Here is a 115,343-nt window from a genome sequence, read left to right on the forward strand (position 1 = left end):
ATAGTCAATGGTTACAAAGAAACGTCGCAAAACTTCTGCACCCAATGTTCCGTTACGGTCGTTTGTAGTAATTAGTTGTTCGATCATCTCATCCTCAGGAAAAGCTACAATCGGCTCGTATAAAACCAATGGACCAACCCATATTCCGCCTATCCGCCCCTTTTTACCAAAAAGATCACCATTCAATCCCCGACCCAGAAATGTTTCTATATGATTTTCCGGCAATCCAATTCTTTCATCAGATAAAGTAGATAACCAAATTGCATCACTAGCCCCCGTGTCAACCAACAATTTTACAGGCACCTCCTCATTCTTATCTGTCATGATTGTAGTTCGAACGTAAGGTTTGTTATGCTCAAAATGGAGAGGCATTACAATGTCCTTGTTCCTCACCTTATTATTGTAATATTCTGGTTTTGTGAGAGTAATCTTATTACCAAAATAGTCAATCTCTACAACAAAGTCCTTAAACAAATCAAATCCAATTAACCCATGAACAGGCAATCCAAGAATTTGTGAAATCTGGAAATTATCATTGATAACCATTTGGATTTCCTGATTATAAGCAATCAACCCATCAATTTTAATGGTATTGTTTCCTGAACGATAGGCAGTGAGTGATTCTCCATCACCCAACCCATTAATACTTACAGGTTGCATAAAATTCAAATTCAATTTATTTACAAACGGCAACTCTGTAATAATTGGATACCGCACCCCGGTGTCTAAAATAAAGTTAAGCGTATCGGAATCATTCACTATCACAGGAATAATAATCAAGTTACTAGCTGATTTAAAATCAATAGTGACTGACTTATTCCGTTTGTCCTCCAATTCAAATCGATTTAAACTTGGATGAAACTTGACTTCATCTTCATAATTGACACTTTCAGACAATGGGACGTAATCGCGCACAACCAGAATATTATCCTCAATCTCAAAAATTAGAAAATAGTCTTTCATGAGTTTATCAAGAATAAATCGCATTGGTTTATTGGAGATATTCAGACTAATCTCTTTTCCTTCAACTAACTTCGAATTATATGAATAATCGAGATTATAATACCCACAAATTCTCTCAATCACATCTGCAAGTGACTCATTTTCTGCATAAATACTAATATTCTGATCTAATATAGGATTGCTCTGCTTTTCTTGGGAGTGCCCATTCAAAAAAGCAAAACACAACAATACTAACGTTATATAAAATATAACTCTGCCTTGTATTTTCTTATTTGCCTTCATGTCTTCAACCTTTAAAAATTAAGATTCTTTCCTTAACGTATAGCCCTCTTTGCTTTTAAGCACTTCTATTTCAAGAGTACGAGATATCACTTCAAGAATAAATTCTACAGACTGGTTCTCAAAATGTCCAGAGTATTTGACCTCTTCTAAATTCAAACCGGATACTTCTATTTGAATTCTATACAATTTACTCAATTGAGTAATAACTTCATTCAGGTTTGTTTCCCTGAATATCAGGTGATGAGTCCTCCAAGCCATGTAGTTCGGATCCTCGTTTGTCATTTTTAACAACTCCTTACTTGCATTTACAAAGATCCCCTTATCGCCCGGATCAAGGATCAACTTATTTTTAGTCAAATGCTCATCCAGTTCATTATATACCTGCACCTTTCCTGTTGAAACAACAACTTCAACCAATTCACTCTCAGGGTAGGCATTCACATTAAAACTGGTACCAAGAACTTCAATACTAGCGTCACCAGCATGAATAATAAATGGCTTTTTCGGATTTGGAGTAACTTCAAAGAAAGCCTCTCCTTCTATATACACCTCTCGCACATCCTGGGAAAATTCATCCGGATAGTTAATCTTTGTTTCTCGATTCAAAGTAACCGTCGTTCCATCAGGCAACTCAACCCTTGAGATACCAAAATCATCAACTGAAACTTCAGATAATTTGGCACTGATCAATGCCTGTGAGTCCGAAAAGTACCATACTGAACCTACCATAGCAACTAGCAACAACACCGCAGCAATTCTCAATAAATATGCTTTGTTCATCATCAATGCAAACACCTTGCCAGATTTATTATTCAATCTGGATTGTATATTATTATATGCTTTTGCTGAGTTAAACTTATTCAGTTTATAATGAAGCTCTATTTGCTCAACGGTTTTTTCAATTTCCGCCAGATCAGCATCTTTCGCGGAGGCTTTTAACTCCTCGTCAAAAACCTTTTCTTCTTCTGCACTCATATTCCCAAAATACTTTTTGGCGAGTACATTCCATTCTTCCTGACTGATATTTATATTTGTTTTCATCTGTTTATATGACATCGGATTCTAAAAATACCCTTAACGAACTAACCTATTTTATAGAAGATAAAAAGATCAATCATGTAATCCTGATAATCTTTCAGCATTTCGCGGAGTTGTTTCAAGGCCAAGCCCATCTGCACCTCCACCGTTTTAACAGAAATTCCTAATTTATCAGCAATCTCTCTATATTTTAACCCATCTTCCCGGCTCATTTTAAAAATTGCTTTTCTTTTCTCAGGAAGTGAATCAATACTATTTTCAATTTTTTCTGCCAAACCAAACTCCATATAAAAAGAAGGACTATCAGATTCTTGCTTTAGTTCATCTTTTACTTTCTGGGCATATTTCTGCCTGATTTTCAAGTGCTGGATATAATTTATGCACTGATTTTTAATCGATCGTAAAAGATATTGCTTAAATGAAGTTTCTATATTTAGCTCTTCCCTCTTTGTCCATATTTTCACAAACATGTCCTGAACAAATTCCTCTGCTTTTTCTTCATCTTCTAAAAACTGAAGTGCATACAAACAAAGCGAAGCATAATATTTATGAAATAGAATTTCAAGAGCATGTTCATCTCCACCTTTTAATTCAAAATAAAGTTCTTTATCAGTGCGTTTCTTCATAAGCTTAATGCATTCAACATCGAATGCATGCTAAGTTATTAAAAATATAAGATGCTTCCACCAAAGAAAACCCCTAAGACTAACATAAAATATTTTGAGAACACTTTAAAGCTGCTATTTTTGTGTTTCTCAAAAACAGTGATTATAAAAATTAAGGCAAGCAAATATGTTTTTAGCGGGATTTGGTTTTCTTATGATAATTGCAATTGTCACTTTTAACGTGTTTGCCACCCAAGTTGATGCTTATCAAAAACAATAAAAGTCGGCGAATACTGTTTAATAGCAATAGAAACAAAACATTAAATCATGAAAAAATTATTCATTACTACTTTACTTTTTATCACAATTATCTCTTATTCAAATGCTCAGGAATACAATACGGGTATTGGTATTCGTGGTGGATTTGCACAAGGACTGACAGTGAAACATTTTATTGGAGAATCAACCGCACTGGAAGGAATTTTATCTACCCGTTGGGGAGGTTTTAATATCACTGGATTATATGAAATCCACAATCCTGCATTTAACGTTGCGGGAATGTATTGGTATTACGGCTTTGGTGGACATATCGGTTTTTGGGATGGCCACCAGGTACATGACTGGTTTGATGATGACAATACATACACCGTAATAGGTATTGATGGTGTTCTGGGATTAGAATATAACATACCTGGTGCACCTATTAATTTGAGCTTAGATTGGAAACCGGCGATGAACATTATTGGTCATACTGGGTTCTGGGGTGATGGTGGAGCACTCTCAATTCGGTATATTTTCTAAAGAAATTAGAGCTTAACAGTCCTGATTATTAGACTAATATATTTAATCGGATTTAAAATTTTATTGAATTGTTTTGCCAAATAGAAATTTCCATTAATTTTGCATCGCAATTCACGCCCGGGTGGCGGAATTGGTAGACGCGCTGGATTCAAAATCCAGTTCTGGCAACAGAGTGCGGGTTCGATTCCCGCCCCGGGTACAAGAAACCCTCTCAAACGCTTATTTTGAGAGGGTTTCTTGTTTTTATTGATAGCAAATTGATAGCAAAATCTGCAACCTCCTGCATAAAAAATAACCCGCCTATAAGACGGGTTACATGAAAAAGAGAGTTTAATCAAAATTTCACCAATTTAAATATAAAACAACCTACAAAACTTATTTTTTTTTATTTCTGAACCTCCTTTCTTTCTTTATATGAACTCCGCAAATATGGGAGACCTATATAAAAAGACATGATAACTATAATGATTGAAATTTTTGCCGGTTTGCCTACTTTGAGTATGGATAAAACTATCCAGGTAGTTAGCAAACAAGTGTTAAAGATTTCAATTGATTGTAACTTTTTCATTCAAAACATCTTTGTATATATAATAGCCGATGCCGGCCAACATTGCGACTATGATCAGAATAATGATCCAATTGGAACCTTTAGAGCTACTTCCAACTGCATGCTCAAATGGATTAAATGCTTGTGAAATTGCCATAGCTATATTTGTATTGAGTGAATAATTGCAGTGAAAGTATCCTTCAGGTCATTGATTGTAACTTCAATCCTTTTTCCAGTCATCGTACTTCTGAATTTCAATGTTTGTCCTTTATTCTTGGTGAAAGCTTTGGTTAGAAACTCATTTTCGTAGTGTTTCAACCGTTCTGTTAGAACAGTATTTTCACTCTCAAACTTCTCTCTTTCTTCGGTTGTTGTTTGTAGCTGTTTAGAAAGCTCATTCTTTTCTTTTTCAATTTCAGCAGCTCTTTTCGAACCGGCTTCGTCCGGATTTAGATAATTTTCTAAAAGAATATTAAGAAATTCACTCTTAGAATTTGAGCCTGATTGCTGGTATGAATCATCAAAAAGTTCCATCAATTCATGCTTCGCCCGAATTTGAATATTTTTCCAACCTTCTATATTTACCATAACTATTTAAATAAAAAATATGCGATTAATACTACTAAACCTACTATGAAAGGAAACTCTAATTTGCTCTTTATTAATGGTTGATAAACAATAACTTCAGCCTTTGGATGTTCATCCATTTCCAGCCTTCGGTTTTGTTGCACATTATCTGCGACTATTTCAATACCTACTATGAAAGGTTCCTGTCCTCCAGCACCTAAGAAACTTTGAAACTCATTTTGTTTTTTGAGCATTTCTTCATTCATTGTTAAGCTCTGTTGCTTCCCTGAGCAAAACCAATTTTCAAAATGGGACTGTTCCATATCTATATTATTTTGTAAATTATAACGATAATAATAACTGCGCCAACGGCCATTCCAACATTTGTCCAGGGGAAAGAGTTCCTATCAGGATCAAATCTCTCATCTTGAATTTTATCAACCAAAGAAATCCCCTGCTCTTCACCCAATGCTTTTACAATAAAATCGTAATCTTTTTGAGCGTCTTCTTTTGCCTTCACAATTCTATTCCAGGCATCAAATTTTCCTGTTCTACTGGCCCATCCTTCCTTTTCAGCTTGCCAACGAATTATATTCGGATACCATTCGTCATAAACCGCTTTTGCTTCGTTTAGTCTAGCTTCAGCATCTATTAAATCATCGCCAGTAAAATTTGAGTATTTGTTTACAGTTTTCACTTTGCCGTTCTGTTTAATGTTAAAAGCAAAAAATCTATTGAATACATTGAGAATACATTACGTATACATTCCCTATTCACTATTTATACATGTTTACAAAAACATGTATTCATTCAATCGTTTAATGTATTCAAAGAACTTTTTTTTGAATAATATACTACCTTGAACATATGGGCTTGCAGTTTACTTCCGTTTGTGGCCAGATAAAGTAGACAAATGTAGTTTTCTCAAAAAATGCATGTCTTCTCATCAAGGTATTTAAACTGTAATGGAGTTATAAATTTTTGCTTTCTATTGTATCCCAATTCTTTCATTTCTTTGAAGTATTTTTCATTTAACCAATAGCTAAGGGTCCTTTGGGAAATATCCATTATTTTTGCTAAATCGTGTTTCATAATTATCTGGTACTTGTCTTCTGGTTCTCCTAATGTTCTAAGAACAAAATTTGCTTGCTTTGGTGTAAGAAATTTATTGTCCTTTTTATAATCCCTTTTTTGGAGATCTTCCAGCAAAGCACCATTTAATATCTTACGGAAAGTCCTGGGTGAATACCCAAGACTTTTGGCTAATTCATGTTTCTTGACAACCTTCGAATACATGCCAAATTGAAAAAGAAAAGTTAATCTGCAGTACCAGAACGTTTTTAGTTACTGGATCTGCAATGAGAGTTTTATATTCTTGAAGTCGTTTCTTAAACCGGCTAGGCTTGACATTGACCTTTCTATAGCTTCAATATCTTTTTCGGGGATATTTTCTTTATTTCCTAGAAGAAATAATAATACTTCGGCAATCGAATCTATATGTTCATCCAGAACTGAAAAATCTGGATCACTGATCATTTCTATAAAATCTGCAATTTGAGTGCTTACACTAATTTGAACAATCTTGTTTGATTTACGAGTTACTCTTTGCATAATCGATAGTTTTACTAGTTAATTATTAGGATCTAGTTCTGGCATTCTTAGTTTAGCAAATGCATCTTTTGTGTGTGCCAGTTGAATTAGTATGTGCGTGATCTTATCTTTAAATTCATCGAAATCCTCTAGGAAAAGATGCGAAAGAAAGAAATGAGTAGCCTTTTCGAGTTCGTCAATATAGCAGTTGACACCTCCACAGCTTTCTTCGTTGATATCGTGCAAGAAGTCAATTAATTCTTTTGACATGTTTTTCTTAACCAGGTTTTCTTTAGATAATTCTTTTGTTTTCATAGTCATTTGAGTTTAAAAATTGATTAAAATCTTTGTATTGAGGATATATGATAGTTGAGTAATTTGTGACTTTAGGATTGAGCTCTTTTACCCTTTCAACAGCTGTAATGCCTGAATCATCATTGTCAAGGTATAAGTTGATTTTTCGGGCTGATTTTAGAAGTGACTCAATGTAATTCAAGTTAACAACAGAGTTTAGGATTATCGTTTTATGGGCCGGCTTCTTAGTTTTGAAATAGACCATAGCAGAAAGAAAGTCCATGAAGCCCTCAAAAACATTTAGCGTATTGTTGTTGCCTGGGATCGTAGTTACATAGTTTGGGGTTGCTTTTACTTTGTATCCCTGGGGTTGTTTAGCCGTTTTGTTACCATTTCTAAGCTCATGACCTCCTTTGTCATTTTTGAAAGCTAATGCAAAAAATGCCTTTTCTTGATCTGGATAGGTCTTATAGTAAGCTTCCATTAAGTATCGTGAAGCGATATCTGCAGGGATTCCACGGTTTTCCACATACTCAATTAATGCACGGTTTTGAAGCGGCTGAATGTGATTGATTTTAATACCAGGAGATTTTTGCTTTTCAGAAAAAGAAAAAGAGTGTTTTGATAGTTCTGGTTTTTGCAGGATCATTAAAGCGCCAGTGACACTAGTTGAATTCATTGCCATTACCAGATCAAGTATATTACCACCCTCGCCGGTTGCAACATCAATCCATATATTTTTTGAGATATTGACTTTGAAGCTTGGATTACTATCATTCCGGAATGGAAGAGGCGAGTTATACCACGCATAATCACCATAGACCCGGGCTGGGTTTCTTCCGGTGCTGCTTAAAAAATCAACTATTTTTATTTGTTTAGCCTGTTCGCAATTCATATTTTTTCTTTTTTCTGATTAGCAAAAATTAAGGACACAATTTGGACAATTCTTCTTTAGGGTTCCAATTCTGGACGGACAACAGATATTATCTGTCCGTCCGTTTCTTATACCAGGACAAACCCGTCCAATTTTTATTAATTATTTTTTAATTATTACATTATCAAGACTTTGCGATATTTCAGATTTATAAAGTAAAATATAAGACTGAAATCATAGTCCAGACTGTCCAAGTTGTCCTCAGAGTCCACTGTGTCCATTGTGTCCTGTAGTTTTAGTTTTGTCCACAGTGTCCATTGTGTCCAATTCTTTACTTATATAATCTTTCCAATGAGGACTCTCTTTAAGCCATTCTGCTACTGTTGATTTGGATTTTCCAACCATTTGAGCAATTTTTCTAATACTTAGTGTGGGATCAGAATTCTTAAGAGAAAGTGCCATTAGTTTTGGATCATCCTGTGAGATATTAAGATTCTCTTTTTCTGTACCAGTTCCAATTTCAATAAACTGTAAAAACGAATCGTCCTTGTCAATTCCAAATTCAAGAACGTTCCCAGAGTGATAGATCAACTCTGAACTACGAGAAGGCTTAACTTGCTTAATATATCTGTTAGATGGACCTTTAGAACTTTTACCAATTGCAAAAACGGAATCCGCGAAGTTGGAAAGTTGCTTAGATCCTGAAAGGTCTGATATTGTAATTGGAATTTCATCGGATCGTTTTGGTGTGTGTGCTAACACTAGGATGCTAAGTCCATATTCTTTTTTTAACTCTACCAGCTTTCTCATTATATCAAGAGATGCTTGCTGATCTTGGGTCGTCTGAGTATTAAGGAAGGTGATATTATCAACAATTAATATTTTTACACCAACTTCGATAATATCTCTTTTAAACTTTTCAAAAATTAGTTCCAAAAAATTTTTCTTTGGATCTTGATCATACAGTTCAACGAAATCGACGTTATCAATGTAAAAGTTGTTCGAAAATTGATAGACCTGACCGGTCTTTTCATCGGAGTATCTTTTTTGAAATTGCTTGTCTGAAAGCTCGAAGTCGTAATATAGAACGTTTTGCGGTTCACATTCGTTCTTTAGCGAAAGAGTTACGTTTGTACCTTTGCTGAGTCCATTTCCAATTTGAATGCCGAAAATCGATTTTCCTATGCCTGTATCAGCGAATAAGATGATAATCTCTCCTGTAAACCAAATTGGCCCAAGAAGCTGAAACATATCTGGCTGTTTTTGTGCATCTTGTATTCTTTGGTTTGCTGTTCTGATAGGAGTATTCTTTTGTTTTTCTAATTGATTCATTAAGCATTGTTTTTCAGATCTTCGATAATTTCAGATTTCAAAAAGAAAATTTTACGACCGGTCCCGTGCTTTCTGAATATGCCATTTTCAACTCGTTTATTGAAGGTTGGAACTGACATACCAGCAAGCTTAGCTGCCTTTGCGATACTTAACTTATCATTCTCAAAATCTGAATTCCTTTGATCATCACCAATTAATACTTTCCTAATGGACGACTCGATTTTCCTTTCCAGAGTTTTTTCATCTGTGATGTAAATAAATTGTTTTTCCATAATCAAGGTTTGTGAAAATTAAACTATATATTATTAATTGGTGCTAATATACAACTTTGATTGATTTTAACTGAACTTTAGTGTATTTATTTTTAACATTTTTATCTTATGTTGAAAAATGCCAATCAATAGTTTATTTTTTTGTATTTTTGTAAACTATTAGTTTATATTTTTCTTTTATGGTAGATATAAGTTTAAAAATTTCAAGGCTCAGAAATGAGAAAGGACTAAAACAATCAGAGATGGCTCGTCAAATTGGCATCTCTCAAACGGCATATGCTAAGATTGAGAATGGTATAACTAAAAGCATATCAATAGATATTGGGAAAAATATTGCTAGAGCATTAGGCGAAAGTTTTAATAACTTATTTGAAATAGAGGACTCTAGTTTTAGATCACATACGCAAGCTATATCAGAGCTGGAAAAAGAAAACGACAAGTTAAAACAAGATTTGGATAATTATCGTACTCTTATCAAGATGATGAAAGAAAGGAATATGATTAGACCCCCAAAAGAAAAGAAGGAAGGTGAAAATGAATTTGAACCGGCTGGTGATGACTATCTTGATAATTGGCTCGAAAGTCTTCCTGCTGAAGAAGAAAAAATAAAAAAAGAAATTGAAACCATCCCTATACTTAGGGAGCAATTAGAAAACGGCAAAATAGACAACGTACGGTATCGTGAAGTGTATGAAAAATATTTTAAAAAATAACTCGGCTATGTCCAAGCAGTATCCTTAACCGGACTTGCTAATTAGCCGGCTTTTTTATGTAATTCATCAGAACTAAAGAATCAGACGATAGAGCACAGCACCACAATGAATGTCAACACGAGTGCTATTATTACAATCCCCTTCCATGATGGATTAATACACTTGATCTTGAAACCTTTGAATTGAATTTTGATCACTTCATTTTTTTGTCTTTGCTTCTTTGTAGCCATAGTTTGCGCATTTAGAATTTGCGCTTTCCACAAATCGCGATTCCCGCTCAAAATGTACAACCAGAATCCAGTTTTTGAAAGGACAGATTTAAACACACCTCTAAAATGCTTTATCCATAAGCATTTCAAGAGCTTACCATGTTTCTCATGAAAAATCATACTAGCAAGAGACACAAAAAAGCACATAAGTTTCCCCGCTGAAAAAAAGAATTTAAAACAGCTTTTCATCATTTCGTTTCTCTTAAAATATAAGAGTCAAAACTTTTTTCCTTGAGTACATGTAATAATCACACAGGCTTCCTTCTTATTCACAATTAAATGATGGGGGGATGAAATTCAAACACAAACCTAAACCACACTACAAACCTAACAGACAACTACATGCACTATAAACAAGACTGTTTTCTCCCAACTAAAAGTTTAATTTAGGTTTAATTTAGGTTTAATTTTTAAGTAGCATCCGGACAAAAACAGGAGTTTAAGTTTAATTACCAGGTACTATTTTTCTTTTTTCTGGCCGGCAGAAGAATTTTGTCAGGTATTCATCAATAGATCTGGTACAGATTTATTGATGAAGGCTTCAACTTGGGGAATTATTAGCTGTTATTATGGTCGCGAGACTCAATCTTGTTAACTAAACTCTCAATTATTGGCTCAATAGTTCTTTTCACTTTTTTAGAGACAAACGGACCATTATAAACACAATACAACAGATCACAGTATTCATCATCTGAAAGTTTGCACATTACTTCTATTTCATTGTGTGGATACTTTGCTTGTAATATTTGAATATCAAAATCTATAACGTTATGAAATAAGAATACAAACGTATCCTTTCTAAAGGAAAAGCCACAATCACTGATCACCTTACCCTTTGGAAAGTGATAGCAATGTTTTGTCTCTGTTTTAATGCAACCAGGTTTAATATCAGATTGGTTAATATAAGCCTGTGAAGTGGTAAATGAAGCCACTATTTTAGTAGATTCATTAATTTCAGCTATTACTATAAGAAACTTATCTTTTGTTATTCCAGAATTAAGTTCGAAATTTCTTATTAGCAATAGATTCCCAGCTGAAAACATACTCTACCCCATTAAAGACGCTTCGAATTCGAGCGAATCTCTTACTACACTATAATTTTCAAGCTTGTCAGGTTGATCCTTGATTAATTCAGATAAATCAACTAAGAATGGACTTATTCCTACTTCATCCTCATTAAATATTTTTGTCAAATTATGCTCTCTAACAACTTTATCCCAAGGACCGCCTTCTTTATGAGTAATTGAAATTAATTCTTCAGATGAGGCACGTCTATATTTTCTAGCAAGCTTTTTAACCAAATCAATTTCATAATCAGAAAATTCTGAATCATCAAATTCTGATGCAGGAACAATTTTTGTACCCCAGCTTGTCTGAACTAGTTCAACATATGGGTTTAATGTCCCTTCAAATTTTAGATTGTATATTGGTTCTGAAACAGGACCCAGCTTCCAAGCTTTATAGTCCAACCATGTAACAGGAATTCCTATTTTCTTAATAGATTCTTCATCTATCAAGTACAGTAGTTTTAGCAGTTTTGTGATGTATAAAGGCTTAATTTCTTCTGAAAGAAGAATTAAAAGATTGCCAATCTTATCTCGTTTATAATTGTAACCCAGACACATACACCATTCTTTTTATTGCTACCAACCGATACAAATTTCTAAAAAAAATATATAAAATCAAACTTATTAACAATGTTTTGTTTACTAAGTTCAGCTATTTAAAATTAATTTAAAAGTTTCTCCAAGCGTCTAACATTTTTTCTTTCTTTATTTCATCAGCAATTTTCAAGTATTTGTCAAATGTTGAATCTTTCTTGTGACCTGTAATTGATTTAATAACCTTTGTATCAATACCAAGAATAAAACCAATAGTAATGAAGGTTTTTCTGGCAGTATGGACTGTAATAAGTTTATATTTAGGGAGAACACTTTCAATAACCTGGTTTCGTTTGTATTTGTATTGAATCGTAGGAGTGTCTATTCTTGCAAGCTCACAACACTCTTTAATGTACTCATTTAGCTTTGGGTTCGATACCCGGGGTAATGGATAAATCGATCCATTGCTATATGTATTTAGGATCTCTTTAGCCTGGGGTAATATAGGAATTCGATCATCTTCCTTCGTCTTAGTAATATTTTTCACAATATATCCACTCTGAAAGTGCTCATGGCGCAATGTTGCAATATCGGAAAATCTTAACCCCGTATAACATCCAAAACAATACAAGTCCCTTGCTTTTTCTAATCGTTCGTTTTCAAAATCAAAATTGCTTAATATTTTAAGCTCATCCGGTGTTAAGCAAACAACGGCCTTATCTTTTTCTGAAAATGAGAACTTCTGGTATTCAAGATTAGTATGATATCCTTTATTTGCAGCCCATTTCATGAAAGATTTGAATTTTGCCACATAAGCGGCAAATGCATTATCCTCTAAATCCATTTCATCAAAAGCAAAATCAAAAAGACCATCAAAGAATTCCAGGTTAATGTCAGAGAATTGAAGCTTTATACATTTGAAATTCTCATATTTAAAAATGAAATTTTTAGCGGTATTTCTATTTCTTGTTGTGTTGTAAGCAATCTTTCCCCTATTCGATTCTATAAATTCTTCATATGCTTCATTGAAACTTTTCATTTTATCACCAACATGAAAAAAAACGCTCTTAACTTCGTTCCTTTGAGGTGGTTCATTGTAATTATTAAAGCGGTCAAATCGTTCCATATTCTTTGAGATTCTCTCGATTAATTCATTGATTTCCTCATGCCGGTTATCTGGTTCGTTCTCTCGATTTTTATTTACACGTTGTTTTGATGAGTTCCAAAACCTTGGCTTTACTTTTTCAATTTGAAAGGGATATTTTTTAGAATTAATAGAAACTTGTCCATAAATCGGAGCTAACCCTTTTTTACCAATTCTTTTTTTTGCGATGTAAAACGAAATATTTTTTTTCATTTTTGATAGTCATTTGATAGTCATTTTGGAGAAAACGAATACAAATATGATAAATTTAAAGAAAATAATTAGCCTTTTATATGCTGTTTTTCAGATACTAATGAAATATTATAAAAATTCAATAATATATCAAAGATTCCCGCCCCGGGTACTAAAAGCCTTTCGATAGTTCGGAAGGCTTTTTTGTATCACCCCAATCACGATCAAAACTCCTGTAAAATGAAAAAAGCCGACAAGGACTGCCGGCTTGAATTGCTTGTGCGCTTAAGAGTGGAATGAAAGAGAAAAATTAAACTGGTTTTAATTATGTATGAAAACTTCATTTGCTTGAAGTACTTCAAAGTTAAACCAATTCATGCTCTCAATTCAAATATTTCAGGGTCTAATACATGAACATACCTGTATTTTTGGTGAACCCCTATTTTTTTTTCATGAACGAATGTTTTTTAACATTATATTGTTAAAAAGAAACTACATCTAGAATTTTACATTAAATCCAACTCCAAACAATTCTTTAAATTGAACCCTAGGGCCCATTTCATCAATCACACCATCGTCATTATTATCAACTCCAATATCGATATCATCATCGTAGATGAGATTTGTAATTAAATTCGCTGATAAATAATCATTTATCTTCATATTTATTAAAACATCCCAATGAATATCGATATTCTCGGGATGATCTATATAATTGGAAAACAAATCAATTTTTGTCTCAAATGAAACATTTTTAACAAGCTCCTGCTTTAGCTGAGCCTTTAAAAATGCACCAAGCTCCGAACGACTTTTCTTACCCGGATCAACACCAAATGCTCCTGCATCCGCTAAATCCTGATCTGTAACAACAGTCATTTTTCCCGTTAAAGGTGAAAGAAATAGTGAGAACTTGTCATTGGGTTTATAATCTGCACCGAGAGCCAAAGTAAAATAGGCAGGAGCCATCAATTTAGAAATAGCATTCTCCCGATCGGGATAATTATAACCGCTTGCAAATTGAGATCGGAAGTTAAACAGGGCTGTGTAGTATATTTTCCCTTTTGATTTTAATCCAAGTTTTGAACTAAGATCAATCTTATCATCCGTTTTTACCACCTCATCTCCATTTTCTTTTAACAAACCATATCCGATATCGAGGGCGTTTTCCCAGCTGATTTTTCCTTTTTCATAATTTGCGAAACTATTAAACAATAGCGTCCCTGATGCGGAGCTTTTTCCACCAGCTACCCAGTTCGTTAATGATACTTGCGAGAAGTTTATGGAACTTGATCCTCCAAATTTCCAAACCTTTGTGCTATCTGCCTCATCTTGAGCAGCAGATATCATAGGGATAATTAAAAGTAGAATAATCAATTTTTTCATTCGTTCTATTTTTGAAGATGGACATCTAATTGTGGGAACGGTATATTTAAATTGGCTTTTGGGAATTCCTTGTAAACCCTTTCGTTCATGTCAAAATAAACTCCCCAATAATTGGAAGCTTGAACCCAAACCCGAACAGTAATATTTACAGAGCTATCAGCCAATTGCCCAAGAGCAATAAAAGGAACAGGATCTTTTAAAATACGTTCATCCGCTTCAATCAATTTCAACAGTAAAGCTTTTGCTTCGTCATAATTATCTCCATAAGCAATACCAAAAGAAAAGTCAACTCTTCTTCGTTCTTCAGCAGAATAGTTAATCATTGAACCTGTGGACAATCCACCATTTGGTATAATAATCGTCTTGTTGTCAGGAGTTTTTAATATTGTATTGAAAATTTGAATCTCAGAAACAGATCCGGCATATCCCTGTGCTTCAATATAATCTCCTACTTTAAATGGTTTAAAAATGAGAATCATTACGCCACCTGCAAAGTTTTGGAGTGTTCCGGACAAAGCCATACCAACCGCCAAACCGGCAGCACCTAAAATTGCAACGAAAGATGTCATCTGCACCCCCATCATACCTATCACAGAGATGAACAGCATGATTTTTAGCAAAATTCCAACTAAACTATTCAAAAAACCTCTTAGAGAAGTATCCCATTCTCTTTTCTCCATTAATCGGGAAAAACTTCGAACTATAATTTTAATTATCCAGAGGCCAATTACAAGAGTAATCAAAGCCGCTAAAATCTTTAATCCATAAGTAACGACCATCTCTGTTATCCATGTTGTGAAATTTTCAAATGTTTCCATAATTATTTGTTAAGTTATTTTCAAAGTTAAACAGATCGAGATAAATTCAGTTTGTGAAATTCTTTTTTTTAATAACAAAAGCATCCTCACGGATGCTTTTGTTCAATCACAACAAGGCCTTTTTTAAAGTCTATGCCATATTTTCTACTAATTGTAGTGAATCTTTTACCTGATTGAGTTGAGATATTTCTTCGTCTTTAACTGAAATATTAAACGAACTTTCCAGAAAAAAGAGAAATAAAGCCCAATCTACGCTATCAAACCGAAGATCTTCCTTGAAAGATGCATTCATTTGAATGTCGTTTCTGGGTACACCAGTTTTCCTAAAAACACGGTAAAGTGTTCTTCTAATTGTTTTGTTTTTCATGCTTTAATTGTTTTCATGTTTACCATTGATTAAAATTAATCGCGGTAAATTCGTCCGCTAAAATAAAAATTTCGAACAAATAATTAAACGATTCTAATCGCAAATTGTTTTATTAACCCTCTGTATTAACAGGAATTAAACTTCGAGATGTATGTTGGATTAGAAATAAGAAAAGATCAGGCGAATCTGGAATGCTCCCATTCGTCTTTAAGCATACTATATATCTCCAAATCAAGATAACCTTGCCGGTGTTTTTCACCCGCACGCTCAATGCCCTCAAAGTGAAATCCCAGTCGCTTAGGAATAGCGGCACTCTTTTGGTTACCAATGGCGCATTTTACTTGAATTCGATTCATATTCATTTGAGAAAACGCAAAATTACATAGCTCTTTTACCGATAGTGTCACAATTCCTTTTCCACACATGCTCTTGATCAACCAATACCCAATCTCTGTTTTCCAATTAACTCTATCAGTATCTTTGTAGCCTATTAAACCGGCAAAATAATTCTTAACCCAAATTACAAATACTTCATCTCGATCGGCATTTGACTTATTGGTAACAGTTTGTATGAAAGATTCTGTATCTTCCTGTGTACTGGTATCCTGAACAAAAGGTAGCCACGGAGACAAAAATTCACGGTTTTGATCAATTGCCTGAAAAACCTGAAAGGCGTGATTCATATTTAGTCTTTCCAGACGAATATTATTATTTACCTGTAGCATTATAACTTTTAAAAGTGGCTTAAATATTCAGAATAATTAAATGAAAATACCTGCTGCACAAAATAATTTGTTGCTTCTGTGGATATTACCAGCTGATTGCCATCAATAAATGAAATTCCTTCAAGCTGAGTATTCACCAACGCTGGCATATCAAAATAAAGATATTTATCGCTAAATGGTATGCTTGGTGAAAATTGAAACAAATACACGAATGGACGCTTATTCGATTGATACCCCAGTAATGCCAAATAATTTCCACGAATATCGGCACCAGTGACCAACCCATTCACCTGAAAACTATCAACTGGATAGAGTTCATACTCTCCAGGATCATTACTTAATTCGTAAACTTTCGTTTGACCATGAACCCAATCCTTCGAAAAAAGATATAAATTGTTTCCGTAAGCAATCATCGCCCCACAATCATATTCCGTATTGTTTTGATTTAATGAATAATCCTCCTGATCTGCATAAAAAAACTTAATCACATCTGAATCTACAGATGTTTCATTCTCAGCTAAATTTAAATCTTCTTTGGAAACCCGATAAACCTTCAGTTCAGTTCGATTCCCATTCTTGTTGCCAAAATCACCAAAGTAGATATAATCCTCATCCTGAGCAATTGACTCCCAATCGGTATTGCGGGCATCGTCAATCGTTACAGCCACCTCAATTTCACCATTACTCCCAATGCCATATAATTGATTTTCCCCACCGCTATCGTTTATAATCCACATTCTATTTTGAAACCACATTAACCCCGAACAATCAAACAATTCAGCATCTAGCTCTTCCACATACTTATCAGGAGTAATTGTTATCTCCTTTCTACCAGATATTTCCTCATCACCGTCTGGTGACACATTGCAAGCAATGATAAATATTAGGGATAATATCATAACATACTTGGTCATACGAACTCAAAAATAAACTTATATTAATCAAAATGAGTGAGATAATCAGCAATGTCAATTGTAAATGCTTGCTGCAAATAGGAATCAGTTAATTCAGTGGTAAAGACCAACTGATGATCATTCAAAAAAACAATGCCTTCTGTTTGAGCTCCGGCAATCGCGATTAAGTTAATATAAACAGATTTTTTACTGAAGAAATCATCTCCTCCAGATTCAAATAGATAAATAAAAGGAATAACAAAATTATATCCTGCAAGCTGATATCCCAGCAATGCAAAATAATTACCATCAGAACTGATATCAGCTCCTGAAATTAATCCACCTACGTTATAACTGTTTTCCTCAGTCAGAGAGTAAATTCCAGGTTCTTTTGGCAACTTATAAACTGTTGTTTTAAATGAGCTCCAATCTTTTGAAAACAAATAGAGATAATTACCACTGGAGAACATTGCTGCACAATCAAATTCATGTGTATATTCGCGAACTGTAAAATCATCCTGCGCTGCATACGAAAATTCAATTTTTTCCGGTGAAGCCATTAGGTCAGATCCTTGCGCAGACAGCTCGCTTTTCATAATTTTATACACTGCCAGATCAGTCCTACTGCCTTTATTATTTCCAAAATCACCAACATAAATGTAATTCTCATCTTGAGTTAAGGCTTCCCAATCATTATTAAGAACTCCACTAAGTTCAACTGTCAAAACAATTTCACCTTGGTCATTGACTGCATAAATTTCATTCTTACCGCCCCCATCGTTTAAAGTCCATAGTTTATCATCGAACTGAATAAGCGCAGATGTCTCTTTCAGGTTCTCATTCAATTGTTGTATATAAACTTGTGGTGTAAGCTTTACTTCTTTTCGGTCAGAGTCCGTTTCATCATAACCGGGAGAGAGATTACAGGAAATGAAAAATAATACGAAAAATATATTGGCCAGGTACTTCATAATATCCAATTTGATGCAAATTAAGACTTTTGTTTCACTTATGCCTTAACTAAAGATTATCAATTTCATTCGCCTTTCAGAATGATTATATTTGTGCAAAAGCATAAAAATGAAAAAAAGCATATCACTACTACTAGTTGCAATCCTGTTCATCGGCTTTTCGTGCGGCCAAACAGAAAAATCAACCAATGGAGCCGACGTAAAAATAGAAACAGAATTTGGGGACATTTTGATCAAACTTTATGACGAAACTCCCAAGCATCGCGATAATTTCATCAAACTGGTCAAAGACGGGTTTTATGATGACTTACTTTTCCACCGGGTTATTCAAGGTTTCATGATTCAGGGAGGTGATCCCGATTCAAAAGATGCTGAATTTGGGCAACGATTAGGCAGTGGTGATCCAGAATATACAATTCCTGCTGAGTTTAACTCAACTCTATTCCATAAAAAAGGGGCATTGGCTGCGGCCCGTGAACCTGATCAGGTAAACCCGGAAAAACGTTCTTCCGGCTCACAATTTTACCTGGTTCAAGGTCGCACATTTTCCAATGATGAAATTGATGATATGATCTACAAGATGGAAAGTCAGCGAGCACAGGCAATCATGCGCAAGCATTTTACAAGTTTCCAGGAAGAGCTGAATCAATTACGAACCGATGGAAAGCAGGAAGAACTATCCATCCGAATTGCTGAGATCAGGGAAGATGCTGATGCTGAAGTAGCACAACTTGACCCAATTACGATTAGCAAGCAACAACGTGAAGCATATTCTACCATTGGGGGCTACCCATCATTAGATGGCAACTATACTGTTTTTGGTGAAATTGTGGAAGGTCTTGATGTGCTCGATAAGATTGCAGCGGTTGAAACTGATAATTTTGACCGCCCGGTAGCAGATGTTAAAATGAAAGTGAAAGTATTGGATTAATGCATAGATTTTTATTATCAATTATATTATCAGTTTGTATTTTCTCGGCAGCAGCCCAAAACCGAATTGTGGAAGTAAAAACCAATCTTGGATCCATGAAATTTCGGTTGTACAATGACACTCCCAAACACAGGGATGCTTTTATCAAACTTGCCAACCAGGGATATTACGATGAAACTCTTTTTTACCGGGTGATTCAAAATTTCTTAATTCAGGGAGGTTCAAAATCATCGCGAAATGCTCCTCCTGGGAAAAGAATTGGATATGGAGATCCTGAGCACACTGTTGATGATGAAATAATTTCCCACTACCACCACAAAAAGGGGGCTTTGTGTGCTCCGCGCCAACCCGATGAAGTGAATCCTTTTAAACAATCAGATATATCACAATTCTATATTGTGAAAGGTAAAGTTTTTACTAATGGAGAGCTGGATACAATGGAAATGGCAGTGAACCGACCTATCCGTAAAGAAATTACCAGTCAGGTCTATACTTCGGATATTCGGGAAAAACTGAAGCAACTAAAAGAAGAGAAAAAGGTAAAAGAGTTTCGCGAAATTGCCGGCAAAGTTAAAAAGGATATTGAAAGCCGTTTTAACCTCCACCCTGGAGTTCTTAAATTCAGTGAGGAGCAAAGAAAGTCGTACACAACTGTTGGTGGTTATCCGGATCTGGATGGGAAATACACGATTTTTGGCGAATGTATCTCTGGCTTTGATGTGATTGACAAAATTGCTGCGTTAAAAACAGATAGTAATAGTCGACCCTTTACAGATGTTAAAATCACAGTAAACGTCATTCAATAATGATAAAAAAAGCATACATATTCCTAACAATTTTGCTCGCAATTGGTGTTTCATGCTCATCGCCCTCGAAAAAAGAAGCACCCCAAACACAAGAAAAATCATCCGAATCCAATCAAAATGAGCAAGGTGGTTCCTATGCTGATTTTATTCCCTCCATTGTTAAAATTGAAAGTTATAATAACGGTAGATTTTTAGAAAGTGAAACTGCCTTTTTCATTGAAAAAGACGTGGTTGTTTGTCGCCTTTCAATGCTGGATGATGCAACTGATGCCCGAATTACACCTTTCAATGAAAACAAAAAATATCCAGTCGCTGGATTTTTATCGGTAGATCGGATCAATGATTTAGTTCTTCTTAAAGTTGAAGGCATTGAAAGAACACCCATTCAACTTTATCATGGAATTGCTCCTGAATCGTCAAAAACCATTTATCTAACCAAACCTCAAAACAACACACTCCCTCTTCATCAGGGAAAAATTCTTAACTACTCCACTATTGGTGGGACTAAACGGTATAAAGTCACCAACCAATTTCGATCAAAAAGTTATGGAACTCCCGTGTTTGTATCCACTCAAAAATCCATTGGCTTGGCTTATTCTGAAGTAATCGACTATGAAAATCAACATTTTGTGATCCCATCAAATTTTGTAGTTGATTTGCTACGTAAAAAAGCTGAAAGTCCCAAAACACTTGATAACCTTCAGACCAAAACAAGCAAAGCCATTTCTGAAGCAAATAGCAAAATAAAAGGATTGCTCATTCAAACAGATATGGGCAATATTAAAATTCGTCTATTCAATGAAACGCCTGAATACCGTGACAATTTTATCCAATTGATTCGTGAAAATTATTACGATAGTCTGCTCATACATCGCGTGATTAAAGGATTTTGCATACAAAGTGGAGCCGCAGACACCCGTTACGCCGGCCCAAATGATATCGTTGGATGGAAAGGTCCCGGATATAGTCTACCGGCACATATTGTTCCTAAATTTTACCACAAACGGGGAATGATTGGTTCACCCCGCAAGCCAGATCGTGGAAATAGCAAAAAACGATCAGACGGATCACAGTTCTACATTGTAACCGGACGTAAATATTCTGATGCTGAATTGAATGACATCGAAAAAGAAACTGGCTATCGATTCAGTTCACAACAGCGGCAGATTTATAAAACGATTGGTGGCGCTCCCCACATTGATGGCACATATACTATTTTTGGAGAAGTGACTGATGGAATGGACATTGCCGACCAAATTGCAGCAATAAATGTAGACAGTGATTTTCGTCCTTTAAAAGACATTCGCATTACCGAAATTACCATTATTGAATAAAAGCTTTTGAAGTTTACGTTTTTCACGTGAATGATTATCTTTGTGCTTCCATTTAACAGCCTATAAAGATGTTAGAAAAAATAGAACAGCTTAAACGTGAGATTGAAGCCCTAAGTGTTTCAGCAAAAGAGGAAGTAGAGGATTTGCGGATCAAATACATCAGCAAAAAAGGATTGGTTAGCCAGCTTTTTGCTGACTTTAAAAATGTACCTGCAGAGCAGAAGAAAGCTGTTGGACAAGCTATAAACGACTTAAAAACTTTCGCACTTGATACCATCAATGGATTAAAAGAGAGTTTTGAAAATGCAGATCAAGGAGCTACCGGACAGGATTTGACCATGCCCGGAGAACCTATGAAATTAGGTACCCGTCATCCGCTTTCAATCGTGCGAAACGAAATCAATGAGATATTTGCCCGCTTGGGATTCAGTGTTGCTGAAGGACCGGAAATTGAGGATGACTGGCATGTATTTTCTGCCTTAAATTTTCCACCGGAACACCCTGCACGCGACATGCAAGATACGTTCTTCATTCAAAAAGATCCTGATGTATTGTTGCGCACGCACACGTCAAGCGTTCAGGCTCGGGTGATGGAAAAAACCCAACCACCGATTCGCGCTATTTTCCCGGGACGTGTATTTAGAAATGAAGCGATTTCAGCAAGGGCACACTGTATTTTCCATCAGGTTGAAGGCTTGTATGTAGATGAAAATGTTTCATTTGCTGATTTAAAACAAACCTTGCTTTATTTCTCAAGAGAATTATTTGGCGAAAAAACCGAAATCCGGTTACGACCATCATATTTCCCATTCACCGAGCCATCTGCCGAAATGGATGTTAGCTGTTCCATTTGTGGTGGAAAAGGTTGTAATGTATGCAAGTACACCGGATGGCTGGAGATCTTAGGATGCGGAATGGTCGATCCAAACGTATTGGAAGCTTGTAACATCGACTCAAAAAAATATACCGGATTTGCTTTTGGAATGGGCATTGAACGGATTACCATGTTGAAATACGGAATCAAAGATATTCGACACTTTTTTGAAAACGATGTGCGCTTTTTGCGACAATTTGACTCAGCTTATTAATAACAATAAGGCTGATTTGAGAGGGGAACATGTATACAACTTTATTTATCTTTTTATCTGCTGGATTTATCTACAGCGTATTTGCAGCTTATAAATCTGCCTATCGAGGTGCGACCCATCATTGGGGGGTAAAACTTGCCAGTAATATAAATCTGCCCGATTCAAAACGTAAAAATAAACACATCTCACAAGCTTTTAATGCCATCGATGTACATGGTTTGCGAGATGCACTTACAACCCGTGGAGAAAGAGTGAAACAATACACTTCTGTAATTCTGAATTTTGTATTTTTTATTGTCGGATTATTACTTTTCAACTTCCCAGTTGCAATTGTCATGTTGCTGGGAATTTTAATTGTAAAGACCTTGATCCGCCATTTACTCCCCGAACCAGAATCTGAAATATATCGGAGCAGAATTATCCGTAAGCTTGAAAATGAAGCTGATTATTATAAATCCATTGGAATGAAAGCAAAAAAAGAATGCGCCCTGTTTTTTGCCAGCCAGATGAAAGCAATTGATTAGTACTCTACTATCCGCAAAGCCGATAAACGGCTAAGCGGTTAAGCGGTTAACTGCCTTCAAACCAACAATTCAAATAACTCTTCTACTTCTTTTGCAAAATACGTAGGATTTAGTCTCTGAATTTCTTCTGATTTTCCAAAGCCATAGCCAACACCAATCGTACTAATTTCATTGGCCTGCCCGCCAATAATATCATAAATGGTATCGCCGATCATCACCACTTTTTCAGAAGGATTTATCTGGTTTCGATCCATTAGTTTGGTGATTAACTCTGCTTTGGTGTGCTTGCCACCATTACCTGCACCTTGCACATCATCCAAATAGCGATCCAATTCAAAATGCCTGATAACTGTGCTTACAAATTGATCCCTCTTTGAAGTAGCCAGATAAATTTGTTTCCCTTGTGTTTGAAGTTCCTCCAATAAATCGAGAATGCCAGGGAACAATTCACCTTCATACAATCCACGGGTACTGTAATATTCCCGAAACAACCGAACTCCCAACTCAACCTGTTTTTCCCTAAATCCCAGCACATTTTTCAAGCCATCCTGAATAGGAGGCCCAATCAATTGATCAACAAAATCTGTACTATCCAGATGATTGATTCCCATTTGCTGAAGCATGTAATTGGTCGAATTTAACAAGCCCAATTTTGAATTAATTATTGTTCCGTCCAGATCGAAAATAAGGTGAGTAAAAGTTGGCATAACCGAATTGTTTTATGACAAAGAAAGCAGAAAAAAATGAAACAGATATTAAGCAGATCCTAATTCTGCAAAGCCAAAAACAGTCTCCTTCAAATCGCCAAAAACGAATTGCTATCTTTGGCGATCATATTTTGAGGAACGACAGTATTTTATGATTGACAAACATTTTCAGGAGATTATCCGAAAAGCATGCGAGGCAAAAGATGTTTTTGAAATCGAGACGATTCAAGAACTTTGGAGTGGATATGGTAGCATTGTCAGATATGGGCTTGAAGGGTCAACACACCAAACAGTGGTAGTAAAACATGTTCGATATCCGAAAGGTAGTTCTCACCCACGTGGGTGGAATACCGATTTATCTCATGAGAGAAAGCTTAAATCATACCAAGTGGAAACGGCCTGGTATAAACAATGGAGCCACCTTTGTGATGAAAATTGTCGAATTCCAAAATGCCTGGCAATAGAAACCAAAGGAGATGAAGTCCTCATGGTTATGGAAGATATGGACGAAGCTGGTTTTCCGGCCAGAAAATCTTCGGTTAACTGGATAAATATGGAAACCTGCATTCGCTGGTTAGCAAATTTCCATGCTACTTTCTTACACGAAAAACCCTCCAACCTATGGGACGTTGGAACTTACTGGCATTTGGAAACCCGTCCGGATGAATGGAAAATACTAACGGATACAGCATTGAAACATGCGGCAAAAGAAATTGACCAAATCCTACAGAATTCTCCCTATCAGACGTTCGTTCATGGTGATGCAAAACTGGCAAACTTCTGTTTTTCACCAGATGGGAAAAATGTGGCAGCTGTTGATTTTCAATACGTAGGAGGAGGCTGTGGCATGAAAGATTTGGCCTATTTTGTTGGAAGTTGTTTATATGAAGAAGACTGCGAACAACTTGAAAATCAAATATTGGATACCTATTTTAATCAATTTCGAATTGCTGCAAAACAAAAGAATTTACAGGTAAATGTTGATACTCTTGAAAAAGATTGGCGTAATTTGTATCCGGTAGCATGGACAGACTTTCATCGTTTTTTGAAAGGATGGAGTCCCGGACACTGGAAAATTAACAGCTACAGCGAACGTTTAGCTAGAGAGGTTGTTAAACAGTTGAACAGTTAAAAGATACCCATGAAATTAACGGATCAGGATCTAACTATCATTTGCAATCATGCAATTCAGGCTGCTGAAAAGGCAGGCCAATTCATTGCCGAGTACTCAAAACACGATGTTGAAGTAAAAAACAAAGTCGGTGACGACACGCTGGCCTCCCAGGTGGTAACGGAAGTTGATGTAAAAAGTCAGGGCATTATTCTGGAAGAGTTGAATGCTGTCAGCAGAAAATACGATCTGGCTGTGCTAACAGAAGAAACACCTGATGATCACAGCCGTTTTCAGAAAGATTATTTCTGGTGCATTGATCCACTCGATGGAACCTTAGCCTTTATTCAATCTAAACCCGGATTCTCCGTTTCAATTGGCTTAGTATCGCAATCCGGAGAACCTCAAATTGGAGTGATTTATGATCCGGCTGAAAAAACACTTTACCATGCCATTAAAGGCCAGGGAATTTTCAAAAATAAAAAAAGTTGGAATCCGCAACCAGCGCAAGATAAATCAAATATACTCACCTTTGTTAATGACGAAGGATTTCTTCAAAATGAATTGTACCAGCCTATTATCCATGAATTAGAGCTTATTGCTGAAGATATGGGATTTGATAAACTAGCACAAGTAATTGATGGCGGTGCTGCCATTGATGCCTGCTGGATGTTGGAAAATCAACCTGCCTGCTATTTCAAGTTTCCTAAGAAACAAGATGGAGGCGGAAGCTTATGGGATTTTGCAGCAAGTGCCTGCATCGTAAAAGAGGCCGGATCCTGGACTGGTAATTTCTATGGAAATCAATTGGATCTCAACCGGAAAGATTCCACCTTTATGAATCTTGAAGGGGTTCTTTACACCAGCAACAAGGAATTAGCCCTTCGTATCCAAAAAATATATCATAAACTTCATTAATGATTAAAGAATCCTGCATAGAGAATTTCAGCGATGCATTGAATGCACAAAAGTCAGGTGCCGACCGAATTGAACTTTGCGAAAACCTGGCGGTCGGTGGAACAACCCCATCTTACGGCACCATAAAAACATGTACCGAAAAATTAAATATCCCCGTATTTGTAATGATCCGTCCACGTGGTGGCAACTTTGTGTACACACCAGAAGAATTGGAGATCATGAAAATGGATATTGATTGCTGTAAACAACTGGGAATTCAGGGAGTAGTTTTTGGCTTGTTGACAGAAAACGATGAAATTGATCTGGAAAACACCCAAATGCTTATCGAATATGCACGTCCCATGCAGGTCACCTTTCACAAAGCTTTTGATGAATTAAGTGATCTGACAAAAGGTTTGGATCAACTAATCGGAATGGGTGTAGATCGAATCCTCACCTCTGGAACCAAAGCGACTGCTCAAGAAGGAAGCGAAATTTTAAATCAGCTGATTTCATATTCAAAAGGCAGAACAATCATTGTAGCCGCCGGGAAGGTGACAAAAAGTAACTTACCAACACTGAGTAAAGCAATCAACACCAATGAATTTCATGGAAAACAGATTGTATAAATCAATTGAAATTCAACCCGATTTTTTGCGTTCGAAACAAAAGAAAGATTTTCAATAGTTTTTATTTCTATGAATTGTCTTTAACTTGTTCGAATAAATTCTGTCCACTTTAGCCATGACTTCAACTGAGAACCCCCAATTAGACCTCGCATTAGAATTCGTTAGAAGTACCAACCAAAACCTTTTTTTAACCGGAAAGGCCGGAACTGGTAAAACAACTTTCCTGCGAAATTTAAAACACGAATCTCCTAAACGAATGGTCGTTGTTGCTCCAACTGGCGTGGCTGCTATCAATGCCGGAGGTGTGACCATCCATTCATTTTTTCAAATGTCATTCGGACCGCAGATTCCTCAAGCCAATCCTGATTTCTCAGGTCAAAATTCAGCAACACCCATCAAGCGGTTTAGTAAAGAAAAAATCAATATAATCCGAAGTCTGGATTTACTCGTAATCGATGAGATTAGTATGGTACGTGCCGATTTACTGGATGGTATTGATGAAACACTCCGCCGCTTCCGGGATCGATACAAGCCTTTTGGCGGTGTTCAACTACTAATGATTGGGGATTTGCAGCAATTAGCTCCGGTAGTTAAAGAAGATGAGTGGAACATGCTGAAAAGCTATTACGATTCCTGTTATTTCTTCAGTAGCCGGGCACTAAAAAAGGCTTCATTTATTAGCATTGAGTTAAAACAAATCTATCGTCAACGAGACGAAAAGTTCATTAAACTATTAAACCAAATACGAGAGAATAAGGCTGATGAAGTGACTCTAACTGAATTGAATAAACGCTATCAACCGAACTTCTCCCCTGAAAAAAATGATGAATACATTACGCTGACCACGCATAATTATCAGGCTCAACAAATCAACCAATCGAAATTGCAAGAGATTGCTGCATCCTCCAGCTTCTTTGAAGCGAATGTGTACGATGAATTCCCCGAATATATGTACCCAACTGATTTTGAGCTAACGCTTAAAATTGGAGCACAGGTGATGTTTGTCAAAAACGATAGCTCGCCGGAGAAACGCTACTACAATGGGAAAATTGGTAAAGTCATTGGTATTGACGAAGACTACATTGAAGTTGAATGCAGGGAAGACCATGAATCAATTGTCGTTCAGCGCGAAAAATGGCAAAATGCCAAATATGGAATTAACCAAAAAACTCAGGAGATTGAAGAAAAGATAATTGGAGAGTTCGAGCAATTTCCGCTGAAACTGGCCTGGGCAATCACTATCCACAAAAGCCAGGGATTAACCTTTGAAAAAGCCATTATTAATGCGCAACAATCATTTGCGCACGGACAGGTTTACGTGGCTCTTAGCCGATGTAAATCACTGGAAGGATTGGTATTGAGCACACCCATTGCCGATCATAGCATAAAAAATGACCACACTGTTCTTTCTTTTACCAATCAGGTTGAAGAAAACGAACCGGGTGAAAAAGAATTACTGGAATCAAAGAAAAAATTTCAGCAACAGCTACTCACCGATTTGTTTGATTTCAAACCAATCCTTTGGCAAATTCAGTATATCCTTAAACTTTGCAATGAGCACGGTGCCTTACTATTGGGCAATCTTCAAACTGAATTACAATCCATCATTCCCCTCCTGAATTCAGAATTGCTAGCTGTTTCTGCCAAATTTGAAAAACAAATCGAACAACTATTGATGTTGACAGTAAATGCTGAGCAAAACGAGCAGCTTCAGGAGCGAGTGAAAAAAGCTAGTGACTATTTTTTGGAGAAACTTGAACAGGTATTGATTCAACCACTCAATTCAATCGGCTTTGAAACGGATAATAAGGCAGTTCGCAAGAGCTTTCAGGGAGGCTTTGAAAAGCTTCACCAACAACTAAATAGTAAGAAAAAGGAACTGGAAAGCTGTCAATCCGGATTCAATATGAACACCTTTTTGGAAGTGAAAGCAAAAGCAGCCATGGATACAACGGGCAAAGCAGCGGTAAATGGCGCCAGCAAAACGCATATTTCCAAACATCCTGAATTCTTTAAAACAATGCTTAGCTGGAGAATCCAAAAGGCGGAATCCAAAGGCGTTTCAATATCGAAAATTGTTCCTCAAAAGACTTTGGTTGAGATTGCAGAAAAGCTTCCTTCAACCATTAACGAATTGAAATTGATAAAGGGCATGGGAGGCAAAAAGATGCAACAATTTGGGAAAGATATTTTGCAAATGACCATTGCCTATCGTCGCGAAAAAGGGATGGAACTGCCTGTAAATGCGGATAAAGAACCAGCCAAAGCACTGCTCGATTCGAAACACATCAGCTATGCCCTTTTTAAAACGGGCATGTCCATCACCGATATTGTTCGCGAACGCCAACTGGCAGTCACAACGATTGAGAGTCATTTGGCCCATTTTGTGAGTCAGGGAGAATTATCGCTTGATGGCTTGGTGGGAGAAAAAGCACAACAAGCTATTTTTGAAGCCTATGAAAAAAGCAATAATAAATCCATTGGAGCAGTAAAAGCAGCCGTTGGCGACCAATGCAGCTTTTCAGAAATTCGGTATGTTTTAAGCTATATAGCCGCAAAAAATAAAACAGAGGAATAACTTTCACCAGTATCACCCAATAATCACATTTAACTGCGAAGGAAGAATTTCAATATCAAACTGATGATTTCCCAATGTTTCTCCATCCACCTCTCCGGGAATGCTTTTTTCAGAAGTTATAGAAACGTGCTTCGCTTGAAAAGAGGAAACTCTTCGGTCTTTTATATAGCTTCCATTGAATAGGCCGGGAAGGTTTCTCACAATCCCCCAAAAGCCAATTTTATGGATGATAGTTACTTCGAAGATTCCATTATTCGGAACTGCGTTGGGAGCCTGCATCATCCCCCCTCCATTGTATTTGCCAATGCCAATACTTGCAGAAAAAACGAAATCCTCCACTTCCTGACCATCAACTGCAATCCTCACTTTTCGGGTTTGATATTGCAAATAGCTAGCTCCCAGGCTCTGTAAATAAACCAGCAAACCAGAACGACCTTTATTCTTTAACCGATTGGCTTTCTCCGCAACCATCGCATCGAAACCAAAGCCGGCCATGTTTGCAAAAATTCGCGTCTTCTTATTCCCGCTTTCCTCGTAAGTGATTCTGCCAACATCTTGTTGAATGGTCTTCCCTTTTAGCAGTTTTTTTATGGCGCTTTTATAATTGTTTGGTATTTGAAAAGTTTTGATCCAATCATTTCCGGTTCCAACAGGAATCATTCCAACGACTATTTCATCGGGAGAACATTCATCCTGCTGAAATACGCCATTCACAACTTCATTCAGCGTTCCATCGCCACCGGCAACAATTAACTTTCGATAACCGGTTTTAATAGCCGCAACGGTCAATGGAATTGCATGAGTGGGATACGATGAAACTAACAAATCGAAATGGATATCCTTTTTGCGGAGTAGATGAATGATTTTGTCCTTATCTTTTTTCCCCCTTCCAACACCTGCATGAGGATTTAGGATTAACATCCATTTGTCACTAAAAATATTGCTCATTATAACAATTCATTCAACTATCCTGCAAGATAATGAATATCGCCCTTGAAAAATCGACGAATAACCTGCTTTATAAAAGCCTTTGGAATAAAGTATAAACGTAATCTCTTGGATTCCCTCCCGGAGTGGTATATATAAAATCAAAATCACGAAGCAATTGAAATTCACTTCCCAGTTGTTCTCGCAACATCTCTGTACTATAATTCTTCACCGGAAGACCACTGCATTTTTTGGCACCCGTGAGCGAAAATGCTGCAATAATTACGAATCCGCCTGGTTTAACCAGTTTTCTCAGTAAGTTGAAATACGATTGTTGATCATTTGCCTGAGTGAAAAAATGCAGAACAGCCCGATCATACCATAAATCAATCGGTTTTATATTGTGTAAAATTGTGGACTGCGTCAGATCGTCAACGATCCATTCTACATTTGATCGCTTCTCTCCCAGCCGCTCTTTTAGCTGCTCAATCGCTGTAGAACTGATATCAGTAGCTAAAATTTGCTGGAAACCTTCCTCTAACAAATAATCGATAAAACTGCTCGTTCCTGCACCAACGCTCAATATTCTGGCGCTCCGGGGTAAAGAGCAAGCTTGAATCAATTCAATAGTTGGTTGTGGAGATTCTTCAAACCAACCGAGCTGCTCAGTTGGAGTTTTCCGATAAACTTCTTCCCAATGATCTTTCAACGAATCCATAAACCTAGATATATGGATACAAATATAATGGAAGATTTCAGAAACGCACACCTCGGAAGAAAATCCATTCCAAGTAACTAATCAGTCTTCAAAACTGAGTACAAATAATCCATATCCACACACGCACGCACATGATCTGCCAGCTTGTTGTATTGCTCTTCTTTAAACGCATTGTAATCGAAATCAGCTACGTCTGCCGACAATTGATTGGCCTCTAGAATCTCTTCAATCACTACTTTATTATCGAGAATTCCATGCAGGTAGGTTCCCCACAACTTGGGAGAAATGAGGCATCCATCTTCTGTACCGTCTTCCAATTTACAAAGTGCCTTTCCACTCATCAGCCTGGTTTGTCCCATATGAATCTCGTATCCGGAACAGCTTTCCTTCTGATTCTGAAAATTGAAATTGGTTTGTTCGGTTCGCTTATCTTTGCTCAAGGTTGTAACAACGGGCAATAAGCCTAGTCCGGGCATGGTTTCAACATCACCTTCCACATGGTCGGGATCACGGATTTCTTCACCCATAATCTGGTAGCCACCACAAATCCCATACACACCTTTTCCGGCTGCAGAAGCTTCTAAAATGGCCTTTGCCAAACCGAGTTCGCGCAAGTGCATCAAATCCGAAATCGTATTTTTTGAGCCTGGAATTAGAACAATATCTGCCTTAGCAATTTCAGCTGGATTAGCTGAATAATATAGATTCACATCGGGCATCCGCTCCAGCATGTTGAAATCGGTAAAGTTGCTCATGTGCCTCAACAATACCACAGCCACATTGATTTTGCCATCCTTTACGCTTCCTCGTTTGTAGTCGATGACCACACTATCTTCTTGCTCAACATGAATATCGGTGAAATAAGGAACCACACCAATTACAGGAATACCCGTTAATTCTTCCAGCATTTTACGACCTTCATCAAACAAACTGATATCACCACGAAACTTGTTGATGAGAATACCCCTAATCAATTTTCGCTCCGCTTCAGGTAATAATTTGATCGTTCCATACACGCTGCCAAACACGCCTCCCCGATCAATATCAGCAATTAAAATGGTTGGCGAGCCTGTTTCCAGCGCCACCCGCATGTTGGTAATATCCTTGTCCCAAAGGTTCACTTCCGAAATACTTCCAGCTCCTTCCATCACAATGGGATTGTATGTTGAATCCAGCGAGCGCCATGCTTTCATAGCCTCGGCAAACAAAAAGTCGCGGTCGGTTTTCATGAAGTATTCCCGGGCAGACTGGTCTCCCATTGGTTTGCCGTTTAAAACAATCTGCGCACTTTTATGGCTTGTTGGTTTTAGCAAGATTGGATTCATCGCACTCAGACAGGGAATGCCACACGCTTCAGCCTGCACTGCTTGCGCCCTCCCAAGCTCCAATCCTTCGACACTCGCAAACGAATTCAACGACATGTTTTGAGCCTTGAATGGCGCCGGAGAATAACCATCTTGTAAGAAGATTCGGCAAAAAGCAGCGTTAATCACTGACTTTCCAACATCAGAGCCAGTTCCAACAAATAGTATCGGTTTGAGTTTTTCAGTTTGTTTCATCATTTCAAATTTCAAAAGAACAGTTCGAAGTCGCAAACCAGAAATTATAAGTTTTCAAACACTCTACATTACCTGGTTTCGCGAAGATGCATGCAGAATCGTCCTATCATTTAATCCTTTTGTACCATTTCCTAAAATATCAATAAGTAGATTTTATTCTTTTAACCTATTTCTTAAAAACTACGTTCGTATATTTAATAAAGTAGGTCTATTTCATTAAATATACAGATCTACTTTTTATCTTTTTGTGCACTTTCATAAAATCTCAAGACAGACATTTTATGAAAATGTTGAATTTTATAAAAAATCGTCTTAACTTGATTGAAAAACAAGCTAAAATCAACCAGATGACCCCCGTTCACTACCCTCCAATTACCCCGGAAACGGTATACGCAGGTCTTGCTGAGATCACTGCGCAAAAAGGCAATCGACTGTCGGTTGTCACTCTTGAAAACACGCCAAGCAACAACAGTTACATGGACTTGTTTGCCAATCTGGTACGCCAGCATGGCAAGCACCCGGCACCCTACTACGCGAAGATATTGGGAGCCAGTCCGCGAGCGTTTGACGGAGCTATCCGTTGCATGTCGGGCATTAGTGCGCACGATTGGATTAATGAATATTTGCGCCTGGTTGCATGTGATTTGCTCGAACATACAAAGCTTACTTTTAAGGAAATTGGACATATTCTCGGCTTTTCGTCCAGCAGTTTCTCGCAGTTCTTCCAGGCTTACCAGCACATGCAACCTTATCAATATCGCAGCATCAAACAAAATAATTGGAACAGGGGCTATCATTTTGACTAGTTTATGTTTCCTGCAACTGATTGGGTAATTCAAATTCATAAATACCGCCGAATTCTGTTTTGGATGTTGAAAAAACTTCATCAATGGAAGTATTTTCCAAAATCGATTTCATGATAAGAATTACGCCACCATGCGTTACCAGTGCAACGTCAGAAACTGAAGTCGACTTCAGTTCTTCCAAAAAAGAAGCTACCCGATCCCTGAACTCACGATAAGATTCCCCACCATCGCAAGAAACTTCCAGGTAATTGTCCATCCAGAACTTGCCATTTTCAGCTTCATATATTTCATCCCAGCTCTTCATTTCCCAGTTCCCAAAGTTCAGCTCTTTTAACCGATCATCATACACAATCTGGTTCTCCTGAAAAAGATCGACTGCGAGTTGTTTACACCTCGTCAGCGGACTAGCGTACACTTTTTGAAAATTCGCATCCCCAAGCCTTTCCCTGACCGCTTCCTTTTCAAAAGGATAGGATTTTGCAAGTGGAACATCCGTTTGTCCGTAACAGACATCTTTCCTCACAGCCAGGCTTGTATGTCGAATGCACGTAAGTTTCATGAGATTGATAGTAGACAGAGATAAAACAACACTTCGATGATTTGCTGTAATGCTCCTAAACAATCACCGGTATAACCGCCAATTTTTCGTTCGATGTATTTCTTAAACAGAAAAGTGACTAATAAAGAAAGTGGTACAAGCAGTGCCAGAAATTGCCATGGGAAAAAAACAGTCGGTACCAATCCAAATAACACTGCAAAAATCAAGTCGGACGATTTGCCTTTTTTGCCAATCGGTTTGACCTTGCTTAACTCATCTTCGCGGGAATACCAACTGGTGAAAATGATCATAACGGGCATCAGCCGGCTATATGCATGACCTGCTATTAATGCGAAGGGAATTACTATTGACGGAAATGCCTGCAATGCCAGAAACTTGGTTCCCAACATACCGACTAACCCAACGGTTCCGTAGGTTCCGATACGGCTGTCTTTCATGATGGTGAAGATTTTCTCGCGGGTATAGCCGCCTCCAAAACCATCGCAAAAATCTGCAAAGCCGTCTTCGTGAAAAGCTCCTGTTGTGAAAATAGTGGCAAGCATACTCAGAAATACGGCCACTTCAACTGGCAGTAAAAAATTCAACCCATAAAAAACAGCAGCACCAATACCGCCAACAATCCACCCAATCAACGGGAAATACCGTGTTGATCGGTTCAGCCGTTCATTGGAAAAGCCAAGTGAGCGAGGTACCGGGATGCGCGTATAAAACATCACCGCTGTTAAAAATAAGTTGAGTTGCTCTTTCATATTTTTGAAGATTCAAGATCAAAGAACCAAGATTCAAGACCTCCTGTAAATTTGCTGTAACTTTAAACTTCTACGCTTTCTTCCTCTTTGTTGGAAACACCAGCATCTTCAAAGCTAGCCATTTCGTTGAGAAATGTCGCAGCAGCCTGTATAACCGGATAGGCAACAGCAGCACCAGACCCTTCCCCCAGACGCATTCCCAGGTTCAACACTGGTTTTGCTTGTAAATGGTCCAACATCATTTGATGCCCTTTTTCTTCAGAAGTATGGCAGAAAATACAGTTTTCGCGCACCGACTCATCAAATTGAATAGCTGTAAGCGTTGCCGCAGTTGCAATAAATCCATCAATCAGGATAACCATTCCTTGTTTTCTGGCTTCCAAAATGGCACCAACCATCATTGCAATTTCCAAGCCACCAAAAGTCGCCAATGTTTCCTCGGCCGTTTGCGGGTTGTACTTTTCAGAAACTGCCTTTAAAATACTTGTTTTATGATCCAACTTTTCACCAACTGCTCCGGCACCTTTTCCGGTACATTCTTCAATCGGTAAATTCATAAATCGATGCATCAGCAAGGAAGAGGGCGAAGTATTTCCAATTCCCATCTCTCCAAAACCAATGGTATTACAGCCTGCTTCAGCTTCTTTCTGAACAAATTCTGCACCGCGCTGCATGGCTAATTTACATTCTTCCACCGTCATTGCTGGTTCAAACATCATGTTTCTCGAACCACGGGCAATTTTCGCATCAATGATTGGACTATCTGCCGGAAAATCAAAATCCACACCGGCATCAATCACTTTTAAATCAATTCTGTTTTGTTTGCAAAAAACGCTGATTGCAGCACCCCCCGCACAAAAATTCATCGCCATTTGCCAGGTCACATCCTTTGGATACGGGCTCACTCCCTCATCGGCAATGCCGTGATCGGCAGCAAAAACCAGTAAAGTCGGCTTTTCCAATTTTGGTGACAGCGTATTTTGGATCATTCCCAGTTGCAGCGCAATTTCTTCAAGTTGTCCAAGTGCCCCGGTTGGTTTTGTTTTAAAGTCTATTTTGTGTTGTAGTTGTTCTATTAATGAATTAGTCATTGGTTGTCATTTATGGTCATTAAATTGTCATTTGGTTGTTCTCTTTAACGCGAAACTCGAAACTCGTAACCCGTATCCCGTCAACCTTTTATTTTCACCTCAATTCCGGCAACCATCAGGTAAACAGTATCAGCTTGTTTCGCGATAAATTGGTTCATCCAGCCTTGCAGATCAGCAAACTTCCGTGCACTTTCATTTTCAGGATGAACACCCATTCCAAGTTCATTGCTCACTACAATCAGGTTCATGTCCTGCTTTATAAATTTAGTCCATTCGGCCTTAGCTGCTTCCAGGGCTTCATCGATTTGATAGTTACAATCGTAAAAGAAATTAGTCAGCCAAAGGGTAATACAATCGAGCAAAACAGTTTGTCCTGCAAAATCGTGCTTTGAAAGCTCCTTTTCTTCTTCCAAAGTTGTCCAGCGCTCATCACGGTCGGCCTGGTGTCGCTTGATCCGGTTGGCAAAATCCTCATCCCAAATGCGGGCAGTTGCAAGGTAAACCGGGTTTTCCGATTGCTGCTCAGCCAACCGCTGTGCAAAGCTACTTTTCCCTGAACGGGCTCCTCCGGTGATGAACGTGATGGTTGCCATATCGTTTTAAAAATTCAAAGGTTCAAAATACAAAATTGTCAAGTATTAACTTCTGCAGTTTTTCCGAATTTCTAGCATTGATTAATTATCGGTTATTCATCAAAATGAAACAAGAGGTCAACCGAATTGTCGGCTGCCTCTTGAAAAACTAACTATCTGATTTTACTTAACGAGTTTCATGTTTTTTAATTCTGAAAGACTGCCATTGTAGGCGAAGCACCAACTGTTTTTTGGTCAAGTAATTCACCAGTGGTGTCGTATATTTTCATAAGACCTGCTCCCACTACGCTTTCTGCAACAAAAACATAAATATTGTCATTAACAGGATTTACTGTCACTCCTTTTGCCCCGGAAATATTGCTAATTAGAGGTTCGGCACCAAAAGTCTTTCCGGCAACATCAAATTCTGATATAGCACCAGACAGGTTCCAGTTTCCCTCCTGATCCTGAACATAGGAAGCAGCAGTCACATAAATCTTACTAAAATCTGAATTAGCTGCCATGATAGAAGCATATTCAGTACTAATACCAGATAAAGGATAAACAGTTTCCAACTCATCAGTTGCGGTGTTAATATATCCCAGACCAGTATCATTGGACGGTTTGGTATAAGTGTTTAGCAAGGAAACGTATAGATTACCGGTTTTATCTTTCAAGAAATAAGAGGAAACTGCTGGTGTAACAATATATGAAACGGCCTGATCATCTAGATTGATTACTGCCACGCTATCTCTGAAATTTAAAGCTGCATATAATTTTCCATTGGCAATCTCGACGCCTTCAGGTCCTCCGGGTAAATCGATCTTTTCTTCTACAGTTGAAGTTTTCAGGTTGTATTTTGCAATGTAAGAATCAGGCATCACATCCCAGTCTGCATTTTCACCCCAGCATGAGATATACAAATAGTCTCCATTCGCAATACAAGCTCGTGGCTTTTCAATTTGATCTGTTACTCCATTCAACGTTTGTACAAACAATGGATCGACTGTAATAAGCTGATCTGGAGCATTGCCCAATAAGAAGATCTGCTCATCTTTTTTGTAGGCATACTGCACATTGGAAAGTAACTCAAATCCCGGATTTTGATTTTGATAGTAAAGGTTTGTTAAAGCATCAGCATCGTAGTCATACTTTGAGATACTTGCACCGCCAGCATCATAATTCCCAAAATTTATCACGTAACATCCTTTGATGAATTCACTTGAATATGGATTCGGCTCCGGATCTTCTTCATTACAAGAACTTAATACGGCAAGAGCAAAAAACAGAATTGTAAAATATTTCAAAAACTTTTTCATGAGGTTATAATTTGGATTTTAAATAATATTCAAATTGGTTGAAATGCTAACTCGGAAATTTCTTCCGGGCATCGCGTAATATCGTTCGTTTTGATAATTGACATCCAACAGGTTATTGATTGATAATGACAACCGGAATTGGTGTTTGTTAATCTTCAATTGACGAACAAACCCACAATTTGTCAGGAAATATGAATCAAGCTCATAACCGATATCATCTGAAAAGCGACTTCCGGTATAACTTCCGTCAGCATAAATTTGCCATTCCTTGTATTTCATCATCAAAAAGGCATTTGCCATATGTTTAGGCACATAAATTAGCTGTTGTCCGGTTACTCCAGTTTGTGAGTTTGTTTCGACTGCTTCCACCGGATTATAGTTGTAATTAGCACGTAAGTTGTATTCAATTGCGCCTTTCGTAATGGTAGTGTTTGACTGGAATTCGATTCCCTTACTAACTACTTCCATTAGATTTTGAGCTTGCCAAACGCCAAAGTTCCGCCATTCAATCCAGTTTTTAATATCCATATAAAAGGCATTCAGCTTAAGGTTTGACTGAAAATTATCGTTACAAAATGTGTAGTCTAATCCAAGTTCATAATTCGTCCCTTCTTCAGGTTTCAGATTTGGATTTCCCTGTGTTCCCCAATAACGGTCGTTAAAAGTTGGAATACGATAACTTCTGGAAATATTCCCGTTCAATTTAAATACAGAAACATCATTGGTATAAAGCCGGTATTCAGCTCCAAGAGACGGTGTAAATGGGGCTGAAAAATCAGTCACAAACATTTGACGCAAATTGATAGTCAATTTGAGTTTGTTCCATGCCGTAAAAAACGAGGAAGCAAAAACATCAAGCTGCTGTTCAAAATCTATATTCTCTGATGAATAAGCGTATACTTCCGGTACAATGTACTTGTATTTGATACCACCACGGTAACCAAAATTGCTATTAAAATCCTGTTTTAATTCCAGATCAGCAATCAAACGGTCAGTTCCAATCTGCTGAGAATTATCTTTGTTATACACCTGTTTATCGTGAACATATCCCAAACTAGCCAGGTAACGAAGTTCATTCTTATCATTCCGATACTGCACCCATGCTCTTACATGCTTATTGTCAAGATCTTCAGTAGTAGTGTAATCTATGTTAGATTGCATATTTGGCTGAATTTGATTCCAATTATGCTCAAGCCAAATTGCAGATTTTAGATACTCATTTTGATGAAAACGATAGTTCAATTCCTGCACGATTCCCATATTTTCGACGCTCGCCCCATGTTGAGTATCATCAATTGGGTTCCTGTTCTCAATATCTCCTGTATATATATTTTGAAAAGGGAAATTATTTTCTTTGAAGTAATAATAAGCCCTGGTTACCGCTTCAAATTTTCCGTTTCCAGTAAAGATTTTAGTCCCATAAAGTTGCTCACCAAACGATCCCTGAGAAACTGTTGCTTTCACCTTTAATCCATCAGTCCAATTTCCATTCATCCCTAAATAGATTGAACCACCAATAGACCCCGAGCCATTTACTGCAGAAGAACTTCCATATTGCAAACTCAGGCCATCAAACAAATAAGTTGGAATAGAAGACATGTTGGAATGCCCCAAAGTGAGTGAATTAATATTGATGCCTCCAAAATTGATGGAAGTATGATCTGGAGCAGTTCCTCGTATACGAATGGTTGATAATCCACCCGCATTGGATTTGATATATATCGGAGTGAATCGCATCAAAACATGATCCAGTCCACCCTCCTGTGAAAATTGTAATTGCTCATTCGAGATAGACTCCAGCTTGGCACCAGCCTGATACTTTTTAACAGCAGCATATGAAGTAACCTCGTCCAACATAATAGTATCCGAGATACTCGTGTGCTGGGCAAACAGACCACAAACTGATAGGACACCTAGTCCCGATAAAATTAACCTTCTCATTTCTAATTCAGTAGAATGAGCTTAGGATTAAGATTGTGAAAAATAGTAGATATTATTCACTAGCTTTATACCCGAAGCTTTTGTTCATATTCAAATTGGACTTTGGCAGGTCTTCTGGCTCACCTTTCTTTCTGATGCCTTCCCGTTCGTCAGATGACGGACAGTGGCTGGAGTTTCAGAAAGATGTTTTAAGGCTTACAGCTGCGGGTACAGCTCCGGATTCTAACCGGATTCCCTATTCATCCTGATCCGGCAGTCGCCGAATCGTTGGAACCAAATCCGTGACAAATGTAGAAATAATTTTGCTTTGAAAAATATGTTTTATGAAAATCAATAGCTAAAATTAATCCGCAACCCAACCAAAAAGTGTTCTTTCTGATCAAGCCCAACAGGATCAATCCACTGAAGATGAGGCGAAAGATAAACCCACCGATTGAACTGATTGCTAATGTAAAGTTCAGCTAACTTTTCATGTTCACTTTGAGCAAATGGCTTGGTTTCTCCAAAAGCCAGTCCAATATTAAACTCCCGGGTTAGAAACAATTGCTTAAAACCAACACCCGCAGACCAGGCTTGTTCAATTCCAAACCACTCAGCCAACTCCTTCTCATTTTTAGCATATCGACCAAAAACAGTGAATGATCCGGCAATTAATTCATCAGCTGAAATGCCAAACCCACGGCTGTCCCCGGCAGCCGGATGTTCAAATCCATAAATTCGAAAGTTGGCCTCCCAACCTGTTTGTGGAAAAAGCATAAAGCCTGTTTCTGCAATTTTGAAATGATCATGCATCAAATCATTGCCAGAGTTATCCAAACTATTTAACCCGAATTGAAAGTAGAAACGACTCAAAAATGAAGTACGCAATCTGATTCCTGGCGAATTTATGGGGGCAGGCAAGGCTGCACTATTTACAAAAGCACCGCTTAAAAATTGGGAGGTTTCATCATTGGCATGCAGATTATTATCAAAGTAATTAGTGACGTCTATTTTGCCAATATTAACTGTAAATATATCTTTCATTGCCCGAAATTCTGCCCATGCCTCCAACACCACCAAATGATCAATCCCTTCCGGACTTTGGGTGGTACCACCGTCCGCATTTAATCCGGTTAAATTAGGGATGAGCTGATCAGGACCATTCCCTCCAACTGCCTCCAAATCAAAAAATAAAATAGTATGCTGCCCAAAACTGGTGAACGCAAAAATATCAAAAGACCCTACTCCTTGGTAATTGGCATCTTTCATCGGTTCTACCTGAAAACTAGCTGTTGCCACTCCATTAAATTGAAGCTGTCCATCGCGTCTGGTAAGCGCCTTAAGCAACTCATCAACCTGCTTTCGTTTTGAGCGCTGAGCCTCTGGAATATCTGCATTTTCATCCGCTTCAAATAATCCAAAAAACTGATTGATTAAGGTACTATCATTTTCGTCGGTATCGCCTTCAAACACAATCGACGATCGCCCGGAAAAAGGCAGGAAAAGAATTAAAATCAGTATGATCAAATTTGACCGAAATCGCATAATCTCTGCTTTATTTTGAAAACAATCTTCATGCAATTTAGATCATTCTTCCTCAAAGTACACCGTTTTTCATAGTCTCTTTTAATCTATATCTTTATGCAAGATAATTATCAATCTGTTATCTTAATTCGTATTCCTGAAGATGAATTTAAGTCAATCAGAATTTAAGCAAATCTATTTCGAATATTTTAAAGTGCTGTGTCTGGTATCGTATCGGTGCATAAATGATATGGATAAAGCTCAGGATATTGTCCAGGAAGTTTTTATGAATCTTTATGAAAACATTGACAAGAAAGAGATATCGGGTGAAATATTCACCTACCTCAAAAAGGCAGTCTTCTATAAAAGCATTGACCTGATCAAAAAAGAACAAGCTCAAAACAAATACCTCGAATCGCTTCGATCAGAATATCATTTAATCGAAATGGAAAACTTGTTTGATCAAGCCAAACTCGAGCAAACTATCTATGAAATCGTAGGTAGTTTACCTGAACAATGCCAGCAAATTTTCTTAAAAAGTAGGCAGGAGAAAAAAACAAATAAAGAAATCGCAATAGAATTAAATATTTCAGTACGAACCGTAGAGTCGCATATTTTCAAAGCAATAAAGAAATTAAAAGCAGGATTGAAAGAACATTTAACCAAGATAATTTTCACTTTTATTTAAAAAATTCACATTTCGGGTAAGTAGTCCTCATGGTTTAATCGACTAATAAATGAACGCATGAATAAGAAGAAGAAAAATGTTAGTGACCAGCAGCTATTCCACTTTTTAAATAATACAGCTAATGAAGAGGATATCCAGCAAGTAAAAAACTGGATTAGGGCATGTCGTGAACATAAAGCTTACTTCGACAAGTTTAAACAAGCTTTTGATACTGCAGACTCATACGAGCTGTATAAATCAATAAATGTTGATAACCAATGGGAATCTTTTAATCAAAACACAATGAATAAAACCGAAAAACGTGGATTATTTTATTTGAAAGCAAATTTGGTAAAAATTGCCGCAGCTTTCATTCTCATCTTTGGAGCAAGCTTTTTAGTCTATTATTTATCATCACCAAAACTCCTCGTCTACGAATTTTCGGAGGCAAACCCTTTTGTCCATTTACCTGATTCCTCAATCATCTATTTGAAACCAGATGCAAAAGTCACCACACATCAACAATTTGACCGTGGAGTTTCTTTGGAAGGAGAAGCATTCTTTTTTGTCAAATCCAATCCAGAGCAAATATTTACTGTCAATTTAAAAAACTCGAAAATTCAGGTACATGGGACTACATTCCGTGTGAACACTGGAATAAAAACGAAAGTAGAACTTTACGAAGGAAATATCAGCTTTATAACCCCCGTTGACACCGTAGATTTAAAAGTTGGAAATGGGTTGACTTACAATCCAAAAACGAATGAGATTGATCTTGAACAATCCACTGATACTGCAACTTTTATTCATCTTCGAGACGCCGACCTGAAAGAAGTTTGTAAAGTGTTAGAGCAACGATATCAGTATAAAATTACTATTTCCCCTGGCATCAGAAATATTAAGTTTACATTTTCAATCACCCCTACAACTACATTAACAGAAATTTTAAAAATTCTAAGGTTAGCATCTCCATTAGACTTTACAATAGAAGATCGGCATATTACTATAAAACCCAAAGAAGAAGAAGTTAATCCATTCAGGATGTAGCATCAAGCAAACTACTTTGACTTTTTCATCATCTTCTCACTCACCAGAAAGATCACTGGTTTATTGGAAAATGGATTAGTTCGCGTGATAACCGGCGTTTCATAAACTGCTTCAATGATTTCAAAATTCAAGACTTCTTCCGGTGAACCCTGTGTGAAAATTTTACCCTGATTAAAAAGGATAAGTTGGTCACAATACTCCGATGCCAGGTTCAAATCATGAATAACCATCAGCACGGTAAGTCCCATCTCCTGGTTGAGACGGTGCAATAAATCGAGAATCTTCACCTGGTGAGTGATATCCAAATGAGACGTAGGTTCATCCAATAAAAGTAATTCGGGTTGTTGAGTAAGCGCACGGGCAATGGCTGCACGTTGTTGCTCGCCACCACTGAGTTCAGTCATCAATTTATCCTTGTACTGAATGACGTCCGTGAGTTCCATATACTTTTGAGCAAGCGAGATATCTTCTTTGGTTTCAAAAAAACGGAACCGTCCATGATAGGGAAGCCTACCCATCAACACATAATCTTCGACTGTGATTTGATCCAAATCGGTGAACTGACTAACTACCGCAATGCTTTGCGCACGCTTACGAAGCGACAACGATTGAATGTTATTTTCTTGAAGTGAAACCTGACCTGACAGCGTTGGAAGCGCTCCGGTTATTCCTCGAAATAAGGTCGTTTTTCCAGAACCGTTGGGCCCAATAATGCCGGCAAAAGTACCCTTCGATAACTCAAACCCGATTCCCGAAAGTTTAAAACCTGAATAACCACAGGAAAAATCTGCTATGTCGAAAAATATATTTTTCATGTCAGTTTTTCCTTTTTTGATGACTCATTAAAAAGATGAAAACAATGCCACCAACAATCCCGGTGATCACACCAATTGGCAATTCGTTTGGTGAGATAATGGTTCGAGCTACCACATCAGAAAGTACCAAAAACGAGCCACCCAATAAAAAGGAACTGGCAAGCAAAATTCGGTAATCGGTACCAAAAAACAACCTCAACAAATGAGGAATAATTAAGCCCACAAAACCAATCACCCCGGAAACCGATACACAAATTCCAGCCAACAAAGAGGCAAGCACAAAAAGCACCTTTACCGCAACATTGGTATTAATCCCCAAGTGCAATGCCTTTTCTTCACCCAACCGAAGGGCATTTAGCGGCTGCACAAAAAGGTAGGACGCAAACAATACTACAATTCCTGCTATGAATGTCAGCCAAATCAGGAAATTGTCTGGTTCATCCAGCGAGCCCATGATCCAGAAAACGATGCCATGCAGGTTTTCAGAACTGCTGATTGCCATTAAAAACATCATTGCCGAAGATGCCACAAAACTCACCATCACCCCGGTAAGCAACATGTTTTGTATATTGACAGAACCCTTTCTGGAACTAATTGTGTAAACTAAAAAGATAATTAAAAATGCGCCGGCAAATCCTGAAACAGGAAGCATATACGATCCCATGGTTAAGTGCAGGCCCAATACAATGGTAGTTGCCACTCCCAATGATGCTCCACCAGATATGCCCAAAGTGAACGGCTCAACCAATGGATTTCGGTAAATCCCCTGCAAGATAACTCCCGCCAAACTTAACGAGCCACCAACCGCCACTCCCAGAATAATTCGAGGCAAACGAACCTGGGTAATCAGCATGTATTCCATAGACTCCGTGTCTCCACCCTGGAAAACCATTTTTAAGACTTCTCCCAATTCTAGCTTTAGCTCCCCGGATGACATTGACACCAGGATTGAAAAAATCAACAAAGCCAGTAATCCGGCCAAGGCAAACAGCCACCCTATGTGCTTCTTTCGTATCAATTTATTCTGAATAAATATGGTCGATCATTTCTTGCAATGCCTCCACAAATAGAAGCGGTGTCGGACTACAGGTTTTTTCCTGATCCATTACAAACACCTTTTTGTTTTTTACAGCACTTAATTGAGAATATTTTTCCCAGGATTGCTTTTCATCAGCACTCAAGGTACCCATCAATAAAATGAAAATCACATCCGGATTGCTGATCAATACTTTCTCGCGGGTGATACTTCCAATTTGAAAATCGGAAGCTATGTTTTCCCCACCTGCAAAATCAATAAAATCTTGCATGAACGTATTTGGCACAGCGGTAAACAATGGATTTGCACCAATCTGCATGAAAATTTTTGGCTTCTTTCCAGTGTTAGGAACCCGTTTTTTCAATTCCTCAATTTCGCTTTTTGCATCTGCCACAATTTCCTCTGCTTTGGACTTTTTACTAACCTTCTCACCCAAAATGACCAAATGCGAACACAAGTCCTCAAAGGATTTTGGATAACTGAGATACATCGTTTCGATGCCCAGCTTTTCAAATGTTTTTATAGTTTCAGGCGTAGTTAGCGAACTGGCAATCACCAAATCAGGCTTAAGCATGATGGCTTTTTCAAAATTCACCTGGATGGCCGAAGCCACCACCTCCGCGTCCTCTGGCTTGTCAAGCAAACAAAAACTGGTACAACCAACCAATAAATCATCCGCATCCAGCAAATACAAATACTTGGTCACCGATGGCACCAGACTGATGATCCGTTTGGGAGTTTGTGCAAAACTACCAATCGATAGAAACAGCAAGGCAACAAGCAAAAACCGACTAAAAAGCGGATATTTTTTATCCTTCATTTTTTGGCACTTATGCCCTCGAGAAGATGGATTGGAATGAAAAACGTTCCAACGATCTTTTTTCCCCGAAGATCCGGTTAAACAATTTTGCTTCGGCAGGTCTTCTGGCTTACCCTCCACGAATGCCTTCCCTCCCGATAAATCAGAAAGTGGCGCAGATTCCGTGGAATCAAACGGGTTTTACAGCAGCGGGGACTGCTCCGGATTTTCACCGGATTCCCTATTAAGGCCTGACCGGATTAATGATCATTGGCCACCAACGCATTGCAAAAGTAGAAATTTATTTTGGGAAAGATAACTCAGTTGAATTTTTAGTCAGCACATAAAACCTGATTCTACAAATTCACCACCTTATCAGCCACCTTTTGGAGTTCAATAATATCCATCATCGTTCCAGCGATGCCAACTTCCATTTTATCCAGTAAATCAAAATGCTTTAGGCAGGTTTTGCAAGCCATTAATTTCACACCTTTCTGCTCCAGTATTAGAAGAATTTCAATAGCCGGCGAACCGCTGCAAATAAGATTGACACCTCCGTTGTAAAAGGCAATTACCTTGGGAAGTTCCTTTTCTTCACTAAGTAGGGTAAAGTAGTTTTTAATCAGTAGCTGGGCCAGTTGTTCATCACCTGATCCCATACCATTTTGGGTGATCTGTAGTAGGGTGTTTTTTAGAGTAGACATTCACTTAATTATTTAGATATTTATTTCTCTCAATTTTTATTTCTTCGAGATAGCGTTCCTTCACCAATGGCTTTGGATGCTGACAAAGATAAATCTCTGTCCCGTTCTCGCGAAAATAAGGATCGTCAACATTTCCTTTATAGGTCACTTTTTCAAAAAAAGTTGGCAACAGAGTCTCGGGATTATTATCAGTCCATAATGGAGAATGGACCCAAATCACATAATCCCCTGAAAGACTGTCGGGCGACCAAAATGTAAAACTATCATTGAAACAAATTGGCTGTGGTAGATGATGCTTCTTTCCATAAAACATGACTGCAGCAGCTTGCCCATAATTGTAACAATAAACGTCGCAACTTTTACGGCCATTTTCATCCAATTCCAGAAATACGGTATTTACTTTTTTCCCCAGTTGCTCCCAACCTGTCATGTCTGCCATATCCTGCGGCAAATCATGATAAACACCATCTTCCCATCGATAAGCATCTTTCCTCAAAGCTTGTTCAAATGTAACAAAAGGGACTCCATCAAATGAAAGTGATCCATACAAGGCAACGAGCATAAACAAAACTAAAACGCCTGCTACTGGAAGCAGAAATCTACGAATGTATTTTTCAATATAGAAAGCACCAAAAGCAAACAATATTGGATATGCTCCAAGTGTGTAATAAGCCTTTCCACTACCGGCCATCAGCAGCAAAATGATGAAAATAAAAATCAGTCCAAATATCCTGAATTCTTTTTCTTTTCTCGCAAACAATAACACCAGTAATGCAAAAACCCAAATTAAAAGAGCATGAGCATTCATCAACAATTGTGCGATTGAAAACTCCAATCGATTCACATGCACCAATTGATTGTCATGCAATGCCGTAAGGTGATAAACCACCGGCCAATTATGCTGATACTGCCAAATAAGATTGGGCAGGATAATGATAAATCCAATGCCCGCTGCAGCCAGAAATTGTTTTGTCCAGATTAGATGTCGATGCTTGGAAAACAGCAAAGCCATTCCAAAAGCGGCATAGAAAAAAACGATGGAATATTTATTCATGAAGCCCAATCCGAATGCCAAACCAATCCATATCCACATTTTAGGATCATTACGATTGATCATTTTCAAAATGAGAAAAGAGGAAAGCAACCAGTAAAAATGATTGAAACTTACCGGCTGGAGCAAGGTGTTTGTATGCAAATAAGCCGGAGAAAGAATGTAGGCCAAACATGCCAGCAAAACTGCAACCCATTTCCCTCCAAGCTCCTTAACTGCCAGCCCAACAATTACCACATTTACAGCACCAATCAAAGCTGGGAAAAAGCGTAAGGCAAATACCGTATTTCCAAAAAAGAAAGTACCAACCTTCGCAAAAAACGCTATTGACGGCGGAACTGAAAAATATCCCCAAGCTAAGTGTTCACCGAGTGCATAATACAGGTATGCATCACGATGCAAGCCCAGATTGTGCATTGTAATGAAATGAATAGACAGTTTCAAAATTGCCAATGCCAGAATTAACTTCCACTCCAGTGAAAACTTGTCCTTTAAAGCGCTAATATTTTGAACTGGATCTTTCAGGACCTTAATTTTTGAACTTAGATTTGAGTTTATGGTTGTGCTAAGTTAGTGAATTGAAACCTACATTTTTTGATTTTTCAATTAGAAAATCCATTAAAAATCAAAAAGTTGAATCAAAAAATCCGATCATTTTAAATGACCGGATCTTGAAAGAATCTGCTATTCTAAATTAACTTTTGATGATTAAGCTACTTTCTCCCTCCCCATTGAAACCAGAACAATGATTAACACACGGGCAACGAGAAACACAAAAATACCGAATAAGGGATCGACCAATGCCATTTTCAGACCATCAGCTAAAAGTCGAGGGGTTAGTTCACCCTGAGCTGCAACTTTATCAAAAGCATCGATTAACCCAAAAGTTCGTCCCAAAAACCCCCACGCCACTGCAAACCAGGCAATGTGATTAATTAAAGAAACAGTTTTTCCGGGGCCTCCTTTCCGGACCATTTCTTTGATAAACAATCCAATAATAACCAACAACAAAATGAAGATGAGGTAAGTAAAGATGGGGCCACCATCATTAAATTTTCCGATTAGACCTGACATGATTTTAGGTTTTAAAATTTATACTTACTCAAATTTACAGGCAATTTCGTATGAACATTTTTTATTGCGATGGACGAACAATTTCATTCGGGATTCAGCACATTTAAAATTACAAAATGAAAATGGATCTACAACACACAACAACAGGCATTAAACTGGTTATTCATCGATAAAAAAAGGAGGATTGACGGATTTTAAGTAATATTGTTCTTATGAACTTCTGGAAAAAGATAAGACCAAAAATCATCTTGTTTCACCTGTTTTTTTGGGTGGCCGTTTGGTTTTTCTTTTATTACTTTTTCAGTTACAACTCCGACGATATTTTATACGTGACCTGGTTTTCCAGTTGCCTGTTACCAGTAACCATGATGGTCACTTATTTCGTGGTCTATTTTCTGATTCCCAAATACCTGCTCACAAAAGCTTATATTAAGTTTGCCTTGTACAGTTTTTACACCTTGGTTTTTTCTTCCTATTTGATTGTACTTGTGATTTACGGCTGCCTGATTTTCCTTCTCGCTTTTAATATTTCGGTGATGCCCCCAATGAGCAAAAATTTCCTTTTTATACTCATGCTGGTTTTCCTGGTTTCCGGAGTAATCAGTTTTGTCAGCTTGCTTAATCACAATTTCAAAACGGTATCGCGCAACAAGGAATTGGAGAACAAAATACTGGCAACCCAACTACAATTGAAAGAGCAGGAATTGCATTACCTGAAGATGCAAATTCATCCTCATTTTCTATTCAATACACTAAACACCATTTATGGTTTTGCTATCAGGCAATCGAAACAAACGCCCGAAATAATCCTGAAACTGTCGAACCTGCTGGATTACATCTTATACCAGGTCAATAAGCCCAAAGTCAGTTTAAAAGAAGAGGTCCTGCATATCAGGGAATATATTGAACTGGAAAAAATACGCTTCCAGGATACTTTGCGGGTCATTTTTAAATCAACTGACATCGATGAAAACATCATGATTGCCCCAATGCTACTGATTCCTTTCATCGAAAATGCCTTTAAACACGGAAGCCTGGAGGAAGGATTTCTTCGAATTGAAATCATGATTTCAGTATCGGATAATCAACTTCAATTTGTTGTTAAAAACTCCTTCTTAGGAGAAGATGAAAACGGAGAAAAGAAAACAGGGATTGGATTGGAAAACATCCGTAAACGGCTGGAGTTACACTATAAAGAAAACTACAGGCTGAGTATTCACCAAACAGAGAAATGGTATACGGCTGAATTGTCTATCTTTAACTTAAACCTGCAGCAAAATGGCTAGAGCGACTCAATGCATTATTGTTGATGACGAACCGGTAGCTCGTGAGATTCTGGAAAATCATCTTTCCAGAATTGACTCGGTGGATGTTGTTGCCAGTTGTAAAAGTGCGATTGATGCATTTAATGTCATCAATGCCAATAACGTTGATTTAATTTTCCTCGACATCAATATGCCGGAGATTTCAGGCCTGTCTTTTGCTCGCTCCATCAATAAAGATATTAAAGTTATTTTCACAACAGCCTACCGGGAATATGCAATAGATGGATTTGACCTACAGGCAGTTGACTATTTGTTAAAACCCATTTCTTTTGAGAGGTTATTGCAAGCTATAAATAAGTACAGAAATGAAAACACACCCTCTGTTCTGTCTGAACCTGTAGAAATCACCCCGGAAAAAAGTGACTATTTCTTTGTGCGTGCCGACCGAAAAATGGTTAAAATCAGCTTCTCCGAAATCCTTTATATTGAAAGTTTGAGCGACTACATTAAAATTCATTTAAAAGACAAAACTGTCATAACACGCGAAACCATTACCAATATCGAAGCTAAACTTCCTCAAAACGATTTCATCCGAACCCATCGTTCCTTTGTTGTTTCCAAATCAGAAATTGACTCCTACACCAATGAATATGTTCAAATTCAAAAGAAGATTATTCCAATAAGTCGTGGATATAAAAAAGAAGTACTTGAGAAACTGGAAAATCACTAAAAAAGAGAGGCTGCCCTCAATGATAGGACAGCCTCAACTATTAAACTCTTTCCTCTTAAAAAATGCGCTTTTACTCTTTTATAATTTTCTTCACAATTGATTGATCATCATTGGACACTTTAACAAAGTACATGCCCGGTAAAACATTGTAAATATTAAAGGTTTCTTTTGCTGAACAATTTTCCCTTGAACCGATAATCACCCCATTTGCACTATAAATAACAACAGTGTAATCACCTGATTCCAGTTCGACACTAAACACATCATCTACAAATGTTGGGTAAACCTTAACTCGCTGATCAAGTTTCAATGAACTTACTTCAGTTGGTATATTTGGATCAGGATCTTCGCTGTCATTTAATCCATCACCATCAGAATCCGGATTCGTTGGGTCGGTTCCCATTGCTATTTCTTGCTCATCTGTTAGTCCATCATTATCGTCATCGGTATCCTGTTCATCAGCGATTCCATCCAAATCACTATCGGCAAGGATTTGCATTTGGGCAGAAGTTATCCCTTCATAATTTACATCGTTGATAACAACCTCAACCTCATAAATACCTGCATCGGTTGGAGCCACTTCTTCTCCATCATAAGTAATTATTACATCAAGGCCTTCAGGAGTGGTCGTAGCAGAGACCTCTTTAGGTGTCGCGTTGTAAACCACTATTAGATCATCTAAAGTGATGTTAGCCTGCGCTTTTTCAATAACCAGTATCCTTTCCTGCGTTGTTGCACTATAGTAAGTTGAACTACCGACCTGTGAAGCATAAATAGTACAAGTCCCGGCCCCAACGATATGCACCAAACCACTCTCTATGGTAGCAACTTCTTCATTTGATGATGTATAATTAACCGTTAATCCCGATGAAGCTGTTGCATTAGGGTTAAAATCCCCGTCACCATATACCTTTGCTTCAAACTCCGGGAAAGTAATGTATTGGTTCCTCTTGCTTGTCGTGAAGGTTTTTACCTCACCGTATGAAGTCCCGACAGAATTAGCCGCATAGGCTTTTACATAATAGGTCGTATTTGCGGACAACCCATTAATACTTTCTGAGAAGCTTCCATCACCGGTCCCGTTGCTATTGGCCGTAACACCTACATCCTCAATTTCAGGATCGGTATCGGATGAGGAATAAACAACCCCCCGTTCGATAACCGCTGCCCCTCCATCATCTGAAATATCCCCGCCCAGGATTGCTGAGCTGCTATTGTAAGTTGAAATATTTGAGGTCGAGATCGTTGGCGGTGCGCCATCATCGTTAAGTATTGTAATAGTCGCTTCATCAGTAATATCAACAGAAAAAGTAGTTGAAGCTAAATTGCTTTGACTAATTGTTAAAGTCTCATTAGATTCAGATTTTGTATCAACTGTTGGAGTTACCGTAAAGCTCTGCGTTTCACCCGCTGTTCCTGCAAAGGTCAATGTTTGACTACTTAAGGCAGTGTAATCGTTGTCTGCAGTTGTTGCGGTTCCATCACTTGTACTAACATCCACTGTAAAACCACCTTCGACCTCGAAATCAAGCGTAGCTGTAAGAGTAACCGCCCCGTCATCTTCATTGCCGCTTACGTCAGCGATTGTAACAGCTGCTGTATCGTCATTGTCAATAGTTAATATGGCTCCGTCCGTGATGTTTACCGCCAAAGTAGTACCGCCTAAACTTGATTGGCTTATTGAGATTGTCTCATTTGCTTCCAATTTAGTGTCGGCAGTGGGTGTAACAGTGAATGTCTCAGTTTCACCGGCTGTACCTGCAAATGTTAACGTTTGACCCGAAACAGCCGTGTAGTCACTATCAATAGTTGTTGCTGTAACATCTGCTGTATTTACCTCAACCGTAAAACCACCTTGAACCGCATAGTCCAGTGTTGCTGTCACAGTAATTGCACCGTCATCTTCATTTCCGCTAACATCGGCTATCGTTACCGCGGCTGCATCATTGTTGGTTATTGTATAGGTATGAACCGTATTCGTACCTAAAGTTGCATTAGTCGGATTGGAGAGTGTTACAATCACTGTCTCATTTGCTTCCAAAATAGCATCATCAACAATACTTGCAATGGTAATATTCTTTGATGTTTGACCAGCATTAAAAGATAAGACACCATTTACAAGTGTATAATCTGCTCCGCTACCAGCTGCAGTTCCAGTCACCGTATAATTGACAGTGACAACTGAACCGCTGGTCGTATTTAAGGATACTGCAAGATCAGCAGAACTTACACTTTCGGCACCACTTGAAGTAGTGCTGTCAAAAGCAACAACCGGCAAAACATTTTTTGTTTCTGTATCCGTTGTTGCTGATCCGGTATTTCCACTGGCATCAGTAAGGGTCACGCTCAGGGTAATTGTCCCATTATTTAAGCCAGATAAATCGATTCCTGAAATGGTCTCATTCGAACTGCTAACTGTGGATGATCCCGTAACATTCGTCCCGCCACCATTACTGCTAAACGTATAATTGTATGTTGCTCCAACTTCTGCACCTGAAAAGGTGAAACTTACAACATCAACGTTTGCATTCCCAATAGGGCTTTGGTTAATCACCACTGAATAACCCGTTGGAGCTGAAGTATCAATCGTAATAGCCAAAGCAGAAGACGCTGAACTTGTATTTCCTGCTGCATCAGTGGCAGTGGCCGTAATGTTATGACTGGTAGCCGTTAATGCTCCGCTGGTAAACGACCAGTTTCCACTGCCATCTGCTGTAGTGGTTCCCAAAGCTCCATCGACTGAAGAAATGATTGTAACAGTTGAATTGGCTTCCGCAGTTCCTGTAAAGGTTGGGGTGGTATCACTGGTAATGTTATCTGTTGATGATGTACCTGTATCTGAACCTGTTGCTAAATCAGGTGTTGATGGTGCCGATGGTGAAGAAGTATCTATCGTTAGAGCCAAGGCTGAAGACGCTGAACTCGTATTTCCTGCTGCATCAGTGGCAGTGGCCGTAATGTTATGACTGGTAGCCGTTAATGCTCCGCTGGTAAACGACCAGTTTCCACTGCCATCTGCTGTAGTGGTTCCCAAAGTTCCATCAACTGAAGAAATGATTGTAACAGTTGAATTGGCTTCCGCAGTTCCTGTAAAGGTTGGGGTGGTATCACTGGTAATGTTATCTGTTGATGATGTACCTGTATCTGAACCTGTTGCTAAATCAGGTGTTGACGGTGCCGATGGTGAAGAAGTATCTATCGTTAGAGCCAAGGCTGAAGACGCTGAACTTGTATTTCCTGCAGCATCAGTAGCTGTGGCTGTGATGTTATGACTGGCATTAGTTAAAGTACTGCTGGTAAACGACCAGTTTCCACTGCCGTCGGCTGTGGTGGTTCCCAAAGAACCAGCGACTGAAGAAATGATTGTAACGGTTGCATTAGCTTCTGCAGTTCCTGTAAAGGTTGGGGTGGTATCATTGGTAATGTTATCCGTTGATGATGATCCGGAATCTGACCCCGATGCTAAATCAGGGTTTGAAGGAGCAGATGGTGCAACTGTATCTTTCGTTTCTGTATCAGTTACCAAAGATCCCGTATTTCCATATATGTCAGTCAAAGTTACAGACAGCGTAATTGTTCCATCACCCAGACCACTCAAGTCAATTCCTGCGATTTGATCTGTCGCAGTTGCTATGGTTCCGGATCCTGTTACTGGTCCTCCACCTCCCGAACTGGAAAGAGAATAATTATATGTAGCTCCCACTTCTGCACCGGCAAATGTGTAACTCACAGAATTTTTATTCCCGGAATTAATCTGACTCTGGTCAATGGTCGCTGAATAACCGGACGGCGGATTCGCATCCTCATCTATAATATTAAGAGTTACTTGTTGAGTTCCATCTTCCGCTGCGTTGGTAGGTGTCCCCATATCAATGATGATCGTCTCATTTCCCTCTTCTATACCGTCATATTGTGAGGTAACCCGAATACTATCCATCGTTTCTCCTGGAGATAGTGTAATTGTAGTCCCGGTTACTGAGAAATCGGTTCCGCCGCCGGTCGCTGTTCCTGAGAATGATACCGGAATTGAAACTGTAACCCCAGCTATGGCATTAATTTTTCCTCTAATGTATGCCTGCCCGCCACTCTCATCTGCAATCGGATTATAGAAGGATAGAATTTCCAAAGTAGCACTTGGTTTAGTGTCGTCGTCTGTAATGGTATAAGTCACTTGCTGGGTTCCATCTTCAATACCATTGGTAACCCCAGCAATATCTATCACCACTGTTTCATCACCTTCGTACAGCGCATCGGGGACATTGGTTAAATTGATTGTACCTTCGGTGCTACCTGCCGGAATACTTATTGAAGTGCCGCTTATAGAATAATCAACACCACTGCCAGTAGCCATACCCGAAAACCCTAGATTAACAGTTACAATAGCTCCATAAGAATTTGAAAGTGTTGCTTTTACAATATTGCTTGTTGTGACACCCTCAAGCCGTGAGGTCGTGTTCATTGAAAGCGATACCGTAGGTGTCGGAATAACATTTAAGGTTGCGGTATAAGTTGAGAGACTGTAGTCTGTTCCATCATTCACATCAAAAGTAAAAGAGGTATTTGTAGTGCCATTGGTATAATACTGAAGATTTCCAGCATCTAAATTTGCTTTTGACACTTGGTCGTTATTTGATAATTCTTCCCCTCCGTCATAAATATCATCGCTATCAGCATCAACAAACAAAGTGCCGCTTGCCGGAATTGCTGTTACCCTAATATGATTAATTGGATCACTATCTGCGTCAGAGTATCCAAAATCTGAAGTTGAAAAAGTATAAACCAGATTTTCATAAGGACCTGATGAAGAAGAAAAGCTTGAGGCTGTTGGTGCTATATTAGGTACTGCAACTGTCCAAAGTGAAAAGCTATCAATGTTATTTAAAGTAAGTGTGTTGGCTTCAGTATCGACTGTGGAAGAAGACTGATTTGTCCAGATAGTTCCGCTATCGGTTGACTTAAATAGCTTCAATGATGATTCCGTTAGGCTATTCAACTCACTATCAAGATAACTAAATGCTAAAGTAGCATTCAGCCCACTGTTATTGGTTGGAATAATATTGAATTGCCTCAACACACTCATGGAAAGCGAGCCTCCTGCCTGATAGTGAGTACGAGTAATTGTGGTTGATCCCATATCGGATGAAGTAGTGACTACAGCACCCAAGCCAGCTACATTCTCAGCATTGATATTATTTAAATTTCGGGTTGTCGTGATTGATCCACTAGTTCCCGAGAAAACACCTCCTGTTTCCACTAGGTTCCCCCGGGAACCAATTGTAATTGTTTTACCATTTAGCCCCATATCTTTGCCAAGAACAAGGTTCCCATTTACAGTCAAATTAGAGCTAAGAGTTGGATTTGCTCCTGAAGAAATTAATAAATCTTTGACAGTTGGCGTTCCGGAAATCGTGGTTTCATAGCCTCCATCCCACTTATAAATCCCCACATTTGATGTCGATACAGGTACCCCGTTGCTCCAGTTGGAAGCAGTGCCCCAATCGCTACTGGTTGTTCCAAGCCAAGTGGTAAAAACATCTGAAGAAACCCAGGCTGAATTAACCATATTTACCAGTGTTCCATTGTTCCCATTGGAAGTTGCATCGTAAAGAGTTGTTCCTTCTGTTTCATTAAACTGATAATAGGCAACCAACCCACTTTCATCACCAATAAGAGTTGTACACATATTTTCATGAATCTCTGATGCAGTTCTTGCATCGGACCATACCCTGACTTCATCTAAATGAATGTTGGACTCATAATTTGTCGACAATGTTGCTCCTAATCTTATTCCGTTGTTACTAGGCGTATATGATCCTGAGGGTGTTGTGGTCTGCATAAGTTTTCCATCCTTGTAAAAAATCGTATTTGTCCCATCATATATACCTGCAATATGATGCCAATTATCATCTTCAAGATCAACATAAATGTCCCCTCCTGATAACTGAGATCCAAAAATCATTACCCTAGTGCCCTCGTAGAGCATAAAATACCAATCGTTGGCTGTCTGTCCGGCACCAGTATATCTTCCCTTGTCAATAACTCCATCCCAACTCGTAGCATTAGCATCAGCCTTCACCCAGAACTCTACTGTGAAGTTGTTATTATTAAGAGAGGCATCATTGGGAATATCCACATAATCATCCGCCCCATCAAAATCCAGGCAATTCTTTGGTCCGTACATGTCTAATGAAGGTACCCATTCTTCTCCGGTCATATTATTCAAAACACCAATATGACTCCCTTTACTATCGCTTAAAGTAGTCCCTGATGGTTCGTTGAATTGGTAATAAGCTACCAGATTACTTTCAGATGCAGGATCAGGTAATTCCCGGTATATATTCTGGCGAATTTCAGTTTCGGTACGTTCATCATTCCAAATACGGACTTCATCAATTTTACCATCTGTAAAATATTGAGGTAATCCTTCCGTTGCTCCGGCACCAATCCGTAAAGGAGAGGAGGGATTTGATGCGTAAGTCACTGATTTTGTACCTACAAGTACTCCATTCAGATAAACCTTCTTCGTGGTTCCATCATAAACACAGGCAATATGAGTCCAATTGCCAGTTGAAACAGTGTAAGACGGTCTAAAATAATCCCAATCTTCTGAAACAACTCCGCTTCCAGTCTGAAATTCGATTTCACCAGTACTGGCTATATACATAGAATATCCATATCTGGTAATGCTTGCTTCATATCGTGAACTTACGATTGCTTCATCTTTTATAGCATCAACATTTACCCAGGCTTCAACGGTAAAAGCAGCAGGATTAAGCGCAGCACTATAGTCAACTTCCACGTAATCATCCGTCCCATCAAATTGCAAGGCATTGTTCTGGGCAAAACCAAAACCTGGCATGATAAGAAATAACAATATACCCCAATATAAAATGGATTTTTTCATAATTATACTTCTATATTCTTTGTTAGTTAATTTTTGAAAACACAGATTTACCATTTCTCTGCCCGACAAGGCAGCCATAATTATTATGTTTTATCACTCTTTCTGCCTAACTATAAGCCTGATTATAATGTGTATTGAAATAAAATTATTTGTTCCACCCGAACTTTTGCCTAAGCACACTGTGCTGAAAATAATTTTTTGAACTTATCAGGAAACAATATTCACATTCAAATTATGATTGATATAAATCTATTCGTCATCAATTTTACGAACAGATGTTTAATTTTACTCGTTGAATTTAACTATACTTATAGGTTTGCCAATACCAGATAATGATAAAGTTATCAAAACCCGTTTGTTAATAAAAACCATTATAAATGCAATAAATGGGGTAGTTATTGCTCAGGATGAAGTGATGAGATGCAATTATCATAATAAATTGAATAATTATTCCCATCACCTAAATAAAACTCAGAGACTCTTAATAAAAATTAAAATTCTGTTATTAAAAGTTCCGTGACGTTCTTGCCTGTTAATCTATACAAAAAAAGAGAGGCTGCCTTTCAATTAAAGACAGCCTCAACTATTAAACCCTTTTCTTTCAAAAAGTGCTTTTACTCTTTTATAATTTTCTTCACAACCGATTGATCCTCATTGGACACTTTAACAAAGTACATACCCGGTAAAGCATTGTAAATCTTAAAGGTTTCTTTTGCTGAACAATCTTCCCTTGAACCGATAATCACCCCATTTGCACTGTAAATAACAACCTTGTAATCATCCTCTTCCAGTTCTACACTAAACACATCATCTACAAATGTTGGATAAACTTTGACTTGTTGGTCAAGTTTCAATGAATTTACTCCTGTTGGAATATTTGGTGCAGGATCCTCACTATCATTTAAACCGTCACCATCAGAGTCCGGATTCGTTGGGTCGGTTCCCATTGCTATTTCTTCGTCATCAGTTAGTCCATCATTGTCGTCATCGGTATCCTGTTCATCAGCGATTCCATCCAAGTCTGTATCTGCAAGGATTTGAATTTGTGCGAAAGCTATTCCTTCATAATTCACATCGTTGATTACCACCTCAACCTCATAAATACCTGCATCGGTTGGTGCCACTTCTTTTCTATCATAAGTAATTATTACATCCAAACCTTCGGGTGTTGTGACAACCGAAAGTTCTTGAGGTGACTCATCATAAACCACAACCTGATTGTTAATAGTAATAGCTGCTTGAGCTTTTTGAACAATCAAAACTCTGTCCACAGTTTCTGCTTTGCGATATGTTAAGTTTCCAGACTGAGATGCTGATACTGTGCATGTCCCAACTCCTGTTATATGAATCTGCCCATTCACAATAGTAGCCACTTCGCTGTCTGATGAAGAATAACTCAAACTTAAATTCGATGATGCAGTTGCATTTGGACTAAAATCCTCGTTGCCATATATCTTTTCTGCAATATCAGGGAAAGTAATCGTTTGGTCTAATTTGCTGGTTGTAAAACTTCTTACATCTCCATAAGTTGTACCAGCAGAATTGGTCGCATATGCTCTCACATAATATGTTGTGTTCGGCAACAAATCATTGATCCTTTCAGTAAAACTTCCGGTTCCTGTTCCATTACTATCTGTAGTTACACCTATGTTTCCAATTTCAGGGTTGGTATTTGTTGAAGAATAAACAACCCCCCGTTCGGTAACACTCAGACCTCCATCCCAAATAACAGTTCCTCCCATTGTTGTCGATGCTGAGACAACATTAATCAACACGTTTGTTGAAACTGTCGGTGGATCATCATCAATGCCAATAATTGTAATACTGAAAGTCTGACCCGTTAGTTCATTTGGTATACCATCGGCAACTTTGAAGGTAAAGCTGTCACTGGTTGTATTACTATGATCATGGACATACTGGATTTTGCCATCAACCAAATTTTGCTGAGTAAATGAGCTGATTGAGACTCCGGGATCATCCGTGTTTTCGAGTTGTCCATTGTTAAATGCAGAGGTAATAGTGTATGTCAACGTATTATTATCAGTATCGGCATCATCGGCAGCCAGTATCGATAAAGTCAATCCTTTGGTTGCTCCTTCGTTTAACGTCATTCCTTCATTGGTTGCAATGGTTGGCGTGTCATCATCAACGGCAGTCACCGTAACACTGAAGGTCTGACCCCTTAGTTCATTCGGAGTGCCATCGGCCACTTTAAAAGTAAAGCTATCGCTGGTGGTATTACTTCCATCATGGACGTACTGAATTTTTCCATCAACCAGTTTTTGCTGGGTAAATGAACTGATTGAGACTCCAGGATCATCTGTGTTTTCGAGTTGTCCATTACTTAATGCTGAAGTGATCGTAAAAGTCAACGTATTATTATCAGTATCGGCATCATCGGCAGCCAGTATCGATAAAGTCAATCCTTTTGTGGCACCTTCGTTTAGGGTCATCCCATCATTAGTCGCGATTGTCGGTGTATCATCATCCACTGCTGTTACTGTAATACTAAACGTCTGATCCGTTAGTTCATTCGGAGTGCCATCGGCCACTTTAAAAGTAAAGCTGTCACTGGTGGTATTACTTCCATCATGCACGTACTGGATTTTGCCATCTACTAGGTTTTGCTGGGTAAACGATGAAATTGAGACTCCGGGATCATCCGTGTTTTCAAGCTGTCCATTACTTAATGCTGAAGTGATCGTAAAAGTCAACGTATTATTATCAGTATCGGCATCATCGGCAGCCAGTATCGATAAAGTCAATCCTTTTGTGGCACCTTCGTTTAGGGTCATCCCATCATTAGTCGCGATTGTCGGTGTATCATCATCTATTGCAATAACGGTAATACTAAAAGTCTGCCCGGTTAGTTCATTTGGCGTGCCATCGGCCACTTTAAAAGTAAAGCTGTCACTGGTGGTATTACTTCCATCATGGACATACTGAATCTTTCCATCAATCAGGTTTTGCTGGGTAAAACTGAAGATCGCTGTCCCTGCTGCATCTGTGTTTTCAAGCTGTCCGTTTTCCGGAGCTGAAGTGATGGTAAAGGTCAGGGAGTTGTTATCGGTATCGGTATCATTTGCTTCAAGAATAGCCAGAATGAGCCCTTTGGTGGCGCCCTCGTTCAGGGTCATTCCTTCATTGGTCTCAACGGTTGGTGCAACGTCATCTACATTATTAACAGAAATTGTAATTGATTCTTCATACGAATTGCCATACGAATTGGTTGCTCTGATTCTTGTTGAATATGAAGTCTTAGATTCATAATCAAACGATGCCTTGGTTATGAGCTCAGTTGATGTCGATACTTCCGTTTTGAAGGACATATCAAAAGCAGAAGGCCAACCAGTATGATTTAACTCCCCACCAGAATACCCCTCTGATCGATACCATACTATCAATGGAATAAAGGAAGATTGTGTGGATAAATCGGTAAATACAAAGGTATATAACTGATCCTTTTCTACTGCAATACCATTAAAGTCCCACGTTACATAGTTAAGTTCACCCTTTACCAATCCTGTCGTTGATTGCCCGAGCAAAGTTCCAGTTGTCCCTTCACCTTCAAAAACTTTAATTGTCAACATGTCGTTGACAGAAACACTATTATCAAATCTCACTGCAATTTTTGATAAAGTTCCAGAGCTTCCCGCAGTAAAGGATTGCCAAACGTTTGTGTAACCATAAAGGTTAAGGCTAATATTGTCTCCCAAACCTGAACTCTGGTCCACTTCTGAATTTACTTTCAAGCTAAAGCCGGCATTATCAGTATCTCCTTCTCCGGCAACAAGGCTATAAGAATATGCTCCGGTTGATGGCAAGGATGAAAGAGAACCAACAGGAGTGCCAACCGGCTTATTTTCGGCAATAGATGCAGGTGAAAGGGAAATATCTAAGGGTATGTCTTCAAATAAAGTATAGCTGGCAAATGTGCCTACTCCATTCAAGCTAACCGTTTTTGAGTCAGTATTGACAGTGCTGTTTTTATATTGCCAGGTGCTTTTGTTGTCGGTTGATTCGAATAAGTTCAACTCTGCAGCTGTATTTCCATTTAATTCGCTATCGCTATAAGAAAAAGAAAGTGTTGCATTTAAGTCGTTGTTGTTTGCAGCAGTGATGTCAAAACAGCGTTTTATACTATTATTGGAACCCATTGTAAATGAATTATGTCCTCGAACAATGGTTGTCTCCCCCATATCGGCAGTAGTGCTGATGATTGCACCAAGTCCGGCAACATTTTCAGAACTGATGTTTGACAAGTTTCGGGTCGTTTTAACCGTTCCTGAAGTGCCTAAAAATAAGCCATTATCTTCAATTAGTTGAGCCGTATTTCCAAGGACAACATCTTGCCCGTTCAAATTCACGTTCTTATTTAAAATTAAATTGCTGTTTACCGTAATACCTGAAGACAAAGTAGGTGTTGAAGAAGAAGAAATAAACAGGTTGTTAAGTGTTGGTGAACCGCTTACGGTATTTTCGCTCCCTAAATCAGTTTTATAAATTCCAATATTATCTGCTGAAGATGGAACTCCATCCGACCAGTTAGCAGCATTGCTCCAATTAGAAGATGTGACCCCCAGCCAGGTATTAAAAGCGTCAGAACTGGTCCATTCAGACCCTGTCATGTTTGTTAACGTTCCAATATGATTATTGCCGGTATAGTCAGATAATGTAGTACCCCCAACTTCGTCAAAACGATAATAAGCCTCCAATCCGGATTCATTTCCGGTAAGCGTTTGCATCATGGTTTCTCGTATTTCAGATGCCGTTCGGGTCTTACTCCATATGCGTACTTCATCCATTTCACCGTTAAAAAGATTGGTTGGAGAGCTTCCTTTGAAAGCCCCAATAGTTAATATTCCAGTAGCTCCTCCAGTAGGTTCATGAGTGTAAATTTTAACTGCTCCAAATTGTTTTCCATCAACATAAAATGTTACTTCCTTTGATGATTGTTTTCTAACAACTGCAATATGTTGCCATACTCCAACAGGTATCGAACCGGCCGTTGGAAGATATACGTATTGTCCTGCACCATATTCATAAGCAAATTCAAGTCGCCCGGTAGAAGTTATATTTAATGCATATAAAATATTGTTAGCCTCATTATTATCGGTACTTCCCTTGCAAATAAATCTGCAATAGCTGCCAGGAAGGGCATCCATCTTAACCCAAGCCTCCAATGTAATATCCCCTATAATATTAAGATTTGGACTAGTTGGTATGGATACATAATCATCGGTACCATCAAAATCCAATGCATTTCGCGGTCCCGCAAAAGCTCCTGAGGTTTTCCACGCAGGTGAGCCAACAAACGTTCCAATACTTGAATTTGGGCTATTATCCTCAAGTGTATTTCCACTACCTCCATTCATGTTATAATAGGCGACCAAACCGGCCTCATCACCAGCAAGCTCCTTATATATATTTGCCTGAATTTCGGATTGTGATCTGACATCATTCCAAACACGAACTTCATCCATATATCCGAAAAAATGATCAGTTGGACTTGTGCCATCCCAATCCTGTCCAATTGAAAACCTTCCAGTATTATCTGGCCTTACAGGAATTGTAAATGTAAATTCAACTGCCCCATTAAGAAAAACAGTTGCTGTATTGTCTGATGCCAACGAGAATGCAATATGTGACCATTGGTTCAAAGGGACAGTCGATTCACCATAACCAGTCATATCACTTGTAGCATAGTAGCCTAGCACTAGCTTACCATCTTTCAACCCAAACAACATCCTGTTTTCATAATCACTTTGATGAAATGTTAAAACAAATCTTTGTCCATTGGTTGCAATGGGATAAATCCACGCCTCCATACTCATCTCAGACGCTCCACCAACTTTACTATTTACTCCATCAGCTGTAATGTATGAACTACTTCCATTAAAATAAAGTGCATTATTTTGTGCCTTTACTGATGTAAATGTTACAAGAAAAAGTACCGCAAGAAATACTAGTTTACATGCGGCAAAACGAGCAGGTTTAGTTGTTAATTTTTTCATCTTATTATTGGTTTTTTAATGTCAATTTCATAGTCCATACTTTCGCAAAATAATGAGGAAGCTTGCATCCCATTTTGTTGGAATAAAACTTGTGAATTCTCTATGGAATGACTGTCCAATGTGATTTGCAGGCCAAATTTTAATTTTGAAGAGTAATCGATGAATCCGTTTAGAAATAGCATGGAATTTATGGACAAACCATGGTTGAAAATACGACAGATGTTTTCAAAAGCCGAAACCAACCTGTTAATTTGATTTAGACGCGATTTATGTATATAAATCACAGTACCTCCACCAACAACCGCAATATTTATCTCCCTGCTTTCCCGGGACACTTCAGCGCTGTACATTATTTCATCTCCCTTTATCACAATTCGTTTTTCTTTCTTTGCACTTAATCATCAATCAATACCCCTATTGAATATACTTTTCAATAAGTTCAATATTGAATTGACGATAATACATAAACTACTTATTCAATAATGCACGCAATATTTAACCACTGAATAACAGTATATTACTGTCAGTCTGAAATGACCCTGTTTCGAATACGCCAAAAGTAAAAAAAAGAGTTTTCTTAAAATTTACCATATGGTAAAAAAATCACTACTTTGGCAGAAAACAGATATATGTTTATCTCCCCAATAGCGTATAGAAAGATTGAATGAAAAAATAGATGAATTGAATGATAGAAGACTGAATCAGTCTGTGCAGAAAAAAGAACAAACCATGCAACCACTAAATCCAAAAGACTACCTCCAGTATGCTGATCAATTACGAAATTTTATAAATGCTACCAGTCCTGTTTCTGATGAATCCTGGGAAAAAATGTGTGGCATAATGAATTTCTGGAGGGTAAAAAAAGGAGTTCGATTACTTGATTACATGCATGTTGAAAGTTCGGTTCGTTTCCTTGGAAAAGGTACTGTTAAATGTGAAGACCATTATAATGAAAAGTCATTTGTATATGATTTTCGGGTGGCTCCAATTATACTATCCGAAACGGTTTCATTGCTCAATGGCACACGATCTCGCATCACACTCGAAACAGTAACGGAATGCGAATTTATAGAACTTCCCCGAATTCCTTTTGTAGATATGATTTTTTCAAATCTTGATATTGCGAAATTTTGCGCTATCGGTGTGGCGAATTACCTTGGAATGACACATTACAAACAAGCTTTATTGAGAACCCTTGATGCGAAAGATAGGTACAAACACTTTTTAAAAGAATTCCCTAGTGTTGCACTAGAATCAAAATTGGAAGACATTGCATCTTATATCGGAGTTACACAACAAAGCTTGAGTAGAATTCGAAAAAATATCACCTGGGAGTCACATGAAAAAGAACTGGAAGCTTTAAGTAATGAGTTGGAAGTCGTACATGGTAAACACTAACCTATAACCATAGCAGTTTTATCGTAATGCTGACTAAATCTAATTCGACTCTTTAGCTATAAAGTTTGTCCTTAGTTGCTCAAACAATTGAATCACCTTCTTCGTAATTTCTCCAGGTTTTCCATCGCTAATAACATGATCATCAATTTTGACAACAGGCAAAATATGCTTGGTAGTGCTGGTCAAAAAAACTTCGTCAGCCGTCAACAGCATCGGTAAGCGAACGGGAGCTTCCACATGGAGAATCCCCTGTTCCGGTAACAGTTCCAGCACTAGTCCACGGGTCACTCCTTTTAGAACACCCTCGGCAGGTGTAACTACTGCACCATCTTTCACCATAAATACATTGCCCCGCGAAGTTTCCTGCACAGTTTCGCCATCGTGGAAAAGAATATCAACAATGCGCTCGTCAGTCAGCTCATTCATCCAGAACTGTCCTGCCAGGTAATTGGTCGATTTGGCTAAGGGCAAAAAGCGATCAAACTGTTTCATTGCCAACTGAACACCATCGGAATAAAAGGATGCAGGATAATTCGGCATTTCCGTCGGAAAAACATACAATGCAGACTGATAGAATTCATGAAAATTAGAATCATGGGGTAAAGCAAACAACTTGATATAGGAATCCCTCAGATCATTCGCTTCAATAAGATCTTTCAAGATTTGCTCCAACTGATCGTCAAAATCAGTTTTCAATTTTAAAATATTCAGCGTTTTAAGGAACCGTTTCAAATGTCGGTCGCCATAAAAAGGTTTACCATTCAACAGTTCTAAAAACTCAAAAGCACCGTATCCCCGATTGATGGAGATACTCGTAATCGGAATGGAAATCTTTGTTAAATCCTGATAAATACCATTATTAAAACCAATCATAATACTAAATATCTCAAAATAAAAATAAGCCTTTCACTTTAAAGCACTTGCTGTCTATTTTTCACTAATTATAAAAATAAGGTTGCAATTCTTGTAATTGTTAAACTATCTAGCAAATATCACCTTGTTATATAGCATAAATTTAAGAATTAAAACAACAACAACATCTGTTAACTTGTATCCATCTATTTTTCTAATAAAATAGATGTGCCGTATGAATAACCCTTCAGAATTTAATCATTTGACAAAACGAGAGCTAATTGAAACTATAGTAAAAGTTCATAAAGAGAAGGATCTGCTTAAGAACTTTTTAGCTGAAGTGGAGAAAAAATGTCAGGTAATCTATAAGCTGAGTGAACTATTTGGGAATAAAAAACTGAGCTCCAAAGATATTCTGGAAGAAGCGATAAAAATTATTCCAGCTGGCTGGCAATATCCAGAAATCACTTGTGTAAGAATTACATTGGGCAACAACGAATTTAAAACGAATAATTTCACTAACACAAAATGGAAGCAATCTGAAATCATTTCTATTGAAAATCAACCCAATGCACTTATTGAAGTCTGCTACCTGACAGAAAAACCACAAGAATATGAAGGTCCCTTTTCAAAAGAAGAACGAAATCTTCTTAAAGAAATTTCTGAAAAGATTAACACATTCATATCCAAAAAACTTATTAAAGAAGAATTCACGGCAATATTTAAAGAAAGTCCTATAGCTAAATGTATTATTGATATTGATCATGATAATCATTTTGAAGATGTAAATGAAGTTTTTCAGAAATTTACTGGCTATTCGCAAGATGAACTTATCGGAAAAAGACCTCTGCATATTGGTTTGTTCAAAAATCCTCAAGTCGTTGATACGATGCTAAACGCGTTGACATCTACCGGATTCATTAAGAATCTTGAATTTGAATACATCAAAAAAAATGGTGAAGTCACTTCAGCGGTAATGAATTCGCAACTGGTTCAAACACAGGGAAGAAATCTAGCATTAGCTTCTTTTATAGATTTGACTGAAATATTACAACTTAAAAAATCAGAAAAAGAAGCAAATGAACTCAATCGCGCATTGATAGATGCAATTCCTTTCGGAATGGAAATTATCAATGAATCAGGCAAAATTCTATTCGCCAACAATATTATGAAAGATCATTTTGGTGATGATATTGTCGGTAAATTATGCTGGGAATCTTATCGAAAGGATCAAAAACCCTGTCCATTTTGTCCATTGGAACATGACATTGTTGTTGGTGAAACAATCGTTAATACCGCAGACGGTATTGTTGATAACCGAACTTACGAAATAAGTCACACTGGTTTTCTATTTGAAGGTAAAAAGGCATACTTGAAGCTTTTCAATGATATTACAGAGAAAAGAATTGCAGAAAAAGAATTGGTCGAAACTAAAGAAAAATTGCAAGGAATTTTAGATAATCTGGATGATGCCTATTTCCAAATTGATATGGAAGGTAATATTACCTATATCAATTCTTCAGCTGTAAATATGTTTGGATATTCTTCTGTACAGGAGATGATAGGAATGCCGGTAATCAACTTATATGAAAGCAGAAAAGAAAGAAAAAGAATTCTCAAGAAGCTGCATCACTCGGGAAAAATTCACGATTGGGTATCCAAAGGACTACGCAAAGATTCTTCCACTTTTTGGGTTTCAGTTAATGCCAAATTTCTTTATGACAACAGCGGACAAATCAAAGGAACCCAAGGATTAATCCGGAATGTAACGAGGCGTATTGAAGCCGACAAGAAAGTTGATGAAAGTGAGAAAATATTCCATGATCTTTTTAACAATTTAAATAGTGGAGTCGCCGTATATGATGTTGTCGATGATGGAAAAGATTTTATTTTCAAATATTTCAATGATGCAGGTGAAAGAATTGACAAGCAAAACCGCAACGAGCTTATTGGAAAGAGTATTTTTGAGGTTCGTCCCGGAATTGATGAGTTTGGACTAATTAAAATATTTAGAAAAGTAGTTGCCTCAAAAAAACCTGCACATCATCCAGTTAAAATTTATAGTGATGAACGACTGGATGGTTACTATGAAAACTATGTTTTTTTGTTACCCACTGGAGAACTGGTCGCGGTTTTTGATGATATTACCGAAAGTGTCAAAATTCAAAACGAAATAAAGCTGGCAAAGGATAAAGCTGAAGAAAGTGACTTCAGGTTAAAATTAGCAACTGATTCAGGAAAACTTGGTATTTGGGACTGGAATATTGAAAAAAACAATATGGTTTGGAATGACCGCATGTTTGAACTTTATGGAATGACCCCCGATACTTTTACAGGAGAAATTGATTCCTGGGGTAATGGTCTCCACCCTGAAGATAAGGAACAAGCAATCGAAGAAGTAAACCTTGCTCTAAATCAAACCAAAAAATTCAACACTACCTTCCGTGTTGTTCATCCAAGCGGCAAAATCCTTCACATTAAAGCTGATGCTGTTACTTTACTTGATGAAGAAAATAAACCGATACGAATGATTGGTATTAACAGGAACGTGACAAAAGCTGTATTGCGTGAGATTGAATTAATCGATGCCAAGAATAAAGCGCAGGAAAGTGATCGCCTAAAATCAGCCTTTTTAATGAACATGTCGCATGAAATTCGAACTCCGATGAATGGCATCCTCGGTTTTATGGAATTGTTGAAAGATCCAGATTTAAAGGAAGAGGAACGAATATCATATGTCGATATCGTCAATAAAAGTGGTGAGCGATTATTAAATACAATCAATGATATTATTGAGATTTCGAGAATCGAAATTGGGGATATTAATCTGACCCATCAGGAAGTTGACGTTTCAGAAATGATTAAACATCATTTCAATTTTTTCAAATTACATGCAGATAGAAAAGGAGTCGACTTAAAGATTACAAGGCAAATTCCCGTTAATTCAGCATTAATAAAATCTGATAAACAAAAGTTGGATAGTATCATCATGAACCTAATTAAAAATGCTGTAAAATTCACACCCAAAGGATCTATTGAAATCGGTAATTACATAGAAAATAAACAGCTTCACTTCTTCTTTAAAGATACAGGAGATGGAATTCCTGAAGATAAATTGAAAATTATTTTTGACCCATTTGTTCAGGCTGATTTAGCTCTTAATAGAAAATATCAGGGCTCAGGAATTGGTTTATCTATCGTTAAATCGTATGTTGATGCGCTAAATGGAAAAATAATAGTTGAGTCTGAAGTTGGAAAAGGAAGCACCTTTACTGTTTCTATTCCTTACCACAAAGACTAAATAAGTTTACTATCCCAAAGCTTATTCTTGTTAAAGAATATTCTTAAATCTGAAAACGAATATCTTTTTACAATTATCAACTTCAAACCACAATATATACCTTTGTCTCCTTCATTAAAAAAGGATTCCAAAGATGATTGATTTCAAAATAAATACCGATAAATGTACCCAATGTGGACTATGTTCATTGGAGTGTCCCATGCTGATTATTAATGGCAAGACTGAATATCCTGAAATTAAGGAAGGCAAAGAAAGCCAGTGTATCCGTTGTCAACATTGTCTGGCAGTTTGTCCAACTGGAGCTTTATCTATTTTAGGCAAAAATCCGGATGATAGTATTCCGGTGACAAACAAAATCCCTTCCCCCGGAGAAATGTCTAATTTAATTAAAACCCGACGTTCCATCCGTAAATTCAAAAAAGAAGAAATCGGTTATGAATTAATTCAGCAATTATTGGAAACTACGGCTTTTGCCCCAACCGGGCATAACAAAAATAAGGTTCTACTTTCGGTAGTCGACAATAAATCAGACTTGAATAAACTTCGTGAATTGGTTTACGACAGCATTAAACAAGCGAAGGAAGAAGGTCGTTTACCAGAGTCAAAATCCTTGCTATTTGACCTGCAACGTTTATGGAACAGCAAAAAAATTGATGTGCTTTTTCGCGATGCTCCTCACCTGTTGATTGCATCTGCTCCGAATACGATTACCACACCTGATGCAGATAGTTATATATCTCTAAGCTATTTTGAACTATTGGCAAACAGCCATGGTATTGGAACACTTTGGAATGGAATGGTGAAATGGGTTATCAACGATATCGATCCTGAAATTAGAAATCAAATTGGAATACCGGATAATCATTTAGTTGCATCTGTGCTGCTTTTCGGAAAGCCAGCTATCAAATATGCCAGGGCTGTTCAAAGTGAAGGTTTGAACTTAAATAGGATTAACTTATGAGAATCGTAATAAGATCATTCAAGTGATAGTTCTGTAAACGAAAATGGCAACCTCTGTTACGAGATAACCATTTTCATTTATACAACACAAAAACTACTTCTTCAATAAATCACGAATCTCAGTTAAAAGTTCCTGATCTTTTGTAGGCCCGGGAGGTGCAGGTGCAGGTTTTGCCTCTTCTTTTTTCTTCAAGTTATTCATAGCTTTAATCATCATAAAAATGGCAAAAGCAATGATAATAAAATCAATCGTAGTTTGAATAAAATTACCATATAAAATGGTAGCTCCTTTGGTAACTACATCGCCTGCCTCATTAAGCACATCTTCGCGCAATACGTATTTTAATTCTTTGAAGTCAACACCTCCCAATAACATTCCGATTGGAGGCATCAGCACGTCATTTACAAAAGAAGCTACAATTTTTCCAAAAGCGCCTCCAATAATTATACCTACAGCCATGTCGACAACATTGCCTTTCATGGCAAAAGTTTTAAATTCTTTCACTAATCCCATAATCGATAAATTTAATTGATAAACCTGAAAACAATTTCATTATCAAGTTAATAGATTTGTTGATCAAATGCAATGCACCATTTTTCATAATAGATTTGATCACTTTTTTCATCTCATGGAAAGCATAAAAAAACAACTATCTTTGTAGCCCTTAAACAGAATTGATTTTCACGACAATAAAAAATACGTTGACATGTCACAATACAAACGTACCTTAATTACTTCTGCCCTGCCTTATGCAAACGGGCCTGTACATATTGGTCACCTTGCCGGTGTTTACGTTCCGGCAGATATTTACGCACGTTATCTTCGCTTGAAAAATGAAGAGGTTGCCTTTATTGGCGGCTCAGATGAGCACGGTGTACCAATTACCCTGAAAGCAAAAAACGAAGGAGTAACTCCTCAGGATATCGTGGACAAATACCATGGGATGATCAAAGATTCATTTGCCCGATTCGGTATTTCGTTTGATGTTTATTCGCGCACCAGTGCAAAAATCCACCACGAAACGGCAGGTGAATTTTTCAAGAAGTTATATGATGAGGGGAAATTTGTTGAACAAACCAGCGAACAATATTACGACGAAGAAAACAAGCAGTTTTTGGCTGACCGTTATATTGTTGGGACTTGCCCAAAATGTTCGTTTGAAAATGCATACGGCGATCAATGTGAAAGTTGTGGTACTTCGTTGAGTCCAACGGAATTGATCAACCCAAAGTCAATGATTAGCGGAAATACCCCGGTGTTGAAAGAAACCAAACACTGGTATCTGCCATTGGATCAATACGAACCTTGGTTGAAAGAATGGATTTTGGAAGGCCACAAGGAATGGAAATCAAATGTATACGGACAGTGTAAAAGCTGGATCGACAGTGGGTTGAATCCTCGTGCTGTTACCCGCGACCTGAATTGGGGAGTACCTGTTCCGGTTGATGGAGCAGAAGGAAAAGTTTTGTATGTATGGTTTGATGCCCCCATCGGTTACATTTCAGCAACCAAAGAAATGACTCCTGATTGGGAAAAATGGTGGAAAGATGAAGAAACAAAAATGTTACACTTCATCGGTAAGGATAACATCGTTTTCCATTGCATCATTTTCCCAAGTATGTTGAAAGCTGAAGGAAGTTATATTTTACCTGAAAATGTTCCAGCCAACGAATTCCTTAATTTGGAAGGAGATAAAATCTCTACTTCACGTAATTGGGCTGTTTGGTTGCACGAATATTTGGAAGAATTTCCGGGAAAAGAAGATGTGCTAAAATATACTTTGACTGCTAACGCTCCTGAAACAAAAGACAACGATTTTACCTGGAAAGACTTTCAGGCTCGCAACAACAATGAGCTGGTAGCCGTGTTGGGGAACTTTGTGAATCGTGCTTTGGTACTGACTCAAAAATACTATGAGGGAGAAGTTCCTGCTTTAGGAGAACTCAATGACGTTGATCAGGCTGCATTGGCAGAAATTGGGAAGTTGAAAGTTGAAGTTGAAAAAAGTCTGGATAGCTACCGATTTCGCGAAGCCCTAAAACTAGCGATGGATTTAGCTCGTTTGGGTAACAAATACCTGGCTGATGAAGAGCCTTGGAAAGTGGTGAAAACGGATCCGGAACGGGTAAAAACGGTTATGAATATCTGCCTGCAGATTACAGCAAATCTAACTATCATGTTGGAGCCATTTTTACCATTTAGCATGGAAAAACTGCGTGGTTTTATCAACTTTGAAAAGCTGGACTGGAGCGAATTGGGACGTACTGATTTGTTAGCTGCAGGACATCAAACAAACAAGCCTGAATTACTATTTGAAAAAATTGAAGATAGCGTGATTGAAGCTCAGGTTCAGAAATTGCTGGATACTAAAAAAGCGAATGAAGCTGCTGAAGCAACTGCCAAACCAGCCAAAGAAAATTGTACTTTCGACGATTTCATGAAAATGGACATCCGCACCGGTACCATTTTGGAAGCTGAAGTTGTACCAAAAACCAAGAAACTGCTGAAGCTTAAAATTGATACCGGTATTGATCAGCGAACAGTTGTTTCCGGAATCGCAGAATATTATAAACCTGAAGATATTATTGGCAAACTGGTTTCTATTTTGGTGAACCTGGAGCCAAGAAAAATTCGCGGAATTGAATCGCAAGGAATGATTTTGATGGCCGAAGATGCCGATGGAACGCTGAAGTTTGTTTCGCCGGAAGCTAAAGTGAAAAATGGCTCGGAAGTAAGATAGTTCTTTCTCTTTTTCCGATGACGAAACATCAAAGACAGTCGTTGTCAACTATTGTTGGCAGCGCTTCCGTAAGTTGCAGTACCGCTTAACACGGATCGGTAACTTACTCTAAATATATGAAACCGCTTTTGTACGCAAAGGCGGTTTTTTACTTTCCTGAAGAAAACGACACGATAAAACTGGAACCTTTACCAAGTTCGCTTTCAACGTGAATTTGCCCATCATTTTTTTGCACCAATTCGGCAACCATCTTCAGTCCAAAACCGGTTCCTCCTTCATTCTCTGTTCCTTTCTGTTGAATTTTAGAATCCAGATCTAAAATTTTGCCAGCATCCTGCTCACGCATACCAACGCCAAAATCAATCACTCGAACTTCTACCTGCTCAGCTTTTTGTCGGGCAATAAGCTGAATTTTAGAATCGCGATGAGAAAATTTGATCGCGTTATTAATCAGGTTCCTGAATATTGTTTTGATCATTTCAAGATCACCAAAGAGTTGAGTATCCTTCTCCACATCCAGTTCAAGTTCAATCCCTTTCTTTTTAAGAGCAAGTTCTACCATAGATTTTTGCTCCTCCAACATATCTTCAACCAAAATATTTATTGGTTTAAATTCGGTTCTTCCCTGCTGCAATTTTGCCCAATCTAAAATTTCATAAAGCAATCTATTGTGCTGCAAGGCGGCTTCGGAGACATCTTTCAAATGCATCTTTTTTTCATCTTCAGAGAATGTCTCATATTGCTCCTTCATGAATTCGAGATAGTAAGCAATTGTCCCGGAAGCATTTTTTAGATCGTGTGAAAGCATAGAAAAAAAGCGGTCTTTCGTTTGATTAGCTAATCGAAGATGTTTCTCTGATTCTGCCAGGTCCACCTGAGCCTGTTGCTTTCGTGCCCACGCATTTGCATAAAGATATACAAGGAAAATTCCTACGATTGATGTGAGAATAAACAAAAGCACTACTTTTTCAAGAAAGCCAAAAGCACTTAGAGATAACTCGCTTCTGGGAATAAACGAAATCACTTTCCATGAATAACTCTTAGGATAAACATCATCAAAAACATGTTCTCCCAATTTTGCGAATGGATTAGCAGTTGCAATGGTGAAAAGACCTCTTCTAGACTCAAACTGTCCAAAATCCAATGTTGAAATCTGCTCATAATCTTCATCAAAAAGAGTTTTTATTGTTATGTGCTTCTTATTTTGAAACATAAAACCCCACTCCAACGCACTATCCGGAGCATTTAAAAAGTACCCAACCTGATTCACCAGGTAAGAATTTCCTAATCCGGTAACGGTTTCTTCATTTAATTCTTCCAACATTCGGGTGCCATCAAAATTCAAAACATTTACACCAACAGCTTTGTGCCCACCTTTAAAGACCGGTATGCAAATCCGTATCATTGGTCGGAATGGCTTTTCGATTTGCCGATGTTCAATATTTAGATCAAAAGGTGAAATGTATATGCCTCCAGCCTCCAGACCGATAGCTTCTTGAAAATAATAGCGTTGACTTTTGTCCTGTAGCTCATCTTGATTGCACACATGCGGCTCATCATTAACCCTGTCAACTCGGAATATTTCCATCCCCAGCGAGTCCAAAAAACGAATTTGATAATAGTTCTTCTTTTCCGTGAGCAAATCCCTCATTAAATCTTCAAAATGGCTTCTGTTGGGGTTATTGGTTGCGCTTTTAGAAAAGAATGATTTAAACATCCGGCTGTCTGTCATCACTCTTAAATCTAATACCGCTTCGTCCAACAAATGCTCCAACAGATTTTTTTCAGAAATGACTTTTCTTTTCTGATCTTCTTTTACGATAATCCTTTGTTGATTTACTAAAAGACTAACTCCAAGAATATAAACACCTAAAAATATAAGTAGGGAAAATGCCGAAACAATGGTAAATCGTTTGATAAAATATCCCTTATATGTTGGAGAAAGGTTACGCTTCATCAATCAAAATTTAACACGATAGTAGGTTAGAAATTATTCTTCTAATTAGAAACGATAATGTGATTTCTAAATATTACAATCAACGCTTGATTTTGTTAAAAGATATGATCATAAATTCGTTATTAAGTTAAAAGAATTCGAACATTAAAAAAAGGGCAGCTCTAAGCGTACCCTTTTAACTAATAAACCAACTAAACCTAAACTAATCCTGAAACTATCTATTTTTTAAAATTTTGTATTCAAAAAGTTTGAGTTCGATACTCATCATCCCTTCTTCTTCAATCAATCCACCCTCAAGCACGTCTTCATATTTTTGTTGAACATCGAACTCAAAAATCTAAACAAGCAAGATTTAGAAAAGTTCAAAATGCATCCACATGTACTATTGGCAAATCATCCTAATTTCCTTAACTTTAGTACCGAATGCAAATCAAAAAATCAGGATTTTATGAAAAGAGTTGCATTATTGGGATTTCTTATCGTGTACATTATCACCGGAATTTTTGCTTCCGAACCACTTCGCAAACCATTTATTGAACTTTACATTGATGGTGTTCAAATGATTGATGGATCGTCTTTGCAAGTAAACAAAGGTGATCAACTTTCCCTTTTTGCTCAAATTCGAGGCGGTAGAAGTGATTTTGTTCGTTATCCTGATACCTATGCAGACTCCACTATTTTTGAAAATCTGGTTTCGAAAAGCTTTACCAAATTGATTTATTCTGTAAATGGAAAAGAAACTCAGTGGGAATTGCTAGATGAAAAAATCAAGTTTGAAACAGATAATCAAATTCGACTCGAATTAATTAATAATCTGAATAACAAACATGAAGCTGATGTTTTTATCCCTGTAAAAAAAGTTGAAAAATCGTACATCAAGGTTACGATAAGCTCTATCTGGCAGTTTTCTGACGGAACCGAAAAAAAGCAGGAAGTTAATGAAGCAGTGTTCGTTCTGCACCTGGATATTCAAGGGAGTGACAACGTTTGGTTTGCAAGTCCAAATATACGAGCTGCCGGAAAAAAGCATCCGGAAATTGAGCAAAAGCTGATTAGTATTCAGGATTCATACAATAAAATTGAAAGCTTATTATCATCCTTTGATTTTAACCATTTGCAGGCTGAAATTGCAAATTTGCGAAGAACTATTCAATCACTTCAAGAAAAACTTGAGTCGATTCGTGAAGCAGATCCACTCTTCAAATGTGACATATCTTTTATCGGTCTGCCCAGCGACCAGGCCGTTGCTGATGTGACCGATTACAGAATTATGGCAGATGCTTGGGAAGAGCTCCCTCCGTTGATAACAGAACAATCAGAACACCTTCATCAACTTGATGAAAGTGATAAAAAAATAAAACGACGGGATCTGTTATCAATCATTAAGACTTTTACCGAATGGCAAAAAGAGTTACCGTTAAACGCTGAGGCACTTTTTAATTCATACTCACAAGGATTGGATTGGCACGAAATTACAATTCAATCGTATCTTTCATTCAATCCGGATGAAGAAAGAATCAATAACCTGGATAAATGTATTGAAGATCTCCACCGCTACTTTGACGACCGTGAAAGAAATATTTCCAAAGAACAATACATGTTCAATTATACACTTACTCGAATGCAGGCAGTTAAGATTTTTGATGGAATGTTGATGGGATTTTTCTCCACCATCAATTTTGCCAAGTGGGAAAATACCCGTATTTAAAATCACCTGTTTTTTATCACTAGTAAACAGAACGTAAACCATTTATGTTAGAATGGTAAAGTATTTATTGCAAGCCATGGTAACCATTCAAAAACACTCGGGTATTTACACATTACAAACGCTGCAAGAACTTCCAATCACTATCGATGAAGCCTGGGATTTCTTCTCCGATCCCGTCAATCTTGAAAGAATGACTCCATCTCACATGAAATTTAGAATTACTTCAAAGAAACCAGATAACATGTATCCCGGACAAATAATTACCTATCAGGTTTCTCCATTTAAAGGATACACCACTAGTTGGGTAACTGAAATAACCCAGGTGAAGGAAAAAGAATACTTCGTTGACGAACAGCGTTTTGGCCCTTATAAAATGTGGCATCACGAACACCGGTTCAAAAAGACAGACAACGGAATTATCATGTCAGACAAGGTAAGCTACAAAATGTCGTTCGGAATTCTAGGCAGTCTTGCCCACCGGGTGTTTGTCCGTAAACAATTGCTAAATATCTTCAATTTTAGAAAAGAGATTCTACAAAAATTCTGGAAATAATATAAACTTTCTATAACTTAACAATCTTATTATTATCATTATGCCTTACGACGAATTACTAGCTGACCGAATCAGGCAAAGCCTAAAGGAAAAAAAGACCGCTTTTGAGGAAAAGAAAATGTTTGGTGGAATTTGCTTTATGGTAGATGATAAGATGTGCATTGGCATCATCAAAAACGACCTGATGGCACGGATTGACCCGGAGCAAGAGAAACAATTTTTAAAGGACACAGGTGCACGGCCCATGGATTTTACCCACCGCCCCATGAAAGGTTATTTATACGTAAATCCGGAAGGAACCGACCTGGACGATGATTTAAGCAAATGGGTTGACCGCTGCCTGGAATTCAACCCAAAAGCGACCTCAAGCAAAAAGAAGAAAAACAAAAAATGACACCAATGAGTAGTGCAGGACATGTAGCCGATATGATGGTCCGGATGAAGGCAAACCGGGAATTACGCAAACGATCAAATCCTTTCAAAAAAGAAGAGGATAAAATCTACGAAGGGAAACACATTCAATTAAAATTTAGAAAAGTCTCCCCTCAACAAAAACGTTTCTTTCAATTGAAAATCAATCGGGAAAATGAAAAGCGGATAATCTTCGAACGTATCGGAACTATCGCCTTTGTTGTCCTTTTTATTATTGGATTTATCTGGTTAGTCGGATTTATGACAACACCTACTTAATGACAACCGTTTTTATATTGACAAACTCCCGGATTCCCCAAAGTGATAGTTCACGGCCATAGCCACTTTCCTTAACCCCGCCAAAAGGCAATCGTGGGTCGGATTTCACAAAATCATTGACAAAGACACACCCGGCATCCAAACCTTTTTCTGCTAAATGTCTCCCCTTTTCCTTGTCTTTTGTAAACACGCCCGCTCCTAAGCCAAATACCGTGTCATTTGCTATTTTAATTCCCTCTTCAACCGATTTCACTTTAAACAATGAAGCAACCGGACCAAACAATTCTTCATGGTATGCAGCCATTCCGGGTTGAACGTTTTCCAAAACCGTAGGTGGGTAAAAAGCAGATTCTCCATCCGGGATGTACGCCCCACATAAAACCTTCGCACCTTTTCCGACTGAACTCATTACCTGCTGATGTAGTTCATCTCTTAAGTCAATTCGTGCCAAGGGACCAATTGCAATTTCTTCATCATTGGGATTTCCATATTTTGAAGATTCCATCAGTCTTACAAATTCATCTTTAAATGCCTCGTAAACCTTCTCCATAACGATGAATCGCTTCGCTCCAATACAACTCTGCCCGGCATTCAACAAACGGCTTGAAACGCATAATTTGGCTGCCTCTTTGATATCAGCATCTTCTAAGATCAGGTACGGATCACTTCCACCCAATTCCAAAACCGACTTTTTCAGGACGCTTCCAGCAACAGAAGCAACAGATTTACCAGCCGGAGTACTTCCGGTAAGAGTAACTGCTTTTACAAGTGGATTTTCAATTACCTGTTTTACTTCAGAACCACTAATTAGCAAAGTCCGAAAAACATTTTTAGGAAACCCAGCCTTTTTGACCAATTTCTCAATAACCATAGCACATCCGGGAACATTACTTGCATGTTTTAACACTCCGGTATTACCAGCCATTAAAGCAGGTGCTAAAAATCGAAATACCTGCCAAAAGGGAAAGTTCCACGGCATCACTGTCAAAACTGTTCCCAGCGGTTGAAAACTTACATATGACTCGAAATTTTCAGTCTGAATAATCTCATTTTGTAAAAATTGTTCTGCATTATCAGCATAATACTTACAAACCCAAGCACATTTCTGTATTTCCCCAATTGCTTCTTTCTTGATTTTACCCATTTCAGAAACAATCAAATCAGCTAACTCTTCTTTTTGCAATTCAAGCTGATTGCCCAATTGATGCATCAATTGTTTTCTGGTTTCAAAAGGAGTTTTTTTCCAGTCATGAAAAGCCAAATCAACTTCGTTCAGGATATTGTTGATTTCGTTTTTCTGATGATTTGTGTATTCTTTATTTAGCTTATTGGTGTATGGATTTACTGATTTCATTCATCTAAATTTTTGATCTAATTCAAAATTAACAGGAATCCCTTAAATAAAAAAGGTTTTCCGTCTATTGACAAAAAGCCTCCCACTTAATATTTTCACTCATTTTATCCTCGATTAGCACTCAATGGGATATCGGTTAATTCAGAAATTTTAACCATTCTCCCCTCTTCAATACTTTTTCTGGCGGCAATACCAATTAAAATCGACATCGCACCATCCCTTGTCCCGGCTGAATGTTTGTATGGATCAGCCATCATCGGATCTTTGAAAATTTTATCCTGAAGCAACGCATCACCTCCTCCATGACCGGCACGTACCTGAGGAACCTTTACCAATTTGTAATCTTCCCAGTTTTTCATCACCATAATTTCATCATAATCCGTTGATTCAGATGCTTGTTGATTCATTTCCTGGGCATGCAACTGTGCCTGACTTACTTTTTCTTTTGAGCGCCAAGGAATATCCAACCAGGAATCAATTCGCCCATCCATTCCATTGAATGCGATCCTCCATCCTTCATATGGTGAATAAGTGGTTAACGAATAACTTACCTGAACATCATTGGCATATTTAATTTGCACAGCCATTTTATCGTAAATATCCACGCGCTTTCTCCAAAGGCAATTATCACGGATGTAACCATCGTACTTCTCATTTTCAACATACAATTTGACCGACCGCGAATCGGTCATGATATCCCAATAAAATTTGCATTTATCAGTATAGGCACAAGAACGGCAATTAGCGCCTCTGTATTTGTTATTGCTTCCATAGTGCTCCAACTCTCCATAGGCAACCACTTCAACCGGATCAGAATCAATCCACCAGTTTAGCAAGTCGAAATGGTGAGTTGCTTTATGGACCAACAAGGTGCCACTTTTGTCGCGTTCACCATGCCAGCGGCGAAAATAGGATGCTCCGTGATAGGTATTCAAATACCAATGAAAATCAACTGAGGTTATTTTTCCAACTTCCTTTTTAGTAAGAATTTCTTTCAATTTCGTAGCCTGAAGCCCGTATCGATAATTAAAGCCAACAATGACTTTTCTACCCGTTTTTCGCTCTGCGTCTAGAATTTCCTGGCATTTATCTTCATCAGTTGTTAACGGTTTTTCGGTAATTACATCGCAACCCATTTCCAACGCCTTAACAATGTAGATATGGTGCGTGCAGTCCATGGTAGTTACTATAACCACATCAGGCTTTGTAGAATTAATCATTTCCTCAAAATCGGTGAAAACAGGACAATTAACACCTATGTAATCCAATGCATATTCCAAACGTCCCGGATTGATATCGCAAAGTCCAACAAACTCGGTTTCGTTCGAGTATCGCTCCACGATATTTTTGCCCCAGAAACTAGTTCCACGAATTCCGGTTCCAACCAATGCCAGTTTCATTTTACCTTTTACAGCTTTACTAACGGATTCAATCGGATTAGAAAGTAGAGCACCTGCTGTTAATGCTCCAGTAGTTCCTATAAACTGTCTTCTGTTAATTTGGGTTTGATTTTTCATAGTTAGGTCTTATTAGAATAAATGAGTGTATCTTGATTGAATATATTCCCTATTTCTTACTTTTGAAAAAGATACAAAATCTGAATGGTAAAGAATACGTAAAAAATAGTTTTTACAACACTGTTTTTCAATCACTTGAGACCTGAACAAAAACATATTACCTCTAGCCTGAAAGCTATCTTAAAAAGTCAGGCTTTTTCCAAATCCACGGTCAATAGGGAATTATTGAAGTATTTGGTAGAATGCTCTCTAAAAGGAGAAAAACCAAAAGAATTTCAGATTGCTGCGGACGTTTTTGGCAGGAAAGCAGATACTGAAAAGGAAATAAATGTAAGAGTCTACATTTTAAACCTTCGAAAAAAGCTAAAAGAATATTATCAATTTGAAGGACAGGATGATGATCTGATATTTCTTTTACCAAAAGGACAATACAACCTGGAGTTTCAATTCTCTCCTATTAAATCAATTAAAAAGAAGCTGTTTCAAATTGCCCCTCAACTGCTAGTTGTTAGCGTTCTAATTCTTGCAACCAGCTTAATTTTAATTCTTTCGCCCAAAAGGAAAATAGACATTCCATTTTGGAACGATTATATAAAGAATGACTTTCCTTTGTACATTGTTTTGGGTGATCATTATTTTCTTCAGAGTGAATTAGCCACCGGAAGAAATGGTAGTGTCCGCGACAACCAGATTAACTCTGACGAAGATTTTGACGCTTTTTTACAGAAAAACCCGGAACTAATTGGCACGGTTTCAAAAAGTGATCTCACCTACATAAACAACCAGGCACCCATTGGTCTATTTCAATTTATGAAGTTATTTGGAGGTGGAATAATAGAAATTCAAATGGATTATTCCTCCAGAATTAAACTGGATGATTTCCGTGGCTACCATACTATTTTCATCGGCTCTTACAAAACTCTGCAATCGCTAAGAAGTACGGTTGAAAAACTAGGTATTGATTATCAGATTCAAAATTCTGTCTTAAATTACAGCACGGCAGATTCTACATTTATTTTTGACAACCGGGCTGAAAATAATCTAAGCTATGAATATGCCACTGTCGCCTATTTTGAGCAACCTGATGGCCGAAAAGTAATCTTTTTCATGTGTGATTCAGATATTGGAAACATCGCGCTTGCTAAACATTTTACAAATATTGAAAGCATGAAAAAATTTCAGAAGCAGTTGAATAAACTACCGGGCAAAAATTTTAAAGCTGTCTTTGAAGTGAAAGGAGAGCAACGCACAGACTTCAAAATAGATTTAGTAAGGTTGGATGCCCTTCCTGAAAATTTATCTGAAATCTGGCCGTAGCTGGAAACAAAAAAACCCATCCTTTCGAATGGGCCTGATTTTCTATTCAGTTCTGTACATTATTTCAACATAGGAACTTCAATCAGTAACAGTTTACTTTGCTTGCTAGTTTCAATTGTCAATGAATTTTCAATTGCTGTTAATCCAACAGCATCTTTACTGAATAACTCATTGTCTCCGGTTTTTACTTCCCCGTCAATAACCATCAAGAAAACTCCATTATCGGGATTTTTCAGTTGATATTCGATCGATTTATTTGAATCAAAATTACCCAAATACAACCAGGCATCTTGCTGAATCCACATGGAATTTTCATTTCCATCTGGCGAAACAATCAATTTCCACTGATTATTCAAATCATCTTCAGAATAAAATGATTGATCATATCGTGGTTGAATATTCTTCTTGTTTGGAAAAATCCAAATTTGAAACAGGCTTACCTGTTTGTCATCTGACGGATTAAATTCGGAGTGCGTAATTCCGGATCCAGCTGACATTACCTGCACTTCTCCCTTTTGAATTACGGAACCATTCCCCATGCTATCCTTATGTTCCAGAGCACCTTCATGAATAATGGTTATAATTTCCATATTATCATGTGGATGCGTACCAAAACCCATTTTAGGTTCTACAATGTCATCGTTTAAAACCCGAAGAACTCCAAAATTAATCCTTGAAGGACAATAATAATTTGCAAAGCTAAATGTATAGCGGGTTTTCAGCCAACCATAATCAGCTGATCCTCTACTGTCTGATCGGTATTGAACAACATTCATTGTTCCCTCCTTTTTTATTTTTTTGCGACCAATACAAAGTTTAAAGTGAAATCGTCGTAAATCACTTTATCACCTAAGTTTTCAAAAAATGATTTTGATCCATAGCGCACATCGTACTTTGATCGATCGATCGTTAAGTCTCCTGCCACTTTTATTTCATCATCTCCTTCTGTAGAAACAGCTGTGAAAGTCACCGGATTTGTCTTTCCTTTAATAGTTAAATCACCAGTAAACGTGTATTCATTACCAGATTTTTTTACGTTTGTTAAAACCAATTTTGAAGTTGGATATGTTTCAACAGAGAAGAAGTCTTCCGACTTTAGGTGCCCAACTAATTTTTCACTGGAATCATCGTCAGATATTGTTTGCATATCAATAGCAACAGTTCCTCCTTTAATAACTCCATTTTGAACTTCCAATGTTCCTTCTTTTAAGTCAATCGCACCATTGTGTTCTCCAGTAACTTTTTTACCATTCCACTTCACGGTGCTTGCTGCTGTATCAACGGTATAATTTCCGGCAAATAGTGCTGGTGCAAGAAATAGTGCTACCAATAAAGAAATCCATTTTTTTGTTTTCATTGTTTTCATAACGCTTTTACTTTAATTGTTAAAATACAGTTACAAAACTACTTCCAAAAACAATGAGGGTAAATGGACAAAAAACGGATTTAATGGTACTTTTTTCTGCTAATTTCACGAAATGCCTTTAAAGTATAGCCTGTATACTTCTTAAAAAACCGACTAAAGTAAGAAGGATCATCAAATCCTAGTTCATAGGCGATCTCCTTTCCTGACAAATCTGTGGCAAATAATTTTTGTTTGGTCTCTTCAATAATACGATTTCGAATCATTTCACCAGCAGTAATACCAGTGGACTTTTTTGCTACTTCATTTAAACAGGAAGGACTCATATTAAGCATCTCCGCATAGGCAGATACGCTCTTTTCTTTAAGATAATGATCTTCAATGAGCGATTTAAATTGAATGACTGAACTTATATCATCATCGATATCTTCTTTTTTAAACAGCTCATATTGCGTCTCAAAAACCCTCAATGATTCAGTTAAAAACAATCGCAAAAGGTGTAAAATCACATCCTGGCTGTAATGATCGGGTTTCTGAATTTCTGAAAACATCAGTTCAATGAGATTATCAAACTTATTGACTAAGTCCCCCTCAACCCGAATCAAGCTTTTATACTCAGGATTACTAAAAAGTTCGTGATCTTTTAATGGAGTATAATTTTGCCTGTTAAAACGAACAAATTCTTCATTGAAAAGAATGGAGTAACCGCCCGCCAAATCATCCAACATTAATCGATGCTTTAAGCCTGGTGGCACAAACAACAGTGTATTCTTTTCAATTACGTATTCAACAAAATCAGTAGCATGAACTGCTTCTCCTTCCCGAATCCAGAAAATAGAATAAAAGTTGTGTAAATGTGGTAATTGATTATCAACCCGATCTTTAGTTTCAAAATCACAAATCTTTGTCATTGTAAAGATCCGTTCCTCCTCTTCTTTAAAAAGATCGAATTTTCTCATGAATTTTTTATTCAATAATACGAATTTCTGTTTTCATGTCCATTGCTTTCCGATAGACTGCGCTTACACCACAATATTTTTCTTCCGAAAGTTTCACGGCTTTTTCAAGTTTATCCATCGGAAGATCTTTCCCTTTAAACTGGTATACCACTTTTAATTGATAGTACTTTTTAGGATGTTCTTCGGTAACATCAGCCTCAACAATTACATTGAAAGACTCCGGTACAACCTTCATCTTTTTTAAGATCATAATAACATCAATTCCGGTGCAACCGGCGAGAGCTGTTAACATGAATTTCTTGGGCCTTGGACCTAAATCATCACCTCCTGATTCTGGTGATGCATCAATGGTTACTTTATGCCCGTCCATTTCGGTTTCGAAGGCCATATTTTGCTGCCAGGATAAATCTACAATGTGTTTCATAACAAGCTTATATTTATGCTTTAGTAAATATGATTTTACTTTTTTTGCACTATTTAAAATATATTGATATATCTAAATAATTAGTTTTACAAAGATAAAAGTTCCTTGTATATTTAATGTTAATTTTCTTTTGATTTAATTAAATGCTAATAAATAAAATTGATGAGAAGTTCGATAAAAAGACCGACAGAAGAAGAATGCGACCTTTCAGGTTTTCAATTATTTAAGAAGCTTACAGAACAAGAATTTGCTCAATTAAATTATGATAAGACATGTTCTCTTTATAAAAAAGGGAGCATCATTTACCGTGAGGGGAGCCGCCTGACCGGATTTTATTGCGTTACCAAAGGTATTCTGAAGATTTTTAAGACTGGAATTGATGGCAAAGAACAGATAATTAAGTTCGCCAAAAAAGGAGATATTGTTGCTTATCGTTCCCTATTAAGTCAGGAATTGGCTTGTACAACTTCTAAAGTAATTGAAGAAGCTATTTTGTGCCATATTCCATACCAAACCCTTCTTTTCCTCATTCAAAATAACTGGCAATTCTCACATCATATGCTTCAAATTGTTTGTAAAGAACTTCGTGAGGCGAATGATTATATTACGGATATTGCTCAAAAAACGGTACGGGAGAGACTTGCAGAGGTATTGTTGCTATTAAAAGACAGCTTTGATTTAGATAATGCAAACACCTTACAAATATCGCTTACACGCGAAGAACTGGCTAATATTGTAGGTACCGCAACTGAGAGTGTAATCAGGTTATTATCGGAATTTAAACAAGATAAATTGATTGAGCTGCAAGGGCGGAAAATCAAATTATTAAATATACAGGCACTGACTCGAGTTGCAAATTTATAAATTGAAATCCCGGCTTTGTCCGGGATTTTTTATTACCGACTAATCCAAAGTTCCGGATTCTGCTTTTGATTTTCTTGCCATACCTGAAATTTCAGGATTGTTTTATCTCCATCATTTTTATCGCTGTATATTGAACCTATTTCCTGCTTCGTTTCCACGGCATCTCCAGGTTTCACAAAAACTTCCTGTAGATTTGAATAAACAGATAAAAAGGTTCCATGCCGAATAATCACCGCCATATTACCACCCGAAATAGCAAATACACGACTTACCTCCCCATTAAAGACAGCTCGCGCTTTCGAGTTTTTTGTGGTGGTAATATCGATTCCATTATTTTTAATCTGGACCTGTTTCAATACCGGATGAGAGTGCACTCCGAACTTTTCAGTAATAACGCCACGATCTACCGGCCAGGGAAGTCGGCCTTTGTTTTTCTCGAAATCAGCAGCAATTAATTTCTGTTCAGGAGTTAATTCAAAACCGCTTTTTTCGCGAGCTTTTCGTGCCTGTTCCTCAACAATGCGTTCAATTTCCTTATTTAGTTTTTCTTGTTCCTTCTCCTGCTGCCGAAGCTTCTTTCTGAGATCTTGCTGACGTTTTTGTAAAGATGATATGTACTGACTTTGCTGATCTTTTTCAGATAGCAATTTCATATTTTCAGACTCTTTATCAGCCAGAAGTTGCTCTTTCTGTTCCTTCTTTTTAGACAACGCAATTACCTTTTTATCCAAAAGGTCGGCCAGGTTCACCATTAATTCGGTCTGGCTTTTTCTGTACTTTGAGTATTGCTGAAGATAAATCATCCTTTTGTAGGCCTGATTGATATTCTCTGATGAAAATAAGAAAATAAGCTTATCGTAAGTGTTCTTATTCTTCTGTGCAAAACGAATCATCCCAGCATATTCGTCTTTTAATTTCAACAAGTCTTCACGAATCATAGCAACCATTTCGGCATTCTCATCAATATAATAATCCAGTGCATCAATTTCCTCATTGATGTCTCCAATTAATCGATTTCGGTTGCTTATTTGCGAATTAATCAGTCTCAGCTTGCCTATGGAGGCTTTCTCATTCTTTTGAGCCTCTTGTAGCAAAGTGGAGGTATACTTGATTACCTGAGATGTATTAATCTTCCTAGCACGTAATTCGTTCAGCGATTGCCCCTTCAGGGACATTCCCCATAAAATAAGCAACGCGAACAAAAAAGTGCTTTTCATATTTTACAGATTACTGGATAAGTGAGTATCTATCTGGAATGTTAAAATTGAAATTCTGATCTTTTTCCATTGAAAATTTACTTAGTTTGACTTTCATTTTCAAATTTTTATCAGGACTATCAAAGTTAATATCAATATTTCCCGGATAAAGCTGGTTCTCAACTTTTTCAAATTCAGAAAAGTCAATCCTTACTTTTCGATCATTTGATTGATCATCTAAAATGATCTTCCGTATTTTAAATGTTTTTGGATCGATATACAAATATTGAATAATTAATTCATCTTCATCCATTTTCTTCAGGTATCGATCAATTTTATCTTCCTTTCCTTTTCGGACAATCTTACCAAGTTTTCTGTTTTTTATTGACTGAAGCACATACATACCCGAATCAACATAGGACACAAATTCCTTATAATCATTGTCTCGCGGATCATCACGATAAGAAAACGGACTATTATTCAGAATGGACTGTATCACGTCGAAATCAATATCTGCATTCACAAAATTACTGAAGTAATCATACTCTTTCAGAAAGTAATTTTTCTCCATGTAATTGATAAACTTGACACTATCGGGCGTTAATAATAATCGCCCAACCGGTACATTTAACTTACTGAATGAAAGCCAAATCCGTTCATCCTTCTCTGATTTTAAGCTCGCACGAAATGATGTTTTTCCCTCGGAAGTTTCATATTGACAGCCAATTCGTTTTATTGACAACCATTTATAATCAAACGCATTATCCTCTACATTTCTAATCAACCTGTTGGTGCTGATTGATTTAACTCGCTCAGTCGTCAATGTACTTGGAGCTTTACAGGAAACTGCCCCAATAAACAGGATCAATAATGATTGGGGAATGTATCTCAATAATCTTGTTTTCAAAGTCCTTCTTTTTCTTCTATAAATCGTGATTCCAAAATTTTCTGATCAAGTACCGTTGATTCACTGCCAAGCGATTGAGCCTGCTTCCATTCTTTCAGTGCTTCTTCCTTTTTCCCAAGCATAAACAAAATGTCACCATGGTGCTCAATTAATACCGGATTGTCCTGCCCACCTTTATTAATCGCTGATTCTATATAAAACAATGCCAACTGATAGTCTTTTCGTTTGAAAAGAACCCAGGCATAGGTATCAAGATAAGTAGGATTATCAGGATTCTGTTGCACGACGCGACCACTCATTCTTTCTGCTTTATCCAAATTTTCTCCCCGAATAGAAAGATAATAGGCATAATTGTTCATGGCCATGTAATTTTCAGGATCAAGTTTTACCACTTCATCAAATGCTTTAAACGCTTCCTGAACTTTACCAATTTTATAATTTGCTTCAGCTTTGTATAATTCATATTGAATTTTCATTTGCTGATTGTCAAGCAGGTATGGTTCACCTTCAGTTAAAATGTCGATCGCTTCCTGATTTTTATCCAGCTGGATACAAGCAACCGCATGTAGGGCATACAATACTGGTTGATTAGGAAATAGTTCAATGGCACTTTTTGTATCCGTATACAAGCTCTCAAAATCTAATAAATCATTACTGATAAAGAGCATTTGCTGCCAGATTATATAATTACTTTGATCAGTTTCCAGGTATTTACGAAGATAATCGCGAGCTTCTTCCAGCTTTTGCTGACTTAATAAATGCTCTGCAAAAATAGTGTATAAGCGATTGTCATCCGGATGAGTCTCATGCAGAATTTCCAACAATTCATTTATCTGATCGTCTGTCCACTCGGCATTTTCTTTATCAGCTGTTTGCATCATGTAGTACTGAATCTTGGCATCAGCATCCAATTCTTCACTTGCAAAGGCTTTTTTGATATGATCAAATGCAACTTTTTTATCACCGTTTTCAATGTAATAGCTGGCCAGAGAAAAATGTACAAAACCATTATTAGGATCAATTTCCAGAATTTTCTTATAATTCTTTAACGCATTTTCCTGATCTCCCTGAGATTGGTATAATTCAGCTAAAAGTCCATAATATTGAGGTTCGTTAGGGTCTGATTCAATTAATTGATGAATCTCTTCAAAAGCCTTTTCAGGTTTTCCCCACGATACATAAACTTGTTGTTTTGCCACTGAAATCTGTTCACTCAAGCCGGTTTTCTTCTCGAGTCGCTCGTAGGCATCAATAGCTTCAGCATACTGCTCTCCCATTGAATACATAACAGCAAGAGAATACAAGTATTCAAGATTATCAGGATCTAAATCACTTAATTGTTTGAAAATAGATGCAGCTTCAACATATTGTTTTCGCTGTTGCAATATTTGTGCATACATCAATTTATACCACTTATTTTCAGAATTAATCTGAATGGCTTTTTCCAGCAACAGTGATGCACTAGTTAAATCTTTGTTTGCATAATGCATACCTGCCAGCTCATACATTGCGGCTGCAGAATTAGGATCGATCTCCAAACATCTTGAAAAAAGAGAAACTGCATTTTGCTGCTTTCCCAATTTCTTTTGCTTGACACCTTCAATAAAAAGGTATTCAAATTCCTTTTCTTGTTCCTCAGACAATTTTGTTTCTGAAATTTCAGGTTCTGCTTTTACTGCTTGTTCAACAACCGGTTTGGATGTTACACAGGCATTCAATACAATACCCAGAAGCAAAAAATATGTCCAGTTTCTAATTTTCATTTTACTATTTAGTTTTTCCCGGTATGTCCAAATCCACCAGCTCCACGTTCTGTTTCTTCCAAAACTTCAACATGTTCCCAACTTACCGTTTCGTGTGATGCAATTACCATTTGACAAATTCGTTCACCATGGCTGATTATAAAATCTTGATTAGAAAGATTCACCAAAATTATACCAATCTCTCCACGGTAGTCAGCATCAATCGTTCCAGGTGTATTTAGTACCGTAATTCCCTTCTTTAAAGCAAGTCCGCTTCGAGGTCTGATTTGTGCTTCATAACCTACAGGTAATTCAATAAATAATCCTGTTGGAACCAACACTCTTTCCAATGGTTTTAATACAATATCTTCTTCCAAGTTTGCCCTTAAATCCATTCCAGCTGATAAAACAGTACTATAAGCGGGAAGTGGGTTACTTGACTGATTGACAATTTTTACCTTCATAACTTGCTTTTTTTCAATCTGCAAAGATAGGGAAATATCCCTGACAGCATCGTGTATTCACTACAATTAACAATATTTAAAGCTCTTCAATATATAGAAGATTTTCCATGATTTTATCTGAAATAAAAAGACCCTCTGTTGACAAATTGAACTGACTTTCGTTTAAAATAATATGACCCGATTGGATAAATACGTTCGCTTCATTTTCAAAATGGACGACCATATCTGCAGAAAAATTTGCTTGCAAATAGTCAAGTGAAATACCCCATTTTGTTCTTAAAGAAGTTATAATATAGTCGTTATATTGATCCTGAAAGCTTAAAACTTCATTTTCCCAATAGGGCTTTTCTTCAGCTATTGCCTTCAAATATTTATTCAAACTGGAAACATTCCACCGTCTGGTTTTCTGATTAAAAGAGTGTGCAGAAGGCCCAAATCCTAGATAGCTTTTTCTTTCCCAGTAGGCTTTATTATGCCTGGAATAAAGTCCATCTTTTGCAAAATTTGAAATTTCATAATGTTCGAAACCATTGTCTTCCAGGCTCTTCTTCAGCAACTTAAATTGGTCAAGACTTAACTCGTCCGGCAATTCTTTAATTTTCCCACTTTTTAGGTATTCGTAAAAGACGGTTCCTTCGTGGTAAGTCAAATGGTAAGCAGAAATATGCTGAACGTTCAAGGATAAAGCAATTGCTATATTTTTTCGCCAATCTTCCAGACTTTGATTGGGCAATCCATAAATCAAATCAATGCTAATATTTTCAAATCCAGCCTCTTGAGCATATTTTACTGAATTAATGGCATCATCACTTTTATGTCTTCTATTCATGCTCCTAAGATCATGATCATGAAAAGATTGGGTTCCAATACTCAAGCGGTTGAATCCAAGTTGTTTCAAATTCTTTAAAAAATCAATACTTAAATCATCCGGATTGGCTTCCAATGTATTTTCTACCAAATCAGAAATTATAAATTGATTTTTAAGATGATTTAAAATTTCAGAAATCTCTTCAATCTTCAAAATGGAAGGAGTTCCCCCACCCCAATATATGCTTTCAATTTGTTCTGGAGTTATTTCGTTTTTGCGTTGCGAAATCTCTTGTTTCAAAGCTGCGATAAAATCAATTTTGGATCCAAAATCCGTTGATTTGTAGAAATCGCAATAATGACATTTCGTTTTACAAAACGGGATATGTATATAAATTCCGGCCATAAATTTCAATTCTTCACCGGACGGCAGACCGGAATAGAGGTATTTACATCTTTATTAAGTCCTCATGTCCACTCATATCGTCAATTATGGTAGCGATGCTCGTTTCCGAATAAAACTGGCCCAAACGCTCTCTAACTTCGCTAAAACGATTATGTACCGGACAAGGTTTTCCTTCACTATGATGTGTTGAACAAGGTTGAAGGCTAATTAGACAATTCTTAAAAAAGTCTTCACCATCAACAATCGAAACAATTTCATAAAGTGAAATGTCTTCAGGCTTCTTGCCTAAACCAAATCCTCCGTTGGGTCCTTTTGTGGATGAAAGAATTTTTTGCTTTACCAGATTTTGAAGAATTTTCCCCAAAAAAGGAGTTGGAATCTCCAGATCATTAGCAATCTTTTTAATACCAATTTTATTCCCTTCATCTGAAAATTTTCCAAGATAAATCAATGCGCGAACGGCATATTTGCAAGTATTTGAAAGCATAATTTTATGGTTTGGTTTTCCATTGTTGACTAAATGATTGATCGGCTAAATGAGGTATTTCCTTTTTATCACCCAACGCTTCTTTTCCAAACATAGCAAGCTTGTTTTTTGTTTTACCTCCTAATTTGTCCAATCGTTTTCGTTTCATAAAAGCATATTCAAATGCCTTCATTCCAGTATTCCATGTCCATCCGGAATAGCCTCGTTCCACAGCTTCCCTTCTGTTATAAAGAAGCATATTGTGTAATGGAATACGAACCGGGCAAACTTCCGTACAATTTCCGCATACTGAGCAAGCCGAGCTTAAATGGTTGTATTCTTTAAATCCTTTAAAAAATGGTGTAATTACTGAGCCAATCGGCCCACCATAAGTAGAATCAAAAGTATAACCACCTATATTTTTATATATTGGACAAGCATTTAAACATGCTCCACAACGAATACATTTCAATGCTTCATAACAATCATCTGATTGGTATAATTCTGATCGCTTGTTATCCAGCAAAATGACATACATTTTTTCCGGTCCATCAACTTCCTTATCTTGTTTTGGTCCGGTAACCACTGAATTATATACAGTTACCTGCTGCCCTGTTCCATGCGCCGCCAATAAAGGCCACATCAAACCAAGATCTTTCAAAGAGGGAACAATTTTTTCAATTCCTGCAATTACAATATGAACTCTGGGAAATGAAAAGGTCATCATTCCATTTCCTTCATTTTCTGTTAAAGCAATTCCTCCTACATCCGCAACAAGAAAATTAGCTCCGGTAACACCAACATCAGAATTAACAAACTTATTTCTTAAAATTCCCCTTACGTAATCTGTTAAAAATTCAGGACTGCTTTTTTCGGGAGTATTAAATTTCTCATGGAAAAGTTCCGCAATATCATGCCTGGATTTATGCATGGCAGGAGTAACAATATGATAGGGCTTTTCTCCTGCTATTTGCACAATGTATTCACCTAAATCTGTTTCCAAAGACTCCACCCCTACATGTTCCACATGTTCATTTAAATCAATTTCTTCAGTTGTCATTGATTTACTTTTCACCAAGGTCTTTGCTTTATTTTCATAGAGAATTCTGTGAACGGATTCGATTGCCTGATTACCATCTTCTGCCCAAATTACCTCAGCTCCATTAGAAGTAATTTTACTTTCAAATTCAATTAGGTAATCATGTAAACCATTAATTGCCTTTGCTTTTATATATGAACCCCTGTCTCTGGCTATATCTAACCTGGAATAACGATTTCTTCCTCGCTCAACAGCAGCATCATATTTCCCAATATTAAATTTGATAGTTGCCCGATGCTTTTTATCAAAGGCTATTTTTTCAGATTTTTTAAGGAATGTTTTCTTTTCTCCAGACATAATACTTCTGTTTTACTTAAGCGGCATTTTTTGTATTCTTCGTAAGTGGCGTCCACCCTCAAAATCAGTTGAAAGAAATGTTTTTACAATCATAATAGCCTCTTCATCCGTTATAAATCGTGCAGGTAAGGCGCAAACATTCGCATCATTATGCAAGCGAGCCAATGCCGCAATTTCTGGTTTCCAACAAATAGCGGAACGAATATCCTGATGTTTATTTGCAGTCATATTTATTCCATTGCCGCTTCCACACAAAGAAATACCAAATTCAAATTCACCATTTTCCACTGCTTTAGCCATTGGATGTGCCCAATCCGGATAGTCTGAACTCTCCGCAGAATAAGCTCCGAAATCTTTATATTCGAATCCTTGTTCTTCCAAATACTTCAAAATAACTTGCTTTCTTTCAAACCCAGCATGATCAGACGCTAATGCAATTTTCATCTTAATAATTTTGATTAGAGAAATCGTTGAATAATTTTTTAAGCCTTTCTAATTCAAACAAAAATAATACTTAAAAGTATTTAATTGATACGATTATCGAAGAAACCTTAAAAATTCCCTCTTTTCCAGGACGAAAATAGTTATCAAAAAGACTGCCAATAGTAATGCGTGGACAAAATACATGAGAAGTGAAGTTTCTAGATTTATTATCACAGCTATGAAATATAAAATAAGTGACAGCAGGAAATACAACAAAATTCGTTTAACAGGGTATTCCACCGGATAATACTTCTGACCGAAAAAATAACTCAGAAGAGTCATCACGAAGAAACAAATTAACACAGCAATAGCAGAAGCCATATAGCCAAACTGTGGAATGAATGCAATATTAACAACCAAACTAATAGCAGCACCAGCTAATGCAAAATAAGCTCCAAATCTGGTTTTATCAGTTAATTTATACCACAAGGAAAGAGTGTAATAGATCCCCAAAAACAGATTTGCCATTAATACAATGGGTACAATCTTTAATCCGGAATAATATTTTTCTTCCAGTATATTGAGCGTTTTAAATAAATCGACAAATAAAGAAATTGCCAGAAAAATAATTAATCCAAAAATCACAAAGTACTTTAGTACCAATGCATATCCATTCTTGTTATTTTTTTCTTTTGCCTGTGAAAAAAAGAAAGGCTCAAAAGCATAACGAAAAGCCTGGATAAACATGTTCATCAATACAGCCAATTTATAATTGGCGCTGTAAATTCCTACTTGAGACATTGGATCCTGATCTTCATTCAATAACTTCGGAATCAATATCTTATCAATATTTTGATTAATCATTCCAGCTATGCCGACCAACAAAATAGGAAACGAATAATACAGTATCTCCTTCAGCAAACGCTTATCAAATTGAATCTTAACCCACATATCCGGAATCATTATCAATAGCGTTAATGAAGATGCAATCAAATTCGAAATAAATACATATCCAACACCAATTTCAGGTGAATAGACATGCTGAATAAAACTATCCGGATTGGCCTTCAAAATGGCTGGGCAGATACTTAAAAAGAAAATATTAAAAATGATATTGGTGAAAATATTTATCAGCTTAAATACTGCAAATTTGATAGGTCTTGACTCAATTCGTAGCTTGGCAAACGGAATTGAAGTAATCGCATCGATTGCTACAATGATTCCTATCCACCTGATATACTGCGGATAGTTTTCATAGTCCATCCAACTGGCAAAAGTGGTGTCAAACGTTAAAACTAACAAAATGAAACTTGCTGAAGTAAACACCAATGAAATAAGTGTACTGGAATAAACTTTGTCCTTATCAGATTTTTGTGAGGCAAATCTAAAATAACCGGTCTCCATTCCGTAAGTCAAAACAACCAATAAAAATGCCATATAAGCATATAAATTGGCAACTACACCATATTCCTCCGTAAGAAATATATGTGAGTAATAAGGTACAAGCCACCAATTTAAAAAGCGACCAACTATACTACTAACCCCGTATATAGCAGTTTCTCCAGCTAATTTCTTAAAAGAATTCAATCTTCAAAATTTTTCCAAATATAGGTATTCACCTTCTTTTTTTATCATATAAAACAGCTAATTGAATGACTTATTGCAAAGGTGTTTCTAAGTTTTGTTTATTTTTATGCCTCTTAAAAACATCAAAAATGAAACTTAAAATATTTACCATACTGATCGTATCTTCTGTTTTAGTTGGATTTTTATCATGCTCCAACAAACCTAAACGATCCAGAAAACCAGTGGCTCAAATTGTCATTCAACCTCGAAAAACTAATTTCATTTTTGGAGATTCTATCAATATTTCTGTAAGCGTTAAATTGAAAGATGGAGAATTAGCATATGCAAAATTATACCTTGATAATCAACTGCTAAAGGAAAGTAGTGATCTTGATTTTAATGCTTCAATTCCAAAACTAAATGAATTGGGAAGCCATCAGCTAAAAGTATTATCCACTAAATCTGATAGCGTACAAGGCATCAATTATATGTCATTTAATGTATTGTCGGATATTGTTCCGGATGAATACGGTTATGAAGTTGTGAAAACCTTTCCGCATAGTACCGAACATTATACCCAAGGGCTAGAAATATATAATGGAAAATTTTACGAAAGTACTGGTGAAAATGAGCGATCAGGAATTTATGAGTTCGATTTAAACACTGGAAATGTTAAGCGTGAAATAAAATTGGAAGATCAATATTTTGGGGAAGGTATTACCATTTTAAACGACAAAATATACCAAATTACTTACCGCGCTCAAAAAGGTTTTATTTATGATTTAGAAACCTTTTCCAGAATCGATAGCTTTACCTTTGAAACCGAACAAGGGTGGGGATTAACTCATAATAATCAATACATTATAAAAACAGATGGTACCGAATTCATCCATTTTTTAGATACTGCCACTTTAAATGTCGTGAAAAAAATACAAGTATTCGACAACAGAGGTCCTGTAAAGTTTTTAAACGAATTGGAATTTCATGATGGTGTAATTTATGCCAATATTTATACTACTGATTATGCAGTTAAAATTGATCCTAATACCGGTAAAGTATTGGGCAGAATAAATTTTAGAGGATTGCTTCCAGTTCTTATTGATCAGGAAAAAAGAATTGATGTTTTAAATGGAATAGCAATTAACCCGAATAATGATAAAATGTACATCACCGGAAAACTTTGGCCAAAACTATTTGAAGTAAAACTGATTAAAATAAACTAGGACTATCACCATATTTTACTCTACCTAAATGCTTATAGGCTAGTTCAGTAACTTCTCTTCCTCGAGGAGTACGTTTAATAAATCCCTCCTTTATTAAAAACGGCTCATATACTTCTTCAATAGTACCTGAATCTTCTCCAACTGCCGTGCCAATTGTTGTAATTCCAACAGGTCCTCCTTTAAATTTATCGATAATGGTGGTAAGAATTTTATTGTCCATTTCATCCAAACCATGCTTATCTATATGCAATGCTTCCAAAGAAAAACGTGTAATTTCAATATCAATTTTTCCATTTCCTTTAACCTGTGCAAAGTCACGAACTCTTCTAAGCAATGCATTTACTATTCGTGGTGTTCCCCTGCTTCTCGAAGCAATTTCCACAGCTGATTCATGATTAATTTCCACATCTAGTATTTGAGCTGAACGTTTTACAATTCCAGTTAAAATATCAAGATCGTAATATTCAAAATGTGCTTTAATACCAAATCTGGCCCTGAGAGGACTCGTTAATAAACCTGATCGGGTAGTAGCACCTACCAATGTAAATGGATTTAATTCCAATTGAATTGAACGTGCACTGGGGCCTTTATCGATCATTATGTCGATTTTGTAGTCCTCCATAGCCGAATACAGATATTCTTCAACTATCGGGCTTAAACGATGTATTTCGTCTATGAAAAGTACATCCCTTTCTTCAAGGTTTGTTAATAAGCCTGCCAAATCACCAGGTTTATCCAATACGGGACCGGAAGTTAACTTTAAACCAACACCCAATTCATTCGAAAGTATACTTGATAGAGTGGTTTTCCCAAGTCCAGGAGGTCCGTGAAGCAAAACATGATCCAAAGCTTCACCTCTCATTTTTGCAGCTTGTACAAAAACTTTCAGATTTTCAACAATTTGCTTTTGCCCCTTAAAGTCAGAAAAAGACAAAGGTCTCAACTGCTTATCAAGATCGGTTTCTTTATCCGAAAAAGAATGATCATGGAGATCTATAGGATCAGACATACACTACATTATTTCAACTTGAGCAAATATAGCTATTTCTGCTACAGGAAAGGAATTGAAGTTTTAAACAGTGATTTTTAATTCATCGAAAATTTTCAGCAGCTTTTCCATGTCAAATGGCTTAGCCATGAATTCATTCATACCAAAGGAAATACATTTTTCACGATCGTTATCCATTGTATTTGCGGTAATTGCAATAATAGGTGTTCTATCGTCGATATTTGATGTTTCTTCGAATTCTCTAATCTTTAAAGTAGCCTCTAAACCATCCATCACAGGCATCATGATGTCCATTAAAACGACATCAAATTTCTTTTCCTTAAACTTATTTAATCCCTCCAACCCATTATTCGCAATTGTAACTTCATGTTGATATTTCTTCAAGCTAAAAGTTACAATTCTCTGATTCAATAAGTTATCTTCAACAAGCAATATAGAAAGCTTTTCACGCATTCAATCCCAATCTTTAAGCATTATTATCTTTATTCCTTAAGAGTTAAAAAGGATACCCCAAGATATCACTTTTTATTCAAATCATTTAAATCACATATTTATTAATTAAAGAAATTGAAATTAAAGATATATATAAATATAGCCTGTTAATTACTGTGAAAAAAAGAAAGGGATTTACTTGAAATATTGCATTCTTCCTTTTTATCGCCAATTATTCACGATTCATTAACATATTCAATTTCTATAAATCAATCAAATACGAATTTAATTAACAACTGTTAATATCGATTGTTTTTGAATTCTTTTTTCTTTTAACGATGTTAATTAATGTTAGTATTTAGAAGATTATTTTTGAAGCTTTGTTCTTGTATTATTGAATTGAAAAATCTAATGAATATTTGGAAGCAGATTTAAAAATTTAATTTTAAGGTTTTGTTTATTTCTTTTCAACAACTATTAAAAGGAAATTAACATTGTTTGTTTTTTTAAGTGATTGAAATATTGAACGTTGATTTTAATGAATTCCAGCTATAAACACCTTGTTAGCAAAATAGATTCTTTCAGAAGAAAGTATCACTATGTTGAAATACTTGAAGGATTTTTGCTTTTAATGGTTTGTGTTTTATGCGTCATATTAACAACTACCGTTGCTGAGTCTTTCAATTATTTTTCTGTATCAACAAGAACTATAGTATTTTATAGTGCAATTATTTCGTCTTTCATTCTCTTAGGAAGATATATTTTGATGCCATTGTTAAAATGGATTAGAATACTCGGTTCTAAAAGTAATAAGCAGTTTGCCAATATTATATCAGATCATATTTCGGCTATAAAGGATCGACTTTTTAATGTAATAGAATTAGCTGAATCGTCTACAGTTGAAAAGAATGATTTGATTTTAGCAAGTATCGAGCAAAAGTCGCAAGAACTTGAAAAATATGATTTTTTAGATGCGATAGATTATAAGCGATTAAAAAGAAGGAGTTTTTTCTTACTGTTCGTAGTAATCGTTTTTACAATATATGCTGCACTTTTCTCAAATGATTTTAACGAAGCTTCAAAGAGATTGGTTCATTTTAATACTTTCTATGAGAGACCCGCACCATTTACATTTCAATTACTAAATGAAAGTCTAACTGTTAAACGTGGAGAAAGTATTAAGTTGCAGGTATCTTGCGAGGGTAGGAGGGTTCCAGAATTATTGTATGTAAACATTTCTGGAACCAATTATTTGATGAATGCAAATTCTGGTGTGTTTGAATATGAGTTGGATCATATTAATAATTCGTTTCCTATTTATTTTACAGATACAAATTTTAGATCGAAGAAATATAGGATTGATGTTCTTCCAAGTCCGATGATTCTGGAGTTTTCTGTTGAAGTAGATGCTCCGGAATATACTGGATTAGGGGCAGAAGAAATTTCAAATGTTGGTGATTTAGAAATTGCATCAGGTTCCACTGTCAATTGGAAATTTAAAACGGTGGATACTGATACTATAAAATTTGTAATCGATAATCAATCTATAAATTTAGTTGATAATCAATACTATAGAAAAATATTTAAAAATCAGCAGTATTTTATTTCATTAGAAAATCAATATTTTCAATACGATAGCTTACTTCAATTTAATATAGCAGTAATTCCAGATGAGTTTCCAAATATTGAGTTAGTCCAGTTGCGAGATTCACTTAATTACAGCAGATTTTATTTTAAAGGATCAATTCAGGATGATTATGGATTCAATCAATTGAGCTTTAATTTAATCATTAATGAAAAAGATTCTTTAATAGATATACCAATTATTAAAAATCTGAATGAGCAGGATTTTTACTATATGTTTGATTTTGCAGATTTTTCAGGAGTAATAAAGCAGATTTATTATTATTTTCAAGTAGCTGACAATGACATTTATAATGGATATAAGAAGACGAGTAGCGATGCTTTTGAATTTGTTTTTCCAAATGATGAAGAACTGTTGGAATTTGAAAATAAACAGTTTGCGGAGATTGATGAGTTAATGGAAAAAAGTCATCAGTTGAGTCAGGATATAAAGCAATCAATTGATGAACTTCGTTTTAAAAGTTTGGGAGATAATGCTTCAAACTGGGAAAAGCAACAAATGGCTAGTGAGATTATAAATAAAAAGAATCAGTTAGAATCTGTTTTAAATCAAATTCAGGAAAAAAATAAAGAGCTTAATCAAATGATGAATTCTTTTTCAGAAGAGAAAAAGGAAGTTTTGCAGAAACAGAAGGAAATCGAACAATTATTAAATGATGTTTTGAGTGATGAGTTAAAAGAGTTATTTGAGGAATTTTATAAACTAGCTCAGGATTTTAATAGTGACGAATTCAACCAACTGGATGATAAGTACGACATGGCTCTGGAGGATTTATCGGAACAATTGGAGCGCAATTTACAAGTTCTAAAACGTATGAAAGTTGAGCAGAAAATGGAGAGAATCGTTGATAAGCTTTCAGAGATAGCAGAGGAGGAAAAGAAAATTCAAAGTCAATTTGAGGAATCCAGAGATTTTAATTCAGTCACAGATAAAGAAATGGAAAATGAAGAGAAGCTTGGAAACTTAAAAAAAGAAATGGATAAAGTGGAGGAGTTAAATAACGAATTAAATAAACCCATGAATATCCCATCTTTTGAAAAGGAATTTAACGATATTTCAGATACCTATAAAGAAGTAAAAGAGAATTTAGAAAATAAGAGAAAGCGGAAAGCTTCTGAAGGAATTGGTAAGAATAGCAATCAGATTAGCAATTTGGCTGTTGCTATGCAACAGGTTTTGGAGCAAAATAAGAATAAACAGCAATTAGAGAACTTGGCTAATTTACGGCAGTTACTGGATAACTTGGTGTTTCTGTCGTTGGAGCAGGAGAGGATCTTTGATATTTTAAGAGCTACTGGTGTAAATAATCCGGTAGTAAATGATGTTCATAGGATGCAGGATGAGTTGTATAATCAAAGTGAGATGGTTAAAGATTCATTATATGCATTAGCTAAGCGCACACCTTCTATTGATAATGTTGTTAATAAGGAAATTCTAGACATGCAATATTTAATGAAAAACAGTATTGAAGAATTGGATGAAGATAGAATTAGTTATGCTGTTAAGAATCAACAAGGTAGTATTACAGCTATTAATAACTTGGCAGTATTTTTAAGTGAGGCACTTGAAAATATAGAAAAGCAAATGGCTAACTCAATGCCAGGTGATCAACAGTGTGATAAACCTGGTCAAGATGGTAAAAGTGGAATGAGTATGCTTAAGCAATCTCAGGAATCATTGAAGGAGCAAATGCAGCAGATGATTGAGCAAATGAAAAGCGGAAATTCTTCAAAATTGAATAAAAAGTTGGGGCAAACGCTGGCTCAACAAGAGATTATGCAACAACTTGTTCGTGATTTATTGAATAGCAATGAAGTAGGAAGTTCTTCAAAAGAACAGTTGAAGCAGATAGATCAGTTAATTGAACAAAACAAGCTGGATTTGATGAATAAAAACCTGACTCAGCAAACAATTAACAGACAAAATTTAATTTTGGATCGATTATTAAAAGCTGAACGGGCTGAAATAGAAAGGGAAGTAGATGACCAACGGAAATCTACTACAGCAGAAGAACAATTTTTCAGTAACCCAGCAGAGTTTTTTGAGTATAAAAGGAAGGAAAGCGAATTTAAAGAGCAGATTGATAGAAGTAATTATAAACTGAAAAAGTTTTACTTGCAGAAGTATAAGAATTACATCAACCAATTAAACAAATAAGATTGAAGCAAGAGATTTGTATACCATCCCAATTGCGATATTTGCGAGAAGTCGAGAATTTTATACATGAGATTATTGAGCAGTATCAATTACCTGAATCATTGCGCGGACATTTTATGCTAACTGTTTCAGAATCAGTTAATAATGCCATCACTCATGGAAATAATTCAGATAGCAGAAAAAATGTTTCTATTACTGTTTATGACTCTAATAATGAGTTGTTTATAGTTATTGAAGATGAAGGTGAAGGCTTTGATTTTAAAAATGTACCAGATCCTACAAAAAGGAGATATATAAAAAATGAACGTGGCAGAGGATTGTTTCTTATAAGAAATTTGTCAGATGAAGTTAAATTTTTAAATAATGGATCTAAGATTCAAATAAAATTCAAATTAGATAGTGAGCATAAATTATTACTTCGAAGAGATTGAGGATTTAAATCTTTCAGAAAAATTAACTACCTGGATTAATAGAACTATTTTAAGTGAAGAGAAGAAAGCTGGCGAAATCAGCTTTATTTTTTGTTCGGACGATTACTTACTACAGATCAATAAAGAGCATTTGCAGCATGATTATTATACTGATGTAATAACTTTTGATTATGTAGAAGGTGATGTTGTTTCCGGAGATATTTTTATTAGTGTAGATAGAATACGAGAAAATGCTTCAGATTTCAATGTATCGTTTGATACAGAATTGAACAGAATCATGATACATGGTGTTTTACATTTGCTTGGTTTTAAAGACAAATCTAAGGATGAGAAGTTAGAAATGACGGCTAAAGAAGATGAATATTTAGCTTTATTGTAACGTTTTAGATTCTAAGCTTTTCTATTAATTTTGCGGTTTAAATATTTTAGGATGTTACCATTATATGATGTTATAGTTGTTGGGGGAGGACATGCAGGTTGTGAGGCGGCAGCAGCTGCAGCAAATTTAGGTTCAAAGACATTGCTTATTACCATGGATATGGGAAAATATGCGCAGATGTCATGTAACCCTGCTATTGGTGGAATTGCCAAAGGACAGATCGTTCGGGAAATTGATGCTTTAGGCGGATACACTGGTGTAATCACAGATAAATCTTCTATTCAATTTAGAATGCTTAACCGGTCAAAAGGGCCCGCAATGTGGAGTCCAAGATCTCAAAGTGATCGGTTTAGGTTTTCAGAATTTTGGCGTTTACAATTAGAGTCAACAAATAATTTAGACTTGTGGCAGGATGCTGTGGTTCATTTATTAATTGAAGACGGAAAGGTTGTAGGCGTTAAAACAAAAATAGGAGTAGAGTTCAAATCAAAAACAGTAGTTCTCACAAACGGTACTTTTCTGAATGGTTTGATGCATATTGGACGTTCTCAGTTAGAAGGTGGGCGAATAGGAGAGTCTGCTTCTTATTTCATAAGTGACCAACTTGCGGAAGCAGGATTTGTAACTGGCAGATTGAAAACTGGAACACCGGTGAGAATCGATGGACGCACTATCGATTTTTCAAAACTGGCAGAACAAAAAGGGGAGGAAGGGCATTATAAATTTTCTTATTTACCGGATGTTAAAAGTGATTTGAAACAACGTAGTTGCTGGATTACATATACCAATGAAGATGTTCATGGTTCATTGGAAAAAGGCTTTGATGATTCGCCAATGTATAATGGTACGATTAAGGGTGCAGGCCCAAGATATTGTCCTAGTATCGAATCTAAATTAGTGACTTTTTCTGAGAAGAAATCACATCAATTGTTTTTGGAACCAGAAGGTGAAAATACAGTTGAATATTATTTGAATGGCTTTTCATCCTCTCTTTCCTGGGATATTCAATTAGAGGCAATGAGGAAAATTGAAGGGTTGGAAAATGCTAAAATTTTCAGGCCTGGGTATGCTATTGAATATGATTATTTCGATCCTACACAGTTGTATCATACGTTGGAGACAAAGTTGATTAGAAATCTATATTTTGGTGGACAAATTAATGGTACTACCGGTTATGAGGAAGCGGCGGCTCAAGGTTTAATGGCAGGTATAAATGCGCATCAAAAGGCAAATGATTTGGCCGATTTTGTACTAAGTAGAAATGAAGCTTACATTGGTGTTTTGATAGACGACTTAGTAACAAAAGGAGTTGATGAACCTTATCGGATGTTTACATCAAGAGCAGAATATCGCATTCTTTTAAGACAAGATGATGCTGATTTTAGATTAACCCCGAAAGGTTATGAATTAGGTTTGGCATCAAAAGAACGCTTGGATTTACTTAATGAGAAAATTAAATTGAGAGATGAAGTAATTGATTTTGTTTCATCATTTTCCTTAAAACCTCAATACATTAATTCGTTATTGGAAGAGAAGGGGACAAGTTTATTAAAGCAAGGTGTTAAGTTGAAAGATGTAATTCTACGTCCTCAGATTTCAATTTTTGATGTGATAGAACCGGTTACACCGTTCAATAAATTTCTTTCGATTTTGCCAGAAAATAGGTATTATGAAATTTTAGAATCAGCTGAAATATTAATCAAATATTCAGGTTATATTGACCGTGAAAAGCAAATAGCGGATAAGTATAAACGTTTGGAAAATATCAATATTGAGAATCGATTTGATTACGAAAGTATTCATACTATATCAACTGAAGCTAGGCAAAAATTAACTAAAATTAAACCAACAACTATTGGGCAAGCTAGTAGAATATCCGGTGTTAGCCCATCGGATATTAATGTACTTTTAGTCATGCTGGGTAGGTAATGTTCCACGTGGAACACAAATAGATTTCAAATGAATTTAAAAGAAACGATTCGCGAAATTCCTGATTTTCCAGAAGCTGGAATCAGCTTCAAGGATATTACTACAATGCTTAAAAACCCAGTAGCATTTCGCTATGTGGTAGATGAAATTAGTGATTATTTTAAAGGAAAGAATATTACAAAAGTGGTGTCATTGGAGTCGCGTGGGTTTATAGTTGGTGGGGCTGTAGCTTATCATTTAGGTGCAGGTTTTGTCCCAGTTCGTAAGAAAGGGAAGCTTCCTTCAGAGACAATTTTTGAATCTTATGATTTAGAATATGGTACAGATATAATCGAAATGCACAAGGATTCATTGCAAAGTGATGATATAATTTTGATACATGATGACCTTTTAGCAACCGGGGGAACTGCATTGGCTGCTCTGAATTTAGTGAAGCAATTGAATGTAAAAAAGGTCTATTTTTCATTTATCTGTGATTTGAAATTTATAGAGAATGGGAAAAAAGACATCCTTTCTCAGTACGAAACTCATACCGTCGTAGAATACTAATTTTAGTTTTTCTTGAAATATTCCTCTCCAAATAAGAATATTGAAGAGCTCAAAAAGCTTGTTTCTGTTCTTCCAAATAAGCCTGGAATTTATCAATATTTTGATAATTCCGGTAAGATTATTTATGTGGGGAAAGCCAAAGATTTGAAGAAAAGGGTAGCCTCATATTTCATGAAAAATCATGATAATCGGAAAACAGCTCTTCTTGTAAGGAAAATTTTTGACATCAAGCATTTGGTTGTTGAGACGGAGCAAGATGCACTTTTATTAGAAAATAACCTCATTAAAAAATACCAACCTCGGTATAATATCCGGCTGAAAGATGATAAAACATACCCTTGGATTGTAATAAAAAATGAGCGTTTTCCAAGAGTATTTCAAACCAGAAATGTAATAAGGGATGGCTCTGTTTATTTTGGACCGTACACATCCGTTATGGCTGTCCGAACATTGCTTGATTTGTTTAAGCGTTTGTATAAATTACGTAATTGCAAGTACAATCTCTCTAAAGAAAATATTAAGTCCGGGAAAATAAAAGTCTGTTTAGAGTATCATATTGGAAACTGTATTGGTCCCTGTGAAGGATTTCAAAAGGAGGAAGATTACAATCAATATATCGATGAAATCAAAGATATTTTGAAAGGAAATATTACAAGTGTAATCAAATATCTTCGTGAGTTGATGAATCGATATGCTGAAAGTTTTCAATTTGAGGAAGCAAATGAGGTAAAAGAAAAGTTATTGATTCTTGAAAAGTTTCAGAATCGTTCGACTGTTGTGAGTGCTACGATTACAGATGTTGATGTTTTTGGAATAGAAGTAGTGGAAAAATCTGCATTTGTTAATTATCTGAAAGTCATCAACGGGGCAATCGTTCAGACATACACCACCGAAATAAGGAAGGCGCTTGATGAGTCGAAAGAAGAATTATTGGAGTACGCAATTATAGATATTAGGCAAAAAATTTTCTCAAATGCCAAAGAATTACTGGTTCCTTTTAAACCCAGCATTGAATTGGAACAGTTAAAATTTAAAGTTCCTGCAAAGGGGGATAAGAAAAAACTATTGGATCTTTCGCAACGGAATGCAAAATATTTTCGACTTGAAAAGGAAAAACAGATTGCATTATCAAAACCAAAAGAGAGTACTAGCAGAATTTTAAATACAATAAAAAAGGATCTTCAATTAAAAGAATTACCAATTCAAATTGAGTGTTTTGATAACTCGAATTTGCAAGGAACCAATCCGGTTGCTGCGTGTGTTGTTTTTAAAAATGCAAAACCTGCCAAAAAGGAATACCGACATTATCACATAAAAACTGTAGAAGGTCCGGATGATTTTGCTTCGATGGAGGAAATTGTTTATCGTAGGTATAAACGTCAAGTGGAAGAAAAAGAGATTTTACCACAACTAATAATTATTGATGGAGGTAAGGGACAACTCGGAATGGCATTAAATGCTCTCGAAAAATTAAATCTTCGTGGAAAAATTAGCATCATTGGAATTGCGAAGAAATTGGAAGAAATTTATTTTCCCGGAGATTCTGTTCCACTTTATTTAGATAAAAATTCAGAAACCTTGAAAGTGATTCAACAGGCAAGGGATGAAGCTCATCGATTCGGAATTACTTTTCACAGAAAATTGAGATTGAAAAATTTTATAAAAACAGAATTGGAAGAAATTCCCGGAATTGGAGAAAAAACGATTCAGCAGCTTTTACGACGATTTAAGAGCCTTGAGAATCTAAAAAAACAAGCCTTCGATACGGTCGCAACAGAAATAGGAAATTCTAAGGCAGTTAAAATCTTTGATTATTTTGATTTAAAGCACTGAAAATTAGCTTATTTATTAGCTTTATTATAGAGAAAAAGGTGTGCTAATTTTTTTTGATCCAGATCAAGATCTGTACTTTTCGTCACCATCAAGCAGTCCGAGGTAAGAATAATAACGACTCTCTGCAATTTCACCTTCAACTACTGCTTTTTTTACTTCGCAGTCCGGTTCATGAGTATGAGTGCAATTATAGTACTGGCATTTTTCAAGTTGCTTGAAAATTTCAGGAAAGTAATGGCCAATTTCTTCTTTTTCCATATCGAGCATTCCGAAACCTTTAATTCCGGGAGTGTCGATAATATGTCCACCAAAACTCAATTCAAACATTTCTGAAAAAGTAGTAGTGTGTTTTCCCGTTTGATGAGAATCAGAAATTTCTTTTGTTTTTAAATTTAATCCGGGCTCAATCACATTTATTAAACTTGATTTACCAACACCCGAGTGACCGGCAAAAACAATGGTCTTGCCTTTCATCCAATCTTTGAGGGTATCCAAACCAATATTTTTTTTGGTAGAAGTGATCAAACAACGATAACCTATTTTTTCATACAATTCAATTAATTCATCCATCTGCAGTAATTGGTCTGCATCGTACCGGTCAATCTTATTAAAAATTAAGGTGCAAGGAATTCGATATGCTTCAGCAGACGCTAAAAACCGATCAATAAAAGTTGTTGTGGTAATTGGATAATTAATGGTGACGACAAGAAATGCCTGATCAATATTGGCAGCAATAATATGTGATTGTTTTGAGAGATTTGGAGATTTCCGAATAATGTAATTATTTCTCGCTATAATATTGGTAATCAGACCTATGCGGTGTTTTTGATCTTCTTTATCAGCTTCAACCAGCTTAAATTCAACCTGATCACCAACAGCAACAGGGTTGGTACTTTTGATACCTTTCAATCGAAATTTGCCTTTGATTTTACATTCAATGCGCTCTCCATCCTCGGATTTAACCGTATACCAACTTCCAGTAGATTTTATGACAAGGCCTTTTTTCAATTCTAATTTTTTGTTTTAATGAAACATTGTACTTTCGGGAAATATCTCAATCAAAAGTAAGAAAAATTGTGAAAAGGATTTTATCATACAATGTAAACGGAATTCGGGCAGCCGTAAAGAAGGGATTTTTAGAATGGCTGACAGAAGAAAATCCTGATATTTTATGTATTCAGGAAACGAAAGCGCAACCGGGGCAAATGAGTGAAGATGAGTTATTGGCAATTGGTTACAATATCTATGCTCATTCAGCGAAAAAACTAGGGTATAGCGGAGTGTCAATTATTTGTAAAGAAAAGCCGTTCCACGTGGAATATGGAATGGGCAATGCAAAATACGATGTGGAAGGAAGGGTAATTAGAGCCGATTTTGAAGGTTTTTCAGTGATAAGCGCGTATTTCCCGTCCGGAACTACCGGAGGCCCCAGACAGGCTTATAAAATGGATTTCTTAGCAGATTTTCATGCTTATTTAAATGAACTTAGAAAAGAGATACCAAATTTGATAATTGCGGGCGATTACAATATCTGTCGATTATGGATTGATATTCACAACCCCGAAAAGCAACAAAATACGAGCGGCTTTTTACCGGAGGAGCGTGACTGGTTTCAGGAATTTGTGGATGATGGTTATGTAGATTCACTGCGTGAGATAAACCCTGATCCTCATAATTATTCGTGGTGGAGTTACCGAGCAGGTGCCAGGGCGAGGAACAAAGGTTGGCGAATTGATTACCACATGGTAACAGACTCATTGAAAAATAAAATTACAAATGCGGGTATTTTATCCCAGGTAGTTCATTCAGATCATTGCCCTGTTTGGGTAGAAATGGATTTGTAGATGAGAAAAATCTATTTGATTGGCATTTTATGTTTATTTCAGTGTTCTATTTTTGCTCAAATTCAGAATATTGAAGTGAATAATAAATTGGATTCCAATTATATACAATCATTCTATAATGATCTGATAGTTCGAGTATATTCATCAAATAAGAATAATTTTATTCAGTTTAAAGATGTTGCCAATAGTTTTCCGTTAAAATATAGACCCAATGATTTTTATACTATTGGATTAGGCTTTAATTACAAGTGGTTTGGCTTAAATATTGGAGCAAAAATACCCTTTCTTTCCAATGATGACAGTAAGTACGGAGAAACAACTTCTTTGGGACTGCAAAGCTATATTTATGCACGAAAGTTTACGCTGGATATACTTGCACTTCACACAAAAGGTTATTATTTAAACCTTAAAAGAATTGGCGATTTCATCAATTATAATGAGAGTAACTATTATTGGCGAAGAGATATGTTGACCCGAAATTATGGCGCAAATTTTAACTATGTTTTCAATAATAGTCGTTTTTCGTATAAAGCTGCATTTAAGCAAAACGAACTACAGAAGAAAAGTGCGGGATCAGTAATAGCTGGTGTTGGGCTCTTTTTGCTGAATGTAGATGCTGATTCTGCTTTTGTTCCACGTGAAATTGATGAAAAGTATTTTGCCAATTGGAGAGCATTGAAAACCTTTCAGAGTTATTCACTTTCTGCCAATGTTGGTTATGCTTACTCACTTGTTCCTGCACCAAACTGGATATTTACTGGTTCGTGCAAATTAGGAGTTGTTGTGCAGCAAAGTCGATGGAATTCGTTGGGGGCAGATACATGGAAATCAAAAATAGGGAGTAGTTCTGAAATTCGATTTTCCGGGGGACGTCATTTCAATGAGTTTTATTTGGGTGCCTCTTTTGTTTCATATCAGCAAGCTTCTACAATGGAGCATCGGATGTTGAATATTAAAAACGGGACCAACTTTATAGAGTTTTCAATAAGCAAAAGGATCAAACTATAATAGCCTGATCCTTTTGCTTATTGATTGAGGTATTCTATTTATCACATGGTTTATAAATAGCTCCAGTTGCAAAATCCACAACAGCACCTGGCCAAAAGAATAAAACATCTGCAATAAGTGCAACTGCCCTAATTGGTCTTGTAGGTTCTCCTTCTGAAGGTTTTGTTCGTTGACAAGATGAAATCTTACCTCCAAAAACGGTTGCACATGAAGGTAAAAGTGTCATTGCAGCAATTAAAATAGCTAAAAACTTTAGGGTAATTTTCTTTTTCATTTTCTTTTAATTAGTTGATTATATGTACGATTCTGGTTTTTGAAAACCGATCATGCCAGCTAAGTTTTTTTGTATTGAAAAGTATACTTATCGGTTCAAAGGGTATCAATCTAAGTAATGAGCGATCAATAATAATCTTCGACGAAGGAATTTCTTCGTTATCGGTAATAATTTTAGTTTTTGTAATAATTTTTCCTGGAGTTGTTTTTATAAGTAATTCAAATACTAAATAGTATAAAAAATAAAAAACTAGTGATAAAAACCTTTTTGAGGTGGGAGTTATTAGATATCCAGTAAATTTTTGAATAGAAAATAATAAAAAAGAAACAAGAATAGTATAGATAAATAAATCTATGATAAAATTTAAGAACCTTAATATTCTACTGGCTGGGGCAATAGTCATGTGCTAGTTAATTTAACAGAACAAATATATATAAAAATTATATTTGTTTACTCCCAGTCCAGAATTATTTTACCGCAGTTTCCTTCTTCCATAATGTCAAAGGCTTTTTGGAAATCATCTGCTTTCATTCGGTGGGTAATAACCGGCGTAATATCCAATCCAGTTATCAACATCATTTCCATGTGGTACCAGGTTTCGTACATTTCCCGGCCATAAATACCTTTTAGTGTTAATCCTTTAAAAATGAGTTTGCTCCAGTTGATGGTCGTTTCTTTTGGAAGCAAACCAAGCAAAGAAATCTTTCCACCATTATACATGCTTTCCACCATATCATTAAAGGCAATTGGAGATCCGCTGCATTCCAAACCAATATCAAATCCACCAACCATTCCTAAACGTTTCATCGCCTCTTTAATACTGTCATTCATAGGATCAATCACTTTGGTGGCACCCATTTTTCGTGCTAAATCACGGCGAAATTTTGAAAGGTCCGAACCAACAATATACCTGGCTCCGGCAAAACGGCAAACGGCAGTTGCCATTGCACCGATTGGTCCACCGATGCCGGTAATTAGTACATCTTCACCTAAAAGTGGGAAAGAGAGGGCAGTGTGTGTTGCATTTCCCAGTGGATCCATAACAGCCATTATTTCATCCGGAATGCGTTGATCAACTTTTAAAACGTTTTTTGCAGGAACGGAAATGTATTCAGCAAAACCACCATCACGCTGAACACCAATTCCTAACGTATGATCACAAATATGTTGACGACCACGTCGGCAATTTCTACAAAATCCGCAGGCAATATGACCCTCTACTGTTACCCGTTCACCAACTTTAACACGATCAACTTCAGAACCAACTTCCACCACTTCACCCATGTATTCATGTCCAATAATAACTGGCGTTTGGATGGTATTTTGAGCCCATTGATCCCATTTGTAGATGTGTAAATCGGTACCACAAACAGCAGCTTTTCTTATTTTGATGAGTACATCGTTGTGACCGACTTTTGGCATTGGAACATCTTCCATCCAAAGGCCTCTTTCTGGTTTGCTTTTTACAATTGCCTTCATGAATTTTCTATTGAAATATTAGACCAAATTAGAACTATTTCAATAGAAAATAAATAAGGAAAATCATGTTTTAGATGAAGCTATTTTTCATAGGTAGCCGGATCTAGCGCTTTGGGTGACCATTGTTTGTAAAATATCAAGACTTCTTTCGGACTGTATCCGCCATCTGCCTCTAAATAGGCAGAATTTTGGGTATGAATACGGTTGCCATTTTTGTCTAAAACTACAAATACAGGAAACCCAAAACGTTGCGGAAAATCTAGCTCCTTAAGTATTTCTTCGTTCTTGTTTTCTCCGCTATAATTCACTTTAATAACGACAAAATTATCATCAACAAAACTTTTAATTTCCTGGTTAGAATCAACAAAGCGATGAAACTTAATACACCATGAACACCAATTTCCACCTATTTGAAGGAAGATGTGTTTATTTTCTTTTTGTGCTTTCTTTATTGAATTTTGAATATCTGTTTTCGCATCTGCATCTGGGTTGTAGATTTTTGCAGGTTGTGCGCTTAAGCAGATTGAACCAATTAAAAGTGTTACTAATAATAATGCAGTTTTCATGTGATTAAAAGTTTATATTGATCCCGCTAAATATAGTAATTCCCGGCATTGTGTAATAGCGGTTTACTGCATAACTTTCGTCGGTTAAGTTTTCGCCACTCAAATAAATAGTTAAGTTTTTTCGCACTTTATAGTTCACTTTTGCATTTAAAACAGAGTAACTTTCCAGATTTACAGCAGGTGTGGCATCATTGTCCATCTTTGCAATGCGGCGGATATTTCCGTTTATACTGAATTTTTTCAAGTGATAAGTGGCATTTAAAAACAAATGATGTTTTGGTGTGGAAACTACTGGATTTTTCATGTCTGTAAATGAATACGTGAAGGATAGATCGAGGTTTTTAACAGCGTTGGACGAAGCTGCAAACTCAATTCCTTTGTTTTCAATTTCACCCGAGTTAAATAGGCTACCCATGTTTCCAGTCACGATCATATTGTCGCCCGAGATATAGTAAAACGTAAGTTCGGTATTCAGTTTTGAGTTGAAAAAAGTGTTATATAAGCCGGTTTCATAGTTCATGATTCGCTCCGGTTTCAAGTCAGGATTGTGGTTCCACATGAAAAGTTCGCGAATGGTTGGACTGCGGAATCCTTTAGATACCGTTCCTTTCCATGACATATTTTCTGAAAATTCCCAAGCAAATCCGGACGAAGGAATCCATTCGTCGCCATAGTATTCGTGGTGTTGTCGACGTAATCCAACATTCAATGAGATTTGGTCAGCTATTTTTTGTTGTACAAAACCGTAAAAACCGATTTCATTCACGGTCGTATCTGCTAAAACTATGCCTTGTCCGTTCATTGCCAGCTCATTTTCGGCCTTTCCACCATAAAACAAGTAATCCACACCCAAAGTCAGATTATTGCCTTCAAACAAGTTAAACGTCTGGAAAAAGTCGAATCCGGCATTGTGGTCAATAGAATGAAATCCATCTGAAATATCGTGTTCCCCGAAATTGTAAAAGACTTTAAGGCTTCCGGAAGTTTTGTCGAAAGCATTATCCAATTTTGCCGACCAATATCCACGTTTAATGTCAAGGCTGGCGCCTGCAACTGCATTTAGCGTGTCAGGCCCTGGATCGGTAGCTTTAAATTTAGCCAAACTAAAATCACTTGAGATCTTAAAATTCGGATTGATTTCGTAACCGGCTTTTACGTAACCATTGGTGATATTAAAGTCAGAATTATCACGATGCCCATCGGTTTGGTCATGATTTACCGATCCAAAAAGACTCAGTCCATTTTCTTTAAAACCAACCGATGCACGGTATTTTTGAGTATTGAACGAACCATATTGAATGCCGGCATTTCCATTCACACCATCTTTAGTTTGTTTTCGGGTGATGATGTTGATGACTCCTCCCATTGCATTGGAACCATATAAAACAGAAGCCGGCCCACGAATTACTTCAACACGCTCCACATCCGAAGCCACGTACGAGTCGGGTAGTGGATGGCCCATTATTCCCATAAACTGGGGATGTCCGTCAATCAGCATTAATACGCCGGTGGTTGGACTTCCGCCCACTCCACGAATTGAAATTTGACCAGCTGAACCAGCCGCTACACCAAACCCGGTGATTCCGCGCTCGGTGACAAAAAGCCCGGGAACGCGACCGTTCAAAACCGGAAGCAAAGCCGATTCATTGCTTTCTTCAATTTGCTGCCGATTGACCACTGAAACCGCCATTGGGACACTGTGCTTACTTACTTGCACCGGTGTTCCGGTAACAACCACTTCTTTAATCTTTATCGTGTCCTTTAAAATAGACGACTGATCCTGAGCTTTTAACACGAAAGCGATCAGCGTGAAACAAATGATAATTGATATTTTTCTCATCGAAAGGTGTTATGATTTATATTATACGTGTTACTATATGGTTAAAAAATTTTATTCGACCTTACTCATTATTAATTTCCCATGCTGGATTCCTTTCACTGCAATTAATTTGTCTGAAAGCTCTGTTAACTTAAAGGACGGGCCTTTCACTGCAACAATTTCAAGACAATTCTCTTGATTGATATGATAAAATTGAGAGGATAAAACAACTTCCTGATATTCGTTTTGCAAGTCCATTAATCTGGATCTAATTTCTTTTTTATGAAAGTTATAGACCAGTGTAATTGCACCTGCGACTATATTATCACATTGCCATTTTTTCTCCACCAGGTTTTTTTCAACCAAAAACCGGATGGCTTGAGAGCGATTGGAAAAAGCATTTTCCTGAACATATTCATCCAATGCTTTTAGCAATTCTTCATCTAAAGAAACTCCAAATCTTGTAACAGGCATGGTGTTATTATTTTATTGAAAGGTGTTACTGTTGTCAAAAATACAGTTTTTTATTAAATAAAAAAGCCTCTCAGCAGCGGAGAGGCTCATCTTTGAATAGATTATAACTTAATGTGAATGGTCGTGTCCATGGAAATAACTGTCCGAGAATTTTTCAAGGGTTGATCTTAATTTATTGATTACTTCCAGATCGGTGCTTTGTTTGGCTTTCATCGAAAATACAAGCAATTGATGCAGTAATGCCAATTGATTGGTATATTTTGCATAGGCTTCAACATTCGTTGGATCAACTGGTTTAATTCGTTGATGCATGAAATATTGGCTAACAATATCCTGAATTTTCTTGGCGTGTTCTTCCTTGTTGACTACCCAACGTACAAGCTGATTGTAGTTTTTATCTCCAGCTTTTGAGAGCTCGTTAATTTCATTCATTGATTTTTCCAGGGTTTGTATATGCTCTGAAATCATTTCAATTCGAAGGGAGTCTCCGTAAATTCCACATGGAATTTCACAATGTGCATAGCTTGTTTGGGCTAATGCAAAAAAACTTAAGAATAATGCGATAACAATTGTTTTCTTCATGGTAAATATTTTTGTGGTTTAAATTTCTACCAGTAAGAACAACTATATTGCAAAGTAGTTTAATCCTGATATTTAGGATGCAAAAAAAACCTTCTGCAATTGCAAAAGGTTCTTCAGTATTTATGATTGTCAATTATTTTAATTCCCAGCTGAATCCGTCTTTGGTGTCTTTCACTTCAAAACCAAGTTTAGCTAATTCATTTCTAATTTTATCGGCAGTTGCCCAGTCTTTGTTTGCTTTTGCGTCCATTCGTAGTTGCAACAATAAATCAATAGCATGTTCATATGCTTCTGTGTTGGCACCCGATTGTTGTTCAGGCTTCATTAATCCGAACAAATCAAAAACAAAAGTGGTATACAATGATTCCAATTCCTGGAGATCGTCTGCTTTAATAGTTGCTTTTCCATCTGCAATCGAATTAATCATTTTGACCCCATCAAATAAATGAGCAATCGCAATCGGACTGTTCATGTCATCATTCATTGCCTGATAGCATTTTTCTTTTAATGCCTGAACGTCAACAGTCGACTCGGATGCAGCTTCCAGTTTATCCAAAGTTTCAACCGCTTTTAATAGCCTTTCCATTCCTTTTTCAGCAGCTTGCAGGGCTTCGTTTGAAAAGTCCAGCGTGCTTCGGTAATGGGCCATCAACATAAAAAAGCGGATGGTCATTGGGTTGTATGCTTTTTCTAGAAGTGGATGATCACCGCTAAAGAATTCATCTAAAGAAATAGCATTTCCCAGCGATTTTCCCATTTTTTGACCATTGAGGGTAATCATATTGTTATGCATCCAATAACGTACTGATGCATGTCCGTGAGCAGCTTTCGCTTGCGCTATTTCAGCTTCGTGATGTGGAAAGGTTAAATCCATCCCGCCACCATGAATATCAAAAGTTTCACCTAAATATTTGCAGCTCATAGCCGTACATTCCAGATGCCAGCCAGGAAATCCATCGCTCCATTTTGAAGGCCAGCGCATGATATGTTCAGGTGATGCTTTCTTCCAGATTGCAAAATCAAGTGGAGAATGTTTTTCATCCTGTCCATCCAGTTCCCTGGTATTTGCTTGCAAATCTTCTATTTTTCGGCCGGAAAGCTCTCCGTAAGGATAATCTTTGGCGTATTTTTCAACATCGAAATAAACAGATCCGTTGCTCTCATATGCATATCCGGCAGCCAGAATTTTCTCAACTGTTTCAATTTGCTCTATGATATGTCCGGTAGCACGAGGTTCAATACTGGGAGGAAGAACATTCAGCTTTTGCATGTTTTTATGGTAATCGTTCGTATAAATCTGAACAACTTCCATTGGCTCCAACTCATCTAGTCGAGCTTTTTTTGCAATTTTATCTTCACCTTCGTCCGCATCATTGGCCAGATGACCAACGTCAGTTATGTTCCGTACATATCGAACTTTATAGCCTATATGCTTCAAATAGCGAAAGAGTAAATCGTATGTCAATGCAGGACGTGCGTGCCCCAAATGCGCTTTCCCATAGACTGTAGGGCCGCAAACATAAAGTCCGACTTTCCCTGGATGGAGAGGTTCAAAAACTTCTTTTTTGCGACTTAATGTATTGTAAATCTGTAACTGATTTTCCATTGATTCGAGAAATTTTTGCAAAGGTAGAAAAATTATGGGCAACTGAGGAAAATCATCTTTGATAGAATATTATCTGA

At 36.9% G+C, this 115,343-nt stretch carries 106 protein-coding genes, 1 tRNA gene and 2 riboswitches (1 of these 109 cut by a window edge); of the genes, 36 read left to right on the plus strand and 71 right to left on the minus strand.

Features of this window, described 5'->3' with window-relative positions; genetic code table 11:
- The 3 genes in view from ACUNWD_RS03800 to ACUNWD_RS03810 are tightly spaced (at most 41 nt apart) and all read right to left on the minus strand, a layout consistent with a single transcriptional unit that may run on beyond the window.
- On the minus strand, nt 1–1,245 hold the 5' portion of the coding sequence (locus ACUNWD_RS03800; protein ID WP_445586443.1) for an aspartyl protease family protein. It extends 324 nt beyond the left edge of the window; only the first 1,245 of its 1,569 coding nucleotides appear in the window; it begins with the start codon at nt 1,243–1,245; its stop codon lies beyond the left edge, outside the window.
- 18 nt (nt 1,246–1,263) lie between these two features.
- Nucleotides 1,264–2,286 carry a FecR family protein gene (locus ACUNWD_RS03805; protein WP_445586444.1) on the minus strand — a complete coding sequence of 341 codons (1,023 nt, stop codon included), beginning with the start codon at nt 2,284–2,286 and terminating at the stop codon, nt 1,264–1,266.
- A 41-nt stretch (nt 2,287–2,327) separates the two neighbouring features.
- Nucleotides 2,328–2,909, minus strand: coding sequence for an RNA polymerase sigma-70 factor (locus ACUNWD_RS03810; RefSeq protein ID WP_445586445.1), 582 nt, complete (start codon nt 2,907–2,909; stop codon nt 2,328–2,330).
- Nucleotides 2,910–3,215: 306 nt separating this feature from the next.
- Between ACUNWD_RS03810 and ACUNWD_RS03815 the strand changes: the two genes are divergently transcribed.
- Nucleotides 3,216–3,689: a hypothetical protein gene (locus tag ACUNWD_RS03815; RefSeq protein WP_445586446.1), complete on the plus strand. Its 474-nt coding sequence runs from the start codon at nt 3,216–3,218 to the stop codon at nt 3,687–3,689.
- Between the two features lie 115 nt (nt 3,690–3,804).
- Nucleotides 3,805–3,888, plus strand: a tRNA-Leu gene (locus ACUNWD_RS03820).
- Between the two features lie 346 nt (nt 3,889–4,234).
- Here the strand turns inward: ACUNWD_RS03820 and ACUNWD_RS03825 are convergent.
- The 10 genes from ACUNWD_RS03825 to ACUNWD_RS03870 form a co-directional block, all read right to left on the minus strand.
- Nucleotides 4,235–4,393, minus strand: coding sequence for a hypothetical protein (locus tag ACUNWD_RS03825; RefSeq protein ID WP_445586447.1), 159 nt, complete (start codon nt 4,391–4,393; stop codon nt 4,235–4,237).
- A 2-nt stretch (nt 4,394–4,395) separates the two neighbouring features.
- Nucleotides 4,396–4,824, minus strand: a complete 429-nt coding sequence (locus ACUNWD_RS03830; protein ID WP_445586448.1) for a hypothetical protein — start codon at nt 4,822–4,824, stop codon at nt 4,396–4,398.
- 2 nt (nt 4,825–4,826) lie between these two features.
- Nucleotides 4,827–5,126 (minus strand): hypothetical protein, encoded by a 300-nt coding sequence (locus ACUNWD_RS03835; RefSeq protein ID WP_445586449.1) that lies wholly within the window; start codon nt 5,124–5,126, stop codon nt 4,827–4,829.
- Nucleotides 5,127–5,128: 2 nt separating this feature from the next.
- The gene (locus tag ACUNWD_RS03840; protein WP_445586450.1) at nt 5,129–5,500 is read right to left on the minus strand and encodes a hypothetical protein; all 372 of its coding nucleotides are present in this window, start codon (nt 5,498–5,500) and stop codon (nt 5,129–5,131) included.
- A gap of 227 nt (nt 5,501–5,727) precedes the next feature.
- On the minus strand, nt 5,728–6,099 hold the full coding sequence (locus ACUNWD_RS03845; protein ID WP_445586451.1) for a hypothetical protein: 372 nt from the start codon (nt 6,097–6,099) through the stop codon (nt 5,728–5,730).
- 48 nt (nt 6,100–6,147) lie between these two features.
- Nucleotides 6,148–6,414: a hypothetical protein gene (locus ACUNWD_RS03850; RefSeq protein ID WP_445586452.1), complete on the minus strand. Its 267-nt coding sequence runs from the start codon at nt 6,412–6,414 to the stop codon at nt 6,148–6,150.
- An 18-nt stretch (nt 6,415–6,432) separates the two neighbouring features.
- A complete protein-coding gene (locus tag ACUNWD_RS03855; RefSeq protein WP_445586453.1) occupies nt 6,433–6,708 on the minus strand; it encodes a hypothetical protein in 276 nt (91 codons plus the stop codon).
- On the minus strand, nt 6,686–7,582 hold the full coding sequence (locus tag ACUNWD_RS03860; protein WP_445586454.1) for a toprim domain-containing protein: 897 nt from the start codon (nt 7,580–7,582) through the stop codon (nt 6,686–6,688). The genes ACUNWD_RS03855 and ACUNWD_RS03860 overlap by 23 nt, the downstream gene beginning before the upstream one ends.
- Nucleotides 7,583–7,822: 240 nt before the next feature.
- On the minus strand, nt 7,823–8,893 hold the full coding sequence (locus ACUNWD_RS03865) for an AAA family ATPase (protein ID WP_445586455.1): 1,071 nt from the start codon (nt 8,891–8,893) through the stop codon (nt 7,823–7,825).
- Nucleotides 8,893–9,165 carry a helix-turn-helix domain-containing protein gene (locus tag ACUNWD_RS03870; RefSeq protein ID WP_445586456.1) on the minus strand — a complete coding sequence of 91 codons (273 nt, stop codon included), beginning with the start codon at nt 9,163–9,165 and terminating at the stop codon, nt 8,893–8,895. The genes ACUNWD_RS03865 and ACUNWD_RS03870 overlap by 1 nt, the downstream gene beginning before the upstream one ends.
- 179 nt (nt 9,166–9,344) lie before the next feature.
- On the opposite strand from ACUNWD_RS03870, the gene ACUNWD_RS03875 reads away from it, so the two are divergent.
- Complete coding sequence (locus ACUNWD_RS03875; protein WP_445586457.1) at nt 9,345–9,878, plus strand: helix-turn-helix transcriptional regulator; 534 nt, start codon at nt 9,345–9,347, stop codon at nt 9,876–9,878.
- A gap of 826 nt (nt 9,879–10,704) precedes the next feature.
- Here ACUNWD_RS03875 and ACUNWD_RS03880 read toward each other — a convergent pair.
- The 9 genes from ACUNWD_RS03880 to ACUNWD_RS03920 form a co-directional block, all read right to left on the minus strand.
- On the minus strand, nt 10,705–11,190 hold the full coding sequence (locus ACUNWD_RS03880) for a hypothetical protein (RefSeq protein ID WP_445586458.1): 486 nt from the start codon (nt 11,188–11,190) through the stop codon (nt 10,705–10,707).
- Between the two features lie 3 nt (nt 11,191–11,193).
- Nucleotides 11,194–11,772 carry a Panacea domain-containing protein gene (locus ACUNWD_RS03885; protein WP_445586459.1) on the minus strand — a complete coding sequence of 193 codons (579 nt, stop codon included), beginning with the start codon at nt 11,770–11,772 and terminating at the stop codon, nt 11,194–11,196.
- A gap of 109 nt (nt 11,773–11,881) precedes the next feature.
- Entirely contained in the window at nt 11,882–13,105 is a 1,224-nt protein-coding gene (locus ACUNWD_RS03890) for a site-specific integrase (RefSeq protein WP_445586460.1), read from the minus strand.
- 477 nt (nt 13,106–13,582) lie between these two features.
- Nucleotides 13,583–14,467: a DUF3078 domain-containing protein gene (locus ACUNWD_RS03895; RefSeq protein ID WP_445586461.1), complete on the minus strand. Its 885-nt coding sequence runs from the start codon at nt 14,465–14,467 to the stop codon at nt 13,583–13,585.
- 5 nt (nt 14,468–14,472) lie between these two features.
- The gene (locus ACUNWD_RS03900) at nt 14,473–15,285 is read right to left on the minus strand and encodes a mechanosensitive ion channel family protein (protein WP_445586462.1); all 813 of its coding nucleotides are present in this window, start codon (nt 15,283–15,285) and stop codon (nt 14,473–14,475) included.
- Between the two features lie 130 nt (nt 15,286–15,415).
- Entirely contained in the window at nt 15,416–15,652 is a 237-nt protein-coding gene (locus ACUNWD_RS03905) for an acyl carrier protein (protein ID WP_445586463.1), read from the minus strand.
- Nucleotides 15,653–15,828: 176 nt separating this feature from the next.
- Entirely contained in the window at nt 15,829–16,377 is a 549-nt protein-coding gene (locus ACUNWD_RS03910; RefSeq protein ID WP_445586464.1) for a GNAT family N-acetyltransferase, read from the minus strand.
- A gap of 8 nt (nt 16,378–16,385) precedes the next feature.
- A complete protein-coding gene (locus ACUNWD_RS03915) occupies nt 16,386–17,276 on the minus strand; it encodes a hypothetical protein (protein WP_445586465.1) in 891 nt (296 codons plus the stop codon).
- Nucleotides 17,277–17,314: 38 nt separating this feature from the next.
- The gene (locus ACUNWD_RS03920; RefSeq protein ID WP_445586466.1) at nt 17,315–18,241 is read right to left on the minus strand and encodes a hypothetical protein; all 927 of its coding nucleotides are present in this window, start codon (nt 18,239–18,241) and stop codon (nt 17,315–17,317) included.
- 109 nt (nt 18,242–18,350) lie between these two features.
- Between ACUNWD_RS03920 and ACUNWD_RS03925 the strand changes: the two genes are divergently transcribed.
- The 5 genes from ACUNWD_RS03925 to ACUNWD_RS03945 all read left to right on the plus strand — a co-directional run bounded on the left by ACUNWD_RS03925 (nt 18,351) and on the right by ACUNWD_RS03945 (nt 22,924).
- Nucleotides 18,351–19,172 (plus strand): peptidylprolyl isomerase, encoded by an 822-nt coding sequence (locus ACUNWD_RS03925; RefSeq protein WP_445586467.1) that lies wholly within the window; start codon nt 18,351–18,353, stop codon nt 19,170–19,172.
- A complete protein-coding gene (locus ACUNWD_RS03930; RefSeq protein WP_445586468.1) occupies nt 19,172–19,978 on the plus strand; it encodes a peptidylprolyl isomerase in 807 nt (268 codons plus the stop codon). Before ACUNWD_RS03925 ends, ACUNWD_RS03930 begins: the two co-directional genes overlap by 1 nt.
- Nucleotides 19,978–21,312 (plus strand): peptidylprolyl isomerase, encoded by a 1,335-nt coding sequence (locus tag ACUNWD_RS03935; protein ID WP_445586469.1) that lies wholly within the window; start codon nt 19,978–19,980, stop codon nt 21,310–21,312. The genes ACUNWD_RS03930 and ACUNWD_RS03935 overlap by 1 nt, the downstream gene beginning before the upstream one ends.
- 68 nt (nt 21,313–21,380) lie before the next feature.
- Nucleotides 21,381–22,400 carry a phenylalanine--tRNA ligase subunit alpha gene (gene pheS, locus ACUNWD_RS03940; RefSeq protein ID WP_445586470.1) on the plus strand — a complete coding sequence of 340 codons (1,020 nt, stop codon included), beginning with the start codon at nt 21,381–21,383 and terminating at the stop codon, nt 22,398–22,400.
- A 29-nt stretch (nt 22,401–22,429) separates the two neighbouring features.
- Complete coding sequence (locus ACUNWD_RS03945) at nt 22,430–22,924, plus strand: hypothetical protein (RefSeq protein ID WP_445586471.1); 495 nt, start codon at nt 22,430–22,432, stop codon at nt 22,922–22,924.
- Between the two features lie 56 nt (nt 22,925–22,980).
- Here ACUNWD_RS03945 and ACUNWD_RS03950 read toward each other — a convergent pair whose 3' ends face one another.
- Complete coding sequence (locus ACUNWD_RS03950; protein WP_445586472.1) at nt 22,981–23,631, minus strand: HAD hydrolase-like protein; 651 nt, start codon at nt 23,629–23,631, stop codon at nt 22,981–22,983.
- Nucleotides 23,632–23,782: 151 nt separating this feature from the next.
- Between ACUNWD_RS03950 and ACUNWD_RS03955 the strand changes: the two genes are divergently transcribed.
- The 4 genes from ACUNWD_RS03955 to ACUNWD_RS03970 all read left to right on the plus strand — a co-directional run bounded on the left by ACUNWD_RS03955 (nt 23,783) and on the right by ACUNWD_RS03970 (nt 28,846).
- Complete coding sequence (locus ACUNWD_RS03955) at nt 23,783–24,763, plus strand: oxidoreductase family protein (protein WP_445586473.1); 981 nt, start codon at nt 23,783–23,785, stop codon at nt 24,761–24,763.
- 9 nt (nt 24,764–24,772) lie between these two features.
- Entirely contained in the window at nt 24,773–25,660 is an 888-nt protein-coding gene (locus tag ACUNWD_RS03960; protein WP_445586474.1) for a 3'(2'),5'-bisphosphate nucleotidase CysQ family protein, read from the plus strand.
- Complete coding sequence (locus ACUNWD_RS03965; protein ID WP_445586475.1) at nt 25,660–26,268, plus strand: copper homeostasis protein CutC; 609 nt, start codon at nt 25,660–25,662, stop codon at nt 26,266–26,268. The genes ACUNWD_RS03960 and ACUNWD_RS03965 overlap by 1 nt, the downstream gene beginning before the upstream one ends.
- A gap of 115 nt (nt 26,269–26,383) precedes the next feature.
- Nucleotides 26,384–28,846, plus strand: coding sequence for a helix-turn-helix domain-containing protein (locus ACUNWD_RS03970; RefSeq protein WP_445586476.1), 2,463 nt, complete (start codon nt 26,384–26,386; stop codon nt 28,844–28,846).
- A 12-nt stretch (nt 28,847–28,858) separates the two neighbouring features.
- Here ACUNWD_RS03970 and ACUNWD_RS03975 read toward each other — a convergent pair whose 3' ends face one another.
- From ACUNWD_RS03975 to ACUNWD_RS03985, 3 genes are all read right to left on the minus strand, one after another.
- Nucleotides 28,859–29,794 carry a diacylglycerol/lipid kinase family protein gene (locus ACUNWD_RS03975; RefSeq protein ID WP_445586477.1) on the minus strand — a complete coding sequence of 312 codons (936 nt, stop codon included), beginning with the start codon at nt 29,792–29,794 and terminating at the stop codon, nt 28,859–28,861.
- 70 nt (nt 29,795–29,864) lie between these two features.
- Nucleotides 29,865–30,491 carry a class I SAM-dependent methyltransferase gene (locus tag ACUNWD_RS03980; protein WP_445586478.1) on the minus strand — a complete coding sequence of 209 codons (627 nt, stop codon included), beginning with the start codon at nt 30,489–30,491 and terminating at the stop codon, nt 29,865–29,867.
- Nucleotides 30,492–30,568: 77 nt separating this feature from the next.
- The gene (locus ACUNWD_RS03985) at nt 30,569–32,050 is read right to left on the minus strand and encodes a cobyric acid synthase (protein ID WP_445586479.1); all 1,482 of its coding nucleotides are present in this window, start codon (nt 32,048–32,050) and stop codon (nt 30,569–30,571) included.
- A 245-nt stretch (nt 32,051–32,295) separates the two neighbouring features.
- Here ACUNWD_RS03985 and ACUNWD_RS03990 point away from each other — a divergent pair, with 245 nt between their 5' ends.
- Nucleotides 32,296–32,856 (plus strand): helix-turn-helix domain-containing protein, encoded by a 561-nt coding sequence (locus ACUNWD_RS03990; protein WP_445586480.1) that lies wholly within the window; start codon nt 32,296–32,298, stop codon nt 32,854–32,856.
- Nucleotide 32,857: 1 nt separating this feature from the next.
- On the opposite strand, the gene cobC is transcribed toward ACUNWD_RS03990, so the two are convergent.
- The 7 genes from cobC to ACUNWD_RS04025 form a co-directional block, all read right to left on the minus strand.
- On the minus strand, nt 32,858–33,415 hold the full coding sequence (gene cobC, locus ACUNWD_RS03995) for an alpha-ribazole phosphatase family protein (RefSeq protein WP_445586481.1): 558 nt from the start codon (nt 33,413–33,415) through the stop codon (nt 32,858–32,860).
- The gene (locus tag ACUNWD_RS04000; protein ID WP_445586482.1) at nt 33,412–34,164 is read right to left on the minus strand and encodes an adenosylcobinamide-GDP ribazoletransferase; all 753 of its coding nucleotides are present in this window, start codon (nt 34,162–34,164) and stop codon (nt 33,412–33,414) included. Before ACUNWD_RS04000 ends, cobC begins: the two co-directional genes overlap by 4 nt.
- A 62-nt stretch (nt 34,165–34,226) precedes the next feature.
- The gene (cobT, locus tag ACUNWD_RS04005) at nt 34,227–35,255 is read right to left on the minus strand and encodes a nicotinate-nucleotide--dimethylbenzimidazole phosphoribosyltransferase (protein WP_445586483.1); all 1,029 of its coding nucleotides are present in this window, start codon (nt 35,253–35,255) and stop codon (nt 34,227–34,229) included.
- Between the two features lie 80 nt (nt 35,256–35,335).
- Nucleotides 35,336–35,848: a bifunctional adenosylcobinamide kinase/adenosylcobinamide-phosphate guanylyltransferase gene (cobU, locus tag ACUNWD_RS04010; protein ID WP_445586484.1), complete on the minus strand. Its 513-nt coding sequence runs from the start codon at nt 35,846–35,848 to the stop codon at nt 35,336–35,338.
- Between the two features lie 185 nt (nt 35,849–36,033).
- Nucleotides 36,034–37,146, minus strand: coding sequence for a DUF5074 domain-containing protein (locus tag ACUNWD_RS04015; RefSeq protein WP_445586485.1), 1,113 nt, complete (start codon nt 37,144–37,146; stop codon nt 36,034–36,036).
- 18 nt (nt 37,147–37,164) lie between these two features.
- Nucleotides 37,165–39,087: a TonB-dependent receptor gene (locus ACUNWD_RS04020; RefSeq protein ID WP_445586486.1), complete on the minus strand. Its 1,923-nt coding sequence runs from the start codon at nt 39,085–39,087 to the stop codon at nt 37,165–37,167.
- An 87-nt stretch (nt 39,088–39,174) separates the two neighbouring features.
- Nucleotides 39,175–39,380: riboswitch (cobalamin riboswitch) on the minus strand.
- A gap of 37 nt (nt 39,381–39,417) precedes the next feature.
- Nucleotides 39,418–40,611 (minus strand): hypothetical protein, encoded by a 1,194-nt coding sequence (locus tag ACUNWD_RS04025; RefSeq protein ID WP_445586487.1) that lies wholly within the window; start codon nt 40,609–40,611, stop codon nt 39,418–39,420.
- A 142-nt stretch (nt 40,612–40,753) separates the two neighbouring features.
- Here ACUNWD_RS04025 and ACUNWD_RS04030 point away from each other — a divergent pair, with 142 nt between their 5' ends.
- Complete coding sequence (locus ACUNWD_RS04030) at nt 40,754–41,278, plus strand: RNA polymerase sigma-70 factor (protein WP_445586488.1); 525 nt, start codon at nt 40,754–40,756, stop codon at nt 41,276–41,278.
- Nucleotides 41,279–41,335: 57 nt separating this feature from the next.
- Nucleotides 41,336–42,304, plus strand: a complete 969-nt coding sequence (locus ACUNWD_RS04035; RefSeq protein ID WP_445586489.1) for a FecR family protein — start codon at nt 41,336–41,338, stop codon at nt 42,302–42,304.
- Between the two features lie 11 nt (nt 42,305–42,315).
- On the opposite strand, the gene ACUNWD_RS04040 is transcribed toward ACUNWD_RS04035, so the two are convergent.
- The 6 genes from ACUNWD_RS04040 to ACUNWD_RS04065 form a co-directional block, all read right to left on the minus strand.
- Nucleotides 42,316–43,119, minus strand: a complete 804-nt coding sequence (locus tag ACUNWD_RS04040; protein WP_445586490.1) for an ABC transporter ATP-binding protein — start codon at nt 43,117–43,119, stop codon at nt 42,316–42,318.
- 1 nt (nt 43,120) lies between these two features.
- Nucleotides 43,121–44,137, minus strand: coding sequence for a FecCD family ABC transporter permease (locus tag ACUNWD_RS04045; protein ID WP_445586491.1), 1,017 nt, complete (start codon nt 44,135–44,137; stop codon nt 43,121–43,123).
- Nucleotide 44,138: 1 nt separating this feature from the next.
- Nucleotides 44,139–44,975 (minus strand): ABC transporter substrate-binding protein, encoded by an 837-nt coding sequence (locus ACUNWD_RS04050; RefSeq protein WP_445586492.1) that lies wholly within the window; start codon nt 44,973–44,975, stop codon nt 44,139–44,141.
- Between the two features lie 77 nt (nt 44,976–45,052).
- Nucleotides 45,053–45,251, minus strand: a riboswitch (cobalamin riboswitch).
- 59 nt (nt 45,252–45,310) lie between these two features.
- Nucleotides 45,311–45,658 carry a DsrE family protein gene (locus tag ACUNWD_RS04055; protein WP_445586493.1) on the minus strand — a complete coding sequence of 116 codons (348 nt, stop codon included), beginning with the start codon at nt 45,656–45,658 and terminating at the stop codon, nt 45,311–45,313.
- 4 nt (nt 45,659–45,662) lie between these two features.
- Complete coding sequence (locus tag ACUNWD_RS04060) at nt 45,663–47,162, minus strand: glycosyltransferase family 39 protein (protein WP_445586494.1); 1,500 nt, start codon at nt 47,160–47,162, stop codon at nt 45,663–45,665.
- A gap of 255 nt (nt 47,163–47,417) precedes the next feature.
- Complete coding sequence (locus ACUNWD_RS04065) at nt 47,418–47,783, minus strand: MotA/TolQ/ExbB proton channel family protein (RefSeq protein WP_445586495.1); 366 nt, start codon at nt 47,781–47,783, stop codon at nt 47,418–47,420.
- Between the two features lie 212 nt (nt 47,784–47,995).
- On the opposite strand from ACUNWD_RS04065, the gene ACUNWD_RS04070 reads away from it, so the two are divergent.
- Together ACUNWD_RS04070 and ACUNWD_RS04075 are read left to right on the plus strand one after the other, a co-directional pair.
- A complete protein-coding gene (locus tag ACUNWD_RS04070; RefSeq protein WP_445586496.1) occupies nt 47,996–49,069 on the plus strand; it encodes a sensor histidine kinase in 1,074 nt (357 codons plus the stop codon).
- Nucleotides 49,062–49,778 carry a LytR/AlgR family response regulator transcription factor gene (locus ACUNWD_RS04075; protein WP_445586497.1) on the plus strand — a complete coding sequence of 239 codons (717 nt, stop codon included), beginning with the start codon at nt 49,062–49,064 and terminating at the stop codon, nt 49,776–49,778. Before ACUNWD_RS04070 ends, ACUNWD_RS04075 begins: the two co-directional genes overlap by 8 nt.
- 70 nt (nt 49,779–49,848) lie before the next feature.
- Here ACUNWD_RS04075 and ACUNWD_RS04080 read toward each other — a convergent pair whose 3' ends face one another.
- The 3 genes from ACUNWD_RS04080 to ACUNWD_RS04090 form a co-directional block, all read right to left on the minus strand.
- Nucleotides 49,849–56,682 carry an Ig-like domain-containing protein gene (locus ACUNWD_RS04080; RefSeq protein WP_445586498.1) on the minus strand — a complete coding sequence of 2,278 codons (6,834 nt, stop codon included), beginning with the start codon at nt 56,680–56,682 and terminating at the stop codon, nt 49,849–49,851.
- A gap of 614 nt (nt 56,683–57,296) precedes the next feature.
- Nucleotides 57,297–62,696: a cadherin-like domain-containing protein gene (locus ACUNWD_RS04085; RefSeq protein WP_445586499.1), complete on the minus strand. Its 5,400-nt coding sequence runs from the start codon at nt 62,694–62,696 to the stop codon at nt 57,297–57,299.
- On the minus strand, nt 62,693–63,046 hold the full coding sequence (locus tag ACUNWD_RS04090) for a hypothetical protein (RefSeq protein WP_445586500.1): 354 nt from the start codon (nt 63,044–63,046) through the stop codon (nt 62,693–62,695). Before ACUNWD_RS04090 ends, ACUNWD_RS04085 begins: the two co-directional genes overlap by 4 nt.
- A gap of 331 nt (nt 63,047–63,377) precedes the next feature.
- On the opposite strand from ACUNWD_RS04090, the gene ACUNWD_RS04095 reads away from it, so the two are divergent.
- Nucleotides 63,378–64,094 carry a Crp/Fnr family transcriptional regulator gene (locus tag ACUNWD_RS04095; protein WP_445586501.1) on the plus strand — a complete coding sequence of 239 codons (717 nt, stop codon included), beginning with the start codon at nt 63,378–63,380 and terminating at the stop codon, nt 64,092–64,094.
- Between the two features lie 39 nt (nt 64,095–64,133).
- Here ACUNWD_RS04095 and ACUNWD_RS04100 read toward each other — a convergent pair whose 3' ends face one another.
- Nucleotides 64,134–64,967: an aminotransferase class IV gene (locus ACUNWD_RS04100; RefSeq protein WP_445586502.1), complete on the minus strand. Its 834-nt coding sequence runs from the start codon at nt 64,965–64,967 to the stop codon at nt 64,134–64,136.
- Between the two features lie 214 nt (nt 64,968–65,181).
- On the opposite strand from ACUNWD_RS04100, the gene ACUNWD_RS04105 reads away from it, so the two are divergent.
- Together ACUNWD_RS04105 and ACUNWD_RS04110 are read left to right on the plus strand one after the other, a co-directional pair.
- On the plus strand, nt 65,182–68,247 hold the full coding sequence (locus tag ACUNWD_RS04105) for a PAS domain S-box protein (RefSeq protein WP_445586503.1): 3,066 nt from the start codon (nt 65,182–65,184) through the stop codon (nt 68,245–68,247).
- A gap of 133 nt (nt 68,248–68,380) precedes the next feature.
- Nucleotides 68,381–69,208 carry a nitroreductase family protein gene (locus tag ACUNWD_RS04110; RefSeq protein WP_445586504.1) on the plus strand — a complete coding sequence of 276 codons (828 nt, stop codon included), beginning with the start codon at nt 68,381–68,383 and terminating at the stop codon, nt 69,206–69,208.
- 93 nt (nt 69,209–69,301) lie between these two features.
- Here ACUNWD_RS04110 and mscL read toward each other — a convergent pair whose 3' ends face one another.
- Nucleotides 69,302–69,721 (minus strand): large-conductance mechanosensitive channel protein MscL, encoded by a 420-nt coding sequence (gene mscL / locus ACUNWD_RS04115; protein ID WP_445586505.1) that lies wholly within the window; start codon nt 69,719–69,721, stop codon nt 69,302–69,304.
- A gap of 193 nt (nt 69,722–69,914) precedes the next feature.
- On the opposite strand from mscL, the gene metG reads away from it, so the two are divergent.
- Nucleotides 69,915–71,948 (plus strand): methionine--tRNA ligase, encoded by a 2,034-nt coding sequence (gene metG, locus ACUNWD_RS04120; protein WP_445586506.1) that lies wholly within the window; start codon nt 69,915–69,917, stop codon nt 71,946–71,948.
- 148 nt (nt 71,949–72,096) lie between these two features.
- On the opposite strand, the gene ACUNWD_RS04125 is transcribed toward metG, so the two are convergent.
- Nucleotides 72,097–73,905: a sensor histidine kinase gene (locus tag ACUNWD_RS04125; protein ID WP_445586507.1), complete on the minus strand. Its 1,809-nt coding sequence runs from the start codon at nt 73,903–73,905 to the stop codon at nt 72,097–72,099.
- A gap of 448 nt (nt 73,906–74,353) precedes the next feature.
- Between ACUNWD_RS04125 and ACUNWD_RS04130 the strand changes: the two genes are divergently transcribed.
- From ACUNWD_RS04130 to ACUNWD_RS04145, 4 genes are read left to right on the plus strand one after another with little or no spacing between them, the layout of a single operon-like run.
- On the plus strand, nt 74,354–75,613 hold the full coding sequence (locus ACUNWD_RS04130; RefSeq protein ID WP_445586508.1) for a hypothetical protein: 1,260 nt from the start codon (nt 74,354–74,356) through the stop codon (nt 75,611–75,613).
- A gap of 52 nt (nt 75,614–75,665) precedes the next feature.
- On the plus strand, nt 75,666–76,166 hold the full coding sequence (locus tag ACUNWD_RS04135; protein ID WP_445586509.1) for an SRPBCC family protein: 501 nt from the start codon (nt 75,666–75,668) through the stop codon (nt 76,164–76,166).
- 40 nt (nt 76,167–76,206) lie between these two features.
- Nucleotides 76,207–76,560 carry a TfoX/Sxy family protein gene (locus ACUNWD_RS04140; protein WP_445586510.1) on the plus strand — a complete coding sequence of 118 codons (354 nt, stop codon included), beginning with the start codon at nt 76,207–76,209 and terminating at the stop codon, nt 76,558–76,560.
- A 5-nt stretch (nt 76,561–76,565) separates the two neighbouring features.
- Entirely contained in the window at nt 76,566–76,856 is a 291-nt protein-coding gene (locus ACUNWD_RS04145) for a hypothetical protein (protein ID WP_445586511.1), read from the plus strand.
- Here ACUNWD_RS04145 and ACUNWD_RS04150 read toward each other — a convergent pair.
- Both ACUNWD_RS04150 and ACUNWD_RS04155 read right to left on the minus strand, forming a co-directional pair.
- The gene (locus ACUNWD_RS04150) at nt 76,849–78,210 is read right to left on the minus strand and encodes an NAD-dependent succinate-semialdehyde dehydrogenase (RefSeq protein WP_445586512.1); all 1,362 of its coding nucleotides are present in this window, start codon (nt 78,208–78,210) and stop codon (nt 76,849–76,851) included. The two genes, ACUNWD_RS04145 and ACUNWD_RS04150, sit on opposite strands and share 8 nt — an antisense overlap.
- A 104-nt stretch (nt 78,211–78,314) precedes the next feature.
- A complete protein-coding gene (locus ACUNWD_RS04155; protein ID WP_445586513.1) occupies nt 78,315–79,727 on the minus strand; it encodes a Gfo/Idh/MocA family protein in 1,413 nt (470 codons plus the stop codon).
- A gap of 225 nt (nt 79,728–79,952) precedes the next feature.
- On the opposite strand from ACUNWD_RS04155, the gene ACUNWD_RS04160 reads away from it, so the two are divergent.
- Nucleotides 79,953–81,044 carry a hypothetical protein gene (locus ACUNWD_RS04160; RefSeq protein WP_445586514.1) on the plus strand — a complete coding sequence of 364 codons (1,092 nt, stop codon included), beginning with the start codon at nt 79,953–79,955 and terminating at the stop codon, nt 81,042–81,044.
- A 59-nt stretch (nt 81,045–81,103) separates the two neighbouring features.
- Here ACUNWD_RS04160 and ACUNWD_RS04165 read toward each other — a convergent pair whose 3' ends face one another.
- The 4 genes from ACUNWD_RS04165 to ACUNWD_RS04180 form a co-directional block, all read right to left on the minus strand.
- Nucleotides 81,104–81,820, minus strand: coding sequence for a pirin family protein (locus ACUNWD_RS04165; RefSeq protein WP_445586515.1), 717 nt, complete (start codon nt 81,818–81,820; stop codon nt 81,104–81,106).
- Nucleotides 81,821–81,834: 14 nt separating this feature from the next.
- The gene (locus ACUNWD_RS04170) at nt 81,835–82,410 is read right to left on the minus strand and encodes a YceI family protein (protein WP_445586516.1); all 576 of its coding nucleotides are present in this window, start codon (nt 82,408–82,410) and stop codon (nt 81,835–81,837) included.
- A gap of 80 nt (nt 82,411–82,490) precedes the next feature.
- Nucleotides 82,491–83,366 (minus strand): helix-turn-helix domain-containing protein, encoded by an 876-nt coding sequence (locus tag ACUNWD_RS04175; RefSeq protein ID WP_445586517.1) that lies wholly within the window; start codon nt 83,364–83,366, stop codon nt 82,491–82,493.
- Between the two features lie 7 nt (nt 83,367–83,373).
- Nucleotides 83,374–83,790: an OsmC family protein gene (locus ACUNWD_RS04180; protein WP_445586518.1), complete on the minus strand. Its 417-nt coding sequence runs from the start codon at nt 83,788–83,790 to the stop codon at nt 83,374–83,376.
- 162 nt (nt 83,791–83,952) lie between these two features.
- Here ACUNWD_RS04180 and ACUNWD_RS04185 point away from each other — a divergent pair, with 162 nt between their 5' ends.
- Nucleotides 83,953–84,654 (plus strand): Crp/Fnr family transcriptional regulator, encoded by a 702-nt coding sequence (locus tag ACUNWD_RS04185; protein ID WP_445586519.1) that lies wholly within the window; start codon nt 83,953–83,955, stop codon nt 84,652–84,654.
- A 32-nt stretch (nt 84,655–84,686) separates the two neighbouring features.
- On the opposite strand, the gene ACUNWD_RS04190 is transcribed toward ACUNWD_RS04185, so the two are convergent.
- From ACUNWD_RS04190 to ACUNWD_RS04230, 9 genes are all read right to left on the minus strand, one after another.
- Complete coding sequence (locus tag ACUNWD_RS04190; RefSeq protein WP_445586520.1) at nt 84,687–85,871, minus strand: murein hydrolase activator EnvC family protein; 1,185 nt, start codon at nt 85,869–85,871, stop codon at nt 84,687–84,689.
- Between the two features lie 10 nt (nt 85,872–85,881).
- The gene (locus ACUNWD_RS04195; RefSeq protein WP_445586521.1) at nt 85,882–86,757 is read right to left on the minus strand and encodes a DUF4292 domain-containing protein; all 876 of its coding nucleotides are present in this window, start codon (nt 86,755–86,757) and stop codon (nt 85,882–85,884) included.
- On the minus strand, nt 86,754–88,520 hold the full coding sequence (locus tag ACUNWD_RS04200; RefSeq protein WP_445586522.1) for a tetratricopeptide repeat protein: 1,767 nt from the start codon (nt 88,518–88,520) through the stop codon (nt 86,754–86,756). The genes ACUNWD_RS04195 and ACUNWD_RS04200 overlap by 4 nt, the downstream gene beginning before the upstream one ends.
- A gap of 8 nt (nt 88,521–88,528) precedes the next feature.
- The gene (dut, locus tag ACUNWD_RS04205; RefSeq protein ID WP_445586523.1) at nt 88,529–88,963 is read right to left on the minus strand and encodes a dUTP diphosphatase; all 435 of its coding nucleotides are present in this window, start codon (nt 88,961–88,963) and stop codon (nt 88,529–88,531) included.
- Nucleotides 88,964–89,039: 76 nt separating this feature from the next.
- Nucleotides 89,040–90,176, minus strand: coding sequence for a radical SAM family heme chaperone HemW (gene hemW / locus ACUNWD_RS04210; protein WP_445586524.1), 1,137 nt, complete (start codon nt 90,174–90,176; stop codon nt 89,040–89,042).
- A 43-nt stretch (nt 90,177–90,219) separates the two neighbouring features.
- A complete protein-coding gene (locus tag ACUNWD_RS04215) occupies nt 90,220–90,663 on the minus strand; it encodes an RrF2 family transcriptional regulator (RefSeq protein ID WP_445586525.1) in 444 nt (147 codons plus the stop codon).
- Between the two features lie 4 nt (nt 90,664–90,667).
- Complete coding sequence (locus ACUNWD_RS04220) at nt 90,668–92,038, minus strand: lactate utilization protein B (RefSeq protein WP_445586526.1); 1,371 nt, start codon at nt 92,036–92,038, stop codon at nt 90,668–90,670.
- Between the two features lie 12 nt (nt 92,039–92,050).
- The gene (gene rpiB, locus ACUNWD_RS04225; protein ID WP_445586527.1) at nt 92,051–92,482 is read right to left on the minus strand and encodes a ribose 5-phosphate isomerase B; all 432 of its coding nucleotides are present in this window, start codon (nt 92,480–92,482) and stop codon (nt 92,051–92,053) included.
- Between the two features lie 93 nt (nt 92,483–92,575).
- Nucleotides 92,576–94,048, minus strand: coding sequence for a lipopolysaccharide biosynthesis protein (locus ACUNWD_RS04230; protein WP_445586528.1), 1,473 nt, complete (start codon nt 94,046–94,048; stop codon nt 92,576–92,578).
- 128 nt (nt 94,049–94,176) lie between these two features.
- Here ACUNWD_RS04230 and ACUNWD_RS04235 point away from each other — a divergent pair, with 128 nt between their 5' ends.
- The gene (locus ACUNWD_RS04235) at nt 94,177–95,250 is read left to right on the plus strand and encodes a glutaminyl-peptide cyclotransferase (protein WP_445586529.1); all 1,074 of its coding nucleotides are present in this window, start codon (nt 94,177–94,179) and stop codon (nt 95,248–95,250) included.
- Here the strand turns inward: ACUNWD_RS04235 and ruvB are convergent.
- The gene (ruvB, locus tag ACUNWD_RS04240; RefSeq protein WP_445586530.1) at nt 95,237–96,259 is read right to left on the minus strand and encodes a Holliday junction branch migration DNA helicase RuvB; all 1,023 of its coding nucleotides are present in this window, start codon (nt 96,257–96,259) and stop codon (nt 95,237–95,239) included. The genes ACUNWD_RS04235 and ruvB overlap by 14 nt on opposite strands.
- Before the next feature lie 63 nt (nt 96,260–96,322).
- The gene (locus ACUNWD_RS04245; protein ID WP_445586531.1) at nt 96,323–96,712 is read right to left on the minus strand and encodes a response regulator; all 390 of its coding nucleotides are present in this window, start codon (nt 96,710–96,712) and stop codon (nt 96,323–96,325) included.
- A 745-nt stretch (nt 96,713–97,457) separates the two neighbouring features.
- Here ACUNWD_RS04245 and ACUNWD_RS04250 point away from each other — a divergent pair.
- Genes ACUNWD_RS04250 through uvrC form a run of 6 tightly spaced genes read left to right on the plus strand, consistent with a single transcriptional unit; the run spans nt 97,458 to nt 105,614 of the window.
- Nucleotides 97,458–100,493, plus strand: coding sequence for a hypothetical protein (locus ACUNWD_RS04250; protein ID WP_445586532.1), 3,036 nt, complete (start codon nt 97,458–97,460; stop codon nt 100,491–100,493).
- Between the two features lie 2 nt (nt 100,494–100,495).
- Complete coding sequence (locus ACUNWD_RS04255; protein ID WP_445586533.1) at nt 100,496–100,924, plus strand: ATP-binding protein; 429 nt, start codon at nt 100,496–100,498, stop codon at nt 100,922–100,924.
- Nucleotides 100,893–101,303, plus strand: coding sequence for an rRNA maturation RNase YbeY (ybeY, locus tag ACUNWD_RS04260; RefSeq protein ID WP_445586534.1), 411 nt, complete (start codon nt 100,893–100,895; stop codon nt 101,301–101,303). Before ACUNWD_RS04255 ends, ybeY begins: the two co-directional genes overlap by 32 nt.
- Before the next feature lie 51 nt (nt 101,304–101,354).
- Nucleotides 101,355–103,232, plus strand: a complete 1,878-nt coding sequence (mnmG, locus tag ACUNWD_RS04265) for a tRNA uridine-5-carboxymethylaminomethyl(34) synthesis enzyme MnmG (protein ID WP_445586535.1) — start codon at nt 101,355–101,357, stop codon at nt 103,230–103,232.
- A gap of 30 nt (nt 103,233–103,262) precedes the next feature.
- Nucleotides 103,263–103,781: an adenine phosphoribosyltransferase gene (locus ACUNWD_RS04270; protein WP_445586536.1), complete on the plus strand. Its 519-nt coding sequence runs from the start codon at nt 103,263–103,265 to the stop codon at nt 103,779–103,781.
- 12 nt (nt 103,782–103,793) lie between these two features.
- Entirely contained in the window at nt 103,794–105,614 is a 1,821-nt protein-coding gene (gene uvrC, locus ACUNWD_RS04275; protein WP_445586537.1) for an excinuclease ABC subunit UvrC, read from the plus strand.
- 63 nt (nt 105,615–105,677) lie between these two features.
- Here uvrC and rsgA read toward each other — a convergent pair whose 3' ends face one another.
- Nucleotides 105,678–106,622, minus strand: coding sequence for a ribosome small subunit-dependent GTPase A (gene rsgA / locus ACUNWD_RS04280; RefSeq protein WP_445586538.1), 945 nt, complete (start codon nt 106,620–106,622; stop codon nt 105,678–105,680).
- Nucleotides 106,623–106,690: 68 nt separating this feature from the next.
- On the opposite strand from rsgA, the gene ACUNWD_RS04285 reads away from it, so the two are divergent.
- Entirely contained in the window at nt 106,691–107,458 is a 768-nt protein-coding gene (locus ACUNWD_RS04285; protein ID WP_445586539.1) for an exodeoxyribonuclease III, read from the plus strand.
- On the plus strand, nt 107,459–108,466 hold the full coding sequence (locus ACUNWD_RS04290; protein WP_445586540.1) for a DUF4421 family protein: 1,008 nt from the start codon (nt 107,459–107,461) through the stop codon (nt 108,464–108,466).
- Between the two features lie 34 nt (nt 108,467–108,500).
- Here the strand turns inward: ACUNWD_RS04290 and ACUNWD_RS04295 are convergent, their stop codons facing one another.
- The 8 genes from ACUNWD_RS04295 to cysS all read right to left on the minus strand — a co-directional run bounded on the left by ACUNWD_RS04295 (nt 108,501) and on the right by cysS (nt 115,266).
- On the minus strand, nt 108,501–108,740 hold the full coding sequence (locus tag ACUNWD_RS04295; protein WP_445586541.1) for a hypothetical protein: 240 nt from the start codon (nt 108,738–108,740) through the stop codon (nt 108,501–108,503).
- A 10-nt stretch (nt 108,741–108,750) separates the two neighbouring features.
- A complete protein-coding gene (locus tag ACUNWD_RS04300) occupies nt 108,751–109,143 on the minus strand; it encodes an RDD family protein (RefSeq protein WP_445586542.1) in 393 nt (130 codons plus the stop codon).
- A 47-nt stretch (nt 109,144–109,190) separates the two neighbouring features.
- A complete protein-coding gene (gene tdh / locus ACUNWD_RS04305; protein ID WP_445586543.1) occupies nt 109,191–110,219 on the minus strand; it encodes an L-threonine 3-dehydrogenase in 1,029 nt (342 codons plus the stop codon).
- Between the two features lie 80 nt (nt 110,220–110,299).
- On the minus strand, nt 110,300–110,785 hold the full coding sequence (locus tag ACUNWD_RS04310) for a thioredoxin family protein (RefSeq protein ID WP_445586544.1): 486 nt from the start codon (nt 110,783–110,785) through the stop codon (nt 110,300–110,302).
- 4 nt (nt 110,786–110,789) lie between these two features.
- Nucleotides 110,790–112,625: a TonB-dependent receptor gene (locus ACUNWD_RS04315; protein ID WP_445586545.1), complete on the minus strand. Its 1,836-nt coding sequence runs from the start codon at nt 112,623–112,625 to the stop codon at nt 110,790–110,792.
- A 51-nt stretch (nt 112,626–112,676) separates the two neighbouring features.
- A complete protein-coding gene (nikR, locus tag ACUNWD_RS04320; protein ID WP_445586546.1) occupies nt 112,677–113,078 on the minus strand; it encodes a nickel-responsive transcriptional regulator NikR in 402 nt (133 codons plus the stop codon).
- Between the two features lie 108 nt (nt 113,079–113,186).
- Entirely contained in the window at nt 113,187–113,660 is a 474-nt protein-coding gene (locus ACUNWD_RS04325; protein WP_445586547.1) for a superoxide dismutase [Ni], read from the minus strand.
- A gap of 133 nt (nt 113,661–113,793) precedes the next feature.
- Nucleotides 113,794–115,266 (minus strand): cysteine--tRNA ligase, encoded by a 1,473-nt coding sequence (gene cysS, locus ACUNWD_RS04330; protein ID WP_445586548.1) that lies wholly within the window; start codon nt 115,264–115,266, stop codon nt 113,794–113,796.
- Nucleotides 115,267–115,343: the final 77 nt, after the last annotated feature.

Source organism: Sunxiuqinia sp. A32 (assembly GCF_052690465.1).

Excerpts from the sequence above, each read along its gene's own strand:
- ACUNWD_RS04055 (WP_445586493.1), bottom strand. The coding sequence starts at position 45,658 with ATGTCTACTCTAAAAAACACCCTACTACAGATCACCCAAAATGGTATG.
- ACUNWD_RS04185 (WP_445586519.1), top strand. The coding sequence starts at position 83,953 with ATGAGAAGTTCGATAAAAAGACCGACAGAAGAAGAATGCGACCTTTCA.
- ACUNWD_RS03865 (WP_445586455.1), bottom strand. The coding sequence starts at position 8,893 with ATGAATCAATTAGAAAAACAAAAGAATACTCCTATCAGAACAGCAAAC.
- ACUNWD_RS04130 (WP_445586508.1), top strand. The coding sequence starts at position 74,354 with ATGAAAAGAGTTGCATTATTGGGATTTCTTATCGTGTACATTATCACC.
- ACUNWD_RS04020 (WP_445586486.1), bottom strand. The coding sequence starts at position 39,087 with ATGAGAAGGTTAATTTTATCGGGACTAGGTGTCCTATCAGTTTGTGGT.
- ACUNWD_RS03890 (WP_445586460.1), bottom strand. The coding sequence starts at position 13,105 with ATGAAAAAAAATATTTCGTTTTACATCGCAAAAAAAAGAATTGGTAAA.
- ACUNWD_RS03845 (WP_445586451.1), bottom strand. The coding sequence starts at position 6,099 with ATGTATTCGAAGGTTGTCAAGAAACATGAATTAGCCAAAAGTCTTGGG.
- ACUNWD_RS04215 (WP_445586525.1), bottom strand. The coding sequence starts at position 90,663 with ATGCTTTCAAATACTTGCAAATATGCCGTTCGCGCATTGATTTATCTT.
- ACUNWD_RS04155 (WP_445586513.1), bottom strand. The coding sequence starts at position 79,727 with ATGAAAAATCAAACCCAAATTAACAGAAGACAGTTTATAGGAACTACT.
- pheS (WP_445586470.1), top strand. The coding sequence starts at position 21,381 with ATGTTAGAAAAAATAGAACAGCTTAAACGTGAGATTGAAGCCCTAAGT.
- ACUNWD_RS03950 (WP_445586472.1), bottom strand. The coding sequence starts at position 23,631 with ATGCCAACTTTTACTCACCTTATTTTCGATCTGGACGGAACAATAATT.
- cobC (WP_445586481.1), bottom strand. The coding sequence starts at position 33,415 with ATGAAACTTACGTGCATTCGACATACAAGCCTGGCTGTGAGGAAAGAT.
- cysS (WP_445586548.1), bottom strand. The coding sequence starts at position 115,266 with ATGGAAAATCAGTTACAGATTTACAATACATTAAGTCGCAAAAAAGAA.
- ACUNWD_RS04290 (WP_445586540.1), top strand. The coding sequence starts at position 107,459 with ATGAGAAAAATCTATTTGATTGGCATTTTATGTTTATTTCAGTGTTCT.
- rpiB (WP_445586527.1), bottom strand. The coding sequence starts at position 92,482 with ATGAAAATTGCATTAGCGTCTGATCATGCTGGGTTTGAAAGAAAGCAA.
- ACUNWD_RS04075 (WP_445586497.1), top strand. The coding sequence starts at position 49,062 with ATGGCTAGAGCGACTCAATGCATTATTGTTGATGACGAACCGGTAGCT.
- ACUNWD_RS04100 (WP_445586502.1), bottom strand. The coding sequence starts at position 64,967 with ATGATTGGTTTTAATAATGGTATTTATCAGGATTTAACAAAGATTTCC.
- ACUNWD_RS03825 (WP_445586447.1), bottom strand. The coding sequence starts at position 4,393 with ATGGCAATTTCACAAGCATTTAATCCATTTGAGCATGCAGTTGGAAGT.
- ACUNWD_RS04325 (WP_445586547.1), bottom strand. The coding sequence starts at position 113,660 with ATGAAGAAAACAATTGTTATCGCATTATTCTTAAGTTTTTTTGCATTA.
- ACUNWD_RS04200 (WP_445586522.1), bottom strand. The coding sequence starts at position 88,520 with ATGAAAATTAGAAACTGGACATATTTTTTGCTTCTGGGTATTGTATTG.
- ACUNWD_RS03910 (WP_445586464.1), bottom strand. The coding sequence starts at position 16,377 with ATGCTACAGGTAAATAATAATATTCGTCTGGAAAGACTAAATATGAAT.
- ACUNWD_RS04235 (WP_445586529.1), top strand. The coding sequence starts at position 94,177 with ATGAAACTTAAAATATTTACCATACTGATCGTATCTTCTGTTTTAGTT.
- ACUNWD_RS04015 (WP_445586485.1), bottom strand. The coding sequence starts at position 37,146 with ATGAAAAAGTTTTTGAAATATTTTACAATTCTGTTTTTTGCTCTTGCC.
- ACUNWD_RS04110 (WP_445586504.1), top strand. The coding sequence starts at position 68,381 with ATGATTGATTTCAAAATAAATACCGATAAATGTACCCAATGTGGACTA.
- ACUNWD_RS04315 (WP_445586545.1), bottom strand. The coding sequence starts at position 112,625 with ATGAGAAAAATATCAATTATCATTTGTTTCACGCTGATCGCTTTCGTG.
- ACUNWD_RS03960 (WP_445586474.1), top strand. The coding sequence starts at position 24,773 with ATGAAATTAACGGATCAGGATCTAACTATCATTTGCAATCATGCAATT.
- ACUNWD_RS03805 (WP_445586444.1), bottom strand. The coding sequence starts at position 2,286 with ATGAAAACAAATATAAATATCAGTCAGGAAGAATGGAATGTACTCGCC.
- ACUNWD_RS03815 (WP_445586446.1), top strand. The coding sequence starts at position 3,216 with ATGAAAAAATTATTCATTACTACTTTACTTTTTATCACAATTATCTCT.
- mnmG (WP_445586535.1), top strand. The coding sequence starts at position 101,355 with ATGTTACCATTATATGATGTTATAGTTGTTGGGGGAGGACATGCAGGT.
- ACUNWD_RS04250 (WP_445586532.1), top strand. The coding sequence starts at position 97,458 with ATGCCATTGTTAAAATGGATTAGAATACTCGGTTCTAAAAGTAATAAG.
- ACUNWD_RS04140 (WP_445586510.1), top strand. The coding sequence starts at position 76,207 with ATGCCTTACGACGAATTACTAGCTGACCGAATCAGGCAAAGCCTAAAG.
- ACUNWD_RS04270 (WP_445586536.1), top strand. The coding sequence starts at position 103,263 with ATGAATTTAAAAGAAACGATTCGCGAAATTCCTGATTTTCCAGAAGCT.
- ACUNWD_RS04300 (WP_445586542.1), bottom strand. The coding sequence starts at position 109,143 with ATGACTATTGCCCCAGCCAGTAGAATATTAAGGTTCTTAAATTTTATC.
- ACUNWD_RS04105 (WP_445586503.1), top strand. The coding sequence starts at position 65,182 with ATGAATAACCCTTCAGAATTTAATCATTTGACAAAACGAGAGCTAATT.
- ACUNWD_RS04135 (WP_445586509.1), top strand. The coding sequence starts at position 75,666 with ATGGTAAAGTATTTATTGCAAGCCATGGTAACCATTCAAAAACACTCG.
- cobT (WP_445586483.1), bottom strand. The coding sequence starts at position 35,255 with ATGACTAATTCATTAATAGAACAACTACAACACAAAATAGACTTTAAA.
- nikR (WP_445586546.1), bottom strand. The coding sequence starts at position 113,078 with ATGCCTGTTACAAGATTTGGAGTTTCTTTAGATGAAGAATTGCTAAAA.
- ACUNWD_RS03945 (WP_445586471.1), top strand. The coding sequence starts at position 22,430 with ATGTATACAACTTTATTTATCTTTTTATCTGCTGGATTTATCTACAGC.
- ACUNWD_RS04245 (WP_445586531.1), bottom strand. The coding sequence starts at position 96,712 with ATGCGTGAAAAGCTTTCTATATTGCTTGTTGAAGATAACTTATTGAAT.
- ACUNWD_RS03870 (WP_445586456.1), bottom strand. The coding sequence starts at position 9,165 with ATGGAAAAACAATTTATTTACATCACAGATGAAAAAACTCTGGAAAGG.
- ACUNWD_RS04030 (WP_445586488.1), top strand. The coding sequence starts at position 40,754 with ATGAATTTAAGTCAATCAGAATTTAAGCAAATCTATTTCGAATATTTT.
- ACUNWD_RS04220 (WP_445586526.1), bottom strand. The coding sequence starts at position 92,038 with ATGTCTGGAGAAAAGAAAACATTCCTTAAAAAATCTGAAAAAATAGCC.
- ACUNWD_RS03855 (WP_445586453.1), bottom strand. The coding sequence starts at position 6,708 with ATGAAAACAAAAGAATTATCTAAAGAAAACCTGGTTAAGAAAAACATG.
- ACUNWD_RS04180 (WP_445586518.1), bottom strand. The coding sequence starts at position 83,790 with ATGAAACACATTGTAGATTTATCCTGGCAGCAAAATATGGCCTTCGAA.
- ACUNWD_RS03900 (WP_445586462.1), bottom strand. The coding sequence starts at position 15,285 with ATGGAAACATTTGAAAATTTCACAACATGGATAACAGAGATGGTCGTT.
- ACUNWD_RS04070 (WP_445586496.1), top strand. The coding sequence starts at position 47,996 with ATGAACTTCTGGAAAAAGATAAGACCAAAAATCATCTTGTTTCACCTG.
- ACUNWD_RS03810 (WP_445586445.1), bottom strand. The coding sequence starts at position 2,909 with ATGAAGAAACGCACTGATAAAGAACTTTATTTTGAATTAAAAGGTGGA.
- ACUNWD_RS04170 (WP_445586516.1), bottom strand. The coding sequence starts at position 82,410 with ATGAAAACAATGAAAACAAAAAAATGGATTTCTTTATTGGTAGCACTA.
- ACUNWD_RS04310 (WP_445586544.1), bottom strand. The coding sequence starts at position 110,785 with ATGAAAACTGCATTATTATTAGTAACACTTTTAATTGGTTCAATCTGC.
- ACUNWD_RS04190 (WP_445586520.1), bottom strand. The coding sequence starts at position 85,871 with ATGAAAAGCACTTTTTTGTTCGCGTTGCTTATTTTATGGGGAATGTCC.
- metG (WP_445586506.1), top strand. The coding sequence starts at position 69,915 with ATGTCACAATACAAACGTACCTTAATTACTTCTGCCCTGCCTTATGCA.
- ACUNWD_RS03920 (WP_445586466.1), bottom strand. The coding sequence starts at position 18,241 with ATGAAGTACCTGGCCAATATATTTTTCGTATTATTTTTCATTTCCTGT.
- ACUNWD_RS04035 (WP_445586489.1), top strand. The coding sequence starts at position 41,336 with ATGAATAAGAAGAAGAAAAATGTTAGTGACCAGCAGCTATTCCACTTT.
- ACUNWD_RS03955 (WP_445586473.1), top strand. The coding sequence starts at position 23,783 with ATGATTGACAAACATTTTCAGGAGATTATCCGAAAAGCATGCGAGGCA.
- ACUNWD_RS04165 (WP_445586515.1), bottom strand. The coding sequence starts at position 81,820 with ATGAATGTTGTTCAATACCGATCAGACAGTAGAGGATCAGCTGATTAT.
- ACUNWD_RS03885 (WP_445586459.1), bottom strand. The coding sequence starts at position 11,772 with ATGTGTCTGGGTTACAATTATAAACGAGATAAGATTGGCAATCTTTTA.
- ACUNWD_RS04050 (WP_445586492.1), bottom strand. The coding sequence starts at position 44,975 with ATGAAGGATAAAAAATATCCGCTTTTTAGTCGGTTTTTGCTTGTTGCC.
- ACUNWD_RS04040 (WP_445586490.1), bottom strand. The coding sequence starts at position 43,119 with ATGAAAAATATATTTTTCGACATAGCAGATTTTTCCTGTGGTTATTCA.
- ACUNWD_RS03980 (WP_445586478.1), bottom strand. The coding sequence starts at position 30,491 with ATGGATTCGTTGAAAGATCATTGGGAAGAAGTTTATCGGAAAACTCCA.
- ACUNWD_RS04090 (WP_445586500.1), bottom strand. The coding sequence starts at position 63,046 with ATGTACAGCGCTGAAGTGTCCCGGGAAAGCAGGGAGATAAATATTGCG.
- cobU (WP_445586484.1), bottom strand. The coding sequence starts at position 35,848 with ATGGCAACCATCACGTTCATCACCGGAGGAGCCCGTTCAGGGAAAAGT.
- mscL (WP_445586505.1), bottom strand. The coding sequence starts at position 69,721 with ATGGGATTAGTGAAAGAATTTAAAACTTTTGCCATGAAAGGCAATGTT.
- ACUNWD_RS03875 (WP_445586457.1), top strand. The coding sequence starts at position 9,345 with ATGGTAGATATAAGTTTAAAAATTTCAAGGCTCAGAAATGAGAAAGGA.
- ACUNWD_RS04125 (WP_445586507.1), bottom strand. The coding sequence starts at position 73,905 with ATGAAGCGTAACCTTTCTCCAACATATAAGGGATATTTTATCAAACGA.
- ACUNWD_RS03880 (WP_445586458.1), bottom strand. The coding sequence starts at position 11,190 with ATGTTTTCAGCTGGGAATCTATTGCTAATAAGAAATTTCGAACTTAAT.
- ACUNWD_RS04025 (WP_445586487.1), bottom strand. The coding sequence starts at position 40,611 with ATGCGATTTCGGTCAAATTTGATCATACTGATTTTAATTCTTTTCCTG.
- ACUNWD_RS04150 (WP_445586512.1), bottom strand. The coding sequence starts at position 78,210 with ATGAAATCAGTAAATCCATACACCAATAAGCTAAATAAAGAATACACA.
- ACUNWD_RS04065 (WP_445586495.1), bottom strand. The coding sequence starts at position 47,783 with ATGTCAGGTCTAATCGGAAAATTTAATGATGGTGGCCCCATCTTTACT.
- ACUNWD_RS04000 (WP_445586482.1), bottom strand. The coding sequence starts at position 34,164 with ATGAAAGAGCAACTCAACTTATTTTTAACAGCGGTGATGTTTTATACG.
- ACUNWD_RS03925 (WP_445586467.1), top strand. The coding sequence starts at position 18,351 with ATGAAAAAAAGCATATCACTACTACTAGTTGCAATCCTGTTCATCGGC.
- ACUNWD_RS03830 (WP_445586448.1), bottom strand. The coding sequence starts at position 4,824 with ATGGTAAATATAGAAGGTTGGAAAAATATTCAAATTCGGGCGAAGCAT.
- ACUNWD_RS03850 (WP_445586452.1), bottom strand. The coding sequence starts at position 6,414 with ATGCAAAGAGTAACTCGTAAATCAAACAAGATTGTTCAAATTAGTGTA.
- ACUNWD_RS03930 (WP_445586468.1), top strand. The coding sequence starts at position 19,172 with ATGCATAGATTTTTATTATCAATTATATTATCAGTTTGTATTTTCTCG.
- ruvB (WP_445586530.1), bottom strand. The coding sequence starts at position 96,259 with ATGTCTGATCCTATAGATCTCCATGATCATTCTTTTTCGGATAAAGAA.
- ACUNWD_RS04080 (WP_445586498.1), bottom strand. The coding sequence starts at position 56,682 with ATGAAAAAATCCATTTTATATTGGGGTATATTGTTATTTCTTATCATG.
- ACUNWD_RS03835 (WP_445586449.1), bottom strand. The coding sequence starts at position 5,126 with ATGGAACAGTCCCATTTTGAAAATTGGTTTTGCTCAGGGAAGCAACAG.
- ACUNWD_RS03905 (WP_445586463.1), bottom strand. The coding sequence starts at position 15,652 with ATGAAAAACAAAACAATTAGAAGAACACTTTACCGTGTTTTTAGGAAA.
- ACUNWD_RS03935 (WP_445586469.1), top strand. The coding sequence starts at position 19,978 with ATGATAAAAAAAGCATACATATTCCTAACAATTTTGCTCGCAATTGGT.
- ACUNWD_RS03895 (WP_445586461.1), bottom strand. The coding sequence starts at position 14,467 with ATGAAAAAATTGATTATTCTACTTTTAATTATCCCTATGATATCTGCT.
- ACUNWD_RS03985 (WP_445586479.1), bottom strand. The coding sequence starts at position 32,050 with ATGAAACAAACTGAAAAACTCAAACCGATACTATTTGTTGGAACTGGC.
- ACUNWD_RS03970 (WP_445586476.1), top strand. The coding sequence starts at position 26,384 with ATGACTTCAACTGAGAACCCCCAATTAGACCTCGCATTAGAATTCGTT.
- hemW (WP_445586524.1), bottom strand. The coding sequence starts at position 90,176 with ATGGCCGGAATTTATATACATATCCCGTTTTGTAAAACGAAATGTCAT.
- ACUNWD_RS04175 (WP_445586517.1), bottom strand. The coding sequence starts at position 83,366 with ATGAGAAAATTCGATCTTTTTAAAGAAGAGGAGGAACGGATCTTTACA.
- ACUNWD_RS04295 (WP_445586541.1), bottom strand. The coding sequence starts at position 108,740 with ATGAAAAAGAAAATTACCCTAAAGTTTTTAGCTATTTTAATTGCTGCA.
- tdh (WP_445586543.1), bottom strand. The coding sequence starts at position 110,219 with ATGAAGGCAATTGTAAAAAGCAAACCAGAAAGAGGCCTTTGGATGGAA.
- ACUNWD_RS03975 (WP_445586477.1), bottom strand. The coding sequence starts at position 29,794 with ATGAGCAATATTTTTAGTGACAAATGGATGTTAATCCTAAATCCTCAT.
- ACUNWD_RS03965 (WP_445586475.1), top strand. The coding sequence starts at position 25,660 with ATGATTAAAGAATCCTGCATAGAGAATTTCAGCGATGCATTGAATGCA.
- ACUNWD_RS03860 (WP_445586454.1), bottom strand. The coding sequence starts at position 7,582 with ATGAATTGCGAACAGGCTAAACAAATAAAAATAGTTGATTTTTTAAGC.
- ACUNWD_RS04145 (WP_445586511.1), top strand. The coding sequence starts at position 76,566 with ATGAGTAGTGCAGGACATGTAGCCGATATGATGGTCCGGATGAAGGCA.
- dut (WP_445586523.1), bottom strand. The coding sequence starts at position 88,963 with ATGAAGGTAAAAATTGTCAATCAGTCAAGTAACCCACTTCCCGCTTAT.
- ACUNWD_RS03915 (WP_445586465.1), bottom strand. The coding sequence starts at position 17,276 with ATGATATTATCCCTAATATTTATCATTGCTTGCAATGTGTCACCAGAC.
- ACUNWD_RS04085 (WP_445586499.1), bottom strand. The coding sequence starts at position 62,696 with ATGAAAAAATTAACAACTAAACCTGCTCGTTTTGCCGCATGTAAACTA.